The sequence below is a fragment of the Geomonas oryzae genome, from assembly GCF_004117875.1.
Classification (GTDB): Bacteria; Desulfobacterota; Desulfuromonadia; order Geobacterales; family Geobacteraceae; genus Geomonas; species Geomonas oryzae.
The window spans coordinates 57,672-173,014 of the sequence record NZ_RAHW01000005.1 but is presented as its reverse complement, the minus strand read 5'-3'; the positions used below and the strand labels follow the sequence as shown (position 1 = coordinate 173,014).

The window sequence follows — 115,343 nt, the reverse complement described above, 5'->3', positions numbered from 1 at the left end:
GAGCCTTCTGCGGACGATTTTATGCTTGTCTGTCGTTAATAATAATTTTTTTAAAGACAGTGGTGGTATTCCACGGTATGATATCTGACCGTGCCGCCCGCCCGGGACCGGAACACCACTACAGTAGGGCTGATGAGGTGCTTGATGAAGCAGAGGTTTATTAACTCGGACTATTTCCCCTTTCAGATACAGATCTCGGCCGCCTGCGGCGACCGCATCGACCTGCGCGGCACGCTCGAGGAGCTCGGCGAGGTGCCGGGCATCATCTACGCGCGGCGGGTGGCCGCGAAGCTCAACAAGCGGCTGCAGGCGCACGAAACGCCCATCCAGCCCGGACTTTTGCACCTCTACTCCACGCTGAGCCGCGTCTATCGCTATGTCGCCGGGCAGTACTGCGCGAAGCAGCAGCCGGGGGTGCTCGCGGCGACGGCGGCCCGGGCGGGATACCCCGGCTTCACCGGAGACGCCGAAGCGACCCTGCTGCGTTTCATGGAGTTCTTCCCCTCGCAACGGATGGTGCTCGGGACGGAAACGCCCGAAGGTTTTCTCTCCGGCGACGACGAGGAGCAGGGGCGCCGCCAGGCCCTCTCGGCGGAGCTCCTTTTCATGCTGCTGAACGGCGAGAACCGGGCCCTGGACCAGTTCCGCCGTCTCTTCGACGCCTCGGAGCTCGCCGGTGCCTCTGGATACCTGAAGGTTGCCACCGACATCGACCGCGGCCTTTCCAAGGCGCCTCCCTTCGAGCCGATGGGGGTCCCCCTCCCGGAGCTTCTGCGCGCCCCGATGAAGGCCTCTCCCGACTCCTTGGCCGGGCAGATCGCCTACATCAGGGAGCACTGGGGCGCCATCCTCCCCCCGGAGCTTTTGACCGAACTCGTCACCGCCCTCGACATCGTCTCCCAGGAGGGACGCGCCTTCTTCGGCGGGCCGGGCGAACCCAAGGTGCTCCGCTTCGGCAGGGGGGCGCACGGCGGCGAGGAGTATCCGGAGTACGAGCGCTTCTCGCGCGACGCCGACTGGATGTCCAACGTCGTCATGATCGCCAAGATGGTCTACGTCTGGCTCGGGCAGCTCTCCAAGACCTACCGGGTCGAGGTGAACACGCTGGACCAGATCCCCGACGCGGAACTCGACCGCCTCGCCCGTTACGGCTTCACCGCGCTCTGGCTGATCGGCATATGGGAGCGCTCCCCCTCATCGCAGACCATCAAGCGGATCGCCGGCAACCAGGAGGCGATCAGCTCGGCGTATTCCCTCTACGACTACATCATCGCCCACGACCTGGGAGGCGAAGGGGCGCTGGACAACCTGAGGCAGCGCTGCGCCGCCCGCGGCATCCGTCTTGCGAGCGACATGGTCCCGAACCACACCGGGCTCTACTCCAAATGGACCGTGGAGCACCCGGACTGGTTCATCCAGCTCGACTACCCGCCGTACCCCGACTACCAGTTCAACGGCCCCGACCTCTCCCCGGACGGGCGCATCGGCCTCTTCATCGAGGACGGCTACTGGGACAAGCGCGACGCGGCCGTCGTCTTCAAGCACCTGGACCGCGGCAACGGGCGCGTGCGCTACATCTACCACGGCAACGACGGGACCTCGACCCCCTGGAACGACACGGCGCAGCTGAACTACCTGATCCCCGAGGTGCGCGAGGCGGTGATTAACACCATCCTCCACGTGGCGCGCCAGACCCCCATCATCCGCTTCGACGCCGCCATGACCCTTGCCAAGAAGCACTACCAGCGCCTTTGGTATCCGCTGCCGGGGCACGGCACCGGCGTTCCCTCCCGCGCCGAGCACGGCATGGACCGCGCGAGCTTCGACCAGGTCTTCCCGGAGGAGTTCTGGCGCGAGGTGGTGGACCGGGTCGCGGCCGAGGCGCCGGACACCCTGCTTCTCGCCGAGGCCTTCTGGCTCATGGAAGGTTACTTCGTGCGAACCCTCGGCATGCACCGGGTCTACAACTCCGCCTTCATGAACATGCTGAAGATGGAGGAGAACGCCAAGTACCGCCAGACGCTGAAGAACGTGCTGGAGTTCGAGCCGGAGATCCTGAAACGCTTCGTGAACTTCATGAACAACCCGGACGAGCGGACCGCGGTAGAGCAGTTCGGCAAGGAAGGGAAGTACTTCGGGGCGACCGTGCTCCTCGTCACCATGCCCGGACTTCCCATGTTCGGCCACGGGCAGATCGAAGGATTCCACGAGAAGTACGGCATGGAGTACCGCCGGGCCTACTGGGACGAGCCGGTGGACCAGCACTTCGTGGCACGCCACGAGAACGACATCTTCCCGCTCATGCGGCGGCGCCATATATTCTCGGGGAGCGAGCAGTTCACCCTGTACGATTTCTATTCCGGGCACAGCGTGAACGAAAACGTCTTCGCCTATTCCAACCGCAACGACGGCGACCGGGGCCTCATCCTCTATCACAACGCCTACGCCACGACCTCCGGCTGGATCCGCACCTCGTGCGCGGTCCTTAGGAAAAACGACGCCGGGGTGAACTCACTCGTGCAGACCACCCTCGGTGAGTCGCTCGGCTTCAAGGGGGACGGTCGCCACTATTACAGCTTCCGCGACTACGCCTCGGGGCTCAGCTACCTGAGAAACGGGCGCGACCTGTGCGACCGGGGGCTCTACGTGGAGATGGGGGGCTACGAGTACCATGCCTTCCTCGACTTCCAGGAGATCTACGACGACGATTACGGGACCTGGGGTGCGCTCTGCTACCGGCTGAACGGAGCCGGGGTCGAGAACCTGGACGACGAGGTGAAGAAGGTCCGCTACGCTGCCCTGCACGAGGCGCTGAAGGGGGTTCTTTCCAAGGCCGCCGTGGTGCTCCAGGAACCGGGTGTTGCGCCGCCGGTGCGCCTTGGGCCGCTGGAGCCGCTTCTGGCCGGTTTCTACAAGGCGCTGGCGCCTCAGGCTCCTGAAAAGTCACATCGTGCGCTGCTAGCCGCTTTCGGTGCCGAGCTGACCGAGGCGCTCGCCGCGAAGACGGGAGGAGAGCTCCTCCCCGCCGAGTGGGTCCTGTTATGCGCCTACCTTGCGCTGCACGAAACCGGAGATCTCGCCGGGACCGAGACGGGCGCGCTCTTCGAAGAACTCGGCCTGGTGCATCCCGTGGTGCAGGCCTTCCAGTCGCTACCGCCGGCCGATCCGGAGCAGTTGATCGACCTGCCGCCGAAGAGCTTCGGAAAGCTCCTAGGTCTCATGCTGCGGCACGACACCTTCCTGGCACAGTGCCGCAAGTTGGGCGCCGTGCGCTGCTGCACCGCGCTCTTCTCCGATCCGGCGGCGGCCCGCTTCCTGTACCTGCACGAAAGCGGCGGCGCCCAGTGGTTCAACAAGGAGCGCTTCGAGCTTCTGCTGTCGTGGCTGCTGAAGGTGGAACCGTACGCGGGCAGGGGGGGCGCAGCGCAGGAAAAAGCGGAAGCTGTGCAGGAAAAAGCGGAAGGCAGGAAGGAAACGGTGACGAATGAACTCACCGGGGAGGCGCTTGTCGCGCTCCTGAAGGAGGGCGCCGCCGCGGCGGGGTACCGGCTCGACCAGCTAATGAATTTGCTGCAGACCGGTTTCTGATTTTTCTCCATTACCTGTTAGAATCAGTAGCTGGCGCTTGATCATCCGCAGCGCCCTTGTCTATGGACGGCATCGGACAGAGGGGGAAAGCCATGGCGGTCATCAACACGCAGCTAAAGGACAACATAGGAACCATCACCTTCAACGATTCGGAACACCGCAACATCCTGAGCAGCACCATGATCGACGAGATGCTGCAGTCGATCGGCGCGCTGCAGAAGGGTAAGATGCGGGTGCTGGTGATCCGGGCCCCGGCGGGGTCCAAGGTATGGTCGGCCGGGCACGACGTGCACGAGTTGCCGCTTCCCGGGCGCGACCCGCTCTCGTATCACGATCCCCTGGTGACCGTGCTCCGTTCGATCCAGAGCCTCCCGATCCCGGTCATCGCCATGATCGAGGGGAGCGTCTGGGGCGGCGCCTGCGATCTCGCCCTTTCCTGCGACATCCTGATCGGATGCCCGACCACGTCGTTCTGCATGACCCCGGCGAAGATCGGCGTTCCGTACAACGTCTCCGGAATCCTGCATTTCATGAACATCATGGGGGTGAACTTCGCCAAGGAGATGTTCTTCACCGCGGAGCCGCTCTCTGCCGAGCAGGCGAACCGGGCGGGGCTTCTGAACCACATCGTGGAGGCTGCGGAGCTGGAGGATTTCACCTACTCCATGGCGCACAAGATCACCAGGAACAGCCCGCTCAGCATAGGGGTGATCAAGGAGCAGATCCGGCTTCTCGCGAGCGCCCATCCCCTCTCGCCGCTCACCTTCGAGCGCGTGCAGGGGCTCAGGCGGACCGTCTACGACAGCAAGGACTACGCGGAGGGGATCAAGGCGTTTTTGGAGAAGCGGCCGCCGGTCTTCACCGGCGAGTGACGCCCGTCCATTCCCCCTCTCCCCCCGGGAGAGGGCCGGGGTGAGGGCGTCGCATCAGGGCAAACTCTCCCTTCGTGGCGAGTCCCTCACCCGGCCTACGGCCACCCTCTCCCGGAGGGAGAGGGGATTAAAAAAGGCCCGGCCGCATCTTCGCGGTCGGGCCTTCGTCGTTCTATGTCTCCGCACGATCAGCGAGAGAGATTATTCCTCCGCCTTCTCGAAGTTCCCCTTCTCCTGGCACTGGGGGCACTTCTGCGGCTTGCAGCGACCTTCCTTGGTGAATCCACAGCTCTTGCATTTCCACGTTGCCATAATTGCCTCCTGTTAGTTGTTGTTCAGCTTGATTTCCTGCACCTTCCCGAAAGCGGAAAGAGGCTGGTCGAATTTTTTCTGGTCCCCCACCACCACGAGCTTCATGTTCTCCGGGGCGAGGTATTTCTTCGCCACGCGCAGCACGTCGGCGCGGGTGACGCGGGCTATGTTGTCGCGGTAGTTCTCGAGGTACCCCTTGGGATAGCCGTAGAACTCGAGGCGCGCCTGCTGGGTCACCACCGAACTGCTCTTCTCGAACGCGAAGATGAAGGAGTTGATGATGGACTCCTTGGCGAGCTTCAGCTCCGCCTCGGACACCTCGCTCTCGGTCATGCCGGTGAGGATCGACTCGAGCAGCTTGATGGTGCGCGCCGTCGACTCCACCTTGGTCTCGGTCTCGGCGATGAAGGGACCCTTGAAGCGGCGCCCGATTTCGAAGTAGGCGTCGACGTTGTAGGCGAGTCCCTGGTTGGAGCGGATCTCCTGGGTAAGACGCGAAGTGAAGCCGCCCCCCAGGATGTATTCCATCACCTTGAGGGCGTAGAGGTCCGGGTTGTTCTTGTCGATCCCCAGGTGCCCAAGGCGGATCACCGACTGGTTCACATCCTTCTGCACGTGCAGCACCGCCGGGGTCATCTCCTCCTTGGGAGCGGGGACCGCCGGGAAGGGCATGGTCTGGTTGGGCCAGTCGCCGAAGAGGCGCTCAAGTTTCTTGAGAAGCTCCTCCCGGTCGAAATCCCCGGAGACCGCAACCATCATGTTGGCCGGATAGAAGTAGCGGTGGTGGTAGTCGATCATGTCCTGACGGGTGATGGCGTTCACCGTGGCTATGGTGGGGATGCGTCCGAGCGGGTGGCCGGCATAGATGGCCCGGGCCAGCTCCCTTCCAGCGATTCCCTTGGGATCGTCGTTCTGGCGCCTGATCCCCTCGATGGCGTGGTTTTTCGCAAGTGCGACGCGCTCCGGATCAAAGGCCGGTTCCCGGACCACCTCGGCGAAGAGGGTGAGGGTGCGGTCCAGGTTTTTCGAGAGGGTGGAGAAGGAGACGCTGGCGTTGTCCGAGTTGATGCCGGCTTCGATGGACGAGGCCATGAATTCCAGCTCGCGGTCCAGTTTGTCGGCCGGGGTCTTCAATGTCCCGCCGCTTCTCAGCACCGCGCCGGTCAAGGAGGCAAGTCCCGTCTTCGCTTCCGGCTCGTAGACGCTCCCGGCGTTCAGGTACGCGGTGAGGTTCACGATGGGGAGTTCGTGGTCCTGCAGCAGGTACACGATCATGCCGTTTTTGAGCTGCACCCTTTCGCTTTTCGGGAGCTGGAACTTGAGCGGCGGGAAGGTCATGTTGCGCGGGTTGGCGGGTTTCGCCTCAGTCGGCGCCTGAGTCACCTGCTGCGTCTTCGATTCGGCGATGGCGCTGGAGCGGGCGGCGCCCGCCTCGGAGACCAACGAGCCGGCGGTGAAAAGGACGACGGCGCCAAAGAGCACGAAACGGGAAAGGTTTTTTCGATTCATTATCAGATGTCCCCTTGTTCTGGACTTTTAGGATCTAACGCTGCTCCCTCACCCGGAGGGGGAGGGTTGGGGAGGGGGCGCGCAGCGGCTTGATGACCGCCTTCCCCCCTCCCAGCCTCCCCCCTCCGGGGGGAGGAGCTTTTACTGCGCGGCTTCCGCCTTGGTGATGAAGCCGACGTTGCGGTTCTGGCGGGTGAAGTACTCTTTGGCAACGCGCATGACGTCTTCGGGCGTGATCTTCGCCACCTTCTGGCGGTGCTCGATGAGGTAGCGCCAAGTCCCGGCGATCGCCTCGTACTCGGTGAGGTTGCGCGCCAAGCCGCCGTTGGAGGCCATCTGGCGTGACTCCTCGAACTCGAGCTGGTTCAGGATCTGCTGCAGCTCCTCGTGCGTCATCGGCTCGGTCTTCAGACGGTCGAGCTCCTGGTAGATCGCGGCCTCGACTTCGGCCACCGTGTGCGGCGCGCGCGGCGTCGCGCTGATGATGAAGAGGTTCGGGTAGCGGCTCCCGGGTGCCCCGAACGAGGAGACGGAGGTGACGAGCTGCTTCTCGAGGACGAGTTTCTTGTAAAGGCGCGAGGTGCGGCCGCTGGTGAGCAGCATGTCGATGACGTCGAAGACGTAGTCGTCGGGCGCCGGCAGGGTCGGCTTGTGGAAACCGATCATCACTTCGGGCTCGGCGTCGCCGATCACCTCGGTACGCTTTTCGCCCGACTGCTCCGGCTCCTGGACCGCGACGGGGGGGACCGGGGTGCCCGGCTTGATGCCGCCGAAATAGCGCTCGACCAGGGCTATGGTCTGCTTCGGATCGATGTCCCCGACGATGGCGACGATGGCGTTATTGGGTGCGTAGTACTTGTGCAGGAAGTTCTCCGCCTTGGTACGGGTGAGGTTCTCGATGTCGGACATCCAGCCGATGGTCGGCTGTCCGTTCGGATGCGCGTTGAAGGCGTCGGCGAGGAAGGTCTCCCACAGTTTCCCCTCCGGTTCCGCGTCGTAGGATCGGCGCCGCTCCTCCATCACGACGGAGCGCTCGGTGTAGAACTCCCTCAGCACCGCGTTCTGCATCCGGTCCGATTCGATGGCGGCCCACAGCTCAAGCTTGTTGGCCGGGATGTTGATGAGGTAGGTGGTGCCGTCCTTGCTGGTGAAGGCGTTGTACCCGGCGCCGCCGTTTCTGGAGTAGATGTCGGCGAACTCCTCCTTCACGACGTACTTCTCCGCCTCCTTCTCGAGGCGCTTAAGCTCCGCGGTCAGCTTCTCGATCACCTTCGGATCGGCCTGGTCGCGCTTGTTCTTTTCCGTGAGCAGCTCTTGCGCGGTCGCTTCGATCTTGTCCAGAAGCGGCTTCTCCGCCTTGTAGTCCCTGGTGCCGAGCGTCTTGGTTCCCTTGAAAAGCATGTGCTCCAGAAGGTGGGCAAGCCCGCGCTCGTCGCTTCTCTCGTCCACGCTCCCCACCTTGAAACGGATCCACGCCGCTACGGTGGGGGAGTTGTGGCGCTCCACCATCAGGAGCTTCATGCCGTTTTTGAGGGTGTGCTCCTGCACCCGCTCGGCGAGCCCCTGCCCAAAGCAGACGGCCGCGTTGACGAGGATGACGAGGGCAACAACCCATCTGGAGACTATCTTCATGACTACCTCGGTTCGGTGGTTTTAATGTGAAGCGAGAAAAAAGATAACATTTGTCCTTTTGAAGCGCAAGGGGGTAAGAGACATGAAAATCCCGCAGGAGGTGCGCTCCTGCGGGATCGGTGTGAATCGTAACAGCGCCGTTGTGTGCGGGGCTACTTGAGGGCCTGGGAGAAGACCTCGCGGATGTCGTCGACGAAGATGAATTCGAGCTCCTCGCGCACGTTTTCCGGGATGTCCTCGAGGTCCTTCTTGTTCTTCGCGGGCGCCAGCACCTTCTTCACCCCGGCGCGGCGGGCGGCAAGCACCTTTTCCTTCAGGCCGCCGATGGCGAGCACGCGGCCGGTAAGACTCATCTCGCCGGTCATGGCGACGTCCCTCTTGGCGGGGCGACCCGAGAAGAGCGAGACGATGGTGGTGGCTATGGTGATCCCGGCGGAGGGGCCGTCCTTCGGTATGCTTCCGGCCGGCACGTGGATGTGCAGCGTCGTGTCGTCGAAGGCCTTCTTCTCGATGCCTAGCTCGGTGCAGTTCGCCTTCACGAAGGAGAGGGCGGCGCGGGCCGATTCCTTCATCACCTCGCCCAACGACCCGGTGAGGATCAGGTCCTCCTTCCCCTTCATCTTGGTCGCCTCGACGAAGATGATGTCGCCGCCGCTTTCGGTCCAGGCAAGCCCCGTGGCGACGCCGATCCGGTCCTTCTCGGAGGCGACCTCGTCGAAGAACTTCGGCGGACCCAGAAGTTCGGCCACCGTATCCGGGTCGACCAGGGTGCGCAGCGGCTTCTCCTGTGCCACCTCTTTGGCGATCTTGCGGCATACCGAGGCGATGCTGCGCTGCAGGTTCCTCACCCCTGCCTCGCGGGTGTAGTCGTGGGTGATCCGGTAAATCGCCTCGTCGGTGAACTTCGGGACCATGCTGCTGAGGCCGTTTTCCTCCACTTCCCGCGCGATCAGGTACTTCTTGGCGATGTTCAGCTTCTCCTCGTCGGTGTAGCCGGAGAGGGTGATCACCTCCATGCGGTCCTTCAAGGGGGCCGGGATCGGGTCGAGCTGGTTCGCCGTGGTGATGAACATCACGTTGGTCAGGTCGAACGGCACGTCGAGGTAATGGTCGGTGAAGGAGAAGTTCTGCTCCGGGTCGAGCACCTCCAAAAGGGCGCTCGCCGGGTCACCGCGGAAGTCGGCGCCGATCTTGTCCACCTCGTCCAGCATGAAGACCGGGTTGTTGGAACCCGCGCGGTTGATCTCCTGGATGATCCGGCCCGGAAGCGCGCCGATGTAGGTGCGCCGGTGGCCGCGGATCTCCGCCTCGTCGCGCATCCCCCCCAGGGAGATCCTGATGAACTTGCGGCCGAGCGTCCTGGCGATCGACTTGCCGAGGCTCGTCTTGCCGACCCCCGGGGGACCGACGAAGCAGAGGATCGGGCCCTTCATCTTGTCCTTCAGCGCACGGACCGCCAGGTACTCGAGGATCCTTTCCTTCACCTTCTTAAGGTCGTAGTGGTCCTCGTTTAAAACCGTCTCGGCCTGGTTGATGTCCTTGTTGTCCGGGGTGCTCGTCTGCCACGGGATGGTGGTCAGGTAGTCGAGGTAGGTGCGCGAAACGGTGTACTCGGGGGAGGCGGGGTTGATGCGCTCGAGCCGCCTCATCTCCTTTTCCGCGATCTTGCGGACGTCGTCGGGCATCTTCGCGCTTTCGATCTTGCTGCGCAGTTCGTTGGTCTCGCCCATGCGGGAATCTTCCTCGCCGAGCTCCTCCTGGATCTGCTTCATCTGCTCGCGCAGCAGGAATTCCTTCTGGCTCTTGCCAACTTTTTTGGTGACCTCGGCCTGGACCTCTCCCTTGATCTGCAGCCGCTGCACCTCCGTCGTCAGGTGCATGTAGACCTTCTTGAGCCGCTCCAGGGGATCGAGGGTCTCCAAAAGCTTCTGCAGTTCGTCGATGGGGAGGTTCAGGTAGAGCGCCACGAGGTCGGAAAGGCGCGCCGGGTTGTCGATGAAGTCGATCATCTTCATGACGTCGTCGGGAAGGGGGCGGCCGTAGGAGAGGGCGATCTTCAAAAGCGCGTTCAGGCTTCCCACCAGCGCCTCGGAGACCATCGACTTCTCGGCGAACTCGCGCACCGGTTCCAGTCGGGAGAGTGCCACCGGGGTCTGCTGCACGATGGCGAGCAGCCGGACCCTGATTACCCCTTCGAGGACCACCTTGGCGCCGCCTCCGGCGAGCTTATTGAGCTGCACCACCTTGCAAAGGGTGCCGATCTCGTGCAGGGCGGGAAGTAGTTCACCTTCCGGTTCCTGTCTCAGCTTCACCAGTGCCACGAGGTTGTTGAAGAGCACCGCCTCCTCGAAGGGGGGCATATCTTCCTGTTTCAGGAAGATGGTGAAGACCATGTAAGGGAAGGCAATGATCTCCCGCAGCGGGTATAGCGGGACGATCTCCGGCATGTTTATGGTGATGTTTTCTGTCATGGCAGTATTTCCAGATACTTGGTTAGGGGCGCGAAAACTGTAAAAGATTACTGGAGATGCGCACCCTGTCAACCGGAACCGCCTTTTAGATTGCCTCCCACGCTTCGTACAGGGATGCGATTTCCGCCGTGAGCGAAGCGTGCCGCTCCCCAGCCGTTCTGGCAGCCTCGTGATCGTTGAAGAAATCCGGCTGCGCCATCTCCTCCTCGAGTTTGGCGAGCTCACCTTCCTTCACGCCGATCTTGTCCTCGATTTCCGAGAGTTTCCGCTCCCGTGCCCGCTCCTCCTTCTGGCGCTGCTTGTCCAGTTCGCGCTGCTGCTGGCGCGACAGGCGCGGGTCGGAGGATTCCTCGGCGGCCGCGGCCTTTTCCTCACCCTTGGCCGGGGTGAGGCGCCCGAGGCCGTCCTGGCCCGGTGCCGAGGCGGCGGTGCCTGCGGTCTTTTCCAGGTAGTACTCGTAGTCGCCGTAGAAGTTCTCGAGCTTGCCGCCGCCGACCTCGACGACGCGGGTGGCGAGACCGTCGATGAAGTGGCGGTCGTGGGAGACGAAGACGACGGTGCCGCCGAAGTGCTTCAGGGCTTCGAGGAGCACGTCCTTGCTGAAGAGGTCCAGGTGGTTGGTCGGCTCGTCCATGAGGAGCAGGTTGGCGGGGCGCAAAAGAAGCTTCGCGAGGGCGAGGCGGTTTCTTTCGCCGCCGGAGAGCACCCCTACTTTCTTATGGATGTCGTCGCCTGAGAAGAGGAAGGCCCCGAGGATGTCGCGCAGTTGCGGCACCATGTCGTAGGGGGATTCGGCGAGGATCTCGTCGTAGACGCTGCGCGTGGCGTCCAGCTCCTGGGCCTGGTCCTGGGCGAAGTAGTCCTTGATGACGTTGTGGCCGTCCTTCACCGTCCCGGAGGTGACGTCGGCGTTTGCGAGCACCCGCATCAGGGTCGATTTGCCGGCGCCGTTGTGGCCGACGAGGGCTACCCGCTCACCGCTTTCCACTGTGAGATCGACTTTTTCGAGCACGACGTTGCTGCCGTAGGCCTTGGTGACCCCGGTCAGTTCGATGACGGTCTTGCCGCTCTTGGGAGGGGTCGGGAAGCGGAAGTGGATCTTCCTGCGCTCGGGGGGGAGGACGATGCGCTCGACCTTCTCGAGTTGCTTGATGCGCGACTGCACCATGGCGGCTTTGTCCGCCTTGTAGCGGAAGCGCGAGATGAAGTCTTCCATCTTCTCCACCTCCTCGTCCTGGCGCTTCTTCGCCTCGCGCAGGGCGGAAACCCGCTCCTCGCGCTGCACGAGATAGTTACTGTAGTTGCAGTGGTAATCGGTGATGGCGTGGTTCCAGACCTCGGCGATCCTCGAACAAACCTGGTCGAGGAAGAAGCGGTCGTGCGAGACCAGCATCACGGAGTAGGGGTAGTTCTGCAGGTACCCTTCGAGCCAGTTGCGTGCCTCGATGTCCAGGTGGTTGGTGGGCTCGTCCAAAAGGAGGACGTTCGGCTTTTTGAGGAGGAGCTTCGCGAGTGCGATGCGCATCTGCCAGCCGCCGGAGAACTCGCCGCACTCCTTTTCCCAGTCGGCGGGGGAGAAGCCGAGACCGGTGAGGACGTTCCCCACCTCGCTCTCCATGGCGTAGCCACCCTTCAGGCGGAACTCCTCCTGGAGGTGGCCGAAGCGGCCCAGGAGCTGGTCGTGTCCCGGTGCGTCGTGCGGCTCGTGTTCCAGGCGAGCGGTCAGTTGTGCTATCTCGCGCTCGATCTCCTGCAGTTCCGAGAGTGCGGTCATCACCTCGGCGAAGAGCGGCTGCCCTTTGGCGACGATGCCGTCCTGCGGGAGGTAGCCGACCGTGCCGCCGCGGGTGATCTGGATGTCGCCGCTGGTGCTTTCCACCTCGCCCGCGATGATGCGCATGAGGGTCGACTTGCCGGCGCCGTTTTCGCCGACGAGGCCTACGCGCTCGCCCTTTTTCAGATGCCAGCTGATGTCTACGAAAAGCGGTTTGCCCGCGAAATCCTTGGAGAGTTTCTTCAGGTGCAGCATGAGGTTTCCTTCCTGGGGGGACTATTGAGGCCGGGGAGCCCGGAACAACGGGACATTGTAGGTAAAGCGGCGGGAGTTTGTCAAAAGCAAAAGGCAAACTAACAGGGATGAAGGGGATAAAGCCAGAAGCGTCCACATCCCCTCTCCCCTCGGGAGAGGGTCAGGGTGAGGGCGTCGGCAGCGCGCAATAACCTAACTTTGTGGCAACTCCCTCACCCGCCCTTTGGGCACCCTCTCCCGGAGGGAGAGGGCCTAGAGGAAGATCATCGCAGTTCGGCAATCGCCTTTATTTTTTGTTTTTCCCCTCGAGGTAATCGGCGAGGATGGTGCGGCTGTGCTCGTCGTCGTGGCAGTAGACGCAAAGGTTTTCCCAGTTGCTCCCGTCGGGCGGGTTGTAGTTGTGGTTGCCGTCCTTGTGGTGCACGGTGAGCAGGTGCAGGTTCGCGAGTTCGAACTCGCGGCCGCACTTGGCGCAGATCCAGCCGTGCAGCTTCAGCGATTTCTCCCGGTAGTTTTCCGGACGCTGCTGCTCGCCTCTTAGCTTGCGCACCAACTCGTCGATCTCCTCGGCGCTTTTCGGCGGGACGTTCTTAGGCCCGCGCGGTCGAAAGGATGGGGACATGGTCGATCCTCCTTGCAGGTGACACTCCTCCCCCCGGAGGGGGGGAGGTCGGGAGGGGGGAGGCTGACTGGACGCTGCGCTCCCCCTCCCTGTCCCTCCCCCTCCGGGAGAGGGGACGTTGGGGTGCGGTCTATGCTGCTTACAGGTTTCCTTTAAGCCCGATCGCCTCGGCCGCCGTCTTCATCCCCTCGATGGTGTCGGCGATCAGCTCGTTCAACTCGACACCCATCATGGCAGCACCCTTCTCGATGACGGAGCGGTCCGCACCGGCGGCAAATGCCTTGTCCTTCCACTTCTTGGTGACGCTCTTAACCGGCAGGTCAAGGATGCTCTTCGACGGGCGCACGAGCGCGCTCGCCGAGACGAGGCCGGTCAGTTCGTCTATGGTGAAGAGGGTCTTTTCCAGTCTCGTCACCGGTTCCACATCGCTGCAGATCCCCCAGCCGTGCGATACCACGGCGCGGATGTAGTCCTCCGGCCAGCCGGCGTTGCGCAGGATCTCGGGCGCCTTGTGGCAGTGCTCTTCGGGGTGGCGCTCGTAATCGATGTCGTGGGCGAGTCCTACGATGCCCCACATCTCCTCGTCTTCGCCGTACTTGCGCGCCATGTGGCGCATCACCGCTTCCACCGCGAGGGAGTGCCTTCTCATCTGGTCGCTCGGCAGGTATTCCTCGATCAGTTTCCAGGTCGCTTCCCTGGTCGGTTCGCTACTCATGAAAATGCCTCCCTCTTGGTTTGGTCAGGCTGGGATCGTAGCCAAAAACGCTAACGATGTCAATTGGCTAACCCTTCGGCTCCAGGCGGGCGATCTTCGGCTCGTGCCCCTTTTTGTACACCATAAGGGTCCTCTTGAAGCTGATCACGATGTCGCCGTTTTGGGTGAAGCCGGTGGTCTTCACCGTCACGATGCCGAGGTTCGGGCGCGACTTCGATTCCCGCTTTGCGAGCACCTCCGACTGCGAGTAGAGCGTGTCCCCCTCGAATAGCGGGTTCGGGAGGGTGACCTCGTCCCACCCAAGGTTTGCGAAAACGTTCTGCGAGATGTCTGTCACGCTCTGCCCGGTGACAATGGCCAGCGTCAGGGTCGAGTCGACCAGCGGCTTGCCGAACTCGGTCTGGGCCGAATAGTGCGCGTCGAAGTGGACCGGCGCCGTGTTCTGGGTGAGGAGGGTGAACCAGATGTTGTCGGTCTTCGTGATGGTGCGTCCCAGCGGGTGCGGGTAGACGTCGCCTACCTCGAAATCCTCGAAGAACCTGCCGCGCCAGCCTTCCTTGATTGCCATGTCGACCTCCGGTTTATTTGGTGGGGCGGCGCTAGCCGCATATAGATGTCTCATGCCGCGAGGGTCTGCGACCTCACGTAGAGTACGAGCCCTAAAAGCGAGAGTACGATGCCGATACCTCCCGCCGCCCCTGGCCAGGCACCCCCAAGAAAGGCGATCTCTCCGAGCAGGGAGAAGACCACCTCCATCGACTGCGTGGCGTCAACGGCCGAGAGCTCGAACGGCGTCTTCGCCAGGTGGCGCGCCTTGTAAAAGAGGGTGGTGGCGAGAACTCCCGAGAAGACCGCCACCATCGCGGTGTTGGCGAGCTGTCCAGCGGACGGGGCGGGCGGCTGCACGAAGAGGATCAGCACGGCCCAAAGCGGGAGCGAGCCTAGTACCATGATGAGTACGCGTGCCGCGCTGTCGTCGAGGACCACGGTGCTTGTCTCGGGAATTCTGACGATCTTGCCGTGACGCGCCTCCCAGATCAACTGGTTGCCGAGAGGGTACGCGAAAGCCGCAACGAGAACGGGGAGGATGCCCAGCACCGTTTCCCGCAGCGAGGCCGCAGCGGCTTGTTCCAGGGTGACGAGGACGATGCCGATGAAGATGAGGGCGGTGTAGAAGACGCCGCGCATCGGCACGCGTTTTCCGAAGAGAAGGAGCACGAGCGGCGTGGCGAGGATGGTCGACTGCCACGTGGTCGCCACGACCCAGCCGGGCGCGAAGGAGGAACTGAAGGTGAGCAGAGCGTAGAAGACGCCGAAGCCGGTGCTCCCCGCCACGGTCCAGAAGCACCAGTTGCTTCGAAAGGCCGTGAAGACTTCCTTCAAAAGGCGCGACTTTCCGGTGAGGGCGAGCCACAGCCCCAGCATGAAGAACATGTAGAAGTAGCGCAGGCTCGCGGTCCAGATCCAGTGTCCCCCCTGCAGGCTCATGGCGCGGTTGAGGACGAAGGTGCTGCTGAAGAAAAGGGCGGAGCATGTGCCGAGGAGAATCAGACGTGTCATTGCTACCTTCTGGGTGATGGATGTGCCTGTCGCGACGGCTAAATCTCTGTAACTGAAAAGTCATTTGAGGTAAAGCGAAAACGATGCTTTCCTCCCCGGAAACATCACGTTGAGTCACTCGGTTGACTGCCGGTTTACAAGGGGGCAAGACATGGTGGAAAGGCGCGCAAACACAGGGCTCGCGACTCATCCATATAACCCCATTCTGCGTTGACAATAGTTGTCTATAGTGATACTTTCCGACAGGTTCAACGCCTTATACCTTAAGCCCGGAAAGGTTCATCACGTGCATCTTTATAAGATTTTCCGTGCCTCATTCTTGAAAATCCTGACAGTCTTGCTCCTTGTTGCGCTTCTCGTTCCCGCGCCTGCTTTCTCTCTCGATTCCGAAGATTCGCAGATCTTTATTTCCGGGTTCAACTCGTATCAGAAAAAAGATTACCCTGCCGCGGTTGAGAGCATGTCCACCCTCCTCAAGAAGTACCCGGACACCCCTTTGAAAGACATGGCCATTTTCTGGCTGGCGCGGGCCAACTACAAGGTCGGCAACAACCAGGAGGCGGGCAAATACATGGCGCAGTTCCTCCGGGACTACCCGGAGAGCCCGCTCAAGGCGACGGTAGAGGACGAGCTCATCCAGCTCGCCGAGCGCTACGAGAAGGGTGAAGCCATTCCGGCCGCGCCGAAGAGCGCAGCACAGCCGGCTCCCGGCGTGGCAGCCGCGGAAAAGGCCGCTGCCGAGCGTGCAGCCGCCGAAAGGGCCGCCGCAGTCAAGGCTTCCGCCGAAAAGGCCGCCGCTGAGAAAGCTGCCGCCGACAAGGCTGCCATCGATGCCGCTGCGGAAAGGGCCGCTGCCGCGCAGAAAGCAGCTGCCGAAAAAGCCGCTGCCGAGAAGGCCGCAGTTGAGAAGGCTGCCGCCGAGAAGGCTGCCGCTCCCCGGGAAGCGAAAGAGAAAAAGGTCAGCGTCGCCAAGCATGGCAAGGAAAAGGGGAAATCCTCCGCGCTGCGCAAAAAGGCGATCGCAGGTTACAAGGACGTGATCGACCGCTACCCCGGCACTCCCGCCGCCGCCAACGCCACGGCGAAGCTCCAGCAGATGGGGATCGAATACCCGACCGTGAAGAAGGGTGGGGCGCCCGCGCCGCAGGGCGAGGTGACCCAGGTCTTCAACATCGAGGTGGCCCAGTACCCAGATCTCGACGTGAGGCTCGGGGCCGCCGGCGAGACCCAGGAGGCGGGGAAACGTTTCGTGATCCCGATGGACATCGTCAACTCCGGCAACGGCAGCGACAGCTTCCTGCTGGAATCGGGCTTCCCGGCGGAGTACGACTTCCATTTCGCCGCGGCCGACACCCCGGATGTCGCCATCAAGAGCACCCCGACCCTCGAAGTCGGGGAGAAGTTCAGGGGGGTGGCCGTCGGGACCATCCCGCGCGGCAACATAGACGGCCAGAAGAGCAGCTACCCCGTCAAGGTGGTCTCCGCTTTCGCCAGGGAGGTTTCCCAGACCAAAGAGATCGCGCTGCGCACCTCGGCGCCGCTTTTGAGGGCGGTGGTGAAGAGCGACAAGACGAAGCTCCTCCCGGGCGAGAAGGTCACCTACCGTGTTTCCCTGCTCAACATCGGCAGCGCGGCGGCCCGTGACGTCACCCTCAGGGTCAGCTATCCGCCCCAGTACGAGCCTTCCGGCACGCCTGCCGGCTTCAATAAGGAAAACGGCGCCCTCGTGCTCGACGGTATGCGTCTTAAGTCCGGCGAGAGCCAGGACCACAACCTCACTTTCCGCCTGAAGGACGAAGCACTCGCCGACCAGGAGCTCATCGTCAGGGCCGACATCGTCAACGGCGCGCTGGGCAAGAAAGAGTCCTTCGTCTCCGCCACGAGCTTCGTGCAGCGGGTGAGCGGCGTCACGGCGCGCACCGGCGCGGGTAAACTCGTCGCCATCCCCGGCCAGACCGTTTCCGTGCCGCTCGTCGTCACCAACACCGGCAACGTGCGCGAGGTGTTCGCCATCAAGGCCAGCGTACCGGCGAACGCGACATACACCTTCTACGACGACGTGAACCGCGACGGCAAACGCCAGAGCAGCGAGCCGATCATCAACCACGTAGGTCCTCTCTCTCCCAAGGAAGAGGCGTACGTGATCATGGAAATGGAAACGTCGGCCAGCGCCCTCGACGGTGCCGTTGCCGCCGCATCGGTGCGCTTCGAGCCCGAGGCAGCGGACCGCGCCGCCGCAGTCAATCTCCAGCTCACCTACTCCCGCCCCATCGTGGAACTCACCCTGGCGGCAAGGGGTGGCAAGCTGAAGCCCGGCGAGGTCTCCTCGCTTGACCTGAACTGCGTGAACCGCGGCTCAAGCCTGGCGAAGCAGGTGATCCTGCAGAGCGCCCTCCCGGCCCAGCTCGAACTGGTGGCAGCCGAGCCCGCCTTCAGCAGGTACGACAACGGCGTCTACCTCTGGCGCCTCGACGAACTCGGTGCCGGCGAGAGACGCAGCATCAAGGTAACCTATCGCGTGAAGCCGGGGGTGGCGGTCGGCACCAGCGTCCAGATGAAGAACTCGCTCAACTACCAGGATCTCCTCGGCAACAGGTACTGAGATGGCAAAACGGACCCTCGTCACCATCGGCAGCCTCATCCTGCTCTGCGCCGGCATCACGTCAGGCCATGCCGACGAAATGCTTCTCTACACCCCGAAGCCGGAGACCTCGGGCGTGGCGCCCGCCTCCCCGAGGGACGGGGTGCTCGTACGCACCGTCACGGTGAAGCAGGGGGACACGCTTTCCAAGCTCTCGAAAAAGCACATCGGGGTGGCCGATTACTTCCCGCAGATGCTGGTCTTCAACAGCATAAGAAACCCTGACCTGATCCATCCCGGCGACAAGCTGCTGGTGCCGGTGCGTCCCGGGAAGAGCGTCAAGGGGAGCACCTCCCGCCGCCCGGCTTCCGCCGCCGCTAAGAAACAGGCGTCTGCACCCGCATCCGCGGGACAGGTCAAACCCGGCGAGCGCGAGCTCTTCCAGCGCGCCGAGCGCGCCTACCTTGCGCACGACTACCGCGAGGCGCTGACCGGATTCAGCAAGTTCTTGCGCACCTTCCCCCGTTCCCCGTTCGCCGCGGACGCCTCCCTCTACCGCGCGGACTGCTACCTGCACTTGTCCGGGGAGTAACCAGCCGCCTTTTCCACCCGCCACAGCCAAAATGAAACAGTCGCCGGATCGCACCTGCAGCAGGGGCGAACCAGCCGTCACAGTTGCGGCTTTGGACGGATAAAGGTAAATTGTAGTGTAAGGATATGTAGTTATTTGCTTTTTCGAATTAGAGAAGTCTTCGGAGACCGTATAAGGGGACAGGCTCCTGCGGAGCCCGTCCCCGGGGAAGTCTGCTGATGGAGGAAAAAATGGCGTACAAAATGGATATCGCGGTGGCCCAGGTCTTGACCGTCTGTGAGAAAACGGAGTTCGCGTGCGCCGATATCTACCACTACTTCGCGAACCTCTTCAAGGAGGAGCGCGAGATCTTCTACATCTGGCTGAAGAGCGCCCTTGAGCGGGAAAACCGCGCCAGGCTTTTCGCTCTGGTCGGGAAACTAAGGCTGGACGACGTGGTCGAGGCGGCGCTGCTCGATCTGGCCCAGGCCGAGGAAATCCTTAAGAAGGTACGCGAGTTGGAGAAGAAGGTAAAAGAAGAGCCCCCCGCGGTGCGGGAGGCTCTCGAATTGGCGATGGAACTCGAACAGACGCTCGACGCCATCTCGATGGAGAAGGTGGTTCAGTTTACCGAGTCCTACCAGAAGTGGTTCCTCGCCATCATGAACCGGGACCAGATGGAACTGCTTCAGAACGCCTACCAGCAGTTCGGCAAATAGGCTTTCAAGGACTTCCTGAACGGTTACCGGATCTCTTGCCGGTAGCCGTTCAGTTTGGCCAGTTCCTGCACCAGCGGATCGACCTTGCGGTCCGTGATGAAGATCCTTCCCCCACGCGGGTCGTTGATCATGACGCCCGGCATCCTCACCCCGTACCCCTGCTCCCATACCGACCACAGGTCCTGTTCGCCGTAGCGCCCGGAGATGTCAAGCCGGTTCAAAAGCTTGTCCGAGAGGCTTTCCAGGTCGTCCTGGTCCTGCACCTGGATCACCCGGTATCCCTTTGCCTCCAGGAGGTTCGTCAGCGAGTCCCCGAGCGGATCCCCCTGGAAACGCGCAAGTACGTACCGGTTGCCGTTCTTCTCGAAGTAGCGGTACGCCGGGATTTCCAGGCGGACGCCGTTGTTGTCGCCGGCGTATAGGTCGATGTTCTTGTCGGCCTGATACCTGATGCCGAGGGCGCCAAGCAGCGCATCGGCGATGGTTCTCGGGTCCTTCTCCGGGATCTGGTAAAGCACGTTGCCGTCGGGCCTCCCTGTGATGATCGGAGCGGTGGACGGCGTCTCCACCAGTTTGAAGCCGTTGGCCGCCAGGAGACGGACCAGCGCCTGCGGCGTCGCGGGACGCTTTCCGGGGATCTTCAAAAGGGTGATGTCCTGGTGCAGCAGGCTGTCCTGGCTTTTCTCGATCTTGAAGTCGGCCTGCACCGTCACCTTGCACTCGGAGCCGAAGTCGACCAGGAAGTCCTCCTCGAAAGAGTAGAAGCGCGCCGCCCCCAGAAGGGCGCGGTAGAAGGCACGCGGGTTGTCGGCGCGCTCGGAGACGATGGAGAGTTGCGGGTTCTTCTCCTGCAGCAGGTTTTTGACCAGCGGCGGAAGCGTACCGCTCGCGTCGACGAGGATGGCACCGCCGTCCTGGGTTGCCAGTAACGGGTACTTCTCGGGATCGAGCGAAAGGGAGAAGGCGCCGGAGAGGTAGTCGAGTTGGGCCTTCACCGACGGCGCGTTGGGGATCAACTGCGGCCAGACGTGGGAGGCCTGCTGGACCGCCTCGGCGTCGGCCAGCGCCGCACGCGACGGGGTTGCCTGCCGCGCCGGAGCCTGCAGGACCATCATGGTGGTCTCGCCGCCGGGCGATGCCTTCTTAGCCGCCATTTTGGAGGCGTGGCGCGGTCTTCCCTTGGCCGTCCCGCGTGCCGGGGGATCGATGGGGATCAGGAGCGTCGAACCGACCCTCAGCCTTCTGATGTCTGAGAGGTGGTTGGCGCTTTTCACCCTGCGCGCGACGGCGACGGCGCGGTCTCCGGTCAGCCCGTATTCGCGGGCAAGCACCCTGTAGATGAAGTCGCCGCGCTTGACCTTGTAGGTCGGCGTTCCCGTAGCCTTTTGCGGCGCGGTCTGGGCGGCCTTTTGCGGCGCCGGCTGCGCAGCCTTGGGTGCCGGTGCAGGCATGGGGTATTTCCGGGCGAGGGTGGCGGGTTCCAACTCGAACTTCTTTTCGATGCTGTAAGAGGTCAGCGGGAAGGCGGTCAGGAACATGAGGGCTAGGCCCAGGTGCTTCGTTTCGAGTTGAACCGGCATGCAAACTCCCTGAAAAAGATTGGCTGCTGCGCTACACGAAGGCTGACTGCTGCGGTGCGTCGCCTCTTGATTGCCTTCTATTTTTGCCGCTGGGCGGCGAGTTGAAGCACCACACCCAGGATGCGGCTTTGCGGGGTGCGGTAGATGGCGACCTCGGCGCCGCCGGGGGCGCGCCTTGTTTCGACCTTGACGCCGTCAGCCTCCTTGAACTTCCCCTTTGCGGGCATCTCGGCACCCACCGCTTCCCGGAACCAGGCCGGTACCTGGCTTTCACCGATCTCGGCGTCGCCCACGGGAAGGGCCTGGATCGCCATGATCCGCCCCCCTTCGCGGAAGACCCGGAACTCGACCTTCTCGTTCTCGTAGCGCTCCCAGCCGGGATGGGCCGCGGCATATGCCGCGTCGGCGGGGACTCTCGGGATGAACAGCGGCAACGCCTGCTGCTCACCGGACGCGGCCGGTGTCGGTACCGGTTGCGCGACGGTCTTGCCGGACGGAGCGGCCGGAACCGTTGCAGGCTTCTGCACCGGCTGCGGCTCGGGCTCGTGTGCAAAAAGGCGCCAGAAGAGCACGCCTGCGAAGAGCAGGGCAATGCCGACGTAAAGCGGGCGTGTCAGGCGTCTGGTTTCCGGCCCCTCGGGCACCGCAGGTTCGTCCCCTTCCTCCGGCACGCCGCACAGCTCAGGGGGCTTGCGGTAGATCTGGTCCGGGCTCGGGTACAGGGACTTCGGCCGGGTGCCGTGTCCCTTTTCTTTTCGCTGGGGCGCGGCTTCCTGCACTGCGGCCTGCTCCGTCGGCTCGGCGGGAGCTTCCGCGGGCTCCTGTTGCGGGGGCGGTGCGGCGACGAAAAACACGATTTCGTCGGACCCGGTGATCTCGGGGGGCTTTTCCACCGTCGGCCCCTGCAGCGCTTCCGCGTCGAAGACCAGCGGCTCGGGAGGTTCGGACGGCCAGTGTGGTGCCGGGTGCGGCTCAGCGATGCTGTCAAAGCTGGGGATTTCAAAATCCGGGAGATCATCGAGGATCAATGCGGAAGGCGCTGTGGTGGTCTGGGCAAAATCCTCGGAAAGGAGCTGCAGCACGTCGGAGGTCAATTGTGCAGTAGGCAGGGTGAGGCTGAGTGACGCGGCGAAGCCTGGCGGCGGGAAGCCGGGGGGCGCGTCGTCATCTCCCAGCAGGATGAGTCGCAGGTCCGCGTTGTCCACGAGCATCCTGGCCTGCGTCGCTATCTCGTCGCACGCAATACCATCCAGGCTGGACTGTATGAAGACGAAACGCGGATTCTCTTTGTGAAGTCTCTTCACTGCGCTGGCCAAGTCGGTTTCGAAAGTAAGACTTTTCAACGACTGGATGCGCAGACTCTCCACAAGATCGAGTGCTCGTTCGTCACTGGCTATGAAGAAGATCTCTGCCATCTTACCTGCTTTCGTAAGAATAGTCTCAGGGGCTATTGTAAGTAAAAATCCTGAGAAAAAACTATACCTGCTCGCAGAAGTGATCTATGTTTTTAATATAAAATGGAATAAAGTCAAATTATTTTAAAATAATTAAGCTTGATTCTTTGCTTTGAGTAAACTTTTGACTATATATCGTTTTGACGATAGAAGCTGAGCGCGTTTTGACAGAGAACCTTCTGCGCTAATTCGGGGGGGAGCGTGTCTACTACGAGCCGCAGGTCGTCGTCGCTGTAGGGGCGCGGGGCGCGTGTGGAAGGGAGGTCGGTGCCGAACATGAGGGCGTCGGGGTTGGCGCTGCAGAAGTCTCGCAGGGCGGCCGGTACGTCGAAATCGACGCGGCCGAAGCCCGTTGCCTTCACCCGCACCCCGCGCTCGGTGAGCGCAAGTAGCGTCGGCAGACCCTCGCGGGAAAGCCCCAGGTGGTCGATGCTGACCGCGGGGAGCCGGGTGAGGGTGCTCTTTAGGGGGGCAAGCTCGCGTGAGTCGACGTAGAGCTCCACGTGCCACCCGGCCAGTTCGTGCACCCGGCGGGCCATCGTTTCCAGGTGTTCCACGTTTTCGGACCCGCCCCGCTTAATGTTGAAGCGCACGGCGCGCACGCCGAGCCGGTCGAGGCGCAAGACCTCCTCGTCGCTGACCGAGGCGGGGAGCTGCGTAACCCCCACGAAGCGCGGCCCCAGGGTGGCGAGTGCGTCCTCCAGGTAGGTCTGGTCCAGGGCCTGGAACGATCCGGAGACGATGGCGCCACCGGCCAGGTTCATGCCGGCGCTCCGCTCGAGGTAATCGCGGCAGGTGAAATCGTCAGGGAGAAACCCCTGGTTTTCCACGAGTGGGAAGCGGCGATCGATGATGTGGAAATGGCTGTCGAAGACGGGGAAGAGGGCAAGGTCGCGGACATACATGGCGTGCCTCCTGCGGGCCCCGCTCGGGGCGCCGGATCATTTGACTACCGTGTTCGGGCCGATCTGCAGGCTTTCCTTGGCGATGAAGATTTCGCGCAGGAAGTTGATGAGTCCCGCCACCATGAGCAGCATGGCGACGATGAAGAGCACCGCGACCGGGACCGAGACGTCGTAGCGCAGGTAATCGCCGATGAAGAGCATTGCGATCACCGTGCAGACGAGGACCGCGGTAGCCGTGCACAGGAAGATGGCGTGACCGATCAGGTCAGCGCGGCGTTTGAGGGTGGCAAGTGCTGCGTGGAGTTTGGGCAGGCCGTCGGAGGAGACGGTCTCGAGCCTTCCCTCGTGGTAGCGGGCGCGGTCGATGATGCGCCCGAGCCGGTTGATCATGACGCTCAGCATGGTCCCGATGGCGGTCAGAAGGAAGACCGGGGCGACCGAGAGCTGTATGACGTGGGCCATGGTGCCTATGGTCTGGGAATCTCGCAGCATGCAGCTTTTCTCCTTGGGTCCTTTTCAGGACTCGAATCTTTCTTCCAGCTCCGCCTTGAACTGTTCCAGGTCGATCCCTTTCAGGCGCACCAGGTCCTTCATGACGGAATCGAGCACCGCATTTGCCGCGTGCAGCGTCGCCCTCTTGGAGCGAACCTCACGAAGTGCCTTCTCGCGCCCCTCGCCGGTCAGCAGCAGGTCGGAGCGCTCATTGTAGAAGCGGTGGATCAGGAAGTTCCTCGCCTTGAGCGCCAGCCGCAGTGCATGCACCGCCTGGTCGTTGAAGCCGACCTTCTCCTTGATCTCCTCCATCAGCCGTCCCATGGTCTGGGAACCGAGGATCTCCATCGATCCGCTGAACTCCTCCTCGGTGAGAGCCCCGTCGGAGAGTTCGATAAGGAGCGTCACGATGAACGAGATGTAAAGCTCGATTCTCTGGCAGTCCTGGACCGCCGCCCCCATTTCCAGGTAGATCGGGTTAAGCGGCGTGGTGTCTATTCTGATACCTGGCATGGCGTACCTTCGGGCGTGGTTTGACGAAATCCAATAGCACACTTCCGGTGCGCCATAAACAGCTAATTTAATGGCAGGGGTGCCGGACAGGCTGGAAGACCGGGCTCCCGCTACACCAAAAGAGGACATCTTCCCGACCTGTATACCTGTGTGGTTCAGAGGCGGTGCCGGGGTCGGGCTTGCATGGTTGCCCCTGGTAAGTTGCTGAATTTGCGGCCGTATTCATGTGGATCTCATCCTGTCGCCCTTCATGTGGAACACGCCCACCGGTGCAAGGGCCGCTGTGAATGCCTTAATGCCGCGTGTACACTCCGTTTTTTTATAGTGCGTGAGAAAGAAACTCTGCTATAATCACTCGGTTTTCATTAACCTTGCCCGCCCCGAATCTTCATCGGGACTGCATATACGAGTAGAAATCGGCCGGCACTGCCGGCGAGACAACAAACCTGGGCGCGAGAGGCACCGGACGGCACCGTCGCCGGAGCCCGCAGCCCCAAAAGGAAAGGGAACAACCAATCTATGGCAAGAAAAATGCTGATCAATGCGCTGCACTCGGAAGAGGCGCGCGTGGCAATCGTGGAGGATGGACGTCTGGTGGATCTCGATGTCGAGATCGCCGGCAACGAGCAGACGCGCGGCAACATCTACAAGGGGGTCGTGGTCCGCGTCGAGCAGGGGCTGCAGGCCGCCTTCGTCGACATCGGGCTCAAGAAGCTAGGCTTTCTGCAGATGGGAGAGCTGCACCCCGAGAACTGGAAATGGCGTGACGATATCCCCGAGGACCAGCGCCACCGCCGTCCCCGCATCCAGGAGGTGCTGAGAAGGGGGCAGGAACTGATCGTCCAGGTGGAGAAGGGGGAGCGCGACAACAAGGGCGCCGCCCTCACCACGTACGTCTCGCTGCCGGGACGCTACATGGTGGTGATGCCGGGAAGCGATTCCGCCGGGATCTCGCGCAAGGTTGAGAGCGAAGGGGAGCGCAAGAAGCTCAAGGAGATGATCGCCGAGATGACCATCCCCGAGGGGTACGGATACATCATCCGCACCGAGGCGATGGGGCGCACCCGTGAGGAGCTGCAGAAGGACTTCGACAGTCTGGTGGCGCTGTACCAGGGAATCCGCGAAAAAGGGCTCTCCATGAAAGGGGCGGGGATGATCTACCAGGAGTCCGCCCTGATCATCAGGACCATCCGGGATTATTTCTCCGCCGACATAGACGAGGTGCTCGTCGACAGCAAGGACGTCTATCAGGACGTGCGCGAGGCGCTCAAGGAGATCGATCCCGCGTTCGAGAAGCTCGTAAAGATGCATCAGGAGAAGCGTCCCCTCTTTTCGCGCTACCAGCTCGAGGAGCAGATCGACCTGATCTACGAGAAAAAGGTGCCGCTCAAATCGGGGGGCTCCATCTTCATCGAGCCGACCGAGGCGCTCGTCTCCATCGATGTCAACTCCGGCAAGTCCACCGGCGAGAAGGGGGTCGAGGACACCGCGTTCAAGACCAACCTGGAGGCCGCCGAAGAGGCAGCGCGCCAGCTGAGGCTGCGCGACCTGGGCGGGCTGATCGTCATCGACTTCATCGACATGCGTGACAGAAAGCACAACGCCGAGGTGGAGAAGACCCTGAAAAGCGCGCTCAAGGCGGACAAGGCGCGCGTGAACGTTGCCCGCATCTCCGAGTTCGGCCTTTTGGAGATGTCCCGGCAGCGCATCCGCCAGACCCTGAACCAGGCGAGCACCCTGGAGTGTCCGCACTGTGACGGGCGCGGCAAGGTGAAGTCGGTCGAGGCGATGGCGCTCTCCTTCCTGAGGAAGGTGCACGCGGCGGCCGCCAAGGGGACCATCGGCGAGGTGGTGGGAAGTCTCCCCCTCGAGATCGCCTACTACCTTCTGAACCGCAAGCGTCACGAACTCTCCCGGATCGAGAACGACTACGACATCGAGGTGACCGTCAAGGGGAAACCGTCTTATCTCCTGAACCAGATGGACCTGGAACTCGTCAAGCGGGAGAAGGTCGAGGAGCAGCCCCAGGAGAAGGTCCAGCCGGCGCGTCCCGTTGCCAAGGAGGAGGCGCCCGCCGAGGCCGCCGCCGACGGGCGCAAGAAGAAGAAAAAAGGGAAGAAGGCCGCCGAGCCCGAGATGCATGCCGAGGCGGTGCCGGTCGCCGTGGTCGAGGAGCCGAGCGGTGCGGAGCTCGTGGTGACCGTAGAGGGCGAGCCGGAGGAGCACAAGAAGAAGCGGCGCAGAAAGCGCAAGCGGGGCAAGGGGGGAGGTGCCGAGGCGGCCGCCCACCCGGCCGAGGCCGAGGTCGAGTTGCCTGGCGATGCCGGGGAACTTGCCGCGGGTGGCGCCGCTTCCGAGCAGGCCGAGGAGGCCGGGGCCGAGCATCCGGCGTCGGGCGAGCCTTTAGAAGAGGTCAAGAAGAAGCGTCGTCGCAAGAGACGGCGCGGCAAGGGCGGTCACGAGGCCGTCGCAGCGGGTGAGGTGCAGGTAGCCGGCGAAGAGTCCGAAACCGCCGCACCGGTGGCCGTTGCCGCCGAAGCGATGCCCGTCGTCGAGACCGCTGCCCCGGGCGAAGCCCCCGCGGAGAAGAAGCCTGCACGCAAGAAGAGGAGCCGCGGCAAGGGTGGAGCAGTCGAGGCCGTCCTTGAGGCCGTGGTAGCCGGTGTGGCGGTCCCCGTGGCCGAGTCCGCGCCCCCCGCCCCGGCAGCCGAGCCCGCCGCCGTGCCGGAGAAACCGGCCAAGAAGGCACGCCCTGCGCGCAAGCCGAAGGCTGCTGTCGTTGAAGGAGCCGCTGCCGTAGAGGCAGCCGCGCCTGAAGCCAAGACCAAGGCACCGGCGCGAGCCGAGGCACCGGCCCCCGCCCCACAGAGTAAAGCGGCGGAGCCGGCGGCAGCACCAGTCGCCGAAGCCGGCAAGGCCGAGGTAGCCGCAAAGAAGAAACCGGCCCGCCCCAAGAAGGCCAAGGGCGCCGAGTCCACCGCCGTGGCCCCGGCAGCCGCCGAAGCCGCTGCGGTCGAGCAGGCAAAGCCCGCCAAACCGGCAAAAGCCGCGAAGTCCAAGAAGGCGGCCGCCCAGTCCGACAATTCCGCCAATTCCGCCAATACCGCCAATACCGCCAAGTCCGACAAGTCCGACAAGTCCGACAAGTCCGACAAGGCGAAGCCGGCCAAGGCCGCCAAGCCCGCGAAAGCTGCCAAGCCGGCGAACGCCGAGCCGGCCGCCGAAAAGGCGCCCGCCGTGAAGGCAAAGGCATCCGCGAAGCGTGGCGCCGCGAAGGACGCTGAGCCCGCTGCCGCGTCCGAGGAAAAGCCGAAGAAGCCTCGCGCGCCGCGCAAGAAGAAAGAAGAGACGGCCGTCTGACGGCTCGGGGGATGAGATGACGAAATACCTCGCGGTCGCAGCCATAGTTCTTTGCTGCGCCGCTCCCTCGGCTGCGGCAGGCCTGGAAGAACTCACCCCGTACCTAGGCCCCCAGTACTTCACCTGGAAGGAGCGTAACGGTGGTAAGACCCTGCTCAAGGAGCACGGCCCGCTTTTCTGCGCGGGTGTGCGCCTTGGTGCGGTAACTTCCTCATCGGTTGCCCTCCGCGCCAGGGTCGAACTATTCGGCGGCGAAGTCTCCTACGAGGGGCAGACCCAGGCGCCCGAATCGGTGCCGGTCGACACCCGCGTAAGCTACTTGGGCGGAAAAGGGGAGTTCGACCTGGGCTACCGCTTCGAGACCGGCCCCGCGCGTCTGGAGCCTTTTGCCGGCGTCGGTTACCAGGGATGGTTTCGGGACCTGCAGGACTCGACCGCTTCCGACGGGACCAGCGTCTCCGGCTACACCGAGGGGTGGCAGGTCGGTTACACACGGATCGGTGCACGCGCCGATGCTCCGCTGGGCCGGGTGAGGCTATCTGCCGAAGCGGGTGCCAAGTACCCCTTCTACGTGGGTAACACCATCGACTTCAGCGGCAGCGGCAAGACCACCTTCCATCCCAAGGGAAGGCTGAGCGGCTTCGCCGAACTGGGCGCCGGATACGGCAACTTCCGGGCGTCGCTCGTCTTCGATGCCCTGCGTTTTGCGCGGTCCGACCTGAGGGCAGTGCAAGGCACCTACTACTTCCAGCCCGATTCCTCTTCCGACAGCTTCGGTCTGAGGCTCGGCTGGAACTTCTAAAAACGGCTGGTTTTTTCATGGAGCAGGTACTTCTCATAGCCCTTCTCGGGGCGGCCGGCTGTCTGACCCGGTATTTCCTTTCCGGCTTCGTGTACCGCATCTGCGGTACCGGCTTCCCCTACGGCACCCTTGCCGTCAACATCATCGGGGCGTTTTTGATCGGCCTCGTCATGGAGTTCTCCATCAGGAGCGCGCTGATCCCCCCTACCCTGCGTTTTGCCATCACCATCGGCTTTCTGGGTGGACTAACCACCTTTTCCACCTTCAGCCTGGAAACCTTCCGCCTCGTCGAGGAGGGAGCGCTGCTCCTTGCCTTTACCAATATCTTGCTCAGCGTAGTCGCCTGCCTTGCCTGCACCTGGCTCGGGATACAGACGGCCCGCTGGCTGTAGCCCCGCGCCCCGCAGTCACGGCGGCCTGCGCCTTTGCATCTATATAAATACACATGGAGGGAAGCGTGCCTATGAAGGTGAGGGACATGAGCCTGGAAAGTGACAGGAAGGGTATGCTCGGCGAGCAGGTTCTCCTGAGGATCTACATCGGGGAGCGCGACAAGTACAAGCACATCCCGCTCTACGAGTCGCTAGTCGAACTGTTTCGCAAGGAGGGATTCGCCGGTGCTACCGTGCTGCGCGGCGTGGCCGGCTTCGGCGCGCACAGCATGTACCACACCGATCGGCTGCTGCGTCTGTCCACCGATCTCCCGATGGTGATCGAGGTGGTCGACGAACGGGTGCGCGTCGAGGCGATCCTTCCCGCCGTGGAGGAGATGATGGACGGCGGCATGATCACCCTTGAAAAAATTCAGGTTTGGCGGTACGCGAAAAAACGCTCCGCTTGAAACGAAACCCTCATCTGCTACACTCTCCGTGTTCATGAAAAGGAGCAGATCGATGGGTATATTAGACAACCTGACCCCCCAGTGGATTGAGAACCAGTACGAACTATGGAAACGTGAGCCCGAAAAGCTTTCCGAGGAATGGCGGGCATTCTTCACCGGTTTTGATCTGGGAGCCGCCGCTCCGGCGCCCGGCACCCCCCCGGCGCCGGGATCCGAGGAGGCTCTCAAACAGTCCTCGGTACAGTCCCTCATCTACCGCTACCGCGACATCGGGCACCTGCTGGCGTGCACCGATCCCCTTTCACCCTGCCGGATAGAGCATCCTCTCCTCTCGCTGTCGACCTTCGGGCTGGACCCGTCCGACCTTGACAAGACCTTCCATACCAGGCGCTTCATGAAGAAAAGCGCCACCCTGAAGGACATCCTGCAGGTGCTGCGCAGCACCTACTGCGGGTCGGTCGGCGTCGAGTTCATGCACCTGCAGGACCCGGACGAGCGGCAGTGGCTCATCGACTGTATGGAGCCGGTGGGCAACCGCGGCGTTTTCACCAGGGAGAAGCGGCTCCTTTTGCTGAAAAAGCTCAAGGAAGCCTCCCTCTTCGAGCGCGAGCTGCACAAGAGGTTCCCCGGCCAGACGCGCTTCTCCCTCGAGGGGGGAGACGTCCTCATCCCGATGCTGGACGCCGCCGTCGCCAAGGCGGCCTCCCTGGGGGTCACCGACGTCGTCTTCGGCATGCCGCACCGCGGTCGCCTGAACGTTTTGTGCAACATCTTCGGCATGCCCTACGAGAACATGTTCGCAGAGTTCGCGGACAACTCCGAGTACGGCGTCGTCGGTGAGGGGGACGTGAAATACCACAAGGGGTTCTCGGTGAACGTCCCTGGTGCCGACGGCGGCACCGTCCACCTGACCCTTACCTCCAACCCGAGCCACCTCGAGGCGATCGACCCGGTGGTGCAGGGGAAATGCCGTGCGCGCCAGGACCGCATCGGCAGCGACGGGGAAACCCGCGTGCTCCCGCTTTTAATCCACGGCGACGCCGCTTTCTCCGGCCAGGGAGTGGTGGCCGAGACCTTGAACCTCTCCCAGCTTGCCGGCTACCGGACCGGCGGCACCCTCCACATCGTCCTCAACAACCAGATCGGTTTCACGACGAGCGCCGTCGATGCGCGCTCCAGTCACTACGCGACCGACGTCGCGAAGATGGTGCAGGCCCCGGTGTTCCACGTCTACGGCGATGACGCCGAGGCCGTGGTGCATGTGACCGAACTCGCCGTTGCCTATCGCGACCGCTACCGCAAGGACGTGGTGGTCGAGGTGATCTGCTACAGAAGGCACGGCCACAACGAGGGGGACGAGCCCTACTTCACCCAGCCGCTCATGTACCAGCAGATCAAGCTCCGCCCCCAGTTGCACTCGCTCTACGAGATGGAGCTTTTGGCCGAGGGGTTCGAGGAGGATGTGCTTAAAGAGATCGAGAACGAGGTGGTGCAGCGGCTGGCCCAGGCCGGCGAGCGCCAGGCAGCCCCGGTGGAGTCGGCCTTCCTCGCCCACTGGAGCGGGATGAAACCGGGCGTCGCGAAGGTGGCCGTGCCGACCTCGGTTCCCTCCGCCACGCTGCTCGATCTCTCCGAGCGGCTCGCGCGCATCCCCGACGGTTTCACCCCCCATCCCAAGGTCGCCGCGGTGCTGCAAAAGCGCAGGGATGCCGTGGTGAAGGGGGGACCGCTCGACTGGGGCAACGTCGAGACCCTCGCCTACGCCTCGCTCCTCTCCTCGGGCGTTTCCGTGCGCCTCTCGGGCCAGGACGTGCGGCGCGGCACCTTCAGCCACCGCCACAGCACCCTCTTCGACCAGGAAAGCGGCGCCACCTACCTGCCGCTCTGCGCCGCGGTACCGGAGGGGACCCACTTCTGCGCCTTCGACAGCATGCTGGCGGAATTCTCGGTACTCGGCTTCGAGTACGGCTATTCCCTCGAAGCCCCTGAGGCCCTCACCATCTGGGAGGCCCAGTACGGCGACTTCGTTAACGGCGCCCAGGTCATCATCGACCAGTTCCTGGTGAGCGGTGAGGCCAAGTGGGAGCGCTCCAGCGGTCTCGTCCTCATGCTGCCGCACGGCTACGAGGGGCAGGGGGCGGAGCACTCCAGCGCCCGCATCGAGCGCTTCCTCGAACTTGCCGCCGCCGGCAACATACAGGCGGTTTATCCCACCACACCTGCCCAGCTTTTCCACGTTCTGCGCCGGCAGATGCTGCAGCCCTTCAGAAAGCCGCTCGTCCTTTTCACCCCGAAGAGTCTTCTGCGCCACCCCGACTGCGTCTCCAGGCTCGAGGAGCTGAGTTCCGGCGGTTTCCGCGAGGTGATCGCCGAGCCCGCGGCCGGCGAAGCGGTGTGCCAGGTGATCATCTGCAGCGGCAAGATCTACTACGACCTTTTGGGACGCATCAGGAAAGAGCAGTTGCAGGGGAGCGCCCTTTTGCGCATAGAGCAGCTCTATCCGCTCCCCATCGAGCAGTTGCGCGACGAGCTGCAGCGTTTCCCCGCCGGCGTCCGTTACACCTGGGTTCAGGAAGAGCCGCGTAACATGGGAGCCTGGCGCTTCATCCACGAGCCGCTGAGCGAGCTTTTGGGAAGCGTTCCCAGGTACGTAGGGCGCCCCGACGCGGCCGCCCCCGCCTCCGGCTCGCACCGGCTGGACCGTGTCGAGCAGGAGCGCATCGTTGACGAAGCGCTGAAAATCTAGAAGACGTTCTAAGTTCTATGTTCTACGTTCTAAGTTAACCCCTTATTAACTCCATTAAGTGGCATGCCCGATTAGGGAAGGGGTCTTTCTGTGCTGCAGAAATAGAAGAGGTTCTCTGAAGTTAAACGTAGAACGTAGAACATAGAACGTAGAACGGCCGTTAAGAATAAAGGGAGATGCACATGGATATCAAGGTTCCGGCAGTCGGCGAGTCGGTTTATGAGGCGGTCATCGCCAGGTGGCTCAAGAAGACGGGCGACGTGGTGGCCAAGGACGAGCCGCTGTGCGAGATCGAGACGGACAAGGTGACCCTGGAGGTGACCAGCGACGCGGACGGCGTACTGACCGTGCTCTCCGGCGAGGGAGAGACGGTGAAGATCGGCGCGGTGATCGCGACGATCGACGCGCGCGGCGCCCAGACCGAAGGGGCGCCCAAACCCGCGGCCGCGCAGGCGCCACAAAAAACTGCAGCGCAAGGCGCCGCCCCCCCGATGTCCCCGTCGGGGCGCAAGCTGGCCCGTGAGCTCGGCGTGGAGCCGGGCGAGGTCCAGGGAAGCGGCCGCGGCGGCCGGGTCACCAACGACGACCTCATGAAGGCGCAGGCGGCGAAGGGAGAGGCGGCGCAACCTGCCGCGGTCAAGCCCGCCCCGGTCGAGTCGACGCCGGCTACCCCCAGTAAGCCCGTTACGGCTCCCCCCGCGGCACCCGCCACCCCGCCGCAAAAAACGGCGACCAAGGAGGCGGCCGAAGAGGGGCGCATCGTGCGCAAGCCGATGACGCAGATCAGAAAGCGCATCGCCGAGCGCCTCGTCTCGGTGCGCCAGCACACCGCCATGCTCACCACCTTCAACGAGGCGGACATGAGCGAGGTGATCAGGCTGAGAAAGAAGCACGGCGAGCACTTCCAAAAGCGCCACGGCGTGAAGCTCGGTTTCATGTCGCTCTTCGTGCGCGCCTGCTGCGCCGCGCTTGCCGAGTTCCCGGACGTGAACGCCAGCATCGAGGGGGACGACATCGTCTACCACAACTTCTGTGACATCGGCGTGGCGGTCGGCGGCGAGCGCGGCCTGGTGGTGCCGGTCTTGAGGGACGCGGAGAAGATGGGGCTCGCCCAGATCGAGCTCGCCATCGCCGAGTTCGCCGAAAAGGTGCGCACGAACCGCATCGCCCTTTCCGACCTCGAAGGGGGGACCTTCACCATCTCCAACGGCGGCATTTACGGTTCCATGCTCTCCACGCCGATCCTGAACCCGCCCCAGTCCGGTGTGCTGGGGATGCACAACATCCAGGAGCGCGCCGTGGTGGTGGACGGGCAGATCGTCGTGCGCCCGATGATGTACCTGGCACTCTCATACGACCACAGGATCGTGGACGGCAAGGGGGCGGTCGGCTTCCTGAAGCTCGTCAAGGAGTACATCGAGGACCCGGAGGAGATGCTGCTCGAGTGCTAGGAGCAAAGTGAGTCAACCTGAAACTGAAATCGATGCAAGCTGGAGGGAAACCATGTCCGAAGAAAACTTCGATCTCATAGTAATCGGCGCCGGCCCCGGCGGGTACGTCGCCGCCATCAGGGGCGCCCAGTTCGGCATGAAGGTCGCCGTCGTCGAGAAGCGCGGCTCCATGGGGGGCGTCTGCCTTAACGAGGGGTGCATCCCGAGCAAGGCGCTCCTCGACTCGAGCGAACTCTACCACCTGGCGCTGCACCGCTTCGCCGGCCACGGCATCGAGGTGCAGCCACCCGTCCTCAACCTTTCCCGCATGATGGCGCGCAAGGAAGATGTCGTTAAGAAGCTCACCGACGGCATAGCCTATCTCTTCAAGAAAAACGGCATCACGAGCTTTCTCGGCACGGCGACCATGCTTGCGCCTGAGAGCGGCACGCACCGGGTCGAGGTGAAGGGTGAGCAGAACACCATCATCTCCGGCAAGAAGGTGATCATCGCCACCGGCAGCGACGCCGTACAACTCCCGTTCCTTCCCTTTGACGGCGAAGGTGTCGTCTCCGCCCGCGAGGCGCTTTCCTTCACCTCGGTCCCGGAGCACCTGCTCGTCGTGGGGGGAGGGTACATAGGCCTCGAACTCGGCTCGGTGTGGCTGAGGCTGGGCGCCAAGGTGACCGTGGTCGAGCTTTTGCCGCGCCTTGTCGCGGGGAGCGACGGCCAGGTGGCCGAGGCGCTCCTGCGCTCGCTCAAGAAGCAGGGGATGCAGTTCATGCTGGGTGCCAAGGTGGCCGGCGTCGAGAAGAAGGAGGGACGCCTCGCCGCGCGCATCGAGGGGGAAGGCGGGCCTCAGGAGATCCTTTGCGACAAGGTCCTCGTCGCGGTCGGGCGCAGGCCGCTTACCGGCGGGCTGAACCTGGAGGGGCTCGGCATCGCGATGGACGGCAGCCGCATCAAGGTCGACGCCGACTATGCCACGAACGTCGCCGGGATCTACGCCATAGGCGACCTGATCGCAGGTCCCATGCTCGCCCACAAGGCGATGGAGGAGGGGGCGGTCTGCGTCGAGCGGATGCACGGCGAGCCGAGCCAGGTCGATTACGGCTGCATCCCCGGCGTCTGCTACACCTGGCCCGAGGCGGCCTCGGTCGGCAAGACCGAAGAGGCGCTCAAGGAGGAGGGTATCGCCTACAAGGCGGGCAAATTCAACTTCATGGCGAACGGCCGCGCCAAGTGCATGGACGAGACCGAAGGGTTCGTGAAGCTCCTCACCGAGGAGAAGGGGGGGCGGCTTCTAGGCGTACACATCTTGGGGCCCCGCGCTTCCGACATGATCGCCGAGGCGGTCACCGTGATGAGCTTCGGCGGCAGCGGCGAGGACATCGCCCTCACCGTGCACGGCCATCCCACCCTCTCCGAGGCGATGAAGGAGGCGGCGCTCGACCTCGACAAGCGCGCCATCCACGGCTGACATGGTCGTTCACGACGCTAGGGTGATCGGTTACCCGGAGGCGCTCGCCTTGCAGGAGCGCCTGGTAGGCGAAGTGCAACAGGGGGGGGAGGAGACTCTCATCCTTCTCGAACACACCCCCGTCTACACCATCGGCGCCGGCGGCGACAACGGCAACCTGCTCGATCCCGCGATAACGGCGCACCGGGTCAACCGGGGAGGCGACGTCACCTACCACGGCCCCGGCCAACTGGTCGGTTACCCCATCCTCGATCTCGGACGGCGCGGACGCGACCTGCACCGCTACCTCCGCTTCCTGGAACTCTTTCTCATCGAGATGTGCGGCAGCCAGGGCGTCGCCGGGTTCACCGTCCCGGGGAAGACGGGGGTCTGGACCGCCGGGGGGAAGATCGCCGCCATCGGCGTCGGCGTGCGCCGCTGGGTATCGATGCACGGCTTTTGCCTGAACGTCGCCCCCGACATCTCCCCCTTTCAAAGCATCAACCCCTGCGGCATGCGCGACTGCCGCATCACCTCCATATCCCTTGAACGCGGTGAGGAGGTGGCGGTGGGGGAGCTGAAACAACTTGCCACAGCCCGCTTCGAGACGCTCTTGAACACGCACCTGCCGTCCCGGTAACCCCCCACAGCCGCTTGCAAGGAGGCTCACATGTCCGAAACCGCTAACAGAGTCCCCGTAGAGAAGCTCCGCTGGGTATGTGACCCCGCCCTTTTCAATTTCAAGACCACAGAAGAAATCGCGAACATCGAACGCAACATCAGCCAGGACCGCGCCATTGCCGCCATCGAGTTCGGTCTGGGCATGCCCAACAGCGGCTTCAACATCTTCCTCGCCGGCGAGCCGGGCACGGGGCGGACCTCCACGATCCGGCAGATGCTGAAGAAGTTCGTCAAGGACACCTGCCCCCCGAGCGACTGGTGCTACGTCAACAACTTCCACACCCCGGACGCGCCCATAGCCCTCGCCCTGCCGGCGGGCATGGGACGTGGCTTCGCCGCCGACATGCGCGAACTCCTCGACTACATGCGCGCCAACGTCCCGACCGCGCTCGAAAGCAAGGAGTACGAGACCAACCGGGTCGGCATCATCGAGCAGTTCCAGGAGAGAAACGGCGAGATCTTCTCCGAACTCGAGTCCGAGGCGGGTGAGCGCGGCTTCGCCCTGCAGCGCACCGTCTCCGGGCTCGTCATCGTGCCGCAGAAGGAGGGGCGTAACTTCACCCAGGAGGAGTACGAGGCGCTCGAGAAGGACGAGCGGGAGAAGCTCGACACCGTGGGGCGCGAGCTCACCGAGAAGCTGAACGACGCCCTGCGCCAGGTGCGCGAGAACGAGAAGGCGCTGCGCGACGCCCTGGCGCTTCTGGACCGCGAACTCGGGCTCGCCGCGGTCGGGCACCACCTGAACCCGCTCAAGGAGAAGTACCAGGGGTTCGCCAAGGTCCAGGAGTACCTGGAGAGCGTGCAGGAGGACCTCCTTTTGAACCTGGAGGACTTCAAGCCCCAGGCGGCGCCGCCGCAGATTCCCGGTCTCAAGCTCCCGAAACAGGAGCCGACCTTCGAGCGCTACGAGGTGAACGTCCTCGTCGAGAACAACCCGGACATCGGCGCCCCCGTGGTCTTCGAGTCGAACCCGACCTACAACAACCTCTTCGGGCGCATCGAGAACGTCATGCAGATGGGGGGGGTGGCGACCACCAACTTCACACTCATAAAGCCCGGCGCCCTGCACCGCGCCAACGGCGGCTACCTCGTCCTCGACGCGCGCGAGGTGCTCATCAACCCCTTCGCCTGGGAGTCGCTCAAACGCTGCATCAGGAACATGGAGATAAAGATCGAGGACGTCCTCGAGCAGTACCGCTTCATGACCGTGGTGTCCCTGAAACCCGAGCCGATCCCGTTGGACGCGAAGATCATCATGATCGGGTCGCTCTGGATCTACTACCTTCTCTTCTACCTAGAGCCGGACTACCGGAAGTTCTTCAAGGTGAAGGCCGATTTCGACAGCCACATCAGCCGCACCCCGGACGTCATGCAGGACTACGCCCTCTTCGTCGCCGCCCACTGCTGCACGGAGGGGCTGCTCCCATTCGACCCGACCGGCGTCGCTGCCCTCCTGGAGCACGCCTCGCGCATGGTCGAGGACCAGACGCGGCTTTCCTCCCACTTCATGGAGCTCTCCGACCTGATCCGGGAGTCGAGCTATTGGGCCAAGCGCGACGGCGCGCAGGTCGTGGACCGCAGCTGGGTGAAGCGGGCGATCCAGGAGAGCACCTACCGCTCGAACCGCATCGAGGAGCGCATCCAGGAGCTCCTAGCCCAGGGGGTGATCCTGTGCGACACCAAGGGGAGCGTCGTCGGGCAGGTGAACGGACTCTCCGTGATCACCATGGGTGACTACACCTTCGGGCGTCCCTCGCGCCTCACCATACGCGTCTCCCAGGGACGCGCAGGCATGGTGAACATCGAGCGCGAGGTGAAGCTCTCCGGCCCGATCCACGACAAGGGGGTGCTGATCCTTACCGGCTACCTGGCCGGGAAGTTCGGGCAGGAACAGCCGCTCTCCTTCTCGGCGCATATCTGCTTCGAGCAGTCCTACGAGGGGATCGAGGGGGACAGCGCCTCCTCGGCCGAGCTCTACGGCCTCCTCTCCGCCTTCTCGGGGCTAGCGGTCAAGCAGGGGATCGCGGTCACCGGGAGCGTCAACCAGCACGGGCAGATCCAGCCCATAGGCGGGGTGAACTACAAGATCGAGGGGTTCTTCAACGTCTGCAAGGCGAAGGGGCTGACCGGCGAGCAGGGGGTCATCATCCCGAAGATCAACGAGCAGAACCTGATGCTGAGCGACGAGGTGGTGCAGGCGGTCTCCGACGGGATGTTCCACGTCTGGAGCGTCTCCGAGGTGGAGGAGGGGATCGAGATCCTCACCGGCGTTCCCGCCGGAAGGCCGGCCGAGGACGGCAGCTACCCCGAGGGGAGCGTCAACTTCCTGGTGCAGAAGAGGCTTAAGACCATGCTCGAGAACATGCGCAAGTTCCAGCAGCCCGAAAGGGAAAAGGACGAGCCGGCGAGACTTCCCGAGCAGGTGAAAGAGCCGGAGCATCCCTGACGGGAAGCCCCTGCAAACCCCTTGTAATCAGATGGTGTTTTTGCTACCTTCCGGGGGGCGCTGTTGCGGCCCCTTTTTCGTGGAGGTGCTTCTTGTCCGGACGCTGTTTCCTCATCGTAAACCCCACCTCGGGGACCTTTTCGCAGCAAAAGGTCGACCTGATCATGGCAGGCCTCAAGGAGCGCGGGCTCGAGCCCACGCTCATGCCGACGCAAAGCGCCGCCGACCCGGCCCTCTTCGCCTCCCGCATCTGCGTCGAGGAGAGTGATCCGCTCATCGTGGTGGCGGGGGGGGACGGCACCATCAACGGCGTCCTGAACGGGCTCGTCCCCGGGGCGGCGACCCTGGGCGTGATTCCCCTTGGCACCTCTAACGTGCTCGCGCGCGAACTCGACATCTCCTCCATCGACGAAGCGCTCGGTCGCCTGGCCCGCGGCGAGTCGCGCCCCGTTTCCGTGGGAGAGGTGGAGCGCGACGGCGAAAAGAGGCGCTTCGTGCTCATGGCGGGCGCCGGTTTCGACGGCGCCGTGGTGCGCGACGTGCGCCTCTCCGAGAAGCGCGCCATCGGCAAGGGGGCCTACCTCCTCTCGGCGCTGCGCAACTTGAGGGACTGGGACGCGTCGCAGCTCACCGTCACCGGGGGAGGGAAAAGCGTCACCTGCCACGGCGTCATCGTCTGCAACGCCGCGAAGTACGGCGGGGACTTCGTCCTGGCCCCCGAAGCGGACCTCTTCACCCCGGGCTTCCAGGTGCTCTGCATCAGCGGGGGGCGTCTCGCCTATTTGGGGCTCGCCCTGGGGCTTTTAAACGGCACGGCCGTCTACAGCCGGAACGTCACCTCTTTCAGCGCGGAAGAGCTCGAACTCTCCGGGGCGAAGGCTGTACAGCTGGATGGCGATTACGTCTGCCCGACACCGCTTACCATCCGGACCGTTCCCGAGCTGGTACGCCTTGTGGTCTGATAGCTGTTGTCACCTTGACAAACCTGCCATGATATTGATTAATGAACGGGTGGCCGGCTGCATCGGCTTCCCACTGATATGAACTGACCGGGAGGGAATAGGCGTGAGTACCAAAGCGAAGATCATGCTGGTTGACGATACGAAGCTGATCCTGGAGCTGGAGAAGAGCTTTCTGAAGTGTTCCCATGTCGAGGTCGTCACGGCCGGCAACGGCCTGGAGGCGCTCGAGTTGATCCGGAAAGACCCGCCCGATCTGGTCTTCATGGACTTCAACATGCCGGTCATGGACGGCATCTCCTGCTGTGCCCTTCTTAAGGCCGATCCCTTCCTCTGCGGCATCCCCGTCGTCATGCTGACCACCGCCGGCAACGAACAGGACCGGGCGCGCGCCGCCCAGGCCGGCTGCGACGACTTCCTGACCAAGCCGGTCGACCGCCGCCTCTTCCTCGATATGGCCCACAAGTACACCGCCGGCGTCGAGCGACGCGAGCAGAGGGTCCCCTGCCAGATCCCGCTTCTTTTTCTCCTGGACGGCGCTCCGGTCGGCGCCCACGCCCTCGACATCGGCGACGGCGGACTCTTCGTGGCGAGCCGCGAAACGGTGCTTTTGCACCAGAAGCTGCGCCTCGCCTTCTACCTGGAAACGGCGAAGCTCCCCCTGTTCGAGGTGCAGGGACGGGTGGCCTGGGTGAACGAGGAGGGGAGCCGGGTGCACAAGGGGTTGCCGGCGGGGTTCGGTGTGGAACTGCTAGAACTCGAGCCGTGGCAGTGCGACGAGCTGAAGAGTTACGTTGAGGGGATGCGCTAGGGGAGGGTTGCGAGGGTGAGCCTCAGCCAGAGCCTGGTGAGGAGCGCCGCTCCCAGGTCCCCGGCGCGGTTGTCGATGAGCCGCGCCGCGAAGCGGTCGTAAAGAAGCAGAAACCTTCCCCCCTTGCCCGCCTCGAGCGCACCGGTCAGGACGTCCAGGAAAAGGGCGAGCTGCCAGGCGTTCCCCCTCACGTAGGCGCCGGTCTCGCGCCACAGGCGGCGCCTCTCTTCGCGCGGCAGCGCGCGGATCGCCTCGGCGAGCGGCGCGAGAAACGGTCTGAGCCTGAGCTTCCCCGTCGCATCCTGGCTGCGGTAACTTTTTTTCAGGTCGTGAATCAACTGCAGATGCCCGGTGTGGGCGAGGTTCATCAGCACCGCGTTCAGCGATTGACGGGGGAGGAGCCCCTCGGCGAGGAAGCGGCGCGGCGAGGTGCTGATGCGGGCCGGCAGGAGGAGCCAGCGCCCCATCCTCCGCACGCGCTCGGCGAAAAAAGTGTCTTCCATGAGCGGCAGGACGGCGTCGAAGGGCCCCGCCTCCTCGAAGAAGGCGCGGCCGATAAGAAAACCCTGGTCGCCGTGGATACATCCCGGGCGGTCCAGGGTCGCTTTTTGTCCGTAGAAACGGTAGGGGAGCGGGGTCGGTCCGGCAAAGTCGAAACTTAGGGCGAAGCGTCCGGCGGCCCGCGCCGCTCCCGCCGCCGCAAGCGCGTCAAGCCCCCTGCGCAGGGCGAGCGTGTCCTCGAAGTAAGAATCGATATGCAGGAAAAGGAGCGTCGCCCCCCGTGCCGTTAGGGCACCGCGGTTCAACTGTCCCGCGCGCCCCTTCTCCCCCTCGATAACCCTGACGGGAAAGGGGAGCTTGCCCGATAACCGCTCCGCCTCATCTCTGCCGCGGTCGCTGGAGGCGCCGTCCGAAAGGATCACCTCCAGGCGTACCCCCTGCTGCCGGGAGAGCGCCGTGAGGAAGGGAGCCACGTTCCCCTCCTCGTTGTAAAACGGCACGATGACCGACAGCTCGGGGGACGGCTCAAAGGACAAGGGTGTCCGCCTTTTGCACCAGGTTCGGCAGGTCCGGCTTGGTGAGGATGTCGCTCGCCCCCAGGTTGCGCCACTTCATCTTGTTGTCCTCGCTGGCAAGCGACGAGAAGATGACCACCGGCAGGTACTCCAGGTCCGCCTCCTTGCGGATCAGCGCCGTCAGGTGCAGCCCGTCCATGCGGGGCATCTCGATATCGGTGATGACGAGGCTCAGCTGGTTGGCGAACGGCTCACCGGTTCCCTTGCATTTCTCGCGTACCGCCTGCACGTGCTCCCACGCCTCCTCGCCGTTTTCCGCTTCCACCACCCGGTAACCCGCTTCCCTGAGCGACCCGCACATGGTTCTCCTGATGAAGGCCGAGTCGTCGGCGACCAGGATGGTCTTCGCGCCGCGGTTCGCGGTCGAGTGCGCGAGCATCAGATCCTCTCCCGGGGCGGCGAGCGCCATGGTCGAGGATAGTTCGCCGATGATCTTCTCGAAGTCGAGGATCAGGATGATGCGGTCCTCCATCTTTACGACGCCCGTTATGTTCGCGTCGTGGATCGCCTTGACCGGGGGCTCCACGTTCTCCCACGAGATGCGATAGATGCGGGAGACCGAATGGACCTGGATGCCCACCACGATCCGGTTGAACTCGAGGACGATGACCCGGTCCGCCGGGATCCCCTCGGTATTCTTGTTGAGCGCGCGGGACAGGTCGATCAGGGTGATCACCTGGTCGCGCAGCTTGATCATGCCGCTCACCGAGGCGTTCGCGTTCACCACCTTGCGGATCTCCGGGAGGCGGATGATCTCGCGTACCTTCGCCACGTTGACGCCGAAGTAGCAGGGAACGACGTTTCCCTTGGCGTCCATCTCGTCGATCCTGAATTCGACTATTTCCAGTTCGTTGGTGCCGCTTTCCAGAAGTATCTTGCTGTTCGGTTCCATACGCCCCCCGCTTTTTTCGTGCCGCTTTTCCTGATTACATCGGCAGCACGCGCCAAAGCATGAGGCAAATCTGCACTAAATGCTCGGCAATCCTCCCCGCGAGACGTTCGCCCTTCCGCCGTCAGTCGTCAATTGCCTCTGCGCACATCGACCCGGTTGTCGTAGAAGGTGCTCCCCCCCCCCTGGTCGGTGAGGCGCTGCGAGGTGAGGGCGTTCACCGAACGGCTTCCCGGTGCGAAGGCGAGCCAGAAGACCCCCTCGGCGACCACGACACCGGAGGGCACCTTCGGCGTCACCTCGAGTGTGAAGTCGACCTCCCCGAGCTCGTTCCATGCGACGACCCGCTCCCCGCCGGAAAGCCCCTTGCCTGCCGCGTCTTCCGGGTTCATCTTGAGCCGCATCCCCCCCTGCTTCCCGCGCAGCTCCTCCTGTTCATAGAAACTCGCGTTCAGCGCGTACGGCGTCGGCGCGGTCATGAGCCGGAAGGGGAGCCTGCCCGCTTCCTCGTGCGTCGGCAGGTAGCGCGGCAGCTTCTCCTCGAGCCGCTCGTTCAGGATCTCGATGCGCCCGGACGGGGTGAGGATCCCCTCCTGCCGCGCGGCGAGGGTCACCGGGCGTCCCTGGGCGAGCGCCTCAGCGTCGATCCCCTCCCTGAGCGGTCTCGGCACGGCAAGGAGCCGGTCGATCATCTCGTCCGCCGTCAGGGTGAAGATCTCCTCGGTGAAACCCATCCCCTGGGCGAGCAGGGAGAAGACCTCCCAGTTCGACTTGCTCGCCCCCACCGGGTCGACCGCCGCCTGCGCCCGCTGGATGCAGTAGGTGCCGTAGGAGCGGTAGATGTCGCTGTGCTCGAGCGACGAGGTCGCCGGGAGGACGATGTCCGCGTAGCGCGCCGTGTCGGTCATGAAGCGCTCGTGCACTACGGTGAAGAGGTCGTCGCGGGAGAGTCCCTTGAGCACCTGGTTCTGGTCCGGCGTGACGGCGGCCGGGTTCGAGTGGTACACGTAGAGCCCCATGATGCTGGGGGAGTCGAGCTCGTTCAGGGCGTGCCCCAGCCGGTTCATGTTGACGAGTCGCGTCGTCCCGGGGATCAGGTCCTCGCGGGTCAGAAGCTCCATAGGGAAGGCGGCGCCGGTGGAGGTGTCCGGGAAGCATCCTCCCCCCTCCTTGCCGTACGCTCCGACGAGCGCCGGCAGGCAGCAGACGCAGCGCACCGTCATGGCGCCGTTGCCGTAGCGTGAAAGGGCGCTCCCGAGCCTTATGAAGGGGGCTTTCGCCTTCGCGTAGCGGTGCGCCATGGCGACGATGTCCTCCGCGGAGAGCCCGGTAAGTGCCGCGGCGCGCTCCGGGGTGAAATCGGGAAGGACCTGAGCCGTGAGCTCCTCGAAGCCGAGCACGTGCTCCGCGATGAAGGAGAGGTCGGTGAGCCCGTCGCGTGCGATTACGTGCATCATGCCGAGGGCGAGCGCCCCGTCGCTTCCGGGACGGACCAGGAAGGTGCGGTCGGCGGCCGAGGCGGTGGGGGTCTCGTAGGTGTCGATGAGCCAGACCTCGCCCCCGTTTTTGCGCATCTCGCCCGCCTGGTTCAGGAAGTGGATGCTGGTAGCCGCCGCGTTGATCCCCCAGAGGATGAGGAGGTCGCTCTTCCCCGCGCTCTCCGGCGGCGGCGTTGCCGTCTGCCCCATGACCGCCTTCCACCCCTCCCCCTTCGCGGGAGAGCAGATGGTGCGGTCGAGGCGGGAGGCCCCCATGCGGTGGAAGAAGGGGTGCCCGGAGTTTCTCTGCACGATCCCCATGGTCCCGGCGTAGGAGTAGGGGAGGATCGCCTCCGCCCCGTGCTCCGCGATGATCTTTTGCCAGCGCGCGGTCACCTCCGCGATCGCCTCCTCCCAGGAGATGGGGGTGAAGCTGCCGCTTCCCTTCGCGCCTGTACGCTTGAGCGGCGTGGTGAGCCTCAAGGGCGAGTGGACCGTCTTTTCGTAGTGGCGCATCTTCGGGCAGAGTGTGCCGCGGCTGAAGGGATGTTCCGGGTCCCCCTTCACCGCAACCGCGCGGCCGTTTTCCACCTGCACCAGCATGCCGCAGGTGTCGGGGCAGTCGAAGGGGCAGACCGATCTCTTGGTAACAACGCTCATCTCTTTTCTCCTGGGGGTGAAACGGCTTCGAAACTGGCTGTCCCTTTTTATGTTTTTTGCGGCTGCAGATCAACACAAAAGCTGTTCATGTGCCTCACCCCTTTGCGCCGGGGCACGCTCACTAGTTTTGATCTATTTAGGAGGGGGGCAAAGCGGCTGCGCGCCCCCGCAATACGGGGACGCGCAGAGTGGGAAGGGTTACTTCTTGTGACATTTGGCGCAGTTGCCGGCCGGCTTGAACGCCTTCTTGCCGTTGTGGCACTCGCCGCAGTACTTGCCCGCGTTGATGTCCGCCATCTTCATCTGTGCGGCACCTTTTTTCATCTTGAAGATCTTGCTGTGGCACTCGTTGCACTTGAGCCCCTTGCCGGCATGGTCGTCGCCCTTGAAGGTGACTTTCCCCATCGCCGTGTTCCACTCCACACTCTTGCCAGCCGGTACCGCCATCGCCTGTGCCGCCGCCATGACAACCACCAGGGCTGCCGCCATCATCGTTATCTTTTTCATAGTTCTCCCTTCGTTTCATTAGTAAAAAAAGCCTTTAAGTTGATAACACACCCCACCACGATGTCAAGACGGCCACTGTTACCGATGGGTTGCATACGTCATGTGTGGCCTGTTGTCCCCTTGCATTTTTGCGCAGTTGCAGTTTAATGTGATGGTCTGCTTTTTTTCTTATTAAAAAGGATGATCATGAACGACGAGTACGCCGAATACCGCGACGCGCTCGCGCCCGGCATGCGCATCGAGATCGGCATCCCGCTCTCCGGCGGAGGTGTGTTCCGGGACTGGGGCGTCATCAGCGAGTCCGGCGGGGACATGCTCCTCGTGCAGATATCCCGCGATGTTCTGCCGTCCAACGTGCGGGTCGACATCGGCTTCATCCTCGACGTCTGCGTCTGGCGCGGCAAGGACAGCTACACCTGCAACGGCATCGTCACCGACAAGGTTGGCGCGAGGGTACTGCAGATCCGGCTCTTCGGCAGCTTCACCCTGCGCGAGCGGCGCCAGTTTTTCAGGACCGAGATGGCGCTCAGGGTCCGCTACGACGTCGTCGACGAGTCGAGCCGCAAGGAGGTGGAGCGGGACTGGGAGGTGCGCAAGGAACGGGAACAGATGAAGTTCCAGGGGTATGACGAGTTCGTCATCGCCGCCCACATGGCGCGTTTTGCGCCGGCGAAGCCCATCAACTGGTGCGACCTGCTCCGGGCCCAACTGAACCTGGGGGGCGGAGGGGTCTGTCTGCGCATGCCGGTGACGGCGCGTCCCGACCAGCTTTTGAACCTGGAACTGCACCTCCCCCTCGATCCGCCGCGGCTCGTGCATGCCGTGGGGCAGGTGGTCCACGTGAAGCCCCCCATGACCCTGCGCGACGGCTCCTCGCGCTTCGACGTCGGCATGCAGTTCCTCTTTCTGGACGAGCGCGACCGCGATCTCATCTTCAAGCAGATCTCCGCCGTGCAGATCGCCCATATGCGCAAGGTCGCGGACAAACGGGAGATGGACGAAATCCCGGATACACCTCATGCCCCGCTCGGCAGGCGCCAGATCCTCTCCCGGTGCGGCTGGACGCTTCTCTTCCTCATCCTACTCTGGGCCGCGGCCCGCTACCTCATCGCCTACAGCAAGGCTCCCTCCGACAACCAGATCGAGAAGACCTACGAACAGTCGATCCGGAAGTACCGCCACCTCGACAATCCCTGAAACCTCCGTTACCGTATTGCCTTGGGGCGCAAACTCTATTATGATGCGCCCCTTGCAATCGACGTCAGATGAGGGAACGGGATGACCAACATGATCAGCGCCGAAGGGCGCAAGAAACTTCAGGAGCGTTACGATTTTCTCTGGGAGACCGAGCGCCCGCGCATGGTGAAGAACATGGCGGACGCGGCGGCCGAGGGGGACCGCTCCGAGAACGCGGAATACATCTACTCGAAGAAAAGGCTGCGCGAGATCGACCGCGAGCTCAGGCACCTGGGGGACCGCCTCAAGGTGCTGAAGGTGGTCTACCCCCCCTTGAACCCCACCTTGGTCAGTTTCGGCTGCTGGGTGACCTACGAGGACGAGGAGGGGGAGGAGCGCAGCTACCAGCTCGTGGGACCGGACGAGTTCGACGTGAGCCTCGGAAAGATCAGCGTGGACTCCCCCGTGGGTAAGGCGCTGCTCGGCAAGAAGGTCGACGACGAGGTGCTGATCAGGCGCCCCGCCGGAGACCTTTCCGTTACGATTACCGCCATCGCCTCGAAAAGACCGCAATAGTCCTCCGTGCGGCGCTCCCTGATGCGGAGCGCCGCCGCTTTTCCCCTCCTGGTTTCGCTCCATTCTTTCCTTGCCATTCCCCGCTATACACCGGCACCCCGGCGGCTGCCGTGACCGCTTTTTCTACCCCGTCATTCCGTAAAGGCTCAAGAAGAGGGGCACGGCGCCGAAGAGTGAAAATATCGACCCATCTTCCTTTTGGCCGAAACATTGCACGATGAAGCGATGTAAACCGGGCATGGAACCTGCGGCGCCGGTGCGGTCTGTAACAGGCCGATATCACGTGGAGCGGCGCGGCGTGACGGCCCGCAAAGCCGGTCGGTATTTTGACACTAAAGCCGCGTCCGGTGCCTAATTTGACATGGAGGTCTTAAGATATGTTGCGAGTGGTGTTGTTGTTAACCGTGGTGCTCATGGCAGGCTGCGCCTCGCGGGTTCCCGTCGCGGTCAACCATCCGCTGACCACCCAGAAAAAGGCCAAGGCCGCCCATCACTGGGATGTCCTCGCCGACGACATCGCGCGCCAGACCCAGGTCGCCGTCTCCCGTCCCGGGAGCGCTCTGAAGGACCAGGAACTCTACATCCAGCCCGGGGCTAAGACCGCCTTCGACCACGCCTTCAGAAACTTCCTCATCACCCGGCTCGTGAACCGGGGCGTCGCGGTCACCTCCGACGCGGCCAAGGGGAAAGGGGTGAGCTACGAGACCCAGTTGGTGCGGCACGAAAGCAGCCGCTACACCCACGTCCCCGGCACCCTGACCGCGCTCACCGCCGGGATCTGGGTGGTGCGGGACATCGCGGGGGACGCTTCCTCGGCCATTCCCGCCACCATCGGGATCGCCGGGCTTGCCGACTACGCCCTCGGGCTCTACGCGGGGGAGGCCACGCATACCGAGCTGGTGGTCACCACGACCATCATGGACCAGTCCAGGTACCTCTTCAGGAAGACGGACATCTACTACATCGAGGACGATGACGTGGACCTCTTCGCCGAGGTGACCGAGGGACCGCTCAAGCAACTGGGGGTGGTGGGACGATGACAAGACTCTTTCTCTTCTGCTTGGCGCTTCTTTGCGCCGGTTGTGCCCTTTTCCAGACGCGCGTGGAAGACTTCTCCGATCCCATCGTGCGGTCCAATTACCGGGCCGTCGACCGGATGCTGCAGGCGCCCTCCGTGGGGCAGGCGCTCAACAAGAAAAGGCCGATCGTGGTCGCCTCGCTGGTGAACATCGACGACCTGAACAGCTCGCGCCTGGGCAGGATGCTTTCCGAGCAGCTCGCCACCCGCCTTACCCAGAACGGCTACCAGGTGGTGGAACTGAAGATGCGCGACAGCATCTTCGTCAAGCAGTCACAGGGGGAGCTGCTCCTCTCCCGCGAGATCAAGGACATCACCCTGACGCACCAGGCCCAGGCGGTCCTCGTCGGGACCTACGCCATTGCCAACGGGCGGGTTTACATCACGGTGAAGCTGGTGGGGATGAAGGACAACACGGCCATCGCCGCCGAGGACTACGTCCTGCCGCTGGACAGCAACGTGAGGTCCCTCATCTGGGTCACCTCGAATCGATAATCGGTACAACTCAAAAAGAAACGGAGAAACTATGCGAAGTGCTGGAATGCGCATGGCCCTGTCGGGGGTGATCACCCTGCTGGCGGTATCGACCGCCGCTGCCGACAGCGCCTATTTTTCGGTCAAGGGGGGGGCGTTTCTGCCCAGCGGCAAGGAGCACGGCACCGCCAACAGTCTGAAGAGTTTCGATACCGGGTACGCGGCGGAGGTAGCCTTCGGTTACCGTCCCGAGTCCTATGCGGCGCTCGAGCTCGGCACGGGAGTCTACAGCGCATCGGGTACGGTTACCGACGCCGTGGCCCGCAGCGAGAAGACCCTGTACGGTGTCCCGATCACCCTCACCGCCAAGGCGATTCTCGAGCTGGAAAAGCTCGAGCTCTTCGCCGGTGCCGGTGCCGGGTACTACTTCGCCTTCATCGACCAGAAGCTCTCCTTCACGAACGGCGGCATCGCGCCGGTGGACGAGAGCAGCCACGGCAGCGCCCTGGGCTACCACTTGGTGGCGGGGGGGGATCTGAAGCTCAGCGAAAACTTCCGGCTCGGGGCCGATTTCAAGTGGTTCTCGGTGAAGCCGGACCTGGAACTCACCGACGCCCAGAACGTGAAGAAAAGCTCGAGCTGGGACCTCGGCGGGACCACGGTGAGTCTCGGCTTCAAGTACCTGTACTGACCGGGAACCGGATCGGATGAAAAAGAAGAGGGGATGCGCCTTGGCGCATCCCCTCTTTGCGTTTTAACGGGCCTTCTCCCGAGGGAGTGGCGCTAGTGGAGCAGCGGCACCACCGAAAGCGGGAGCTCGAAATCGTTCGTCCCGTCGAAGCCGGTCACCCTGCTGTACGGAACGGTGAAGCTGGAGACGACCGGGATCACGCCGGGCTCCGCCACGTAGGTGACGGCGGCGAACTCTCCCACGGCGAAGCCGGGTGAGCTCACGATGGCGAGGATCAGGGTGTCCGGTGCGGTGTAGTTGATCCCCGGCGCGGCCGCCTGCCCCGCGACCCCGTAGAGCGAGACGAGCGCCTCGCCGTCGCTTCCGGTCTTCAGCGTAACGCCCGCGGGGAGCTTGAGCGTCATCTGGATCGAGGTGACCGGTGCGGAGGCGGTTCCCGTCGTGGCGAGGTAGAGGGTGCCGGTGTAGTACCCGACCGCCGCGATCCCCGCCGAGATGGTGGTCACCCCGGTCCGGTTGTTTGTGCCGTCGGCGAGAAAGGCGCCGGCCGCCGTCTCGAAGCTCGCCACCGTAGCGGCGGAGAGACGGCCGTTCAGGGTGAGGTCGGCGGCAAAACTGTTGAGGACGGCCGAGAGCGAGGAGGCCGCCGAGAGCTTGGAGAGGGCGGCGAGCGCTATGGTGTAGTCCCGCTGCTTTTGGGTCGCGCCGCTCATCGCGATCACGGTCGGCGCCACCGGGCGGGTGGCGAGGATGTCGAACGGGAAGAGGTTCGAGAGCAGGGCGTTTGCCGAGGCGATGGCGGACTCGGTGAGGACGCTGCCGCTTCCGGCGGCCAGGGCCTTCCTGGTGGCGAGCTCGGTGAGCGGGGTGACGCTCGCCTGTACCGTGTCGCCCGCGTTGGCGATCACCGCCACGGCGCGCAGCGGTGCCGAGCTGCCGATGGTGAGCGTCGCGCCGGTCGCTTCGTCGCTGTAGCTACCGGTGGCCTCGACGATGACGATCCCCTTGTAGGAGCCGAGGTTCGCCGCGTAGTAGCCGGTGCTGTCGGTGAAGGCGTTGCCGAGGAAGACCTTGGTCGCCGTGTCCCCGTTCGCCCCCGGGGCGTAGAGCTTCACCTCTCCCTGGACAGGCCCCTTGGAGACCACGCCGGTTACGGTGGTGTGGGCGGGGCCGGTGGGGCCTGTCCCGGAGGTGCTCCCCCCTCCGCCGCATCCGGCGAGCAGGGCGAAGAGGGTGAAGATTTTGGCAAGTAGGAGAGTTGTACGCATGTCCGTTCCCTTATGAAAGTTTGATGGTTACCAGGTCACCGCGCCGACCACCCTGGCGAGGATGATCAGCGCGTCGCTTGCGTCGAGGCTCCCGTCGGGGAGCGGCTTGCCGTTTCTGAACGGGGCGAGGTCGGCATGGCGCAACTGCTGCGCCGTCGGCGTGATCTTGCCGACCGCCGCCTTCAGGCAGAGCAGGGCGTCGGAGAGGTCGACCGTGCCGTCCAGGTTCATGTCGCCGTCCGGGTCGGTGGCGAAGTTCCAGGTGTAGTTTTGCAGCAGGCGGTTCCCTGCCGGGTCCGCGATGGCGCCGGTCAGGGTCGCCGTGTAGGTGGTGGCGTAGGCGAGCGGGGCGCTGAGGGTGATGGTGGCGGTGCGGGTCGCCTGGTCGTAGCTGACCGTCCCGGGAACCGCCGGGGTCAGGTAGAAGGTGCTGCCGTTCACCGTGGCCGGGTCGACGTCCTTGGCGAAGACGGCGCTCACCGTGCGGGTCGCGACCGAGAGCCGCACGGTGCCGTCTGCGGGCGTGATGGCGCTCACCGCGGGGGGGACCAGGTCGACGGTCCAGGAGTATGCCTTGGGCGGGTTCTCCACGTTGCCTGCGACGTCCTTCGCCGCCACCGCGAAGGTGTGCTGCTCCGTCGCAAGAGCGCTGTAGCTGACCGTGCAGGAGGTTGCCGTCGACGCGCTGCAGTTGCAGGGGGCGGAGACCCCGTCCAGGGTGCAGATGAAGGTTGCGGGCTCGTTCGCGCCGAAGCTGAAGGTCGCGCTGGATAAGTTCGACAGCGGCGACGGCTTCGCCGTTATGGTGGTGACCGGTGCGACGTTGTCGAGCACCACGTTCACCGAGGCGGGGGGCGACTGCTGGTTCCCGGCGTTGTCGGTCACCGTGGCCTGTACCGTGTAGCTGCCGTCGGGGAGGGTGCCGCTTGTGTAGCTCCAGCTCTTGTTGCCGCTGTTGTAGAAGGGGGTGCCGCTCACCGACTGGCCGAGGGCGTTCACGATGGAGATGGTGATCTGCTTCACGCCGGTTCCCGGGGCCGGGTCGTCTGCGGTGCCGCTCACCGTGATCTGCTGCCCGGTCAGGTAGGGAGTCGCAAACGGCGTGATGGTCGAGGTGGGCGGGGTGGTGTCTATGGTCACGCTCCGGCTGACCACCTGGGAGGGGTTTCCGGTGACGACGCCGGAAAGGCTCGGGGCCGCGTCGAGCGCGCGCGCCTGGATGGTGTAGTTCCCGTCCGCCGGGAACTGCCAGTTGTAGCTCCAGGCGGTGGAGCCGGCGGCATCCTGCCAGGAGACGGTGGCGGGAGGTGCCGCGCTCGGGAAGATGGCCACCTGGACCTTTTGCAGCGGCAGCCCGCCGGTTGCGGCCTGCGCCGTGCCGGTGATGAGGTGCGGGGAGCCGCCCCCCAGGAGCGCGCCGTCGGCAGGTATCCCGAGGGCGACCTCGGGAAGCGGGTTGCTGACGATGAAGCTGCTCCCGGCCGTCGCGGCCTGCACGTTGCCCGCGTTGTCCACCGCCTGGGCCTGCACCGTGTAGGTGCCGTTCACCGGCAGGGTCCAGAGGTACCCCCAGCTCGACCAGGGAGAGGCCGGTGCCGCGCTCGTGTCGGTTGCCGCGTTCGCACCGCCGCCGTTCACGAAGATGTTCACCCCGCTCACGCCCGAGACGGTGTCGGCCGCGCTGCCGGTGATCAGGTAGCTGATCCCCGAGAGCGGGGCGGGGGGGGCGTTCACGCCGGAGGTCGGCTTGTTGTTCGCGTCCACGATCCAGCCGTAGCTCCTCGTGGTCGGAGCGCCGGTGCTGGTGTTGCCGGCGAGGTCGGTCCCCTGGACCGTGAAGAGGTGGGGGCCGTCGGCAAGTCCCGTGTAGCTTTTGGGGCTGGTGCAGGAGGTGGTCACCCCGTCGAGGCTGCAGGCGAAGGTCGACGTTTCGTTGGCCGAGAAGGCGAAGTTCGCCGAGGTCAGCTGGGTGTAGGCCGCCGGTACCGTCGTGATGGTGGTGGCGGGCGGGGTCGTGTCTATGGTCCAGGTGTAGGTCTTCGCCGCGGTCTCCACGTTCCCCACCGTGTCGGTGGAGAGGACGCTGAAGGTATGGCTGCCGTCGGCAAGTGCCGCGAAGGAGAAGGGGGAGCTGCAGGCGTTGGAGCTGCCGCTGTCGATCCGGCAGACCGAGGTGGAGCCCGCCTTGTCGACGGTGAAGCCGAAGGAACCCGACGCGGTGTTGTCCAGAAGCGGCGGGTAGGACGTGATGGTGGTGACCGGCGGCGTGTTGTCCAGGGTCAGGTTGATGCCGGAGAGGGCGCTCTGCACGAACCCGTTCGTGTCGGTGGCGCGCGCCTTGATCACGTAGGGGCCGTTGGGCGGCAGCGGCGAGGCGGTCCAGCTGTAGCTCCACTGGGTCCACGAGTTGAGGGTCGCGCTCTTGGTGGCGCTCTGCCAGGTGGTGCCGCCGTCGGTGGAGACCTCCACCTTGGCGAGGGTTGCACCGGTGCCGGCGGAACCGTCGCTTTGGTTGCGGTCGATGGCGCTCCCCGCGATCAGCACCGGGCTTTTCCTCGTGTCGCCGCTCACCGGGGAGGTGATGGTCGCCTGGGGGGGGTACCCCCCGGTGCCGACGAGGAACGTGGTCACCGGCTGGTTCACCGCGTCGGAGTGCACGGTGAGCGAGGCGGTCTTGTTGCCGGGGGTGACCGGGAGGAAGCCTACGGTGACGGTGCAGTAGTCTCCCGCTTCAACGGTCAGGTTCGGGAGCAGGGCGAGGTTGCACTCGCGCGCCCCCCCCTGGGCGATGCCGTAGAGCGCGGCGTCGGTCCCGGCGAGCGAGAGCGACGAGATCTTGAGCTGCAGCGTTCCCGTGTTCTGCAGGGAGAAGCTCACCTGCCTGGTGTCCCCGATGTTCACCTGGCCGAAGCTGTACGGGGCGGATGGAAGCGGCGCGGCGGGGGTGACCGCGGAGACCGCACTCAGGTTCAGGTTGAAGACCCTGCCGGTCGCGGTGGCGGCGTAGACCTTCTTCGTCGCCGCGTTCGCGCTCAGGGCGTTCACGTTCTTGTCGCTTAGGCCCGTGTTCATCGAGGTCCAGAGGTCGCCGCCGTTGGTCGAGAAGAAGACCCCGCCGCCGGCGGTCCCGGCGGTGATGAAGTTCGGGACCCCGCCGGAGAGGGCGATCGACTTCACGACGAGGTTGGTGAGGCCGCTGCTGCTCGCCACCCAGGTCGTCCCGTTGTCGCCGGACTTGAAGAGTCCCGCGCCGGTCCCGAGATAGAGGCTTGCGCCGTCCGAGGCGGCCGCGTACACCACGGTGTTGGTGAGCCCGGAGTTCACCTGGGTCCAGCTCGTCCCGTCCGAGCGAAAGACCCCGCCGCCGTTGGTGCCGGCAAAGAGGTACCCCCCCTTGAAGGTGAGCGTGGTGACGTCGCTGTTGGACGGCTGCCCGGCTCCGTAGGCGCTCCAGGTGTCCACGCCGTTCCAGACGAAGACCCCGAGCGAGGTGGCGGCGTGGAGCGTCGAGCCTGCGTCGAGGGCGAGGGCGCGGACGTCGCTCGTCGGGAGGGTGGCGCCGATGTCGGTCCAACCGGCGCCGTCGTTCGTCGACCTGAAGACGCCGTTGCCCGAAGCGGCGTAAAGCGCCGTCCCGGTCGCGTCGTAGAGAAGCGCGGTGGCGAACATCCCTCCGGCCGCGTCGTCGATGGTGGCGCTCCAGCTGCTTCCGCTGTCGGTGGAACGATAGATCCCTCCACCGGCGAACCCCGCCACCACGACGGTCGGATCGGTCGGCTTCACGGTCACCGCCCGCCCCTGTCGCAGCCCCGAGGAGAGAGAGGACCAGGTCGCACCGGCGCTTTTGAAGGCGCCCAGGGTGGTCGCCGCGTAGAGCGTGGTGCGGCTGGTCGGGATGTTGGCGAGGGCGCGCACCGTCGCACCCGGGGTGAGCCCGGAGGCGAAGGCGCTCCAGTTCCCCCAGTTACCCGAGGTGTAGCTCTGGCGGTATATCCCGTTCGCGGTCCCGGCGTAGAGCACCGTCGGTGCCGAGGGGTTGTCGACGAGGATGCCGACCACCGCCTGGCTTCCCAGCGAGGCGGCGCCGTCCTGCGCCCAGGTCGCCGCGCCGTCGGTGGAGAGGTACATCCCGGTGGCCGTCCCGGCGAAGAGCGTGGCCGGAACCGTCGCGGCGTAGGCGAGGGAGAGGACGTCGGTATCGGCTAGCGAGGTGTTCGCAGCGCTCCAGGTGGCGGCGCCGTCCGCGCTTTTGTAGACCCCGCCGGCGGTCGCCGCGTAAAGCACGCCGGGTGTCGACGGATCGACGAGGAGCGCGCGGACGTCCGGACTGACAAGGCCCGAGTTCGCGGCGCTCCATGACGAGCCCCCCGTCGTGCTCTTGTACACGCCGGAGCCGGTTGCCGCGTAAACGGTTGCGGGGGAGAGGGGATCTATTGCGACGGCGCGCACCGGCACCCCGGACGCGCCGGTCGAGGAGTCGTTCCAGGAGAGGCCGCCGTCGGCGCTCTTGAAGATACCCTGTGCCGTGGCCGCGAAGATCACCTTCGGGTCCACCGGGTGCACCGCCAGCGCCGCCACGCGCCGGTTGGTGAGACCTCCGTTCAGCGCCGACCAGCTGCTCCCCCCGTCGCTCATGCCGTACACGCCGCCGCCGTCGGCCCCGACGTAAACCGTGGCAGGAGTGGTGGGGGCCACCGCGAGGGCGGTCAGCGTCCCCTTGTTGGGGATGGGGGCCGGTCCGTTGCTCGACCAGTTGTTGAAGACGACCGCGGCGTCGGCGCCTGCGCAAGGCAACAGGGCCGCCGCCATGGCCGTGAGCACGATGAGCCGTACGCGGCGCGCCAATGCAGCTGCAAGTTTCATGAGGACCTCTCCAGTCTTGGTTTCTGCATGCCCGTGCGCCTCGCGGGGAAGCGACCGGTACAGTTAGACATTTCGGGAGAAGCAGGAAAAACATGAGAGGAAAGAGTTGCAATTTGCCCATCCCTGTTTTAACTTTTCCGACACCGCGTCGCATTGTGGCTTAAAGACCGCATGCCTCCTCATTGCTACTAAAAGGAAAACACCGTCGGATGCACGATCCCAGAATACTCATAGTTGCCAATGACGCCGATGCAGGAAACGCGTACCTTGATGCCATCGCCAGGGCGGGGGCACAGGGAGAGCTGGCGCACTCCTTTGAACAGATGTCCGATATGGCCAAGGAACGCTCTTACAACGGTTTCCTGATCGACATCCTCACCTTGGTGCGTTGCAGCAAAGAGGCGAAGGTCATCGCCTATGAGAGCATCAACCTCTTTCCCGTGTTGCGGGTGAAGTGGGACCCGCGCGGAAAGAAGATAAAGCTGAGCCCGCTCGAACAGAGCTTCTCACCCGACAGCGACGCCGCGCTGCGCTTTTTCATTGAAAGCCGCTGCAGGCTCTTCCCGGCCCGTTCGCTGCGCCGGCACACCCGCAAGCCGATCCACCTGAACCTCTGGTACGGTAGCGATCCCTCCTTCCCCGAAGACGCGACGCACCGCTCCTTCGCCGTGAACCTCAGCATGGGCGGCCTCTTTCTCCACACCATGGAGGAGCTTGCGGTCGGTGCGACGGTCTGGCTGCGCCTGCTCGATACCGACCCGACCCCCATCGCCGCATCGGTGCGCTGGACCCAGCGCTGGGGAGAGGGGCGCTGCGTGCCGGGAGCGGGGCTGCAGTTCGAGGCGCTCACCGAGACGCAACAGGCCGAACTCCAACGCATCATCACCCCTTAACCGGAAGTCCCCATGTGCACGCTGCTATTCGCTTACCGGGCCCATCCGCGGTACCGGCTCGTCATCGCCGCCAACCGTGACGAATACTACAGACGTCCCACCGCGCCGGCGCAGTTCTGGGACGACGCACCGCACATCTTCGCCGGGCGCGACCTCGTGCACGGCGGCACCTGGCTCGGCGTCACCTCAACCGGACGCATCGCCGCGCTCACCAACTACCGCGACCCGAGCGATCTGCACCGTCACGGTCCCTCCCGCGGCAGGCTCGTGAGCGGCTTTCTCGAGGAGGATGCCGCGGCCGCAGCCTACGTGGCCCGCCTGCGCGCCTCTACCGTCGCATACGGCGGTTACAACCTGCTCTTGGGTGACGGCGAAGAGCTCCTCTGTTATTCCAACAAAAGCGACCGGACGATCCGCGTCGAGCCGGGCATCCACGGGCTTTCCAACCATCTGCTGGACACCCCGTGGCCGAAGGTGCGCTGCGGCAAGGACGGGCTCGCCCGTATCCTCGCCGGAGAAAGCTTCGTCCCCGAGGATCTTTTCGCGCTCCTTGCCGACGAGAGCCATCCTCCCGACGAAGAGCTTCCCGACACCGGCGTCGGTATCGACCTCGAGCGGCTTCTCTCGCCGGTCTTCATCAGGAGTGCGGAGTACGGCACGCGCTGTTCGACCGTTATACTGGTCGATCACGGGGGAAAGGCGACCTTCATCGAGAGGAGCTTCGAGGGTGGTGTGGTGCAGGATAGACGGGCGGAATTCAGCTGGTAATAGGGATGCTGTTCGGGGGGTGACGTTCCCCCCTTTGCGAAGTCGAGATCGTTCCTACGGTCCTCCGTGGGAACGCACGTTCGGGACGCTCCAGCGTCCCTTAGGCAGACGCCGGAGCGTCCCAGGCTTTGCGTTCCCACGCTGGAGCGTAGGAACGATGCGAAGGCACTATTAGCGACCGTGTTGATTCTTAGAGAAGGAGGGGACTGGCTCCGGCAGGTGCCTGTCCCCTTGGGGCTTGGGTAAGAAGGAAAGGCGGAATGAAGCGTTCCGCTAAAGGGACAGGCACCTAACGGAGCCTGTCCCTTCTGCTTGCGCCTTACTGGTACTGGATGTAGAGCGGTTTCGGCTGCAGCATGAGCACCTCTTTCGGGGTGAGCAGGGCATCACCCTTCTTGGTGTCGTTGTGGTAGAAGAGCTTGAACCCGGTGAACTCGACCGGTTCGGCGACGACGTAATCCTTGTAGGAGTCGCGCTTCAGCCAGGGGGCACCCCAGCCGTCCATGTTCATCACGATCTGCACCTCGGGGCGCAGCTGGATGTTCTTCGCGTTGGTCACGCCGTTTCTGGTGAAGCGGTGCACGATGAACACCTTCGGGGGGAGGTTGTACTTCTTCACCAGCTCCTTCAGGTAACCCGAGGCGTAGTTTACGTCCGCCGCGTCGTAGGTGCCGATCTTGGTCCCCGGCTTCTTGCCGCTCTTGATCAGGTTGAACTCCGGGTCGATGCCCAGGTGCACGTCGGGGTTCTTGAGAATCCACTCGAAGCGCGGCAGGACGTTGCGGATGTTGTCGTGCCCGGTCTGGATGTCGATGAACATGATGGCGTTGATCGACTTGGCCCAGCCGTAGACGTCGTTGATGATCTTGTCCGGCATGATCATGCGGTAAAGCCCCGCCTTGCCCGGGTCCCCCTGGGCGACCACGGCGATCAGGTGCAGCGCCGGTTGTACCGGGTGGGACGGATCGGCCGCCTGCCACTTGGCCACCTCGCGCTTCAGGCGCTGCAGCATGTCGTCCTTTTGGTATTCCCCGAGCGCACCCATCCTCTTGGAAAGCGGGTTGCCGTAGTAGGCGACGATCCTCTTCTGCGGCAGGATCGAGCCGGGAAGCGGCGCCGGATACTTGACCGGCCATCCCTTGGCTGCGGCGAAATCCGGATCCTCGCCGGCACGGTAAGTCGTCTTCGGAGCGGCCGCGGCCTTTCCCTTTGCTCCCTTACCCTTCTTGGCGCTCGAGTGCGCATCGAAGGCGGGAGACGGCGTCTGTGCGGCGGCCGCTGGGGCTTCGGGAGCCTGTGCCGGAGCCGGTGCTGCCTTTGCCGAGGAAGGCTGCGCCTGCGGTACCGTCTGCGCCGCAGCCGTGGTGGCCGTCGGCTTGTTGTCCTTGCATGCCGCCAGTGCCAGCGGCAGGGCCAGCAGGGCGATCATCAGAAGGGCGGGGCGGTTAGGGGGATAGAGGTGCATACGTCGAATCTTCTCCTTTATGTTGGTCCAGCCGGACAGAGAACGGCCCTGCCGGCGTGGGATCTTTTAAACGGTGATCATCGGAGTCTGGTTCTGGCGGCTGCTGAGGAGGTATGCGGGCGGGCTTTGATGCCTGGCACCTATGACAAAACCGACAAGCTGCCGTACTTTACCCTTTTTGCGTTTGCGGTGTCAACAACGAGGGCGTTATTTGAGTAAATAAATTTAATTTTTGTCTCTACAATGCTCTGCAATGACATTTTTTCGCATTTTCGCGGCGATCTTGGCGTGTTTAGGCCACTATGGCGTTGACGATGGATCTTTCCGAGTGGTATGCTCGGCGGCCGGAAAAAGGTCCGACCTCTTCACAAAGACTATCTTTCCGCAGATGGAAAAGATGCAGCTCCATAGTCCCAGTTTCCCCCTGAAGCAGTCGCAGGTGAAATCTATTTCAATGTAACTGGAGGTGTCTGGTGAGCAAGAAGATCAGTATTCTGTTGGTTCTCGCGTTGTCCCTTATGTGTGCGGCAACCGCCTTCGCGGCGGCCCCTGCCAAGCAGGTTACGATCGGTATCTCCAAGATCGTTTCCCACCCGGCACTGGATGCGGTTGTCAAAGGCATCCAGGACGAACTGAACGCCTCGAAGATGAAGGTCACCTTTGACGTGCAAAACGCCAACGGCGACATCAACACCGCGGCATCGATCGCCAACAAGTTCCAGAGCGAGAAGGTGAACCTCGCCGTCGGCGTCGCCACCCCGACCGCCCAGGCGCTCGTCAACACCCTCAAAGGGATCCCGATCGTCTACTCCGCAGTCACCGACCCGGTCAAAGCGGGCCTCGTTCCCTCCCTCACCAAGGGTGGCAAGAACGTAACCGGCGTTTCCGACATGACCCCGGTGAAGCAGCAGATCGAGATGCTCCTCAAGATCAAGCCGAAGACCAAGCGCATCGGCCACATCTACACGAGCTCCGAGGAGAACGCAGTGGTGCTTGCCGGCATGGTGAAGCAGGTCTGCAAGGAGAAGCACCTCGAATTCGTCGAGACCACCGTCACCAAGTCCGCCGAGGTTAAGCAGGCCGCTCAGACCATCGCCAACCGCGTCGACGCCATCTACATCTCCACCGACAACACCGTCGTCTCCGCCATGAGCGCCGTGGCCGAAGTCGCCGCCAAGGCGAAGATCCCGGTCATGTCCGCCGACCCGAGCTCCTCCGAGACCTACGACGTCCTCGCCGCCTGGGGCTTCGACTACTACAAGATGGGTCGCGCCACCGGCAAGATGATCATCGAGATCCTCAAAGGGAAGAAGCCGGAGCAGATGCCCACCCGCTTCATGACCAAGGCCTCCGACGTCGACCTCCTCATCAACCTCGACGTTGCGAAGAAGCTCGGCCTGACCGTCCCGGCCGACATCGTCAAAGCCGCGAAGACCGTCCGTCAGAACGGCAAGATCACCAAGAAGTAACTAAAAGCAGTAAACCATTGGCCACGGAGAAAATCTGAGCAAATCAGAGAGAACCTGAAAGCCTGAAGGTTTTAAACCAGACTATGGTTTTCGCCTTTCTCAGAAGTTCTCAGATTTTCTCCGTGGCCAATGGTTTTGACTAAGGTTTTGAGAAGGGTGTTATGATCGAAGGTATTTTTGTCGAAGGGCTGATCTATGGCATCATGGTCCTGGGCGTGTTCATCTCGTTCAGGATTCTTGATTTTCCGGACCTGACTGTTGACGGGTCCTTTCCCCTAGGCGCGGCACTCATGGTGCAGTGCCTCCTCATGGGCATGAACGGGTGGGTGGCACTTCTCATCGCCTTCGCCGGCGGCGTGCTGGCGGGCGTGATCACCGCGCTCATCCACAACCACCTCCGGGTGCCCAACCTCTTGGCCGGTATCCTCACCATGACCATGCTCTACTCGGTCAACATCCGGATCCTGGGCAACCGCGCCAACGTCCCCGTACTGAACCAGCCGACCATCCTCACCCAGGTGACCGAGAAGTTCACCGGTGTGATCCCGGACGAGTACATCCTGCTCGTCTTCTTCCTGATCGTCGCCCTGGTGGTGAAGGTGCTCCTCGACCTCTTCTTCCGAACCGACCTCGGCATGACGCTCGGCGCCATGGGGAACAACGAGCAGATGGTCATCTCGCAGGGGGTGAACCCGAAGACCCTGAAGACCATCGGCGTCGGCCTTTCCAACGGCCTCGTCGCGGTCTCCGGCGCCTTCGCCGCTCAGTACCTCGGCTTCGCCGACGTAGGCCTCGGGCAGGGGATCATCGTCTCCGGTCTCGCCTCCGTCATGATCGGTGAGTTCCTCGTGATGAAGAGCAACCGGATCGGCGTCCTCACCTTCTGCGCCCTCGCCGGCTCCGTCTGCTTCTACGCGGTGATGTACGTCGGGCGCTTCTACGGATACCTGATACACATGACCCCGAGCGACCTGAACCTCATCAAGGGCGTGCTGATCATCATCCTGCTGATCATGACCCAGGCGAAGAAACTGAAGGTCCCGTTCAAGGTGGCAAAATGATAGAGCTCAAAAACGTTTCCATCGTATTCGGCCAGGGGACCGTCAACGAAAACAAGGCCCTGAACAACATCAACCTCAAGGTGAAAGAGGGCGACTTCATAACCATCATCGGCTCCAACGGCGCGGGCAAGTCGACCCTGTTCAACACCATCGCCGGGACCTACACCCCCACCGAGGGGCAGATCTTGGCCAACGGCAAGAACGTGACCAGGGATCCGGAGTATAAGAGGGCGAAGTACATCGGCAGGATCTTCCAGAACCCGCTGCTCGGCACCGCCGGGAACATGAGCCTGGAAGACAACATGACCATCACCCACAAAAAGGGTATGAAGTGGCTGCGCCGCAGCCTGAACAACAAGTCCCGCGAGTTCTTCAAGCAGGAGTTGGTGCAACTGCGGATGGGGCTTGAGCACCGCATGAAGGAGAACCTGGTGATGTTCTCCGGCGGCCAGCGCCAGGCGCTCACGCTGCTCATGATGGTCCTTTCCAAGCCGAGCCTGATCCTGCTCGACGAGCACACCGCGGCCCTCGACCCGAAAAACGCCGAGATAGTGCTCGAGCTGACCAACAAGTTCATCAGCGATTACAACCTCACCGCCATGATGATCACCCACAACATGAGCCACGCCATCGAATTCGGCAACCGCCTGCTCATGATGGACGGCGGCGAGATCATCTTCGACATCGAGGGGGAAGAGAAGAAGGCGCTCACCGTGGAGAAGCTGATCCAGAAGTTCCACGAGCTGCGTCACAAGACCTTCGAGAACGACAGGACCCTGCTCGCCGAGGACTGAGGCGGCGAAATAATGACAATCGGAAGGCCCGGAGGAATCGATCCGCCGGGCCTTTTTGTTTTATGCCTTTGAACCGTCTACATAATCGTTGACACAACTTGCGCTGGGGGTGTATTAAAAGACACTTTTTTATCAATCACGCAGTGCAAGGACCGAGAGAAGCCATGATTAAGATCGATTTCGAGAAGATGGGCGGCCTGATTCCTGCTGTCATTCAGGACCATGAAAGTGGGGAAGTGCTGATGGTAGCGTTCATGGACGAGAAGACCCTGAACCTGACCCTGGAAAGCGGCAAGACCTGGTTCTTCAGCCGCACCAGGAACAAGTACTGGATGAAGGGCGAAGAGTCCGGCAACACCCAGGAAGTGATCGAGGTGCTCACCGACTGCGACGCCGACACGGTGGTGATCAAGGTGAAGCAGAACGGTCCCGCCGCCTGCCACACCGGGAACCGGAGCTGCTTCTACGTGAAGTACGAAAACGGTACCTGGGTCGAGCACTCCAACCCGCTCTTCGATCCCAACACGGTCTACAAGAAATAGAAAAAAGCCACGGAGCTCAGCTCACGTGGCTTTTTTATTGTCCCGTTTTGCCGGCGCAGTCACCAATACCTGGGGAAGGGGATGAAAACTGTCGAACGCTGAACGTTGAACGTTGAACGTCTTTTTGAATTTTATTAGGAGGGTGACTCATGGAAAACCAGCTGAAGCTCGGCGTCCCCAAAGGGAGCCTGGAGAATGCCACCGTAGAGTTGTTCAAGAAAGCCGGCTGGCAGATATCTATCTCGTCGCGCAGCTACTTCCCCGGCATCGATGACAAGGAGATCAAGTGCTCCCTGATCCGTCCGCAGGAGATGGGTAAATACGTCGAGCGCGGCACCATCGACGTCGGCATCGCCGGGCGCGACTGGATCCGCGAGAACGACTCCGACGTGGTGGAAGTCTGCGAGATGGTCTACTCCAAGGTTTCGCGCCGTCCCGCCCGCTGGGTGCTCGTCGTGAACGGCGACTCGAAGATCAAGGGACCCGAGGACCTGCACGGTGCCACCATCTCCACCGAACTCGTCGGCTTCACCAAGCGCTACTTCGCCGAGCGTAACATCCCCGTCAACGTCGAGTTCTCCTGGGGCGCCACCGAAGCCAAGGTAGTCGAGGGGCTGTGCGACGCCATCGTCGAAGTCACCGAGACCGGCTCCACCATCAAGGCCAACGGCCTGAGGATCGTCACCGAACTGATGGAGTCCGTCCCGGTCATGGTCGCCAACAAGGCCTCCTGGGAAGACCCGTGGAAGCGCGAGAAGATCCAGCAGATCGCAACCCTGCTGCAGTCCGCGCTACGAGCCGAAGGGATGGTCGGCCTCAAGATGAACGCCCCCAAGGACAAAGTAGCCGCCATAACCGCCGTCATCCCGAGTTTGAAGAGCCCGACCGTAGCCAACCACTACAATTCCGACTGGGTTTCCATCGAGAGCATCATGCCCGAACAGGAAGTCCGCCGCATCGTCCCCGAGCTCATCAAGCTCGGCGCGGAAGGGATCGTGGAATATTCCCTCAACAAGATAATCTAGCCGCACGCAACCGGCATGAAGAAAGCTAAAGCCGGCCACCTTGAGGTGTGCCGGCTTTTTAAATGCCTGCTTCCCATACCTCCCACTGAGGATTCCGGGACCCGATGCAACCCTCAGGAATGATTTCGTACAAGCCTGATTTCCAGCTTGCAGTCAACGGCGGCAGCATATTTACGGAGCGTCTCCAGAGAGGGGGAATGGCGGTGAGAGCCGAGAGCCCCTTCTACTCTGGCGAGCGACGGTTGCGAAATCCCCATTCTCGTAGCTACTTCTTCCTGGGTCAATCCCGCCTGCTTTCGAGCCGCCAGCAGCGCATCCAAAGTTGCAAACTCATCCTCCAGCGCATCCCAAGCCTCTTTGAACTCGGGAGCCTCAAGCTCTTTCGCCAACGTCTTTTCAGGGCTGTAGGAAACCGGCTTATAGCTCATGTCCCTGGACCTCCTTTTGCCGTACGCGTGCCTTCTCCATTTCCTGCTTGGGCGTTTTCTCAGTTTTCTTGATGAACCCATGCAAGATGACGATTTTGCGCCCGACTAAAGTACAAAAAAAAGCTCGCCCGATTCCTTCCTCACCCTTAGCCCGTATCTCGAAAAGCCCGTCCCCTAACGCGCGGGTATGCGGCATGCCCAAGTTCGGTCCGTGGATCTCTATTCGGATGGTCAAAGCCCGAAACCTGGCCCGCAAATTTACGGGCCAGGCGTTGAATTCCTTCTCAACATCCTCGTTGTAATAGAAGAGCCGGTAGCGCATGGTCAGGATATATCATGGATGTTATTACTGTCAATGTAAGACGGGAACGTTGGGGGGGGGGGAGCTTGCTCTCACGTAATGGAAAAGTCGTGCACCGCGATGGATGATTAATCTAACGCGATGGATAAGTCATGTACCGTGATGGATGATTAATTTAACTTGATAGATAAGTCATGTACCGAGATGGATAAGTCATGTACCGCGATGGATAAGTCATGTGCCGTGATCGATGACTAATCTAACACGATGGACAAGTCATGTACCGCGATGGATGATTAATCTAACGCGATGGGTCAGTCATGTAACGCGATGGATGATTAATCTATCGTGATGGATAAGTCATGCACCGCGATAGATGATTAATTTATCGCGATGGATAAGTCATGCACCGCGATGGATGATTAATCTATCGAGATAGATAAGTCATGCACCGCGATGGATGATTAATCTACCGCGATGGATAAGTCATGCACCACGATGGATGATTAATATACCGCGGCGGATAACACGTACACCGCGTCCGATGACTTATATACCGGGGCTGATGGGTTGTAAGTGATGGGAGAATGCATACTTACGCCAACTGAGAGAGCCTGTGGGGGAGGAGGGAGAAAAAACGGAGGGGGTGCCTTCAGGCACCCCCTCTGCTTTTTCAAAAAAGAGATCACGCAGGCTCGCCTTCATCGTCCTTGGCGGGCGCCGCGTCGTGATTTGCTGCATTTGCCTTGGAACGACCTCTTCTGTCCTTGGTGAGATCGAATCCCGAAGCGAGGAGGATCTCCGGGGCACGCACTGCGGCCATCTCCAGGAATGAGGCGATCTGGTCCAAGTACTCGACGAGCTGCCGCTGGAGAACGTCGCGCTCGGCTATCATCAGCCTGCTGCCGATCATGGACTCGTGGTACACCGCGTCGTGCTTGTCCGACATTTCGAGATACGGCGTGAGCAGCGTGGCCAGATTCGCCCCCCAGAACGAGTCAGGAAACCTGGTCTTGTCGGTTATGGAGGTCTTCACCCTCTGGTTGACCCCATGAAATTTTGACGGGCCTAGATTCCTGTAATTCCTTTGTATTCGGTGACTTCCCATGTGCACCTCCCTTCATTCGCGCGTGCGAACGGGCAGAACAAACGGTTGGATTTTTATAATCTTTTGGCGCGCCCCGTAGATATTAATGCCTGATGTGAGTAATGCAAGAAGAAATCAGAGGCTGACAGCGCGGCTTTCAGTGATGCAGTTCATGATGGGGGGAAGTGCGGCTTGTGGAGGGTGGTGATGATGTGATGAGTGCTACCTTCTCTTCTCGTGCGCCTTCCGGCCGTGCACCCGCTCATAGGCGCGGCAGAAGGGACAGATGTCCTCTTCCACCTTGGTCACGAAGTCGTAGACCATCCCTTTCTGGTGGTAACGCGCATGCAGGCATACAGGGCAGAGCTCGCATACCTTTGCCATGGCCTTGTCGGTGGCGGTCGGTTCTTTGCGTCGAAGCGTCATGGGGTAACTCCCGAAAAAACAGTGTGAGGCGCCCTATCCTAGATGAAACGGCCGCGCCAAGGCAACTAGAACCTAAGCTTCTTGTCCCAGACCTTCAGGACTAACCGGGTGGCGGGCTCCAGTCGTTTACTAGAGGCGTTGACCAAAGCCGTGGCAAGTATCCCGGTAACTGCACCACCGACCACGTCCAAGGGGTAGTGGGCCCCGGCGTAGACACGTGAGAAGGCAAGCACTGCGGCAAACCCTAAGGACAGAGCACCCGTCTTTTTGTCGGCAAGAAAAAGCGAGGAGGCGAGTGAAAAGCCGCCTGTTGAGTGGTCGCTCGGAAAGGAAGGATCGGGTGAACGGTCCAGCAGCAGCGATACCGTGTGTTCCGCGTAGGGGCGCGGCCGGAAGTAGAGATGCCCTACCAACTGGTTCATCCCCAGCCCGATCATCGCAGAAAAGATCGCCAGCATCACGGCGGTCCGGTTTGCCATCTTGGCTTCCGGGGTGTCGGAGGTGCCGAACCAGGTCCTCAAAAGGATAAGGGCGAAAAGAAGCGGACCGTATTTAGCGATGCAGACCATGGCGGTATCGAGTACCGCGGATTTGCCGGCGAGGCCGTTAATCAGGTGAAAAAGCGTGAGATCTGCGTCGAGCATGGGGCGTTATTCCCGATGGGCTTTGTGACAGTCACAACTAAGGTTTTTGCAGGGCGACCGGCATGGCTCTGCCGGCGATGGTCCCCATTTCGACGTTGCACGGGGGGGCGCTTGCGCCGTACTCGTTGGCAGCCTCCCGCAACGTGATGAAACGCACCCCTCGCTTTGACAGCGCCGTGAGGAGTTCCCGGAAGGTGTCGATCATGGCGTTCCCCTCGAGTTCGGCGTGGATGGTGTGAACGTTGAGTCCGGGACGCAGACGGGCAAGGTAAACGTCGTTCACCGTGGCGGCAGTCACGCCGTTTTCTCCGATGAGCTCATCCATGGTGGGCCAAGTTGAAGGGATCTGCAGAGTCTTGAAGCGCTTTCCGGCGAGAACCGGATAGAAGGGGGAGTCTCCCCTCGTATCGCTGCAATAGGCGAAGCCCATGGCGTCCTGGATTTCAAGGGATGCGGAGCTTACCGTCCACCCGGGCGCGGCACTGGTCCGGGCGCGGCAGCTGAAGATCGACTCGAAGGTGGAAGCGGCACGTTCCAGAGCCGCTTCCACCTGCTCCGGCGTGAAGCGGTGCAGGTGGTCGTGCCAGTCGACGTGGTCCCAGCAGTGGATCCCCACCTCGTGTCCCGCATCCCTCACGCTCCTGATGACGTCCGGCAGTCCTTTGCCGATCATCGGGGCGGGGAGCAGGGTGCCGTAGAGCATGGTCTTCAGCCCGTACATGGCGGGCGCCTTGGTGCGCAGCATCTTGGCGAGAAAGCCCTTGTGCAGCAGGCGGCGCACCGCCTTGCCGGAGTTGTCGGGGCCGAAGGAGAAATAGAAGGTGGCGCGCACCCCGAACTCGTCGAGGATGCGCAGCAGGTTCGGAATGCCGTCGCGGGTGCCGCAGAAGGTATCGACGTCGACCTTCAGGGCAACGGTTTCCCTGCTGTTTTCGGACATGTCGGCTCCGTTTGGCGTGATCATGCGAGGAGTTCGCCCAGGCAGGGGGTCTTTTCCGCGAACGCTTCGGCGGAAAGCTCGGCCTCTCCTTCCATCTGCAGGCGCCGGATTTCCAGCAGCCCCGCGCCGGTGCCTACACGCAGCGGCTCTGTAGAGACCACGCGCCCCGGTTCAGCCTCCCCGGTGACCGGAAGCGCTTGCCAGATGAAGACCCTGCGGCCGGATAACGTGGTGAAGGCGCCGGGATACGGATGGGTCACGCCGCGCACCAGGTTGTAGATGCGTTCCGCGTCGAGGCTCCAGTCTATGCGGCCGTCTTCGGGACGGCGACCGCCGCAGTAGTTCCCCGCCTTGAGGTCCATCGGGATGCGGGGCGCTGTCCCGGCGACAAGCTGCGGCCACGCCCGGCGCAGTACGGTTACGGCCGCCTCGGTTACCTTTTTGAAGACGTCGAAGGCGGTATCCTCAAAGGCTATCTCCACCGCTTCCTGATCGACGATCTCGCCTGCATCCGGCTTTTCCACCATGTAATGCAGGGTCGCCCCGGTTTGCTTCTCGCCGTTTATCACGGCCCAGTTGATCGGTACGCGCCCGCGGTACCTCGGGAGGTAGGAGCCGTGCAGGTTGAGGGCGCCGCGCCGTGCAAGGGAGAGCACCTCCGGCTCGATCATGTTGCGGTAGTAGAAGGACAGCAGGAAGTCGGGGGCGAGTGCCGCAACCATCTCGCGGTTCTCTAAAGCGTTGATGCTGCCGGTAACGCAGGGGATGCCGTGGCGCGCCGCGAGGTCCCGCACGCTGTCAAACCAGATCTCCTCGTTTGCCGAGTCCTCATGGCTGAAGACGAGACGGACGTCCGCCCCCTGCCGGATAAGCTCTTCGAGGCAGCGGTAGCCCACGTTGTGGTAGGCGCAGACGACGACCTTATCCTTCATCGCTTCCTCCGTGTATCCTGCGCACCACGTAGCGCGGCCTGCGCCGAACCTCCTGGTAAATCCTCCCCACGTACTCGCCCACGATGCCGATCCCGAAGATGGTTATACCGAGGAAGAAGAACAGGATGGCGAAAAGGGTGAACACCCCTTCGACCTCGGCACCGACCAGGAAGCGCCTGACGATAAGGAAGACGGCGAAGGCGACGGCACCCAGAGAGGTGATGATCCCGGTGAGGGCGAAAAGCTGCAGCGGCACCACCGAGAATCCGGTCATGAGGTCGAAGTTCAGGCGCACCAGCTTGTAGAGCGAGTACTTGCTTTCCCCTTCGCTGCGCTCCGCGTGCGCCACGGTGATCTCGCTGGGGCTCGAGGCGAAGGTCTGGGCCAGGGCCGGGATGAAGGTGCTCGCCTCGCCGCAGCGGTTGATGTTGTTCACGACGTTTCGGTGGTAGGCCCGCAACATGCAGCCGTAGTCGGTCATCTTCATGCCCGTCATCTTGCGGGTCGTCACGTTGACCAGGCGCGAGGCGCTCTTGCGGAAGAAGGTGTCCTGACGCTTCATCCGGATGCTCCCGACGACGTCGTGCCCTTTTTCCATCTCGGCCACGAGCTTCGGGATCTCCTCCGGCGGGTTCTGCAGGTCGGCGTCCAGGGTGACCACCACCTCGCCCCGGCTGATCTCGAACGCCGCGAGGATGGCCATGTGCTGACCGAAGTTGCCGTTGAACTCGATCACCCGCACCTCGGGGTAGGCTTCCGCAAAGCCCCGCAGGATTTCCAGGGAGCGGTCGCGGCTGCCGTCGTCGGTGAAGATGATCTCGAAGGGGCGCCCCATCCCGCGCAGCACGGGGTAGAGGCGGCCCATCAGGTTTTCCAGGTTCCCTTCCTCGTTGTAGACGGGAACCACGATGGAGAGGTACGGGGTCATTTGCGGTTCCTTGCGATCACCGTCTTCACCGCCTCGACCACGTCGCTTGCGTCCGCATCGGTCATCTTCGGGAAGAGCGGCAGCGACAGGATGCGGTCGGAGGCGTAGTCGGCGTTCGGGAGCGAGCCTTCGGGCTGGGGCAGGTTTTCCTGGTACCAGCTATGCCGGTGCACCGCCTTGTAGTGCAGCCCGCTGCCGATGTTGAGTTCCTTCAACCGGGCCATGAAACCGTCGCGGTCGATCGTCAGCCGCTCTATCTTCACGAGCGGCGTGTAGAGGTGCCAGGCGTGGCGCTGCTGGTACGGGGCGTACGCCGGTAGGCAGAGCTCGGCGACGTCGGCGAAGGCTTCGTTGTAGAAATGGGCGATCTCGGTGCGCCGCTCGATGAAGCCGTCGAGCTTGGGCAGCTGGTGGATGCCGATGGCTGCCTGGATGTCCATCATGTTGTACTTGAAGCCGGGGAGCACGATGTCGTAGTTCGGCGTCCCGCTCGCGGCGAAGCGCTTCCACGCCTCGCGGCTCATGCCGTGGAACTTGAGCAGCGACACCTCTTCGGCAAGCGTCTCGTTCGGCGTGCAGACCATGCCGCCTTCGCCGGTTGTGATGTTCTTGTTCGGGTGGAAGGAGAATATCGAGATGCTGTCCAAGGAGCCGATCCTGCGTCCCTTGTACTCGGTTCCGGCGGCGTGGGCCGCGTCCTCGATGACGGTGAGATCGAACTCGCGGGCGAGCTCGAAGATCGGGTCCATGTCGCAGGGCTGTCCGGCGAAGTGCACCGGGATGATGGCCCTGGTGCGGGAGGTGATCTTCTCGCGCACGCGGGTCACGTCCAGGTTCAAAGTCCCCGGCTCGATGTCCACGAGGACCGGCTTCAGCCCGCACAGCACGCAGATGCTCACCGTGGAGGCGAAAGTCATCGGCGTCGTGATGACCTCGTCTCCCTCGCGAAACTTCAGCGCCAGCAGGGCGAGGTGGAGCCCCGCCGTGGCCGAGGAGAGGGGAACGGCGAACGGCGCCCCGACATAGGAGCGGAACTCTTCCTCGAAGCGCTTCACTTTCGGGCCGGTGGTGATCCAGCCGGATTTTAGAGAGTCGACCACCTCGGCGATCTCCGCGTCGTCGATGGTCGGAGTGGAAAAGGGCAGAAACTCGCTGCGCACGTGGCCTCCGGAATTACAAAAGGTGCTGGATGGTTTCCCGCTGCTCGATCAGGTAGAAATCGAGGGTCTGCTTCAAGGCGTCTTCCACCGAGGTGGTCGGCTCCCATCCCAGGCGCTGCTTGGCGTTTTTAACCGAAGGAACCCTGTTCAGCATGTCCTGGTATCCCTTGCCGTAGAACTTGTCGGAGGTGACCTCGATGATGCGGCACGCTTTCGCCTTCTCCTCGTAACCGGGATACTGCCCTACCATCTCGAGGAGTTTTTCGGCCAGTTCCTTGACCGACAGGTCGTTGTCGGGGTTGCCGATGTTGAAGATGCCGGCATCGGCGCAGCCGTCGCGGTTCTCGATGATGCGCATCAGGCAACCGATCCCGTCCTCCAGGAAGGTGAAGGAGCGGCGCTGCTCGCCGCCGTCCACAAGCTGTATCGGCTCGCCTGCCAGGATGTTGTAGAGGAACTGTGTCAGGACGCGGGAACTCCCCTCCTTCGCGGTGCTGATGGAGTCAAGCTTCGGACCGATCCAGTTGAAGGGGCGGAACAGGGTGTAACGCAGCCCCTCGTGGGCGCCGTAGGCGTAGATGACCCGGTCCAGCATCTGCTTCGCGCAGGAGTAGATCCAGCGTTCCTTGTTGATGGGGCCCAGCATGAGCGGCGAGCTCTCCTCGTCGAACTCCCGGTCCGGGCTCATGCCGTACACCTCGGAGGTCGAGGGGAAGATGATGCGCTTGTTGTATTTCGCGCAGAGGCGGATCACCTTGAGGTTTTCCTCGAAGTCGAGCTCGAAGACCCGGAGCGGGTCCTTGACGTAAGTGACGGGGGTCGCTATGGCAACCAGCGGCAGCACCACGTCGCACTTCTTGATGTTGTACTCGATCCACTCCTTGTTGATGGTGATGTCGCCTTCGAGGAAGTGAAAGCGCGGATGCCCCATGGAGCGCTCCAGTTTGTCGCAGGCCATGTCGAGGCCGTAGACCTCCCAGTCCGTGGTGGTGAGAATACGGTGGGTGAGGGCGTTGCCGATGAAGCCGTTCACTCCGAGGATCAGTACCTTCATATCTTTCTCCTTTGCTGCTGATGAGGCTTAGGCGGCGTGCGAGGCGGCCTGTTGGTTTATCTGTTGGTTACGAGGTAGTGCTTGGAGCTTTGCCAGAGGATGCGCGGGGAGGCCTTGCCCTCGTGGGAAAGCTCGGGCAGGTACTTGCGCAGAATCATCGCGTACACGGGTCGCGGTCCGTCCCAGAGCGCGAGGAAGCGCGTCTGGTCGAGGAACCAGGCGGACTGGTCGCCGATCTTGCTGCCGAATTCGATTTCGCCGGTGCCGCCGAAGATCGCCACGCGGCGCCCCGAGTAGAAGGAGAGCCCCTGGCGCAGACCCTGGCTTACGAGCACCGCGTCGGGTCCGGCCAGTCTTTTCACGATTTCACCAGGCTCCCGGTACGATTTACGCTCCGCGAAGAGCGGATAGATGAAGTTCGGTGCGGCCAGAAATAACAGGACCGAGCCGAGCAGCATCCCCGTGAAGAGTCCGCGCGGGTCCTGACGCATGGCGGCACCGACGGAAAAGGCCCCCTGCACGAGCAGTATCGAGCCTACGACGAGTCCGCCGATCGGGGCGACGAGCGGTCTGTGGGCGACCAGCGGGTAAATCATCGAACCGCAGCCGAGAAGGACGAGGAGCCAGCCGAAGGCGAGCGCCGGGCGGCGCAGGGGACGGAAGTCACCGTTTAGCGCCTTGTCGAACAGCACGGCGATCAGTACGGCGAGCGCCGGGTAGACCGGCAGGATGTAGGCCGGCAGCTTCGAGTTCGACTTGGAAAAGAACAGGAAGATGATGATGGCCCAAAGCGCGAGGTAGAGGCGGGACTCCCCGCCGGGAACGGAGCGCTCGCGCCAGAATCCCCGCAGCGCCGCAGGGATGAAGAAGGACCATGGGATCATGAAGCCGAACAGGATCGGGATGAAGTACCAAAACGGCTGGTAGCGGTGGTGCACCTTGGTCAGGAAGCGCTCGAAGTGTTCGTGGATGAAGAAGAACTGGAAGAACTCGGGGTTGCGTTGGCACACGACCACAAACCACGGGGCGGCGACCGCGAGAAAGAGCATTATGCCGGTTGGCAGACGCATCTCCTTCAGGATGCGCCAGCGCCGGGTCAGCGCGATGTGCCAGAAGATCACCGCGCCGGGGAGGACGATGCCGATCAACCCCTTGGCGAGGACCGCGAGAGCGGCGAAAAGGTAGAAGAGGTAATAGTAGCCGGGCCTTGGGTGGTCGGCGTCCCTGGCGGCGAGGATGTAGCTTCCAAGGGCCACCGTCATGGTGAAGGTGAGGGGGATGTCGGTCAGGTTCATCCTGCTCTGGATCAGGAAGCCGGTGCACCCTCCGAGGACCAGGGCGCTTAGCAGTCCGACACGGCGCCCGAAGAGTTCGCGCCCCAGATGGTAGCTGAAGAGCACCGTGCCGAGCCCGCTCAGGGCGCAGGCCAGACGGGCGGCAAACTCGCTGATGCCGAACAAGGTGAAGGAGAGGGCGTTCAGCCAGTAGAGAAGCACCGGCTTTTCGAAGTACTTGACGTAGTTCAGAAGCGGGGTGATCAGGTCGCCGCGCTCCAGCATCTCGCGCGGGATCTCCGCGTAGCGGGTTTCGTCCGGGTCGATGAGCGGGTAGTGGCCGAGCAACTGCAGGAAGAGTACACCAAAGAGAAGGGCAAGTATCAGGAGGTCACGGCGGCGCGACGCATCGGGGCGGGTCACGAAGTCAATCGGATTCTGCATGGGGCACAACTCCAGGGATACGGTCGATCACGGGGACCCCTCATGGCATCGCCGAACGCATGCCAATATAGGAAAATTTGTATTACCTGAAAATGACATCAACATTACAATACTGTCATCTGGAGAGGCGCGTCGACCGGACCTAAGACGAGAGAAGTAGATGAAAGACGCCGCGCCGCCCGCTCATGGCGTCAAAGGCGCGGCGTCGTCGGAATACCGGATCAGTCCGTGAGTAGTATTGTGGAGCCTGTGGTTCTGCGGCCCTCCAGATCCTGGTGCGCCAGGGGTGCTTGCTGCAGGGGGTACCGCTGGTTGATCTCGATCTTCACGGCGCCGGAGGTGACTACGCCGAAGAGTTCGGCGGCGGCTTCCTCGAGGTCGGAGCGCCGTGCGATGTAGGTGGCGAGGGTGGGGCGGGTGACGTAGAGTGAGCCCAGCTGGGAGAGCAGCAGCAGGTCGAGCGGCGGGACGGGCCCCGAGGCGTTGCCGAAAGAGACCATCAGCCCGCGGGGGCGCAGTGATTTGAGCGAGGTCTCGAAGGTGTCCTTGCCGACGGAGTCGTACACGACCGCGGCGCCTGCGCCGCCCGTGATCTCCTTCACGCGCTCGAGGATGTTTTCTCTCCGGTAATCGATGCAGAAATCGGCGCCGTTTTGCCGCGCGAGCGCGCACTTCGCTTCCGAGCCGGCCGTGCCGATCACCTTCGCCCCCAGCATCCTCAGCCATTGGCATGCGATGGTCCCGACGCCGCCTGCCGCCGCGTGGAATACCACCGTGTCACCGGCCTCCACCCGGTAGGTCCTGCGGATCAGGTACTGGACGGTGAGCCCCTTGAGCATCATGGCCGCCGCCTGCTCGAAGGAGATGTCGTCGGGGAGGAGGCAAAGCCGCTCCGCCTTGATGTTCCTCACTTCGCAGTACGCCCCCATCACCCCCGCGTAGGCGACGCGGTCGCCGGGTTTGACCAGCGTCACCCCGGCCCCGACGGCCTCGACTACGCCGGCTCCTTCGTTGCCGGCGATGGACGGCAGAGGCACCTTGTAAAGCCCGCTGCGCTGGTAGACGTCCACGAAGTTGACCCCCACCGCCTTGTGGCGGACGCGTGCCTCTCCCTGTCCCGGTTCCGGCACGTCGACGTCCGTCCACTTCATCACCTCCGGGCCTCCGAACTGTTCGAAGCAAATAGCTTTAGGCATCGTAGTCTCCTTTAACGCAGGGTGTACGTTTTCTCTTATTCCTGCCGGTCGAGTATTGTCTCAAGTAACCTCTGGCCGTGCCGAAACTGCTACGTATTGCAGTAGTAATAACGGCGATGACAGATATGCGGCAGCCAAATGATAGCAGGAGGAGCGCGCTATGCAAAGCAGCAGGTTCAGCATCAAGGTGAAGGTTCTGGGAGGGGCTTCACTCGTAGTCATGTTGCTTGCCGTGGTGCTTATCGGCATCGCCCGGCAAGCCATCCTGAGCACCAACGAGAAGGGGTATCAGACCCTGAAGGCGAAAGCGATCGAGTTGCGCAAGCAGGAACTGAAGAGCGAGATAACCGTGGCCCTTGGCATCATCGACGCGGTGTACAAGGAGGCCCAGGCGTCAGGGGGCGACATGGAGGCGGCCAAGAAGCACGCCCTGGAACTGCTGCGCCCGGTCCGTTTCTTTGAGAACAAGAGCGGCTACTTCATGGTGCACCAACTGGAAGGTGAGCGCAGTCGTGCCATCATGGTTCCGGTGAAGACGGAGCTTGAGGGGAAGGACATCACCGATCTGAAGGACAAAAAGGACAAGATGTTCGTGCGCGAGTTCGTAAAGGCGGCGCGCGCGGGGGGCGGTTTCGTGGAATACGCCTTCCCTAAGACTCCTGACGGGCAGCCGTTGCCGAAGCTCACCTACATAGGACACTTCGCTCCGTGGGACTGGGAGGTGGGGACCGGTGTCTATACCGATGACGTGGAAGCTGAGGCAGCCAAGGTCAGGGAGGAGGGGGTCTCGCATGCCAACCTGCAGTTCACCTGGATGCTGGGGGCGGCGGTGGTGGTGCTCGTTCTCAGCGTGGTCGCGCTGGGCTTCGGAGTCGGCCTCGCGCTGAAGCCGCTGCGCAGCATCGTGGATATGGCCCGGGAACTGGCCCAGGGAGAAGGGGACCTGACCAGGAGGTTGCCGGTCAACTCGCAGGACGAGGTGGGGAAGCTCTCCGAGGCCTTCAACCTTTTCATCGAGAAGATCCAGTTGATCATGCAGGAGGTGGTCTCGGAAAGCCGGGAAGTCGGCAACTCAAGCGAGCGGCTCTCCGGCATCTCCGAGGGGATCGCGGCGGACATCGACGATCTCGCCGCGAAGTCGGCGTCGGTTGCCACGGCAAGCGAGCAGATGGCCGCCACGACCAATGACATCGCTGCCAATTGCATGAGCGCCGCCGAGGGGGCGAAGCTTGCGAGCAGCAAGGCGATGAGCGGTGCCTCCATCCTCGACAAGACCCTCGAGTCGATGCGCCGCCTGGCCGAACAGGTGACCGCCTCGGCCCAGACCGTGGAAGGGCTTGGCGCCCGCTCGGACCAGATCGGCGCCATCATCAGCACCATCGAGGACATCGCCGACCAGACGAATCTTCTGGCGCTTAACGCCGCCATCGAAGCGGCGCGCGCGGGCGAGCAGGGGCGCGGCTTCGCGGTGGTGGCCGACGAGGTGCGCGCCTTGGCCGAGCGTACCGCCCGGGCCACCCGCGAGATAGGCGAGATGATCAAGGGAATCCAGTCCGAGACGAAGGCTGCGGTCGCCGTCATGGAGGCCGGGGTGCGCGAGGTTGAGATCGGCAGCGAGGAGGCCGCCCGTTCCGGAACCGCGCTGAAGGAGATCCTCGACCAGGTGGACCATGTCACGTCGCAGGTGAACCAGATCGCCACCGCCGCCGAGGAGCAGAGCGCCGCAACCGGCGAGATCGCGGCCAACGTGCAGCAGGTGAACGAGGGACTGCAGGAGGGGGCGCGGAGCCTCAGGGACTCTTCGCAGCTCGCCCGCGGCATGAAGGACCGCTCAGACGGATTGAACCGCGTCATCGGGAGGTTCCGCCTCTCCTAGCCGTTTCCTTCTGCTTCTTCAAAAATGGAAAGGCCGCCCGTGGAAGGGCGGCCTTTCTCCGTTGATGCTCTCAATAATGAGTAATGACACGATGAAAAGCTGACCCGTTAAAACCCCATGAACAGGAAGTCCAAAGCGGCGATGATCTCTGCACGTGAATCTTTGAGAGTGCCTGTCTTCGCACCAAGCTGCCGGATGTGTATGCCTGACAACTCCGCCGTGGACATGACTACGGTCTTCCCTTCAACTACGAACTGCGGGTTGAGAAGCCTGATCGGGGTTCCCATCGTCGCCGCGGCGACAAGCGGGACCACAACGCGAGTCGCGAGCTTGTTGAGCAAGTCGGCCTGCACGTCGAGGAGGTAAGGCACCGAAGTCCTGGAATGAGGGTCCGGATTCTCGTAAACGTCGAACTGCCCCATCAGAACTGCCTCCGGCCGTCTCCGAAGGTTCCTTCGGCCTCCACGCGGCGATTGTAATCTTCAATGCCCTCTTTGTTCTCTTCGTTCCAGTGCAGGTGAAATTCTTCCCTCAGCATCTCGGCAAGCCGTGCTTCCAGGGCCTGTGAAAGATTGATGCGTCGCTCTTTTGCTTGGCGAAGCAGGTCGCTGTTGATGCTGAGGTTGGTCGATTTTTTCGGGGCATCGGGGTCAAAGATGTTTATTTGCATAAGAGCTCCTGCGCATCGGCTATGCGCACAGCATACATTCATTCGCTGTTCCCTTCAAACCTTCTCTGTACGGCAATCCGGATGAGGCCTTCGTCCACGCAAAAAGGCCGCCCCGTAAGGGCGGCCTTTTCTCTTTATGCTTGCTGCCACGGAGGCGGCCGGAGGCACGAAAGGATCGCGTTGCTGCCGGTCGCCCCCGTGACAATGGGTTACGAAACCATTTCGCAGTCGTCTTCGGGCCAGCTGTCGAGGCTGCCGTCGGAGAGTTCCACCTGGACGGTGTCCCCCTCGATGGTGCAGCCGTAACTGAGACCGGTCTCGCCGGTCCTCTTGTTGCGTACCTGCACCCGCTGCTCCCTTCTCTCCGTGGTATCACAAATCTCCGAATGTACCCGTTTCATGGTAACCTCCTGAGCCGTTGTTTTAATGATAGCAACGTCGAAGCGCGATGCAACTAGAGAACTGCGGCGATCTCCGGTGACGCGCTCTCCTTGAACTGCTCGAAATTGTGACGGAACATCTCTACGAGCTTTTGCGCCGTCGCGTCGTACGCCGCCTTGTCGCTCCAGGCGTTTCTCGGGTTGAGGATTTCCTGCGGCAAACCGGGGCAGGAGACGGGGATGTTAAGGCCGAAAACCGGATCCTTCACGAAGTCACCCTGCGCGAGCGTGCCGTCGAGTGCCGCGTTCACCAGCGCACGCGAATAGGATATCTTCATCCTCCCTCCCACTCCGGGGCCTCCGCCGCTCCATCCCGTGTTGACCAGCCAGCAGTCGACCTCCCTCGCCGCGATCTTCTTGCCGAGGAGGTCCGCGTAGAGCGAAGGCTTGAGCGCCATGAAGGGGGCGCCGAAGCAGGCGGAGAAGGTCGCCTGCGGCTCGGTGACCCCCGCCTCGGTGCCGGCGACCTTCGCCGTGTAGCCGGAGAGGAAGTGGTACATCGCCTGCTCGGGGGTGAGCTTCGCGATCGGGGGGAGCACGCCGAAGGCGTCGCAGGTCAGCATGATGATGTTGTTCGGGTGCCCACCCGCCCCGGACGGGACGATGTTCGGGATGTGGGTTATGGGATATGAGGCCCGGGTGTTTTCGGTGAAGGAGGCGTCGTCCAGGTCGATACGGCGCGAGATGGTGTCGATCGCGACGTTCTCGAGGATGGTGCCGAACCTCCTGGTGCACTGGTAGATCTCCGGTTCGCTCTCGGGGGAGAGGTTGATCACCTTGGCGTAGCATCCCCCCTCGAAGTTGAACACGCCGTCCTCGTCCCAGCCGTGTTCGTCGTCGCCGATCAAGAGCCGGTTCGGTGCCGCGGAGAGCGTCGTCTTGCCGGTGCCGGAGAGGCCGAAGAAGACGGCGACGTCCCCCTGCGGGCCGGTGTTGGCCGAGCAGTGCATCGACATCACGTTCTTTTGCGGCAGCAGGTAGTTCAGCACGGTGAAGATCGACTTCTTGATCTCGCCTGCGTAGCTGGTGCCGCCGATGATGACGAGCTTCCTCGCGAAATTGATGATGATGAAGGCCTCGGAGTTGGTGCCGTCGATCTTCGGTTGGGCGTGGAAGGCGGGAAGGTCGATGACGGTGAACTCGGTCTTGTGGGTGAGGAGCTCTTCCTGGGTGGCGCGCAGGAACATGTTGCGGGCGAACAGCGAGTGCCAGGCGCGCTCGCTTATGATGCGCACCGGGATGCGGTGCGCGGGGCTTGCCCCGGCGAAGCAGTCCTGCACGAAGAGGTCGCGACCCTGCATGTAGTTGCACATCTTCTTGTAGAGCGCATCGAAGCGTTCCGCTTCGAAGGGGCGGTTCACCTTGCCCCAGTTGACGAGGTGGCTGCTCGAGGGCTCCTCGACGATGAACTTGTCGTTGGCTGCGCGCCCGGTGTAGTGGCCGGTCTTTACGGTGAGGGCTCCCATGTGGGAGATGAGTCCCTCGCCGCGCCGGACCACCTGTTCGTAAAGGACTGAGGTGGGGGAGGTCCAGTAGATGAGGTTCGCGTTGGTGATGCCGTGTTCTTCCAGTCCGTGGCCTCTGGTTATGTCGTTTAATCTCACTGCGTCCTCCCTCTCATTGTATCTGCGACGAGATTAAAAGATATCAGGAGCGGTTATGTTTGCAACCGCCGCTGCAAAGAGAAAGGGCCCCGATCTTTCGATCGGGGCCCTCGTTGTTCATCCAGTTTTTCAACGCGTTAGTCGTTGAAGCCTTCCTCGGGGGTCAGCGGGTTGAACTGCTCCCAGTGCTCCGGGGAACGCCACAGGCCGGAAAGGATCATCTCGCGGATGTGGAGGAACTCCTTCGGGAGACGGTCGTACATCTTCACGAAGAGCTCCTCGTGGGAGAGGATCTCCTCCTTCCAGACGTCACGGTCGATGGACATGAGCTCGTGGTACTGCTCGCGGGAAACCGAGCCGAGGCCGGTCCAGTCGATGTCCTCGTAGCGCGGCATCCAGCCGAGCGGGCTCTCCACGGAAGCGCCGCGGCCGTTGGCGCGGTCGGCGATCCACTTGAGAACGCGCATGTTCTCGCCGAAGCCCGGCCAGAGGAACTTGCCGTTGGCGTCTTTTCTGAACCAGTTGACGGAGAAGATGCGCGGCGGGTTCGGGGTGGTGCGGCCGACCTGCAGCCAGTGGTTGAAGTAGTCCGCCACGTGGTAGCCGGTGAAGGGCAGCATCGCGAACGGGTCGCGGCGTACGTTGCCGATGGCGCCGACCGCGGCCGCGGTGGTCTCGCTCCCCATGGTGGCTGCGAGGTACACGCCGTAGCTCCAGTTGAAGGCCTGGTAGACGAGCGGGATCACGTTGTTGCGACGGCCGCCGAACACGAACGCCTTCATCGGAACGCCCTTCGGGTCTTCCCAGGCGGGGTCGATGGAGGGGCACTGGGAAGCCGGGGAGGTGAAGCGGGAGTTCGGGTGCGCCGCGTTTTTGCCGCAGCCCGGGGTCCACGCGTTACCCTGCCAGTCGGTCAGTTTCGCGGGGAGCTCGTCGGTCATCCCTTCCCACCAGACGTCGCCGTCTTCGGTGAGCGCCACGTTGGTGAAGATGGTGTTCTTGGCGCAGGAGTGCATCGCGTTCGGGTTGGACTTGAACGAGGTGCCGGGGGCCACGCCGAAGAAGCCCGCTTCCGGGTTGATGGCGTAGAGCTGGCCGTCCGGGCCGGGCTTGATCCACGCGATGTCGTCGCCGACGGTGGAGATCTTGTAGCCGCTCTGCTTGAAGTGGTCGGGCGGGACCAGCATGGAGAGGTTGGTCTTGCCGCAGGCGCTCGGGAAGGCTGCGCCGAGGTAGGTCTTCTCGCCTTCCGGGGTCTCTATGCCGAGGATCAGCATGTGCTCGGCGAGCCACCCTTCGTCCTTGGCGATCTTGGAGGCGATCCTGAGCGCGAGGCATTTCTTGCCGAGAAGCGCGTTGCCGCCGTAGCCGGAACCGAAGGACCAGATGGAGCGCTCCTCCGGGAAGTGAACGATGTACTTCTCCTTGTTGCACGGCCAGGGCACGTCTTTCTGGCCCGCGGCAAGCGGTGCGCCGACCGAGTGGAGGCAGGGGACGAACTCGCCGTTCTCGCCAAGGATGTCGATGACCTTCTTGCCCATGCGGGTCATGATCTTCATGTTGACCGCGACGTAGGCGGAGTCGGAGATCTCGACGCCGATCTTGGCGATGTTGGAGCCCAGGGGACCCATGGAGAAGGGGATGACGTACATGGTGCGCCCCTTCATGCAGCCGGTGAAGAGACCGGTCAAGGTCTTCTTCATCTCTTTGGGGGGCATCCAGTTGTTGGTCGGGCCGGCGTCCTGTTTCGCGATGGAGCAGATGAAGGTGCGGTCTTCGACGCGCGCGACGTCGCCGGGGTCGGACCAGGCGAGGTAGCTGTTCGGACGCTTCTCCGGGTTCAGCTTCTTGAAGGTGCCCCCCTTGACGAGCTGCTCGCAGAGGCTGTCGTACTCCGCCTCGCTGCCGTCACACCAGTGGATCTGGTCCGGCTGGCACATCTCTGCCACTTCCTTCACCCAGGCCAACAGTTGCTTGTTCTTTACTTCGTAACTCATGCCTATTCCCTCCTTTGGGTATTTCGACGCGATAACACGTGACGCTAATGTCTCTTGGGTGTTGCTGATCATCGTTTCCATGGGTCACCCTCCTTCGCCTTAGGTGGCGGAAGACCGAGAGGAGACGGCGGGTGCAAACGTATCCGCTGCCGGAATTTCCGGTCGGTCTGCTGTTTGGAATATGTGCTGCGTTCGATTACGGGACTGTGATGACTTAAGAACTGCGGGATTGCTTGGACCTCTGGTGCGGGGGATGTTGCAGTGGTGTCCTCGCCCTGTGTCTTGTTCGTCCGTCTTCTTCACTGTGCCATGCTGCTGTGAGTCGCTCGTCTTTGCCGAGAGACCTGTGCCTTTGCTGCATCGAACGTCTGTCTTCTCACCTCCCGGTTCTGAGATTTTAATTATTGCAATGTAACACAGCGTATTGTGAAAGCAAGTTCAAATTCAGCCGCGGGCCCGAATTGACACTTCACGGCGGTCTGCTAGACTTTTGCGGTCCCAGAACAGATACCGAGGGGGTGTTTAATGGAGCCTTACATCTGCACCGTATGCCAGTATGTCTATGACCCTTACGTCGGCGACCCCGACAACGGCGTGCCGCCGGGAACACCCTTCGCGGACCTGCCGGACGACTGGGTCTGTCCCATCTGCGGCGTCGGCAAGGAGGCTTTCGAGCCCGAGTAAAGCATTTAAAAAGGGGGGGAGCTGAACTGCTCCCCCCCTTCGTCTGTTAGAGACCCTGCAGGATCCCCTCCAATTCGGTTGTAATCTGTTTGAGATCTTCCAGCTGCATGTCGCCCATGTGGGCCACGCGGAAGGTCTTCCCTTTCAGTTTCCCGTAGCCGTCATCGAACGCAATGCCGCGTTCGCCCAGCTGTTTCTTCACAAGCGCCAGGTCCACGCCGCGGTCGTTGGTCGCGCAGGTGAGGGTGACGGAGCGGTACCCTTCGGCGGGAAGGATGCCGAAGCCCTTTTCCCCGACCCAGGCGCGCATGAAGTCGGCCATCTCCTGGTGACGCTGCCAGCGCTTCTCGAGACCCTCGGCAAAGATCCTCTCCAACTGCAGGTCCATGGCGTAGATGAGCGAGATGCACGGGGTGGACGGGGTGTTGTCCTTCTCGTCGGCGGCGAGGAACTCGAGGAAGTCGAAGTAGTAGCCGCGTCCCGGCACCGTCTTCGCGCGCTCCAGCGCCTTCTCGCTCGCGGTGAAGACGGCGAGACCCGGCGGCAGGGCGAAGGCCTTCTGCACGCCGAAGACGCAGCAGTCGATCCCGATCTCGTCGATGGGGATGGGAAGCGCGCTCATCGAGGAGACGGTGTCGATGATGGAGACCACGTCCGGGTATTTCTTGAGCACCTCGCCGATCTCGAAGAGCGGGCTCATGGTGCCGGTGGACGTTTCGTTGTGGATGAGGGTGATGGCGTCGTACTTGCCGGTGGCAAGTGCTGCGTCGACCATCTCGGGGGTGATCGGCTGGCCCCACTCGGCCTTGAAGGCGTCAGCCTCCTTGCCGCAGGAGAGGGTGACCTTGTGCCACTTGTCGGAGAAGGCGCCGTTGCAGAAGTTCGCGCAGCGCTTGCCGACGAGGTTGCGTACCGCCCCTTCCATGGCGCCGAAGGCGCTCGAGGTGGAGAGGAACACTTTGTCGGAGGTGGACATGAGCCGCTTCAGCTTATCGGTGACGCCCTTGTGCAGGCGGGCGTACTCCGGCATGCGGTGGCCGATCATCGGGGTTGCCATGGCCTGGAGGATCTCCGGGCTCACCTCGATCGGTCCGGGGATATAGAGCTTCTTGTGCATGTAGGGCTCCGTTCCTGAAGTTTTAGAGATCTTGCCGGCAGCGTGCGGCGGGAGGCGGGGGGAAGGGCGTGGCGTCCGACACAACGGGGTCACAGTCCTGCTGCAGGCGGATCGTCAACCTAGCAGATTACGCCTGCATTGTCAATTCTCGCGCGAGGCAAAAGAGCCTTTCCGAACAGTATCGGAGGGATCATCGCGCACCTTTGAGCAGTCTCTCGCTGCGTCATACTCTGAAATGAGCGCGCCTGTGTCAGGCGGCGCGGGAGAAGGGACGTACTTCTGTCTCCAGTCGCCCCTGTAATGCCTCCAATGCCACTTCCATGTCGTAATGATTCTGAAGGTTGAGCCAGAACTGGGCTTCCATTCCGAAGAAGCGGCCAAGGCGCAGCGCGGTGTCAGCGGTGACGGCACGCCGGCCATGGACTATCTCGTTGATGCGTCGCGGTGTTACGCCGATATCCTTCGCAAGCCGGTACTGCGTGATGCCCATCGGCTGCAGAAACTCAGCCAGCAGTACCTCGCCGGGATGTACAGGGGGGAAATCTCTCTTGCTCATCTCTTCTCCTTCAGTGGTAGTCGACTATCTCCACATCGGCTGCGTTGCCCTCATCCCACGTAAAACAAATGCGCCACTGCCTGTTGATCCTGATACTGTATTGCCCCTGGCGATCTCCGCGCAGCGCCTCCAGATAGTTCGATGGGGGTGCCCTCAACGTTTCCAGTGCCGTCACCGCATGCAGTATCGCTAGTTTGGTGGCCGCAGTCCGCTGGATGTCTTGGGGCAGCTTTGCGGAAAACTTCCCGTTGAACAGCTTTTCCGCCTCTTTGTCCTTGAACGATATGATCATGGCGATGATATCCTTTGGAGATATGGTCGTCAAGGGATATGCCCGTTGGGGAGGTTGTCCTTGCCGCCCGTAAGCCCGTTGCCGACGGCCTTTTGGGACTAAATTGTATATGTTGCTTATTGCACGGCAAAATGTTACACATACCGGTTAGCTGTTCAATACATTAAAACCGAAAGCGCGCGTTTTTTTAGCATCTTATGGATTCACCCGCTTTCAGCCGGAAAAACATGAAACCTATTATTGCCATCGTCGGACGCCCGAACGTCGGGAAGTCCACCCTCTTCAACAGGCTGGTCGGGCGCCGCAAGGCGATGGTCGACGACATGCCCGGGGTCACCCGGGATCGTAACTACGCCGAAGTGAACCGCTTCGACGTCCCCTTCATCCTGGTCGACACCGGCGGTTTCGAGCCGGAGACCTCGGACAAGCTCTTGCAGCAGATGAGGGAGCAGTCCCGCTTCGCCATGGAAGAGGCGGACCTGATCCTCTTCGTGATGGACGCCCGCGACGGGCTCACCCCCGCGGACCGCGACGTGGTCGAGCTGCTGCGGCGCATCAACAAGCCGGTGTTCCACATCATCAACAAGGTGGACGGCGAGAAGCAGGAGGCGAACGCCGGCGATTTCTACTGCCTCGGCGTCGACCACATCCACACCATCTCCGCCGAGCACAACCGCGGCGTAGGCGACCTGATGGACGAGGTGCTGGCCGCTCTCCCCTACAACCGGGATAAGGACGAGGACGAGGAGATCACGAGGATCGCCGTCGTCGGGCGCCCGAACGTCGGGAAATCCACCCTGGTGAACCGTCTCCTCGGATACGAGCGCGTGGTGGCGAACCCCACCGCCGGCACCACGAGGGACGCGGTCGACACCCGCTTCACCGTCAACAAGAAGCCGTACCTCCTGATCGATACCGCCGGCATCCGCCGCAAGGGGAAGACCGTCGAGAAGGTGGAGAAGTACTCGGTCATGGACGCCCTGCGCTCCATCGAGCGGGCGGACGTGGTGCTCATCGTGCTGAACGCCGAGGAAGGGGTCACCGAGCAGGACACGAAGATCGCCGGTTACGCCTACGAGGCGGGGCGCGGCTGCATCTTCGTCGTCAACAAGTGGGACACCCTGCAAAAGGACAACTCCAGCATCGGGAAGTTCACCGACGACATTCGCCGTCATTTCAAGTACCTCCCCTTCGCGCCGATCCTTTTCATCTCGGCTTCCACCGGTCAGCGCACCGGCAAGATCATCACCGAGGTGGACCGTGTCATGGAGCAGTACTGCAAGAGGGTCCCGACCGGGGAGCTGAACCGGATCTTCAATCAGGCCGTGGACGAGAATCACGCACCGCTCGACGGCGGCAGAAGGGTGAAGTTTTACTATGCGACACAGGTAGGGGTGAAACCTCCTTCCTTTGTCATCTTCACCAACCGTCCGGAGGGGATTCATTTTTCCTATGAGCGGTACATCATGAACCGTTTTAGAGAGGCTTTCTGTTTCGACGGGACTCCATTGAAACTCATTTTCCGTGGCAGAGACAAGAAAGATACCTAAATCATTCTTTACTTGGCCGATACGATGGTTTAGTATGATGCCTATTTTTAATCTACCTCCCACGCACAGCGAGCGGCATCAATGAGTCTAGTCGGCAATTTGGAAGATCTCGGACTTGGCGAGATCCTGCAGATAGTCAGCCTCAGCAGGAGATCCGGCGTCCTCACCCTGCAAAGCAGGGGACGGGAGGCCCGGGTGCTTTTCCGCAGCGGGCAGGTTATCCGCGCCACCTCGTCGACCTTCCATCAGAACATCGGCGAGGTGCTGATCCAGCAGGGGGTGATCGACCTCGGCATCTTGAAGCGTGCGCTCAGCATCCAGGCCGACGAGGGGTACACGCAACTCCTTGGCGCCATCATGGTGGACCGCTTCAACGTCAGCGCCGATGCCATCGAGACGGTGGTGCGCGAGCAGATCGAGAACGTGGTCTACTCGCTCTTCGCGTGGGCCGAGGGGACCTTCGAGTTCGAACTGCAGGAGATCGGCGAGGGGGACAGTACCAGGCTCGACCCGGTGCAGTTCATGCTGCAGCAGGGGCTCAACCCGCAATACCTCGCCATGGAAGGGTCGCGCATCATCGACGAGCAGCGCCATCGCGGCGAGTCCGGCGAAGAGCACGATGAGGCCGCAGTGCACGACGAGTCGGTCGACTTCGCCTTCGACCTGATCGATGAGCCCGCACCGAGCGCCCCCGCGGCCCCTTCCTTCCCACCCGACGTCCCCGCTTTCCAAGTCGAACCGCCCGCAGAGCCGGCTCCCGCACCCCGTGAGGAGACTCCTCCCGCACCCCGCGAGCAGACCCCCGCGGCGTTCTTCGCGCAGACCGGTGCCGCTGCCGGAAAGCCGCTCGTGCTCGTCGACGACGACCCGGCGACCCTTGCCGCGCTCACCGACCTTCTCGCCGCACAGGGGTTCAGGGTGGAAGCGATGGACCGGGGCGAGGATGCCCTCATCCGCGTCGACTCGCTGTACCGTGACGGCGTGCGCCCGACCGTGCTCGTGGACCTGATCATGCCCCGCATGGACGGCACCGGCATCCTGGGCGGCCTTGAGCTTTTGGAACTTGTGCGCAACAACTTCCCGGAGCTGCCGCTTCTGGGATTCTCCGATTTCGCCAACGACGAGGCGCAGCGCAAGATGCGCACCCTCGGCATTCCGCTGCTTATGAAGCCGTCCAAGGGGGACCTGGACGACGCGCTCGACATCTTCGGCCCCAGGCTGCAAAAAGCGCTCGAAAGTCTCGCCGCCGGGGAGGACGCCTCCTTCACCAGCGTGAACATCGGCGACGAACTGAGGCTCGAGATGGGGGAGGAGCCGGCGCTTCCCGGACCGCAGGTGAGCCAGAGCACCGGCATCTCGCAACTGCGCGGCATGCTCGAGGAGCTCAACAACCCGCAGCTCGGCGGCGGGATCATCCTGCTCGTGCTTCGTTTCGCGGCGGAGTTCGTGAACCGCGCCGTGGTGCTGCTGGTCAAGAAGGAGACCATCCAGGGGCTCGGGCAGTTCGGCCTGCAGGACAAAGACGGGCGCGCCGACGCCAGGGTCAGGTCCCTTTCCATCCCGAGGGGTGAGCAGTCCCTCTTTACCGAGGTGCTCGAGACCCGTTTCCCCATGAAGGGGGAAGTGGACGCCTCCGTCTGGAGCCATCACTTCCTGGAACAGCTCGGAGGCGGGCGCCCTGCGGAGTATTTCGTCGGGCCGATCGTGAGTGAAGGGAAGGTCGTAGCGGTCCTCTACGGCGACAACCTGCCGGAGGACAAGCCCGTGGGCGACACCGATTCGCTGGAGATATTCCTGAGTCAGGCGGGCATCGCGATGGAGAAGGCCCTTCTGCAGCGCAGGTTGCAGGAACAGGGACGAGGAGAAATGTGACGTGAAGAGGATACTTATAGCGGAAGATTCCAATACCATGCGCTCCATGCTGGTCTCCACCATAGACGAACTAGAGAAATACACCATCGTCGAGGCGGCGAGCGGGTTCGAGGCGCTGCGGCTTTTGCCGCGCGAGCAGGTGGACCTGATCATTACGGACATCAACATGCCCGACATCAACGGGCTGGAGCTGATCAGCTACGTGCGCAACAACCCGAACTACCAGTCCATCCCCCTCTTCATCGTTTCCACCGAAAGCGGCGAGAAGGACCTGGAGAAGGGGCGCGCACTCGGGGCGAACGAGTACCTGGTGAAGCCGTTCGACCCGGTGAAGCTGCAGGAACTGGTGCAGAAGTATCTGGGATAAAGCCGTTCAACGTTCTACGTTCTACGTTCCGCGTTGAATACGCCAATGGCAAAGGGCGACCCGGCTTCAGGAGTACACGCAGACACAACTAGTTTAATTCAGAGCGGAAGGCTAAATCGAACGTTGAACGCTGAACGTTGAACGTCAGTTGAGAGAAAGGGCCTATGAGCGTTGAGGACAACATAGGGAAGGCTTTGAAGGATTTCCTCGCGGAGGCCGAGGAGATCCTCGACCAGTTGAGTCTCGACCTGGTTTCGCTGAGCGACTGCGCGGATACCGGCGACTGCAACCCGGACTTGGTGAACTCGGTGTTCCGCGGCGCGCACTCCCTGAAGGGGCTCGCGGGGATGTTCGGCCTCTCGGACATCGCGGAACTGGGACACCACCTGGAAAACCTCCTCGACGCGCTGAGGCTCGGCAAGGTGGAGCTGGACCAGGCGGTGGTGAGCACCCTCTTCGAGTCGACCGAACTCCTGGCGCAGCTCGTGCGCGGCGCAGGCGAGTCGGGGGGCGAGGGGGCCGACCTCTCGGGCGCCATGAAGCGCATCAACGACTGCCTCACCCGCGGCCCGAAGGGAAACCAGGATTCGCCGCTTGCCCGCCTCAACATCCCCGAGCGGGTTCTCTCCTCGATGACAGAGTACGAGGAACACCGGCTCCTGGAGAACGTGAAGAAGGGGCGCAACATCTACTCGATCCGGGTGTCGCTCCTCCTTGCGTCCTTCGACTCCGAGCTCATGGAGCTCACCGAGACGCTGAAACAGGCGGGCGAGGTGATCAGTACGCTCCCCTCCGCCTCCAGCGGGCTCGACTCCGGCATCGACTTCGAGATCCTCTTCGGCTCGGAACTCTCCGCCGACGCCCTCACCCCGCTTGTCGACCGGGAGCACCTGAGCATCAACGCATTCGGGGACGCGGCGAAGGCCAAGGCCCCGCGGCGTGCGCAGACCTTCGCCGAGGTCGAGGCCGAGGTCGAGGTCGAGTCGGAAGCAGGACCCGCGCACGAGGAAGTTGAGTTCCAGCCCCAGGTGCCGGCGGAGACGGCGCTCAGCGCGAAGAGCATGAGCCGCACCGTGCGCGTCGACATCGGAAAGCTCGACCTGCTCATGAACATCGTGGGCGAGCTGGTCCTCTCCCATTCCATGATCGCCGACGTCGCCGACCGGATGCGCCGCGACGGCCTCATCGTCCCCTCGCAGGATCTGAACAAGGCCGCCAAGGGGCTCGAGAAGAAGCTCTCCGAGTTGCAGAAGGGGGTCATGGAGATCAGGATGATCCCGGTGGGGCAGCTCTTCGACAAGATGTCACGCATCATAAGGAAGATCTCCCGCGAACAGGGGAAGAAGGTCGACCTGAAGCTCTACGGCGCGGATACCGAACTCGACAAGCTCATCATCGAGGACATCTCCGACCCGGTCATGCACATCGTGAGAAACTCCATCGACCACGGCATCGAGACCCCCGAAGAACGGCTCGCCGCGGGCAAGGACGAGAAGGGAACCATCACCCTCTCCTCCTACCAAAAGGGGAACCACGTCGTGATCCAGGTCGATGACGACGGCGGCGGCATCGACGTGTCGCGGGTCAAGAAGAAGGCGATGCAACTGGGCATCATCGACAGCATGGACGAGGTGAACGACCGCGAGGCGCTCGACTTCATCTTCCGCCCCGGTTTCTCCACCACCGACACGGTGAGCGAGATCTCCGGTCGGGGCGTCGGCATGGACGTGGTGCGCACCAACATCGCCGCCCTCTCCGGCCTGATCGACGTGGAGAACTTCCCGGGGCAGGGCGCCCGTTTCGTGATCACCCTCCCCATCACCCTCGCCATCATCAAGGCGCTCATCATCTCCACCGCGGGACGCACCTACGCCCTCCCGATCACCTCGGTCCTCGAAAGCATCATCGTTGAGCAGAAGGAGATCAAGACCGTGGAGCGCAAGGAAGTGATCCAACTGCGCGAGACGACGCTGCCGCTTTTGCGCCTCTCCGAGTTCTTCGAGCTGAAGGGGGGGACTCCGGCGCCGGAGAGCTGCTACGTGGTCGTCGTGGGGGTCGCCGAGAAAAGGCTCGGTCTCGTGGTCGACGACCTCCTGGGGCAGCAGGACATCGTCATCAAGTCCATCGGCGAGACCTTTGCCGGCTTCCGCGGCATCTCCGGTGCGGCGGACCTGGGGGATCAGCGCACCATCCTGGTGCTTGACGTCGGGGGCGTGATCAGCGAGGCCACCCGGGGGAGCGCCTGATGTACAAGGAGTTTTACGGTCTCATCGAGAAGCCTTTCAGCAAGACCCCCGATCCCCGGTTCCTTTACATGAGTTCCGGGCACCAGGAGGCCCTGGCGCGGCTCGAGTATGCGGTGGAGGAGACCGAAATCGCCCTTCTGACCGGCGACATCGGCTGCGGCAAGACCACGATTTCGCGGGCGCTCATGGACCGGATGGGGGATAGGTACCACTTCCTGTTCGTCTTCAACCCGCGCCTCACCGCGGACGAGCTTTTGCGCGTGATCGCCTCCGGTCTGCAGGTGGACGTCCCCTCCTTGCAGAAGGACCAGCTCCTGAAGGAGATCACCACGGCGCTCTACCGTCTGCACGGTGAAGGGCGCATCCCGGTGGTGGTGATCGACGAGGCGCAGATGATTCCGGACCGGGACCTTTTCGACGAGCTGCGTCTGCTTACCAATTTCCAGCTCGACGACCGGAACCTTTTGAGCGTGATCATCATGGGGCAGCCCGAGCTGCGCGAGATGCTCGCCTCGTCGGTCTACGAGCCGTTTCGGCAGCGCATATCGCTCAGTTTCCACCTGGCGCCGCTTGGGCTCGAGGAGACGCTCGAGTATCTGGATTTCCGGATCGTGGCGGCCGGCGGGGAGCCCGGGCTTTTCTCTCCCGATGCGGTGCAGAGGATCTACGAGCTTTCCGGCGGGGTGCCGCGGCGCATCAACGCCGTCGCCACCAACGCGCTCTTGATCGGTTACGGCCGGGACGCCGCCTGGATCGACGCCTCGATCATCGAAGAGACCGCGGCCGAGCTGCTGGCTTAAACGGCGGTTCTAAGTTCTACGTTCTATGTTCTACGTTGACCGCACCGGCGGCAAGGCGCGGGACGGAACTAGGACCGTGCATCCGCATTGCCCGTAACTTAGAACGTAGAACGTAGAACATAGAACGGTTGTCGAGGTCCTATGAATCTTGCAGAGATCAGAAAGAAGGCTTCCCGCGGGGAGGCGCCGAGGACGGCTCAGGAATGGGTAGCGCCTCAGGCCGAACCCGCGCCGCAACCGGCGCAGGATGCTCCGGCGGAGCGCGAGGCGGATGAGTTCGCCGAACTCGATTTCGAACCGGCTGCCGTAGACCCGGATCCGCTGCCGCAGGCGTCCCGCCCATGGCAGGCGGAGACGCAGGCGTTCGACTCCTTCGAGGATGAGCCTGAGGCCTTTGACCCGGCTGCGGTGATCCTCAAGGGACGCGAGTCGGCCTCCTTCGATATCGAGGTCTCCCAGCAGGACGTACTGGACGCGGCCAGCGTGGAGCTTCTCTGCTTCAGGGTGGCAAGCGAGGAGTACGCCATCAGCATCATGGACATAAAGGAGATCATCAAACCGCGCGAGGTGACCGAGGTTCCCAGGGTTCCCGGTTTCGTCCGCGGCATCCTCTCCCTGCGCGGCAACATCATCCCGGTTTTCGACATCAAGGCGCGGCTCGGTCTCGCCGACGGGGCGGTCTCAGAGCGCGAGCGCATCGTGGTGGTGAAGCGGGAAAACGGTTACGCCGGCGTCCTCGTGGACGAGGTGGTGCAGGTGGTCCGCATCGCCGAGGGCGGCATCGAACCGCCGCCGGTGGTCCTCGAGGGGATCGACCGGGAGTTCGTGCTCGGCATCGGCCGGGTGAGCGGCAGGATGCTCATCCTGCTCGATATGGAAAAGGTACTGGACGTAGGGCTTTTGTAGCAGCCACGGGGCGGCAGGGGGGAAACATGGAGAAAAACAGGATCCTCGTGGTCGAGGATGAAGAGAGTCTGCTGAAGCTTGAAAGCATCCTCTTCACCTCCAAAGGATATCAGGTGACCGGCGTACGCGGCGGCAAGGAGGCCCTGGCGTCGATCGCGCAGCAGGCGCCGGACCTCATCGTCCTGGACCTGATGCTCCCGGACATGGACGGTTTCGAGGTCTGCCGCCACATAAAGGAAAACGATGCGACGCGCGCCATCCCGGTGGTGATGCTCACCGCCAAGAAAAGCAGCCGCGACCTCGAGCACGGCAAGCAGGTCGGCGCCGACGCCTACATAACGAAGCCCTTCAAGTCGGTCAAGGTGCTCGAGGTGATCGAGGAACTGCTCGGCAACCAGCAGGAGAAGGAGGGGCGATGACTGAGGAACTGCAGGAAATCCAGGTCGCCTGCCTGCGTATGGACGACGGGCTTTACGCCGTCGACATCATGCGCATCAGGGAGATCATCAGGGTTCCCAAGCTCGCGCCGCTGCCTAGGGCGCTCCCGTTCGTGGAGGGGGTGATCAACCTGCGCGGTTCGGTGATCCCGGTCGTCGACCTGAGGAAGCGCTTCGGGCTTCCCCCCGCGGAAAACAAGGAGACCGCGCGTCTTTTGATCCTCTCCATCTCCGGGCAGCCGCTGGCCCTCATGGTGGACGAGGTGACCGAGATGATCACCATCCCGATGCGGGAGCTGAAAGCGCCGCCGCGCGGCGTTAGGATCGTGGGGAGCGAGTACATGGTGGGGCTTTGCCTGGTGCAGGAGGTGCCGGTGATGCTCCTGAACATAGACGCCCTGCTCACCTTCCAGGAAAAGGCCCAGCTGGGCTGCTTCACCCCCCAGACGGGGACAAATCCTACGAAAAAGAGCCAAGCATGCTGATAGTCTGCCCAAACTGCAAGAAGAGATTCGACGTTACCGTTACCGGTCCGGAAGAGGCGAAGAAGCTGCGCTGCTCGAGCTGCAAGGCGGTGTTTCGCCTGGTGCGCAAGGGTGAGCGGAGTGCTGCACCGCCGACGGCCGGGCTGAAGGTGGTGGTGGCCAACGAGAGCGCCGCCTTCTGCAAGGCGGTGGAGAAGGTCCTGGCCGCTGAGCCTTTCGAACTCTTTCTCTGCACCGACGGCAAGGAGGCGCTGGAGACGGTGCAGCGGGAGAAACCGGCGGTGCTGCTTCTCGACGTTGCGCTTCCCACCATGTTCGGGTTCGAGGTCTGCGAGCGGGTGCGCCAGGACCCCGAGCTTTCCGGCGTGAAGATCGTGCTCATCGCGTCGATTTACGACAAGACCCGCTACAAGCGTTCGCCGAACTCCCTTTACGGCGCCGACGACTACATCGAGAAACACCATATCCCGGACTCGCTGGTCTCCATGATCTACCGGCTCACCTCCGGCGGGATGCCCCCCGTGGTGCGTCCGACCGAGAGTGAACTCGCCGCGCAGGAAAAAAGCCGCAGCGAGATCAGGCAGTGTGAGGTCGAGGAGACCTCCATGGCCGTGCCCCCCGCCGTCGAAGCGACCCCGGCCCCCCCAGCGGTTCCCGCTTTCGAGGAAGTCCCGGTCCCCGCGGCCGCACCGATTCCGGTGGAAGTACCTACCCCGATTGAGGTCCCCGCACCGGTCGAGGCCGCGCCTGCCGTGGTACCCGCACCGGTCGAGGTACCGGCTCCCGTTGAAGCGCCCGTAGTCGAGGCTGCCCCGGAAGTGCCGGCGCCCCCGGTTGCCCCCGCGGCACCCGCGGCTCCGGCGCAGCAACTGCCGGAGGAACAGGTCAAGGCGCGGCGCCTGGCGAGGATCATCGTCTCCGACATCGTCCTCTACAACCAGGCGAAGGTGGAGCAGGGGGTGCGCGAAGGTAGCTTCTACGAGCTTTTAGCCGACGACATCCGCGAAGGGGAGTACCTGTACCAGCAGCGTGTTTCCCAACAGGTGCGCGACACCACGAGCTTCCTGAAGGACGCCTTCGAGGAACTGATCGCGAAAAAACGAGCCGAACAGAACGTCTAGGAGATCACCCTGTCTACCGATCTACAGGAAATCAACGAGAGACTCGCAGCCCCTGACGAGGAGCAAAGACGGTTTGCCGTCATGGCACTGCGCGGGCGTCCCTTCCCGGAGGCGATGGAACTTCTGTTCCGTGCCATGGCGGACGACAGCTGGCGCGTGCGCAAGGAGGCGGTGAGCGTGGTGCTGCAGGCACAACCTCTTTCCGCCGGGGCGCTCGAGGCTCTCATAGACCTCTTGCGGGCCTCGGACAACGCCGGGTTGCGCAATTCGGCGGTGGAGTCGCTGGAGCGGATCGGGGAGCCCGCCGTCGAGCCGCTCTGCACTCACCTGGAGGACCCGGACCACGACCTGCGCAAGTTCATCATCGATATTCTCGGCAACATCCGCTGCGCGGCCTGCGTGCCGCTTCTGGTGCGTGCGCTTGACGACGAGGACATGAACGTGAGGGTCGCCGCCGCCGAGAACCTCGGCAAGATCGGCGACCGGCGCGCCCTGCCGCATCTTTTGAAGGTGCTTGACGGCGGCGAGATCTGGTTCAAGTTCACCGTCCTCGATGCGCTTTCCTCGATAGGCATCCCGGTGCCGCTCGCAAAGCTCGAGCCGCTTTTGCAGGAAGGGCTTTTACGGCGGGCGACCTACGACTGCCTTGCCGTGATCGGCGATGCGAAGTGCATTCCGCTGCTTTTGCAGGGTATGCACGAGAAGGCGAAGAACGCCCGCGAGGCGGCCGCCGTAGCTCTCATGCGGATCAGGGGGCGCCTGCCGGTCCAGGAACGGGAGACGCTGATCGACCTGCAGTTAAGGGAACTTGCCGGCACCCCGGCGGCTAAAAAGCTCATCGACTCGCTGCACGGCGAGGACCCGGTGCTGATCGCCTTGCTGGCGCAGCTTTGCGGCATCATGCGTGATGAGCGCGCGGCGCTTCCCCTGGTGCGGGCCGCCCGTACCGAGAGGCTGCGCGCTGGGTGCCTGGAGGCGCTGCGCTGCATCGGGGAAGCGGTTATGCCGCTGCTTCTCGAGCACTTCCCGGTTGCCGGCGCGAGCGAGCGGGCGGTGATCGTGCAGCTGATCGCGGAAACTGAGCACCACGGTAGCGACGAACTCCTCTTCTCCGCTCTCGAGGACGAAGGCGCGGAGGTGCGCCGCTGCGCCGCCCTCGCCCTGGGACGCCTCGCTCCTGCGGGTGCTGCACCGCGCGTGGCGGCGCTTCTTGACGATGACGAGCCGCAGGTGCGGGAGGGTGCGCTCGATGCGGTACAGCGTCTTGCCGCAGCCGACCGCGACGGGGTCTGCGCCATCTGCTCCAAGCTTCTGCGCAGCCGCGACGAGCGCAAAAGACGGGACGCCGCGGTCATCCTAGGCGCGCTCTCCGACGGGGAGCGGCTCGCCCTGCTCGTGAAGGACGAGGACGCCACGGTGCGGCGCGCCGCGGTTGCCTCGCTTGCGCGGGTGGAATCGCCGCAGGCGCCTGCTGCGCTCGTCCTTTCCCTCTCCGATGAGGAGCCCGAAGTGCGTATCGCCGCCGCCCAGGCGCTCGCGGAACGCGGCGGACGCGACGTTCTGGCACCTCTTTGCCTTGCACTGAACGACTCTGACCCCTGGGTGCAGACCGCGGCACTCAAGGGGCTGGCAGGTCTCGGGGACGCCGAGGCGCTTCCCGGCGTGATGGTGCTTTTGGAGCAGGCCCAGGGACAGGTGCTGATCGCGGCGCTCAATACGGTTGCGGCGCTCGGCGGAGCCAAGGCGCTCGCCCCGGTGCAAAAGGCGCTCAGCCACAGCGACGAGGAGGTGGTCGAGGCCGCCATAGCGATCCTCTCCGGATTCGGCACCGAGTGGATCGGCGAGCACGGCGAGGAGCTTTTGGGACACCCGCACTGGATGGTGCGGCGCTCCTTCGTACGCGCCGTGGCACAGCTCAAGGGGGCTGAGTCCCTGGCCGTTTTGGACCAGGCGCTCGCCCGTGAGTCGGACCCGCTGGTGAAGAGCGAGATCGCCGAACTCCTCGACAGGCTGCGCTAATGCCATATTTCGAACCGGAACTGCAACTGACGGAAGAGGAATTCCGCCTGATCAGGGACCTGATCTACAACCACTGCGGCCTCTTCTTCGACGACGACAGCAAGTACCTGCTCGACCGTCGTCTGTCGCAGAGGGTGTTCCATCACAACCTGTCCGGCTTCCGCGAGTACTACCAGTTCCTGAAGTACGATCGCAGGAAGGAGGAGGAGATCGCCGACATCATGGATCTCCTCACCACGAACGAGACCTACTTCTTCCGCGAGGCCTTTCAGCTTAGGGCCTTCACCGATGAAATCGTGCCGGAGCTTTTGAAGCTGAAGCAGCGCGAGCGCACCCTGCGCATCTGGAGCGCCGGCTGTTCCACCGGGGAGGAGCCCTACACCATCGCGATGCTCCTTCTCGAGATGGGGCTTCAGGGCTGGCGCATCGAGATCGTCGGGTCGGACATAAGCCACCGCGTGGTGCAGCAGGCCCGCAAGGGGGTCTACACCAAGTCCTCGTTCCGGGCGACCGAGGAGCATTACCTGAAGCGCTTCTTCGTCGAGACCGACGAGGGGTACCGCATCTGCGACGAGGTCCGGGAGCTGGTCACCATCAGCCAGATGAACCTTTTCGATGCCAACCGGCTGGCGCTTCTCGGGAAGATGGACGTGATCTTCTGTCGCAACGTGATCATCTATTTCGATCAGAGCTCGAAGAAGAGGGTGATCGAGTCTTTCTACAACACGCTGCGCGGCGGCGGGTACCTCCTTCTGGGGCACTCCGAGTCGCTCATGAACATATCGACCGCGTTCGCACTGAAGCACTTGAGAAATGACATGGTCTACCAGAAGACGGATACGATTAGCGGCGGAGTGGCCTCGTGAAAAAGATACGTGTAGTAGTCGTCGACGATTCGGCCTATAATCGGCGCGCCATCACCAGGATGCTGGAGGAACTCCCGGGCGTTCAGGTGGTGGGATACGCCACCAACGGCGAAGAGGGGATCCGCAGGGTCATCGATCTCACCCCCGACCTGGTGACGCTTGACCTCGAAATGCCGCGCATGGACGGTTTCACCATGCTCCGCATCCTGATGGCGAGCACGCCGGTCCCGGTGATCGTGATCAGCTCCACCTCCGGCGACGAGAAGGTCTTCAAGGCGCTGGAACTCGGCGCCGTGGATTTCATCGCCAAGCCGACCAGCGTCATTTCCGACGAGCTTTTGAAGATCCAGCAGGACCTGCACCAGAAGGTCCAGGCTGTCTTCAAGCTCAACATGGCGCGGGTGCAGAAGAGGGTCGAACCGGCCTCTCCCGCCCCCGAAGTCACCGTTCCGGCGGTCGCGGCCGGCGCGAACAGCAGCGTGGATATCGTTGCCATCGGCTCCTCCACCGGAGGTCCGCCGGCGCTGCAGCGCATCTTCGCCTCGTTCAGGGAGGCGCCTCCCTTCGCCATGGTCGTGTCCCAGCACATGCCGGCGGGCTTCACCACCGCCTTCGCCGAGAGACTGAACCGCAGCAGCGGCTTCGACGTGCGCGAGGCAAAAGACGGCGACGAGGTGGTCGCCGGGCGTGCGCTCATCGCGCCTGGCGGGCGAAACCTCATTTTCGAGAGGTCGGGGGAGAAGGTGGTCGCCCGCGTCGTTCCTCCCGGGCTCAAAGACAGGTACGTTCCGTCGGTGGACGTGATGTTCCGCTCCTGCGCCGAACTCTACCGTAACCGGATGCTCGCCGTGGTGCTGACCGGGATGGGGAACGACGGCGCCGCCGGGGTGCGCGAGGCCAAGAAAGCGGGCGCGCAGATCATCGCGGAATCCGAGGAGTCCGCCGTGGTCTTCGGCATGCCGCGCGAGGCGATAGCGACGGGAGTTGTGGACAGGGTGGTGCCCATGGATGCCATGGTGCGGGAAATAGTGCTTCGTTGCGGCCTAGTGCCGCGATTTGGTTGACCAAAAGACGATGTAAACCGGGGTGCGCATGCAAAAGGACGATGAACGTTTGGTTCATAGCAGGGGCGAAGAGTTCCTGCAGGTTTTCAAGAAGGGAGCTGAGTTCACCCAGGATCTGCTCCGGGAGAACGAGCGCCTGAGGTTCCGGCTGCTGGAGCTGGAGAATGGCCAGCTTTCGGGCGAAGCCGCGCCTGCTTCCGAGCTCAACAAGCTGAGCGAGCGGATCGCGGATCTGGAGAGGGAGAAGCAGGAGATCCTGGACCGGATCAAGCAGGTCGAGGAGGAGAACCAGGACTTCGCCGCACGCTATATCGAGATAGAGGACGAGAACAACAACCTCGCCAACCTCTACATCGCTAGCTACCAGCTCCACTCCACGCTCGACTTCAAGGAAGTGCTCCAGATCATCACCGAGATCATCATCAACCTGATCGGTGCCGAGGAGTTCGCCATCCTTCTCCTGGACGAGAAGAGCGACGAGCTGCAGGCGGTCTCCACCGAGGGGGTGGACCGGAGCGAGATCCCGGTGGTGCGGCTGGGCAAGGGGATCATCGGCGGTGTTGCGCAGTCCGGAGAGAGCCACTTCGCCGCCGACTGCGACGCCTACGAGCGCGACTTCAACGCTCCGATGGTCTGCATCCCGCTCAAGATCAAGGAGCACGTCATCGGCGTTCTCGCGATCTACAAGCTGTTGATGCAGAAAAAGGAGTTCGCCGCGGTCGATTACGAGCTCTTCACCCTGCTCGCAGGGCACGCCGCGACCGCGATCTTCAGCTCGCGTCTTTACAGCGATTCGGAGCGGAAGTTGTCGACCATCCAGGGGTTCATCGATCTCTTGACGAAATAACAGATGTTGTAATGGGGGATAAAGTTCAGATGTCAGATTACAACGTATTGATAGTCGAAGATTCACCCACCATGAGGCAGCTGATCGCCTTTGCGCTGAAGCGTATCCGGGGGGTGCGCATCGTCGAGGCCAACGACGGGGTCGACGGACTGAAGAAGCTTTCCTCGGAGCGTTTCGACCTGATTCTCACCGACATCAACATGCCCATCATGGACGGGCTGAAGCTGGTGAGCCTGGTGCGTAACGACGCCAACTACAAGGCGATCCCGATCGTGGTCATCACCACCGAAGGAGCCCAGGAAGACCGCGAGCGCGCCCTGGCCCTTGGGGCGAACGACTACATCACGAAGCCGATCCAGCCGACGAAGATCCTCGATGTCGCCAAGGGGCTGCTCAGGATCGTCTAGGAAGTGCACTAAAGGTGGGCGTTCGGAGCGGCGTGTCCCGGCACCGGTCACCCTTTAGGTGTCGCAGGCCCCCGGTTTCATGGTTTCCCATGATTCTCAGGACTCCAGTTGTTCCCATGGTTCCCATGAGTCCTACCAAGGTTCCCATGAGCCCCTAAAGGCTCCTTTTTTCAAAATTCCCCGCAGCCATCATCGCTGCATACAAAATAAATTGCGCGTCCCCTTGAGGGGGGCGCTGGAAGGTGGGCTTCAAATGGAAGAGAAATACGTCCCCTCGGCGGTCGAGGGCAAATGGCAGCAGTTCTGGGCAACGCACAACAGCTTCGAGGCGACCGAAGACGCAAGCCGCAAGAAGTACTACCTCCTGGAGATGTTCCCTTATCCCTCCGGCAAGATCCACATGGGTCACGTGAGGAACTACTCCATCGGCGACGTCATCGCGCGCTTCAAGCGCATGCAGGGTTACAACGTGCTGCACCCGATGGGTTGGGATGCCTTCGGCATGCCGGCCGAGAACGCGGCCATCCAGAACAAGAGCCATCCCGCCAAGTGGACCTACGAGAACATCGCCTACATGCGCGGGCAGCTGAAGCGCCTGGGGCTCTCCTACGACTGGGAGCGCGAGCTCGCGACCTGCGACCTCGACTACTACAAGTGGGAGCAGAAGATCTTCCTCGAGATGTACAAGAAGGGGCTCGCCTACAAGAAATCCTCCGCCGTCAACTGGTGCCCGAAGTGCGAGACCGTTCTCGCCAACGAGCAGGTCGAGGACGGCTGCTGCTGGCGCTGCGACTCGCTGGTCGAGCAGAAGGAACTGGAGCAGTGGTCTTTCAGGATCACCAACTACGCCCAGGAACTCCTTGACGACACCTACAAACTGACCGGCTGGCCCGAGCGCGTGCTCACCATGCAGAGGAACTGGATCGGCCGCTCGGTCGGCTGCGAGATCGAGTTCCCGCTGGAGAACGGCCTTTCCAAGATCAAGGTCTTCACCACCAGGCCGGACACCCTCTTCGGCGCCACCTTCATGTCTCTTGCCGCCGAGCACCCCATGGCGCTTGACCTCGCCACCGACGCCCAGCGCGCCGCGGTCGAGGCGTTCATCGAAAAGGTGAAGAAGACCGACCGCATCAAGCGTTCCGCCGAGGACCAGGAGAAGGAAGGCGTCTTCACCGGCTCCTACTGCGTGAACCCGGTCACCAACGCGAAGATGCCGATCTACCTCGCCAACTTCGTCCTCATGGACTACGGTACCGGTGCGGTCATGGCGGTTCCGACCCACGACCAGCGCGACTTCGAGTTCGCCAAGAAATACGACCTGCCGCTCAAGGTGGTGATCCAGCCGGAAGGTGAGTCTCTCGACGCGGCGACCATGACCGAGGCCTACACCGCCGAGGGGACCATGGTCAACTCGAGCCGTTTCGACGGCATGGGTAACGTGGACGCCAAGGAAGCCATCGCGGACTTCCTCGAGAAGGAAGGTATCGGCAAGAAGACGGTCAACTTCCGCCTGCGCGACTGGGGCATCTCCCGCCAGCGCTACTGGGGCAACCCGATCCCGGTGATCAACTGCGACCTCTGCGGCGTGGTTCCCGTCCCCGAAGCGGACCTCCCGGTCGTGCTCCCGATGGACGCCGAGTTCACCGGCGAGGGGGGGAACCCGCTCGCGCGCGTCGAGAGCTTCACCACCTGCACCTGCCCGCAGTGCGGCGAGGCGGCCCGCCGCGAGACCGACACCATGGACACCTTCGTGCAGTCCTCCTGGTACTTCCTGCGTTACTGCTCGCCGAAGTTCACCGCCGGTCCGCTGGACCGCGAGAAGGTCGAGCACTGGATGCCGGTGGACCAGTACATCGGCGGCATCGAGCACGCCGTTTTGCACCTGCTCTACGCCCGCTTCTTCACCAAGGTGCTGAGGGACCTGGGCTACTGCAACGTGGACGAGCCGTTCTCCAACCTTTTGACCCAGGGGATGGTGATCAAGGACGGCGCCAAGATGTCCAAGTCCAAGGGGAACGTCGTCGACCCGAACGCACTCATCGAGCGCTACGGCGCCGACACGGCACGCCTCTTCTCCCTCTTCGCGGCACCGCCGGAGAAGGACCTCGACTGGAGCGACCAGGGGGTGGACGGCAGCTACCGCTTCCTGAACCGCGTCTGGCGCCTGGTCTTCGACGTCCTGCCGGCGATCAAGGGGGCCGGTGCCGTCAAGACCGACGCTCTTTCCGCAGAAGGGAAGAAACTGCGCCGTGCGGTGCACAAGACCATCAAGAAGGTCTCCGAGGACATCGAGGAGCGTTTCCACTTCAACACCGCCATCGCTGCGGTCATGGAACTGGTGAACTCCATCCAGGGCTTTACCGCCAAAGACGCCCCGGAGAACGTCGCCGTGGTGCGCGAGGCAGCCGAGTCGGTGATCCGTCTGCTTGCCCCCTTCGTGCCGCATTTCGCCGAGGAGCTCTGGGCTGAACTGGGCCACGAGGTCGGACTGGAAGCGTCCGGCTGGCCGAGCTATGACGCCGATGCCGTCGTGGACGAGGAGATCACCGTCGTCGTCCAGGTGAACGGCAAGCTCAGAAGCAAGCTGACCGTCGCCCCGGACGCCAAGGAAGATGACGTGCGCGCCGCCGCCCTCGCCGACGAGAAGATCAAACCGTACCTGGAAGGGAAGGAGATCAAGAAAGTCGTCTACGTTCCGGGTAAGCTGGTCAGCGTGGTGGTCGCCTAGGGCGCGGGGAAAAGTACCATGTCATCGCGCAGACTTCTTTGCCGCATCGGCGCGGCGCTTCTCTTGGTCGCCGCCCTCGGCGGCTGCGGCTACCGCCCCGTTGTCGAACACGGGCCCCTGGCGCAGGGGGGCGGCATCAACGTCGTCCTCTTCGCCAACAAGAGCTACCGTGCCGGGGTGGAAGCGGTTCTCGGTCGTCACATGATCGATGAATTCGCGCTTCGCACCGGTGGGCGCGTTCTCCCCGCCGATCGGGCCGACCTCGAGCTCACCGGCACCGTGGTCTCCTACGGCACGACGCCCGTCTCCTACACCGCGGCGGATGCCATAAAGGAGTATCGGGCGGTCCTCACCGTGCAGGCCGTGCTGCGTGAACAGCGCACCCAGAAGGTGCTCTGGAAGGGGGATCTCTCCGAGCAGCAGGTCTATCCGGTGAACGCGGATATCGCCCTGCAGCAAAACGCCGAGGATGCCGCGATAGATAAGGTGTGCCGTCGTCTCTCCGAGCGGGTCTGGCAGCAGATCAGCCAGCGTTTCTAGTCCGTTCAGCGCGGTTTGCAAACCACAACGCCGCCCATTCAGCATAAGGCTGGTGGGCGGCTTTTTTCGCATGAGGTGTTCATGAAACCGGAAGAGTTCAACAGGGCCGTGGAGAAAGGGGAGCTCGCTTCCCTGTACCTTTTGTACGGCGACGAGCCGTACCTGGTCGAGCGCGCCGTAAAGAAGCTCATGGATCGCGCCGTTGACCCGGGGTTCCGCGACTTCAACCTGAACATCTTCTACGGCAACGAATGCAAGGGTGATGAGGTGTTCAGCGCGGCACAGACTCTCCCGATGTTCGCCGAACGACGCGTCGTCCTGGTGAAGAAGGGGGGAGACCTCTCCGCCGGCGCCATGGAGGTACTGCTCCCTTATTTGCAGGATCCGTCACCCGGCACCTGCCTCATCCTGCAGGCCGAGAAGGTCGACGGTCGCAAGAAGTTCTACGCCGAATTCAAGAAGCGCGGTGAGGCGGTGGAGTTCAAGCGCCCCTACGAGAACCAGTTGGGCCCCTACGTGCGCGACGAGGTGCGTGCCGCGGGCAAGAAGATCGAGCCCGCCGCCGCCGAACTGCTCGCCTACCTCGTGGGAAACAACCTGCAGGAACTCGTCTCCCAGATCGAGAAGCTCTGTATTTACTGCGGCAAGAACGAGACGGTAACCGTTGCCGACGTGAAGACCATCGTATCGGACACCAAGGTCGAGAGCGTCTTCGAGTTCACCGATGCGCTGGGGGCAAAGGAGCTTCCCCGGGCGCTCAAGCTGCTCACCTCCCTTTTGCAGGACGGCGAGGCGCCGTTGCGCGTATTGGGTGCCGTTGCGCGGCATTACCGCCAACTCTGGCAGGTGCGCGAGCTCATGGACCGGAAGGTCCCGCAGTCCGAGTTGGCCAAGGCCTCCGGTATCAACCCGTACTTTCTCGGCAAGGTGACCGCGCAGGCGAAGAACTACACGGCAGCGGAACTGAAGCGGATCTTCGAGCAGATGTTGGAACTGGATCTAGCCTTCAAGTCAGGCGGACTGGAAGAGCCGCTCTTCGAGCGTTTCGTGATGGAAGCATGCCGGCGGCCGGGAGGCAGGAATTAAGAAGCAGGGCGCTAGGAAGGAAGCAAGGCGCTAGGAAGGAAGCAAGGCGCTAGGAAGGCGGAGAAGAGGTGGGGCTTTGACTACCTCCCCTGGAGGGGGAGGGCAGGGGAGGGGGACGTCTAACCGGGCCCCTTGGTGCGGTGATCTTTTAGAGGCAGGGGGGGAGCGGCCGTCCTAGCCGCTGGTACAAACTAGAAAAGGGAATACCCGAGCGGGCATTCCCTTTTTTGCTTTTATCGAGCCGTTACCGGTTAGGCCAGGGTGTTGACCAGTTTGGTGAGGCGGGATACGTTCCTGGAAGCGTTGGAGGAGTGGATGATCCCCTTGGTTGCAGCGCCGTCGATGACCGGGATTGCAGCAGCCAGAGCAGCCTTTGCCGCTTCCTGATCCTTGGTGGCAACCGCTTCGCGGACGCGCTTTATGAAAGTACGGAGAGTAGAACGCTCGTGCTTGTTGCGCTCGGTCCTCTTAGCCGTCTGCTTGATCCTCTTCATTGCCGATTTATGATTTGCCAAACTGCACCTCCGGTATTTTAAAAATGTAGCTTTTTGGTTTTTGGAAAGAGGAATTATATAGCACCGGGGGCGCAGTGTGTCAAGCACAAATCCGCCCGCTGTGGGAAAAATATCCTCAGCGCGAACAGGGCACACTACCATTGTTTCAGCTGCAACGCCAGCAAAAAGAACCGGCACAAGCATTTTGTCGCCCCCTCATCCGCCCCCTCCACTCATCACCACTCCTCCCACTCGTCCACTCCTTCCATTCTTCCCATTCTTCCCATTCCCGCCGCCCGCGGCTCCACCATGTCCGCCGCAAGCACCACCACCCCTTGACATTCATCTTCTTGAATACTATGCTGCACCAGCCAAAGACCCAAAGACCCCGGAGGCAGAGCCATGCAAAACGACAACAAGCGGGATTTCGATGCCGTAGCCGAAAAATGGGACGAGGAACCCCGTCGTCTGAAGCTCGCGCAAGAAGTGGTGGCGGCCATGCGCCGGGAACTTCCCCTCACCCCCTCCATGCAGGCCCTTGACTACGGTTGCGGCAGCGGGCTGGTCACACTGGGGCTGCAGCCCCTGGTTGGCCGTATTACCGGCGCCGACAGCTCCAATGGGATGCTGGAAGTTCTGCAGCGCAAGATCAAAGAGCGCGGACTATCCAACGTTTCCACCGTGCTGCTGGATCTGGAACATCAGGAACTCGAGCAAAGCTACGACCTGATCGTGAGCAGCATGACACTGCACCACGTACAGGACGTGGCGAGTCTTATCAACTCTCTTGCCCAATCCCTCAACCCCGGCGGTTGGCTCGCCCTGGCCGATCTCGAGAGCGAGGACGGCACCTTTCACGACGACCCGAAAGGGGTTTTGCACCATGGTTTCTCCAGGGAGTTTCTCACCGAGGCATTTTCCCGATGCGGCCTCACCGATGTCCGTGTGGTGACCGCCACAACGGTAGACAAGAAACGTGAAAACGGTGCGGTAGTCCCGTATCCTGTGCTGCTCTGCCTTGGACGCAGGTAGCGGCTAAGGGGACTGGCTCCGCAGGTGCCAGTCCCCCTTCTTCCCGTCCCATTCGCGCTCATAACCATGAACTAAAAAAGGCCCTCCTTTGCAGGAGGGCCTTTTTCATTCGTTACCGCGAAGAGAATGCCTACCACTCTTCCTTCTGTTTCTTGGCAACCTTCTCCATGTAGAGCTCAGGACTTGTCAGCTTCACGATCTCCTTATCGCTGTAGCCTAAATCCTTGAAGTTGAGCACGCCGTTGGGAGCGTGGCAATTCGCGCAGTAAAGCGCCTTCGTCTTGGTGACCAGGTGGTTGCTGCCGAAGTAGATCGTCTGCCAACCCGGCACCGCCTCCTTGGCTATCTTCTCCGGGTTCTTGAGGCCGAGGGTTTTCGCCGCGGAGAGCACTCCGGCGCGGGTATCGCCGTTGGACATCGGCTGGGCGAAGTCCATGGAAAGAAGCTCGCCCGTCTGTTTGTTGTAGTAGGCCCTCCCCTGGAAGATCTTGAACGGGGTGATCTTGCTCTTGCCGTCCTTCCTGCTCCCCTTGGGGCCGATGAAATGCGGCGTGTTCTTCACCGTCCCGTTGTACCAGGCGTACGCGGGCGTCGTCTCGTTCGCCTCTTTCTTCAGCGTGGTCGGCTCGTAGAACTTGTCCGGGGTCTGTTCCCACACCGTGAAGTCCTTGGCGAAGGCTCCCCCGGTGCGGGGGATATGACAGGTCTGGCAGGCGATCTTCGCGCTGTGGCGGTTAAGATCGGCGTCCTTGTGCGGTTTCACGCCGTGGCAGGAGGTGTCGGCGCAGGAGAGGAACACGCCGTCGTTCGCCCAGTTGTTGGGATCGTGACCGGTAGGCATCTTGTGGTTTTTCGTCTTGTGACAGTCCACGCAGACCATCCCCTTGGCGGCATGCGCATCGGTGTCCTTGGTGAAGGAGAAGCCGCGCTTCACGATGACGCCGCCACCTGCCGCCTCATGACAGACCATGCAGTTCTTGACGGTAGGCTTGCCGATGGCAAGTGCCGCCTTGGTGCTGCGGTCCTGTCCCATGACCACTTCCCCTTTTTCGTTCTTGAACGCCTTTCTCTGCCGGAAGTCGTATTCGGTGGAGTGGCAGACCAGGCAGTCGACCGCGGCTGCCGCGGCGGGGCCGGTGCTGCCGACGTCGGAGAGGTGGTTGCCCGGATGGCAGGTGTTGCATCCGGAGAACTTGCTCTTGCCGGTGACCGGGCTCTTCGGGATCTCCTTCAGGTTGTTAACGATGTCGTTTCCGTTGCACATGACGTAGATGCGGTTTTTCATCCCGTACTCAAGCTTCGGGTTGATGTTGTCCACGTTGGTTACCTTGGATGCGTGCTTCCAGTGCACCGTGTCCAGAAAGGCCTTGGCGGTGCCTGGGTGGCACTCCTCACAGGTCTCGGGCCCCTTGTAGCCGCTCTTCTCGATGGATTCTTTCCCGGGATGTTCGCTTGCTGCCAGGGCAGCCGTCGCTGCCAAGGCAAGACAAAGCACGACCGCCGTCACGCTTTTCTTACTCATAAAGGCCCTCCTCGTGTGTTTGATCGCAATCCGTAATGTTATCGGCAGATGGCGTTAATAGTTTAGTATTCTTCCGAGGTATGTCGAGTCTTCCGCTGATACTATTTCCCGCCCGCGTGGTGACAAAGGGGCTTTCTCTCAGTACGTGCGAGAGGTGGCGCCGTGACAATACGCGGACCCAACGGAAAAAGGGGCGGATTGCTCCGCCCCTTGTCCCATCTTATCTGATTTTTCGACTACTTCTTGGCCACCTTCTTAGCAGCTTTGGCGAGCCTGCCGCCGGTCTGCATCGGGTCGGCCTTGTAACCAAGCGCCTTCCAGTCGAGGCGGTTGCCGCCCATGTGGCACTCACCGCACTGCAGCGCCTCTTCCTTCGGGGCTACCTCGTGCTGTGCCGCGATGTAAGCCTCGGTGTTAACGAACTGGTACTTGCCGCTGTAGGGGAGACCGGAGCCTTCGGCGCCCAGGCGGCACGCCTTATCCCAGTTGTAGTCGACCCACAGGGACTTGTACTGCTGGAAGATGATCAGGTTCTTGTACTTCGAGTCCATCGGCTGGTCGCCCTTGTAGAGCTTGTAAGGGTAGATCTTGGCCTTCTGGTCCTTGATGTCGCCGACCGGACGCATCATCATCACCGGCTTCTTGGGATCCTTGACCTTGTCACCCACCATGTAGCGCTCAACCAGGCCGTTGCTCCAGGCGTAGACCGGCTTCACGTTCATGCCCCAGATGAAGGTCCCCTTGTGCTTCGCGAAGGTTTCCTTGTCGAACTGCTCTTCGGCGGTGATGTTCTTGCCCACATCGGACCAGTGCCATGCCATCTTGGTTGCCTGGCCTTTGGCGAAGAACGGGATGTGGCAGGTCTGGCATGCCACGGTCGCGAGGTGCTTGTTGATGATCGCGCCGTTTTTGGCCTTCTTGTGCGGGGCCTTCGCGCCGGAGTGGCACTGCTCACAGTTCACGCGGGTATCGTAGTGCGCCATCATGCTCGAGGCGCCGCCGATCTTGTGCTGCTTGGTGACGTGGCATGCCTGGCAGGCCATGTCCTGGCCGCCGCTTTCCTTGGTGCCCATGTGGACGTCCTGGGACTTCTTCGGTTTCTCGAGGGTGGAGTCAAGACCAGCGTTTTTCACCGCGTCGCCGCCGCCGCCGTAGAAGTGGCAGGAACCGCAGTTCTTACGGCCCGGCAGGCCTACGCTTTGTGCCGCAACGTTCAGGTCCATGCTCTTTTTGTCGATGCTCTTGCTGTCGACATCGCAGCCGACGGCTGCCCTGGTGTAGTTGCCCTTCTGCGCATGGCAGATGAGGCAGTCGACCTTGGTCTTGTCGGTGAAGTCGAAGTTGGTACGGGTCCAGCCGTAACCGGCGTGGCACTTGCCGCAGGACTCGTGCACCACCCCTTCCTTGCCCCCCTGGATCGAGGTGCAGAAGGAGTTGATCATGTTGGACTTACCGTACTTCTTGGTGCTCTTCTCCATCCCCTTGACCATGTTCGGGGTCCCGGCCCAGGTCCAGTGGGTAGTTTTCATGAAGTCAGCTGCCTGCTGTTCGTGGCACTCAAGGCAGACCTTGGTTACCTCGGTACCGCTTTTAAACGGCCCCTTGACGAACTCGGAATGGTCGACCGCCGCCATCCCTTGGGCGGCTGCCGCAAGCATCGCGATCCCCGCCAGAATTCCCAGAATACCTTTCATATAACCTCCCGTGATGAAGCGGCTAGGCGCCGCCTGAAACACTATTTAAGGCCTTATATATATTAAATTTGATATACATTTGGCCAAAAAGAAGCGCTGCAATTCGAAAACTACAGCGCCGTCTACGAGGAACCCGGTCGGACTAGCAGCCCGCTGTTTTCCTGAACAGTTTGGAGACGTTCTTGCCGTCGATAACCTCGTACTTGCAGCGGATCTCGTCCCCTTCGACGATCCTGTGGTCCTTGAACTTGTCCAGGGTGAGGTCGTCGTTCACGGTGATGACCACGGGCTGCTCGGTTTTGTTGTCCTTCAGGGTGGCGGTGGCGGTTTTTGCGTCGGGGCCGGCGATCTCGATCTTGGTGATCACGCCTACCATCTTGATCTCTTCGCCTGCGCTTGCCATGCTGCCGAAGCAGAGGATGCTGAGCGCTGCAACTGCTACCAGGACCATTACCGAAACTGCTTTTTTCATCTTCGTTCTCCTTTTATGGGGGCGGCGGCTTGGCCGCCGCCCCTGTGCATGGTGTTTCGTCTGGTGCTGCTACGTCCTAGAATTTGACCTCGAAGGTAGCGTAGATGTCACGAGCGTATTTTACCGGGGTCAGCATCATCATCCTGTTGTTCACTTCGGAAATCTTCACCGGAGCGCCTACCCAGTTGTTGCTCCCGGTGTAGTCGAAGTCGTACCACTGGAAGCCGACCCTGAAGAAGGCCTTGGAGAGGTAGGAGGAAACCGGCTTGGAGTTGATCTCCTGGATCAGGTAGCCTTCGTAGACGTTACCGCGTGTCCCGAGCTTGGTGGTCCACATATCGTCAGCAGCAGGAGCGAAGGTGATCCAGTTCTTGGAGCCGTGGTTGTACTCGACGCCGACCTTGGTCTTGGTCGGGGTGTAGTCGTAGCGTGCACCCGCATATGCCGCCCAGCCGGTCTTGCTGGTCGGTTTTTCCGGATCGAAGAAGCCGCCGGTCATGAGGCCCTGGAAGCCGGCCTGAGAGGAGACGTTGTCGTTCGGGTGGGTGACGCTGAGGCCTGCGTCGGCGAAGAAGTTCAGGTTGCCCGGGCCGATGTTCTTCAGGGTGCTCATCGCGCCGGCACCGTACCAGTCGATGGCGCCGAGGTCGGTGGACGGGTAGGTGTTGCCGAACGCGGTGTCTTTCATCGCCGGGAAGTCGAAGATGTTGAAGCCGCGGTTGTACTGCAGCCAGACGCGCAGCGGGTCGGTGTCGACCGGGATGATGGCGAGACCGAGCATGTCGGTGTCTTTCAGGTTGTTCGTGGTGGTCTCGAAACCACCCTCGAAACCGCGGCCGTAGCAGATCTTGGCGTAAGCGCCGGGGAGCCCTTCGATGTCCGGTGCCCAGCCGATGGTCATGCCGTCAAAGGCGTAATCGACGAGAAGTGCCGGAGTGCCGCCGTTGCCCGGGCGCTCGTTGTTGGTACGCAGGTTGTTAGGCGCCCCGTCGGTGGAGGGGCGGCGACCTACGGAGAACCAGATCGGCTGGTCGGCGATGTTGCTCCAGGTGGCGTAAGCGCGGTCGACGTTCAGCAGGCTCGAGGAGGGAACGTGGCCCAGCGTGCCGTCGAAGGTCCCGACGCGGTCGGCGAAGAACGGGGTGCCGCCGGAGTTGGTCACGGCGTTGTCGTCCTGGGCGCCGAACACCTTGTATGCGAGCAGGCGGACGTTCACGGTCACGTCCTTGGTCGCCTTGGCGTGCAGGTTGAGGCCCAAGCGGTTGGTGTAAAGGGTGTCGTTGTTCGGCTTGTAGGCGGGAACGGTTGCGGCGAAGTTGTTGAGGCCGCCGAGCATCTGCTGGGTGGTGGGGGTCTGGAGGAACTGCCCTGCCTGCGAGTAGGTCCTTACACCCGACATGGCGTTGGAGAAGTTCATCAGACCGCTAAGCATAGCCGCGTTCATGCCCGGAGCGGCGCTCGGGCCGGTCGGGTCGGCAAAGAAAGCAGCCTGCAGCTGGTTGGCCGCGTTGGTGAAGGTGCCGTTTGCGTCGGTGTAGCCGACGGTACGGCCGTTCAGGTTGTCGAGCCTGAAGCGGTAGTCGCCACCGATGGTGAGCCACTTGCCGAGGGATTTTTCCTCGATCTTGTCAACCTTCTTGGTGAGGTCGGCGATCTTCTTCGGGTCGGAGTTCTTCTGCTGCTCCTCGAGTTTCTGCACCTTCTTGGTGAGGTCGTCGATCTTCTTCTGCATTTCCTGGTCGTCCGCCTGCGCGGCCGCCGGAACAGCCAGTGCGCAAAGGGCTGCGCCTACCAACAGCTTTTCCAGTTTTTTCATGTACTTCTCCTTTTTCTGTTCGCTGGTGTTGAACCAACTTTCTTCAGAGAATATTGCAGATGCACGTTGTCGTGCCGAGGTAACTCATTAAACGCTGGACGCTACTGCCCTAATCGGCGCATTGACCGGTAGATTTAGGGGAAATGTGTATTTTTGGAGATTTATAATGGTTCCAGAGTTATCCAGTCATTAATAAAATCTGGATTGGAAGGGTCGTGCGTCAGTGGGATTTTGGAGCGGGGCGCTTGCCGGGACTCCTAATGAGACTTATAAATCCAGCGCGCGTGATATGTCAATATATTTTTTCTCGAATATATCGCTAGGTCCATGATTTATATGCATTAATATTGTATTCACTGACTGGGGGGCGGGGGGCGTGGAAGACGCTAATAGGTGTTGACGGCAAGCCGCGAATTCCCGTACTATTCACCAATTTAACCGACAGGATGTGGGCGTGATCAAGGCAAAAAAGCTTTACCTGGAAACGTTCGGTTGCCAGATGAACGTGAGCGATTCCGAAAAAATAGTGACCCTGATGAAGGGGATGGGCTACGGGCAGACGCAGGAGCCGGGAGAAGCCGACCTGGTGCTGCTGAACACCTGCAGCATCCGGGCGACCGCCGAGCAGCGCATGTACGGCCATCTCGGCAGGTTCAAGTCGATGAAGAAGAAGCGTCCCGAACTCATCATCGGCGTCGGCGGGTGCGTGGCCCAGCAGGAAGGAGAGGAACTCCTGAAGAAGGCCCCCTTCGTCGACCTGGTTTTCGGCACGCACAACCTGCACCTGCTGCAGAAAATGGTCGCCGGGGCGGAGCAGGGGAAAAAAAGCGTCGCCACCGACTTTCTCGACGACGAAAAACGCTTCGACCTCTTCCCGCACGCCGAGAACGAGGGGGGCGTAACCCGTTTCGTCACCGTCATGCAGGGGTGTGACAACTTCTGCGCCTACTGCATCGTGCCGCATGTGCGCGGGCGCGAAATCAGCAGAAGCACCGACAAGGTGGTCGAGGAGGTGGCGGCACTCGCCGCGGCAGGCGTCACCGAAGTCACCCTCTTGGGGCAGAACGTGAACTCTTACGGCTTCAAGGAGGACGCGGCGCCCGACTTCGCCGAGCTCCTCTTCCGGGTGGCCGAGGTGGACGGGATTGAAAGGCTTCGCTTCACCACCTCGCACCCAAAAGACATCTCCCCGAGGTTGATCGACTGCTTCGCGCAGATTCCGAAACTCGCCCCGCACATCCACCTCCCCGCCCAGTCCGGCAGCGATGAGGTGCTGAAGAGGATGAACCGCGGCTACACCCGCGCCGACTACCTCGCCAAGGTGCGCGCGCTGGAGCAGGCCTGCCCCGGAATCCAGATCACCGGCGACATGATCGTAGGTTTTCCCGGCGAGGACGAAGCGGCTTTCCGGGAGACCATGGAACTCATCGAGGAGGTGCGCTATGCCGATCTCTTCTCCTTCATCTATTCCCCCCGTCCGGGCACGAAGGCCGCAGATTTCCCCGACGAGGTGACCAGGAAGGAGAAGCAGGGACGCCTGGAGCTCCTGCAGTCAGCACAGAAGCGGATCACCCTGGAGAGGAACCAGAGCCTGGTGGGGAGCGTGCAGCGGGTGCTGGTGGAGGGCGCTAGCAGCAGCGGCGACTCCCTCTTCGGCAGAACCGGAGGCAACCGGGGGACGGTCCTGCATGGAGACCTGGCCCTGGCCGGGCGTATCGTCGAGGTGCGCATCACCGAAGGGCTGCAGACCCTGCTCAAAGGGGAGATCCTGCATGCCTGAGAAGGGGGAGAAGGAACCGATGTACGTCGAGATGAAGGTATTCGGCTTCGCCATGGATGCCATCGCACAGATGCCGGTCATCATCCTGAAGGATCCCGAGGAGAAGTTCGCCGTGCCGGTCTGGATCAACGCCTCCGAGTCGGTTTCCTTCGCCGCGCAGTTCGTGGGGCGGGAGATGAGCGCCCGCACCGCCCGACGTGACGTCTTCAGCGCGCTGATCGAGCACCTCGGCATGACCGTAGTCGGCATCTACGTCGAGAGCCTGCGCGACGGCGTCTTCACCGCTTCGGTGCGGGTCGTCGACGGCGCGGCCGAAGAGATCCGGCTCGAAGTGCACGTGGCCGAGGCGATGCTCTTTTCCCTGAAATACCGCCTCCCCGTGTGGGTGAGCGACGAGGTGCTGGCCCAGGCGTCGAAGCTCGACATGAACGAAGAGGGTTTCGCCCGCGAAAACAACGCCCGCCGCTTCGTCGATTTCCTTGACCACATGGACCCCTCCGCCATGGGCAAATACCCCATGTAGAGGCGGCGCTTCCTGCCCGCCGAACCGGCGATGGCGCCAGGCGAGGTGCGGATGTAGGGTTGAACGTAAATCTAAGGACGTATAACTTATAACGTAGAACGTAGAACGTAGAACTTAGAACGTGATTAATAGCAGCGTCAATCCGGAGGAAAGACCATGCGCGACGCATCATTTCAATTTCTGCAGCAGCTTCTGGACGCGCCGAGCCCCTCGGGGTACGAGCAGCCGGCCCAGCGCGTTTTCCGCTCCTACATAGAACCTTTCTGCCAGGTCGCCACCGACGTCATGGGGAACGTTTTCGGCATGATCCAGGGCGAGGGGAAGGAACGTCCGCGCGTCATGGTGGTGGGGCACTCCGACGAGATCGGCCTGCAGGTGCGCTACCTGGACGACAACGGTTTCATCTACTTCTCGCCGATCGGCGGCGTCGATCCGCACATCACCCCGGGGATGCGCGTGCACGTGCACACCTCCCGCGGTGCCGTAAACGGCGTCGTCGGCAAGCGCCCCATCCACCTGATCGAGCCCAAGGAGCGCGACCAGGTGATCAAGCTGGACGCCCAGTATATCGATATCGGCGCCGCCAACAAAAAGGAGGCCCTCGAGTGGGTCCGGGTCGGCGACCCGATCACCTTTGCGAGCAGCTTGGAGCGTCTCTTCGGGGACCGCGTGAGCTCGCGCGGTCTCGACGACAAGGCGGGGAGCTTCGTGGTCGCCGAGGTGCTGCGCCGCGTCTCCGAGCTCCCGAACCGGCTCCCGGTCGATCTCTACGGCGTCTCGTCGGTCCAGGAGGAGGTCGGCCTCAGGGGCGGCACCACGAGTTCCTACTCGGTGAACCCGGACGTCGGCATCTGCGTCGAGGTTGATTTCGCCACCGACCAGCCCGACGTGGATAAAAAGCACAACGGCGAGGTGGGGCTCGGCAAGGGGCCCATCCTGCCGCGCGGCGCGAACATAAACCCGGTGCTCTTCGATCTTCTCTCCGACACCGCGCGGGACAACGGCATCGCCGTGCAGTACACCGGCATCGCCCGGGCCACCGGCACCGACGCGAACCCGATGCAGATCTCGCGCGGCGGCGTCGCGACCGCCCTCGTGAAGCTTCCGCTGCGTTACATGCACACCCCGGTCGAGACCATGTCCCTCTCCGACCTGGACCATGCGGTCGAGCTTATCGTCGCCTCCCTCTCGAAGATGGGGAGAAGGGACGCCTTCATCCCGATGTGAAAAAAAGCCCCCTCCCGAAAAACGCGAGGGGGTTTTTCGTAGCGCAGTGAGCCGCGGTGCGCACTCAGTGAAGCCGCGGCGCCGTGAGGAGCGGATGCGCCGCACCGGGATTTTCCCGTACCCATTAGCAGCGGTAGTGTAGACGCTAAGGTTGGGAAATCCTATGCTTTTCCCTTTGTCATTAGCCTAATTTTAGTTGACTTGCCTTCCCCCTTGTAATAGGTTTTCCGGTTAAAACCTGCCGCCCAAACAACAAAAGGAGCCCCCTAATGTTAGAAAGCAGCCTTCCCGAAGGTCTCACGTTTGACGACGTCCTGCTTCTCCCAGCCCACTCGCTTATCCTCCCCCGCGATACCGACCTTTCCACCCGTCTGACCAACAACATCCAGCTGAACATCCCGCTGGTGAGCGCCGCCATGGACACCGTCACCGAGTCCAGGGCCGCGATCTGCATGGCCCGGGAAGGGGGCATCGGTTTCATCCACAAGAACCTCACCGTCGCCGAGCAGGCGATGGAGGTGGACAAGGTGAAAAAGAGCGAGTCCGGGATGATCGTCGATCCGATCACCATGCGCCCGAACCAGCGCATCCGGGAAGCCCTCGAGATGATGGCCAAGTACCGCATCTCCGGGGTGCCGATCACCAAGGCCAACGGGAAGCTGGTCGGCATTCTGACCAACAGGGACCTCCGTTTCGAGACCGACCTCGATCTCCCCATCTCCGCCAGGATGACCAAGCGTAACCTGGTCACCGTGCCGGTAGGGACCACCCTGGAACAGGCGAAAGAGCACTTAAAGCACACCAGGGTCGAGAAGCTTCTCGTCGTCGACGGGGAGAAGAACCTCAAGGGGCTCATCACCATCAAGGACATCGAGAAGATCAAGAAGTACCCGAACGCCTGCAAGGACTCCCTGGGTCGCCTGAGGGTCGGCGCCGCCGTAGGCCCCACCCCGGACGTGGACGCACGCATCGAGGCGCTCATGAAGGCCGGTGTCGACGTCGTCGTCATCGACACCGCCCACGGCCACTCCCAGGGGGTCATCGACGCCATCGCGCGCATCAAGAAAACCTACCCGGGCCTTGAGCTCATCGCCGGCAACATCGCCACCGCGGCCGCCGCCGAGGCGCTCATCAAGGTCGGCGTCGACGCCATCAAGGTCGGCATCGGACCTGGCTCCATCTGCACCACCCGCGTGGTCGCCGGTATCGGCGTGCCGCAGATCACCGCCATCGCCGAGTGCTCCCGCGTCGCCAAGAAGTACAACATCCCGCTCATCGCCGACGGCGGCATCAAGTACTCGGGCGATCTCACCAAGGCGATCGCAGCCGGCGCCGACGTCGTCATGATCGGCTCCCTCTTCGCCGGTACCGAGGAGTCCCCGGGCGACACCATCCTGTACCAGGGGCGCGCCTACAAGAGCTACCGCGGCATGGGCTCCATCGGCGCCATGAAAGAGGGGAGCAAGGACCGCTACTTCCAGAGCGACGTCGACTCCGACGTGAAGCTCGTCCCGGAAGGGATCGAGGGTATGGTGCCGCTCAGGGGACCGCTCTCCGCCAACGTGCACCAGCTGATGGGCGGCCTTAGGGCCGGCATGGGCTACACCGGCAGCCGTAGCATCACCGATCTCCAGGAAAACGGCCGCTTCGTCAGGATCACCGGCGCAGGTCTCAAGGAATCCCACGTCCATGACGTCATGATCACCAAAGAGGCCCCGAACTACCGCGTTGAGAAGTAATAAAATATAAGGAATTCAAAATGACCGTAGATATCCACTCAGAGAAGGTGCTGATCCTCGACTTCGGCTCCCAGGTGACCCAGCTCATCGCACGCCGCGTGAGGGAACAGAGCGTCTACTGCGAGATCCACCCCTACAACATGGCGCTCGAGAAGATAAAGGCGTTCGCACCGAAGGGGATCATCCTCTCCGGCGGCCCCTCCAGCGTCTACGACAAGGATGCCCCGCACTCCGACCTCGGCATCTATGACCTAGGCATCCCGATCCTCGGGATCTGCTACGGCATGCAGCTCATGACCCAGCAGTTGGGCGGGCGTGTCGAGCGCTGCGACAAGCGCGAGTTCGGCCGCGCCACCCTCTCCCTCGACGGTGCGAGCGAGGTCTTCGCCGGCTTCGACGGCGGCGCCGAGGTCTGGATGTCGCACGGCGACCGCATCGAGGAGATGCCCGCCGGCTTCGTGAAGATGGCCCACACCCAGACCTGCCCGGTAGCCGCCATGAAGGACGACAAGCGCCGCTTCTACGGCGTGCAGTTCCACCCCGAGGTGGTGCACACCCCGCGCGGTGACGAGATGATCGGCAACTTCCTGTTCAACGTCTGCGGTTCGAAGCCGACCTGGACCATGGCCAACTTCATCGAGACCGAGATCGAGGATATCCGCAAGAAGGTCGGCACCGGCAAGGTGCTCTGCGCCCTTTCCGGCGGGGTCGACTCCTCGGTCGTCGCGGTCCTCATCCACAAGGCGATCGGCGACCAGCTCCAGTGCGTCTTCGTTAACAACGGCCTTTTGAGAAAAGGGGAGGCCGAGAAGGTGGTGAACCTCTTCACCAAGCACTTCAAGATCAACCTCGACTACGTCGACGCCACTGACCGCTTCCTGGGCGTCCTCTCCGGCGTTTCCGACCCGGAGAAGAAAAGGAAGATCATCGGCAACGAGTTCATCTACCTCTTCGAGGAGGAGGCGAAGAAACTCGGGCAGGTGGATTATCTCGCCCAGGGAACCCTCTACCCCGACGTCATCGAATCCGTCTCCACCAAAGGGCCTTCCGCCGTCATCAAGAGCCACCACAACGTGGGCGGGCTCCCCGAGAAGATGAACCTGAAGCTCCTCGAGCCGGTGCGCGAGCTCTTCAAGGACGAAGTGCGACTCCTCGGCAAGGAACTCGGCATGCCCGACGAGGTGGTTTACCGTCAGCCCTTCCCGGGCCCCGGCCTCGCCATCCGCTGCATCGGCGAACT

The 115,343-nt window shown here is 62.5% G+C and carries 99 protein-coding genes (1 of these 99 only partly in view); 53 read left to right on the top strand and 46 right to left on the bottom strand.

Going from position 1 to position 115,343, the window contains the following annotated elements; all coding sequences use genetic code 11:
- Positions 1–144: 144 nt before the first annotated feature.
- Together D6Z24_RS13835 and scpB are read left to right on the top strand one after the other, a co-directional pair.
- Positions 145–3,588, top strand: coding sequence for an alpha-amylase family glycosyl hydrolase (locus D6Z24_RS13835; protein WP_129127191.1), 3,444 nt, complete (start codon positions 145–147; stop codon positions 3,586–3,588).
- Positions 3,589–3,680: 92 nt separating this feature from the next.
- A complete protein-coding gene (scpB, locus tag D6Z24_RS13830) occupies positions 3,681–4,460 on the top strand; it encodes a methylmalonyl-CoA decarboxylase (RefSeq protein WP_129127190.1) in 780 nt (259 codons plus the stop codon).
- Positions 4,461–4,661: 201 nt separating this feature from the next.
- On the opposite strand, the gene D6Z24_RS13825 is transcribed toward scpB, so the two are convergent.
- The 9 genes from D6Z24_RS13825 to D6Z24_RS13785 all read right to left on the bottom strand — a co-directional run bounded on the left by D6Z24_RS13825 (position 4,662) and on the right by D6Z24_RS13785 (position 15,310).
- Positions 4,662–4,772 carry an RCKP-type rubredoxin-like domain-containing protein gene (locus D6Z24_RS13825; protein WP_129127189.1) on the bottom strand — a complete coding sequence of 37 codons (111 nt, stop codon included), beginning with the start codon at positions 4,770–4,772 and terminating at the stop codon, positions 4,662–4,664.
- A 12-nt stretch (positions 4,773–4,784) separates the two neighbouring features.
- A complete protein-coding gene (locus tag D6Z24_RS13820; RefSeq protein ID WP_129127188.1) occupies positions 4,785–6,281 on the bottom strand; it encodes a M16 family metallopeptidase in 1,497 nt (498 codons plus the stop codon).
- Between the two features lie 141 nt (positions 6,282–6,422).
- Complete coding sequence (locus tag D6Z24_RS13815; protein ID WP_129127187.1) at positions 6,423–7,913, bottom strand: M16 family metallopeptidase; 1,491 nt, start codon at positions 7,911–7,913, stop codon at positions 6,423–6,425.
- Positions 7,914–8,065: 152 nt separating this feature from the next.
- Positions 8,066–10,384 (bottom strand): endopeptidase La, encoded by a 2,319-nt coding sequence (lon, locus tag D6Z24_RS13810; protein WP_129127186.1) that lies wholly within the window; start codon positions 10,382–10,384, stop codon positions 8,066–8,068.
- A gap of 85 nt (positions 10,385–10,469) precedes the next feature.
- The gene (locus D6Z24_RS13805; RefSeq protein WP_129127185.1) at positions 10,470–12,413 is read right to left on the bottom strand and encodes an ABC-F family ATP-binding cassette domain-containing protein; all 1,944 of its coding nucleotides are present in this window, start codon (positions 12,411–12,413) and stop codon (positions 10,470–10,472) included.
- Positions 12,414–12,699: 286 nt separating this feature from the next.
- On the bottom strand, positions 12,700–13,035 hold the full coding sequence (locus D6Z24_RS13800) for a YajD family HNH nuclease (RefSeq protein WP_129127184.1): 336 nt from the start codon (positions 13,033–13,035) through the stop codon (positions 12,700–12,702).
- A gap of 139 nt (positions 13,036–13,174) precedes the next feature.
- Positions 13,175–13,750: an HDIG domain-containing metalloprotein gene (locus D6Z24_RS13795; protein WP_129127183.1), complete on the bottom strand. Its 576-nt coding sequence runs from the start codon at positions 13,748–13,750 to the stop codon at positions 13,175–13,177.
- Positions 13,751–13,817: 67 nt separating this feature from the next.
- Positions 13,818–14,318: a MaoC family dehydratase gene (locus D6Z24_RS13790; protein WP_129127182.1), complete on the bottom strand. Its 501-nt coding sequence runs from the start codon at positions 14,316–14,318 to the stop codon at positions 13,818–13,820.
- A gap of 50 nt (positions 14,319–14,368) precedes the next feature.
- Entirely contained in the window at positions 14,369–15,310 is a 942-nt protein-coding gene (locus D6Z24_RS13785) for a DMT family transporter (protein ID WP_129127181.1), read from the bottom strand.
- A 229-nt stretch (positions 15,311–15,539) separates the two neighbouring features.
- Here D6Z24_RS13785 and D6Z24_RS13780 point away from each other — a divergent pair, with 229 nt between their 5' ends.
- From D6Z24_RS13780 to D6Z24_RS13770, 3 genes are all read left to right on the top strand, one after another.
- Positions 15,540–17,912, top strand: coding sequence for a tetratricopeptide repeat protein (locus D6Z24_RS13780; RefSeq protein WP_407925421.1), 2,373 nt, complete (start codon positions 15,540–15,542; stop codon positions 17,910–17,912).
- 1 nt (position 17,913) lies between these two features.
- Positions 17,914–18,483 carry a LysM peptidoglycan-binding domain-containing protein gene (locus D6Z24_RS13775; protein WP_129127179.1) on the top strand — a complete coding sequence of 190 codons (570 nt, stop codon included), beginning with the start codon at positions 17,914–17,916 and terminating at the stop codon, positions 18,481–18,483.
- A 230-nt stretch (positions 18,484–18,713) separates the two neighbouring features.
- Positions 18,714–19,181: a rubrerythrin gene (locus D6Z24_RS13770; RefSeq protein ID WP_129127178.1), complete on the top strand. Its 468-nt coding sequence runs from the start codon at positions 18,714–18,716 to the stop codon at positions 19,179–19,181.
- Positions 19,182–19,204: 23 nt separating this feature from the next.
- On the opposite strand, the gene D6Z24_RS13765 is transcribed toward D6Z24_RS13770, so the two are convergent.
- From D6Z24_RS13765 to D6Z24_RS13745, 5 genes are all read right to left on the bottom strand, one after another.
- Positions 19,205–20,761, bottom strand: a complete 1,557-nt coding sequence (locus D6Z24_RS13765) for a LysM peptidoglycan-binding domain-containing protein (protein WP_129127177.1) — start codon at positions 20,759–20,761, stop codon at positions 19,205–19,207.
- A gap of 77 nt (positions 20,762–20,838) precedes the next feature.
- Complete coding sequence (locus D6Z24_RS13760) at positions 20,839–22,176, bottom strand: hypothetical protein (protein WP_129127176.1); 1,338 nt, start codon at positions 22,174–22,176, stop codon at positions 20,839–20,841.
- 167 nt (positions 22,177–22,343) lie between these two features.
- Entirely contained in the window at positions 22,344–23,120 is a 777-nt protein-coding gene (locus D6Z24_RS13755; RefSeq protein WP_129127175.1) for an amidohydrolase family protein, read from the bottom strand.
- Between the two features lie 36 nt (positions 23,121–23,156).
- Positions 23,157–23,612, bottom strand: a complete 456-nt coding sequence (locus D6Z24_RS13750) for a DUF2721 domain-containing protein (RefSeq protein WP_129127174.1) — start codon at positions 23,610–23,612, stop codon at positions 23,157–23,159.
- Between the two features lie 24 nt (positions 23,613–23,636).
- Positions 23,637–24,125 (bottom strand): hypothetical protein, encoded by a 489-nt coding sequence (locus D6Z24_RS13745; RefSeq protein WP_129127173.1) that lies wholly within the window; start codon positions 24,123–24,125, stop codon positions 23,637–23,639.
- A 519-nt stretch (positions 24,126–24,644) separates the two neighbouring features.
- Here D6Z24_RS13745 and D6Z24_RS13740 point away from each other — a divergent pair.
- From D6Z24_RS13740 to D6Z24_RS13690, 11 genes are all read left to right on the top strand, one after another.
- Positions 24,645–27,485: an Rne/Rng family ribonuclease gene (locus tag D6Z24_RS13740; RefSeq protein ID WP_129127172.1), complete on the top strand. Its 2,841-nt coding sequence runs from the start codon at positions 24,645–24,647 to the stop codon at positions 27,483–27,485.
- Positions 27,486–27,501: 16 nt separating this feature from the next.
- Positions 27,502–28,287: a hypothetical protein gene (locus D6Z24_RS13735; protein ID WP_129127171.1), complete on the top strand. Its 786-nt coding sequence runs from the start codon at positions 27,502–27,504 to the stop codon at positions 28,285–28,287.
- A gap of 17 nt (positions 28,288–28,304) precedes the next feature.
- On the top strand, positions 28,305–28,679 hold the full coding sequence (gene crcB / locus D6Z24_RS13730; RefSeq protein ID WP_129127170.1) for a fluoride efflux transporter CrcB: 375 nt from the start codon (positions 28,305–28,307) through the stop codon (positions 28,677–28,679).
- A 71-nt stretch (positions 28,680–28,750) separates the two neighbouring features.
- Complete coding sequence (locus D6Z24_RS13725) at positions 28,751–29,128, top strand: DUF190 domain-containing protein (RefSeq protein WP_129127415.1); 378 nt, start codon at positions 28,751–28,753, stop codon at positions 29,126–29,128.
- A gap of 52 nt (positions 29,129–29,180) precedes the next feature.
- Entirely contained in the window at positions 29,181–31,874 is a 2,694-nt protein-coding gene (locus D6Z24_RS13720) for a 2-oxoglutarate dehydrogenase E1 component (protein WP_129127169.1), read from the top strand.
- Between the two features lie 182 nt (positions 31,875–32,056).
- Positions 32,057–33,325: a 2-oxoglutarate dehydrogenase complex dihydrolipoyllysine-residue succinyltransferase gene (gene odhB / locus D6Z24_RS13715; RefSeq protein ID WP_129127168.1), complete on the top strand. Its 1,269-nt coding sequence runs from the start codon at positions 32,057–32,059 to the stop codon at positions 33,323–33,325.
- Positions 33,326–33,377: 52 nt separating this feature from the next.
- Positions 33,378–34,784, top strand: a complete 1,407-nt coding sequence (gene lpdA / locus D6Z24_RS13710) for a dihydrolipoyl dehydrogenase (protein WP_129127167.1) — start codon at positions 33,378–33,380, stop codon at positions 34,782–34,784.
- Position 34,785: 1 nt separating this feature from the next.
- Complete coding sequence (lipB, locus tag D6Z24_RS13705; RefSeq protein WP_129127166.1) at positions 34,786–35,403, top strand: lipoyl(octanoyl) transferase LipB; 618 nt, start codon at positions 34,786–34,788, stop codon at positions 35,401–35,403.
- Between the two features lie 30 nt (positions 35,404–35,433).
- The gene (locus tag D6Z24_RS13700; protein WP_129127165.1) at positions 35,434–37,890 is read left to right on the top strand and encodes a Lon protease family protein; all 2,457 of its coding nucleotides are present in this window, start codon (positions 35,434–35,436) and stop codon (positions 37,888–37,890) included.
- Between the two features lie 92 nt (positions 37,891–37,982).
- Positions 37,983–38,852 carry a diacylglycerol/lipid kinase family protein gene (locus D6Z24_RS13695; RefSeq protein WP_129127164.1) on the top strand — a complete coding sequence of 290 codons (870 nt, stop codon included), beginning with the start codon at positions 37,983–37,985 and terminating at the stop codon, positions 38,850–38,852.
- Between the two features lie 103 nt (positions 38,853–38,955).
- A complete protein-coding gene (locus D6Z24_RS13690) occupies positions 38,956–39,660 on the top strand; it encodes a response regulator (protein WP_246014670.1) in 705 nt (234 codons plus the stop codon).
- Here the strand turns inward: D6Z24_RS13690 and D6Z24_RS13685 are convergent.
- The 4 genes from D6Z24_RS13685 to D6Z24_RS13670 form a co-directional block, all read right to left on the bottom strand.
- Complete coding sequence (locus D6Z24_RS13685) at positions 39,657–40,697, bottom strand: glycosyltransferase (protein WP_129127163.1); 1,041 nt, start codon at positions 40,695–40,697, stop codon at positions 39,657–39,659. The genes D6Z24_RS13690 and D6Z24_RS13685 overlap by 4 nt on opposite strands.
- Positions 40,687–41,628, bottom strand: coding sequence for a chemotaxis protein CheV (locus tag D6Z24_RS13680; protein WP_129127162.1), 942 nt, complete (start codon positions 41,626–41,628; stop codon positions 40,687–40,689). The genes D6Z24_RS13685 and D6Z24_RS13680 overlap by 11 nt, the downstream gene beginning before the upstream one ends.
- A gap of 128 nt (positions 41,629–41,756) precedes the next feature.
- Complete coding sequence (locus D6Z24_RS13675; RefSeq protein WP_129127161.1) at positions 41,757–43,763, bottom strand: molybdopterin oxidoreductase family protein; 2,007 nt, start codon at positions 43,761–43,763, stop codon at positions 41,757–41,759.
- A gap of 198 nt (positions 43,764–43,961) precedes the next feature.
- Positions 43,962–44,270 (bottom strand): cytochrome c3 family protein, encoded by a 309-nt coding sequence (locus D6Z24_RS13670; protein WP_129127160.1) that lies wholly within the window; start codon positions 44,268–44,270, stop codon positions 43,962–43,964.
- 186 nt (positions 44,271–44,456) lie between these two features.
- Here D6Z24_RS13670 and D6Z24_RS13665 point away from each other — a divergent pair, with 186 nt between their 5' ends.
- The 5 genes from D6Z24_RS13665 to D6Z24_RS13645 all read left to right on the top strand — a co-directional run bounded on the left by D6Z24_RS13665 (position 44,457) and on the right by D6Z24_RS13645 (position 48,265).
- Entirely contained in the window at positions 44,457–45,467 is a 1,011-nt protein-coding gene (locus tag D6Z24_RS13665) for a PilZ-like domain-containing protein (protein WP_129127159.1), read from the top strand.
- 81 nt (positions 45,468–45,548) lie between these two features.
- Entirely contained in the window at positions 45,549–46,022 is a 474-nt protein-coding gene (locus tag D6Z24_RS13660) for a GreA/GreB family elongation factor (protein WP_129127158.1), read from the top strand.
- A 377-nt stretch (positions 46,023–46,399) separates the two neighbouring features.
- Positions 46,400–47,062, top strand: a complete 663-nt coding sequence (locus D6Z24_RS13655) for a hypothetical protein (RefSeq protein ID WP_129127157.1) — start codon at positions 46,400–46,402, stop codon at positions 47,060–47,062.
- Positions 47,059–47,595, top strand: coding sequence for a FlgO family outer membrane protein (locus tag D6Z24_RS13650; RefSeq protein WP_129127156.1), 537 nt, complete (start codon positions 47,059–47,061; stop codon positions 47,593–47,595). The genes D6Z24_RS13655 and D6Z24_RS13650 overlap by 4 nt, the downstream gene beginning before the upstream one ends.
- A gap of 31 nt (positions 47,596–47,626) precedes the next feature.
- Positions 47,627–48,265: an outer membrane beta-barrel protein gene (locus tag D6Z24_RS13645; RefSeq protein ID WP_129127155.1), complete on the top strand. Its 639-nt coding sequence runs from the start codon at positions 47,627–47,629 to the stop codon at positions 48,263–48,265.
- 92 nt (positions 48,266–48,357) lie between these two features.
- Here D6Z24_RS13645 and D6Z24_RS13640 read toward each other — a convergent pair whose 3' ends face one another.
- Positions 48,358–49,533 carry a hypothetical protein gene (locus D6Z24_RS13640; protein WP_129127154.1) on the bottom strand — a complete coding sequence of 392 codons (1,176 nt, stop codon included), beginning with the start codon at positions 49,531–49,533 and terminating at the stop codon, positions 48,358–48,360.
- Positions 49,534–49,560: 27 nt separating this feature from the next.
- A complete protein-coding gene (locus tag D6Z24_RS13635) occupies positions 49,561–54,396 on the bottom strand; it encodes an Ig-like domain-containing protein (RefSeq protein WP_129127153.1) in 4,836 nt (1,611 codons plus the stop codon).
- 209 nt (positions 54,397–54,605) lie between these two features.
- Here D6Z24_RS13635 and D6Z24_RS13630 point away from each other — a divergent pair, with 209 nt between their 5' ends.
- Positions 54,606–55,289: a PilZ domain-containing protein gene (locus D6Z24_RS13630; protein WP_129127152.1), complete on the top strand. Its 684-nt coding sequence runs from the start codon at positions 54,606–54,608 to the stop codon at positions 55,287–55,289.
- Between the two features lie 12 nt (positions 55,290–55,301).
- Entirely contained in the window at positions 55,302–56,057 is a 756-nt protein-coding gene (locus D6Z24_RS13625; protein ID WP_129127151.1) for an NRDE family protein, read from the top strand.
- Between the two features lie 319 nt (positions 56,058–56,376).
- Here D6Z24_RS13625 and D6Z24_RS13620 read toward each other — a convergent pair whose 3' ends face one another.
- Positions 56,377–57,522, bottom strand: a complete 1,146-nt coding sequence (locus tag D6Z24_RS13620) for a hypothetical protein (RefSeq protein ID WP_129127150.1) — start codon at positions 57,520–57,522, stop codon at positions 56,377–56,379.
- Positions 57,523–57,995: 473 nt separating this feature from the next.
- On the opposite strand from D6Z24_RS13620, the gene D6Z24_RS13615 reads away from it, so the two are divergent.
- From D6Z24_RS13615 to hisG, 5 genes are all read left to right on the top strand, one after another.
- Positions 57,996–58,991, top strand: a complete 996-nt coding sequence (locus tag D6Z24_RS13615) for an ABC transporter substrate-binding protein (RefSeq protein WP_162605142.1) — start codon at positions 57,996–57,998, stop codon at positions 58,989–58,991.
- Positions 58,992–59,152: 161 nt separating this feature from the next.
- Positions 59,153–60,052: an ABC transporter permease gene (locus D6Z24_RS13610; protein ID WP_129127149.1), complete on the top strand. Its 900-nt coding sequence runs from the start codon at positions 59,153–59,155 to the stop codon at positions 60,050–60,052.
- A complete protein-coding gene (locus D6Z24_RS13605; protein ID WP_129127148.1) occupies positions 60,049–60,846 on the top strand; it encodes an ABC transporter ATP-binding protein in 798 nt (265 codons plus the stop codon). Before D6Z24_RS13610 ends, D6Z24_RS13605 begins: the two co-directional genes overlap by 4 nt.
- Positions 60,847–61,010: 164 nt before the next feature.
- Entirely contained in the window at positions 61,011–61,388 is a 378-nt protein-coding gene (hisI, locus tag D6Z24_RS13600; RefSeq protein WP_129127147.1) for a phosphoribosyl-AMP cyclohydrolase, read from the top strand.
- A gap of 149 nt (positions 61,389–61,537) precedes the next feature.
- Entirely contained in the window at positions 61,538–62,413 is an 876-nt protein-coding gene (hisG, locus tag D6Z24_RS13595) for an ATP phosphoribosyltransferase (protein ID WP_129127146.1), read from the top strand.
- A gap of 113 nt (positions 62,414–62,526) precedes the next feature.
- On the opposite strand, the gene D6Z24_RS13590 is transcribed toward hisG, so the two are convergent.
- The 12 genes from D6Z24_RS13590 to D6Z24_RS13535 form a co-directional block, all read right to left on the bottom strand.
- Positions 62,527–62,841, bottom strand: a complete 315-nt coding sequence (locus tag D6Z24_RS13590) for a helix-turn-helix domain-containing protein (RefSeq protein WP_129127145.1) — start codon at positions 62,839–62,841, stop codon at positions 62,527–62,529.
- A complete protein-coding gene (locus D6Z24_RS13585) occupies positions 62,831–63,163 on the bottom strand; it encodes a type II toxin-antitoxin system RelE/ParE family toxin (RefSeq protein WP_129127144.1) in 333 nt (110 codons plus the stop codon). Before D6Z24_RS13585 ends, D6Z24_RS13590 begins: the two co-directional genes overlap by 11 nt.
- A gap of 664 nt (positions 63,164–63,827) precedes the next feature.
- Positions 63,828–64,178 (bottom strand): hypothetical protein, encoded by a 351-nt coding sequence (locus D6Z24_RS13580; RefSeq protein WP_246014669.1) that lies wholly within the window; start codon positions 64,176–64,178, stop codon positions 63,828–63,830.
- Positions 64,179–64,451: 273 nt separating this feature from the next.
- Positions 64,452–64,655: a hypothetical protein gene (locus D6Z24_RS13575; protein WP_129127142.1), complete on the bottom strand. Its 204-nt coding sequence runs from the start codon at positions 64,653–64,655 to the stop codon at positions 64,452–64,454.
- A 65-nt stretch (positions 64,656–64,720) separates the two neighbouring features.
- Positions 64,721–65,299 (bottom strand): undecaprenyl-diphosphatase, encoded by a 579-nt coding sequence (locus D6Z24_RS13570; protein ID WP_129127141.1) that lies wholly within the window; start codon positions 65,297–65,299, stop codon positions 64,721–64,723.
- A gap of 37 nt (positions 65,300–65,336) precedes the next feature.
- Positions 65,337–66,239: a 4-deoxy-4-formamido-L-arabinose-phosphoundecaprenol deformylase gene (locus tag D6Z24_RS13565; protein ID WP_129127140.1), complete on the bottom strand. Its 903-nt coding sequence runs from the start codon at positions 66,237–66,239 to the stop codon at positions 65,337–65,339.
- A 20-nt stretch (positions 66,240–66,259) separates the two neighbouring features.
- Complete coding sequence (locus D6Z24_RS13560; RefSeq protein ID WP_129127139.1) at positions 66,260–67,171, bottom strand: formyltransferase; 912 nt, start codon at positions 67,169–67,171, stop codon at positions 66,260–66,262.
- On the bottom strand, positions 67,161–68,099 hold the full coding sequence (locus D6Z24_RS13555; RefSeq protein ID WP_129127138.1) for a glycosyltransferase: 939 nt from the start codon (positions 68,097–68,099) through the stop codon (positions 67,161–67,163). Before D6Z24_RS13555 ends, D6Z24_RS13560 begins: the two co-directional genes overlap by 11 nt.
- On the bottom strand, positions 68,096–69,259 hold the full coding sequence (locus D6Z24_RS13550) for a DegT/DnrJ/EryC1/StrS family aminotransferase (RefSeq protein ID WP_129127137.1): 1,164 nt from the start codon (positions 69,257–69,259) through the stop codon (positions 68,096–68,098). The genes D6Z24_RS13555 and D6Z24_RS13550 overlap by 4 nt, the downstream gene beginning before the upstream one ends.
- Positions 69,260–69,272: 13 nt before the next feature.
- The gene (locus tag D6Z24_RS13545; protein WP_129127136.1) at positions 69,273–70,313 is read right to left on the bottom strand and encodes a bifunctional UDP-4-keto-pentose/UDP-xylose synthase; all 1,041 of its coding nucleotides are present in this window, start codon (positions 70,311–70,313) and stop codon (positions 69,273–69,275) included.
- 56 nt (positions 70,314–70,369) lie between these two features.
- Complete coding sequence (locus tag D6Z24_RS13540) at positions 70,370–72,031, bottom strand: glycosyltransferase family 39 protein (protein WP_129127135.1); 1,662 nt, start codon at positions 72,029–72,031, stop codon at positions 70,370–70,372.
- A gap of 221 nt (positions 72,032–72,252) precedes the next feature.
- Positions 72,253–73,227, bottom strand: a complete 975-nt coding sequence (locus tag D6Z24_RS13535) for a quinone oxidoreductase family protein (RefSeq protein WP_129127134.1) — start codon at positions 73,225–73,227, stop codon at positions 72,253–72,255.
- A gap of 160 nt (positions 73,228–73,387) precedes the next feature.
- Between D6Z24_RS13535 and D6Z24_RS13530 the strand changes: the two genes are divergently transcribed.
- The gene (locus D6Z24_RS13530; RefSeq protein ID WP_129127133.1) at positions 73,388–75,103 is read left to right on the top strand and encodes a methyl-accepting chemotaxis protein; all 1,716 of its coding nucleotides are present in this window, start codon (positions 73,388–73,390) and stop codon (positions 75,101–75,103) included.
- Between the two features lie 107 nt (positions 75,104–75,210).
- On the opposite strand, the gene D6Z24_RS13525 is transcribed toward D6Z24_RS13530, so the two are convergent.
- The 5 genes from D6Z24_RS13525 to D6Z24_RS13505 all read right to left on the bottom strand — a co-directional run bounded on the left by D6Z24_RS13525 (position 75,211) and on the right by D6Z24_RS13505 (position 79,895).
- Positions 75,211–75,525: a CcdB family protein gene (locus D6Z24_RS13525; RefSeq protein ID WP_129127132.1), complete on the bottom strand. Its 315-nt coding sequence runs from the start codon at positions 75,523–75,525 to the stop codon at positions 75,211–75,213.
- The gene (locus tag D6Z24_RS13520; protein ID WP_129127131.1) at positions 75,525–75,773 is read right to left on the bottom strand and encodes a type II toxin-antitoxin system CcdA family antitoxin; all 249 of its coding nucleotides are present in this window, start codon (positions 75,771–75,773) and stop codon (positions 75,525–75,527) included. The genes D6Z24_RS13525 and D6Z24_RS13520 overlap by 1 nt, the downstream gene beginning before the upstream one ends.
- Before the next feature lie 209 nt (positions 75,774–75,982).
- On the bottom strand, positions 75,983–76,174 hold the full coding sequence (locus tag D6Z24_RS13515) for a hypothetical protein (protein ID WP_129127130.1): 192 nt from the start codon (positions 76,172–76,174) through the stop codon (positions 75,983–75,985).
- Positions 76,175–76,227: 53 nt separating this feature from the next.
- Positions 76,228–77,817, bottom strand: a complete 1,590-nt coding sequence (gene pckA, locus D6Z24_RS13510) for a phosphoenolpyruvate carboxykinase (ATP) (RefSeq protein WP_129127129.1) — start codon at positions 77,815–77,817, stop codon at positions 76,228–76,230.
- Between the two features lie 137 nt (positions 77,818–77,954).
- A complete protein-coding gene (locus tag D6Z24_RS13505) occupies positions 77,955–79,895 on the bottom strand; it encodes a phosphoenolpyruvate carboxykinase (GTP) (RefSeq protein WP_281275033.1) in 1,941 nt (646 codons plus the stop codon).
- Positions 79,896–80,339: 444 nt separating this feature from the next.
- Here D6Z24_RS13505 and rd point away from each other — a divergent pair, with 444 nt between their 5' ends.
- Complete coding sequence (gene rd, locus D6Z24_RS13500) at positions 80,340–80,498, top strand: rubredoxin (protein WP_129127127.1); 159 nt, start codon at positions 80,340–80,342, stop codon at positions 80,496–80,498.
- A 46-nt stretch (positions 80,499–80,544) separates the two neighbouring features.
- Here the strand turns inward: rd and D6Z24_RS13495 are convergent, their stop codons facing one another.
- From D6Z24_RS13495 to D6Z24_RS13485, 3 genes are all read right to left on the bottom strand, one after another.
- The gene (locus tag D6Z24_RS13495) at positions 80,545–81,615 is read right to left on the bottom strand and encodes a pyridoxal-phosphate-dependent aminotransferase family protein (protein WP_129127126.1); all 1,071 of its coding nucleotides are present in this window, start codon (positions 81,613–81,615) and stop codon (positions 80,545–80,547) included.
- A 250-nt stretch (positions 81,616–81,865) separates the two neighbouring features.
- The gene (locus tag D6Z24_RS13490; protein ID WP_129127125.1) at positions 81,866–82,171 is read right to left on the bottom strand and encodes a HigA family addiction module antitoxin; all 306 of its coding nucleotides are present in this window, start codon (positions 82,169–82,171) and stop codon (positions 81,866–81,868) included.
- Positions 82,172–82,181: 10 nt separating this feature from the next.
- Complete coding sequence (locus D6Z24_RS13485; RefSeq protein WP_129127124.1) at positions 82,182–82,463, bottom strand: type II toxin-antitoxin system RelE/ParE family toxin; 282 nt, start codon at positions 82,461–82,463, stop codon at positions 82,182–82,184.
- Between the two features lie 227 nt (positions 82,464–82,690).
- Here D6Z24_RS13485 and der point away from each other — a divergent pair, with 227 nt between their 5' ends.
- From der to holA, 17 genes are all read left to right on the top strand, one after another.
- Positions 82,691–84,013 carry a ribosome biogenesis GTPase Der gene (gene der / locus D6Z24_RS13480; RefSeq protein WP_129127123.1) on the top strand — a complete coding sequence of 441 codons (1,323 nt, stop codon included), beginning with the start codon at positions 82,691–82,693 and terminating at the stop codon, positions 84,011–84,013.
- A gap of 81 nt (positions 84,014–84,094) precedes the next feature.
- Positions 84,095–85,885, top strand: coding sequence for a response regulator (locus tag D6Z24_RS13475; protein ID WP_129127122.1), 1,791 nt, complete (start codon positions 84,095–84,097; stop codon positions 85,883–85,885).
- A gap of 1 nt (position 85,886) precedes the next feature.
- Complete coding sequence (locus D6Z24_RS13470) at positions 85,887–86,252, top strand: response regulator (RefSeq protein WP_129127121.1); 366 nt, start codon at positions 85,887–85,889, stop codon at positions 86,250–86,252.
- Positions 86,253–86,416: 164 nt separating this feature from the next.
- Complete coding sequence (locus tag D6Z24_RS13465; protein ID WP_129127120.1) at positions 86,417–88,498, top strand: chemotaxis protein CheA; 2,082 nt, start codon at positions 86,417–86,419, stop codon at positions 88,496–88,498.
- Complete coding sequence (locus D6Z24_RS13460; protein ID WP_129127119.1) at positions 88,498–89,298, top strand: ExeA family protein; 801 nt, start codon at positions 88,498–88,500, stop codon at positions 89,296–89,298. The genes D6Z24_RS13465 and D6Z24_RS13460 overlap by 1 nt, the downstream gene beginning before the upstream one ends.
- Before the next feature lie 141 nt (positions 89,299–89,439).
- The gene (locus D6Z24_RS13455) at positions 89,440–90,204 is read left to right on the top strand and encodes a chemotaxis protein CheW (protein WP_129127118.1); all 765 of its coding nucleotides are present in this window, start codon (positions 89,440–89,442) and stop codon (positions 90,202–90,204) included.
- A 26-nt stretch (positions 90,205–90,230) separates the two neighbouring features.
- Entirely contained in the window at positions 90,231–90,623 is a 393-nt protein-coding gene (locus tag D6Z24_RS13450) for a response regulator transcription factor (RefSeq protein WP_129127117.1), read from the top strand.
- The gene (locus tag D6Z24_RS13445) at positions 90,620–91,126 is read left to right on the top strand and encodes a chemotaxis protein CheW (protein WP_129127116.1); all 507 of its coding nucleotides are present in this window, start codon (positions 90,620–90,622) and stop codon (positions 91,124–91,126) included. Before D6Z24_RS13450 ends, D6Z24_RS13445 begins: the two co-directional genes overlap by 4 nt.
- The gene (locus tag D6Z24_RS13440) at positions 91,120–92,247 is read left to right on the top strand and encodes a response regulator (protein ID WP_129127115.1); all 1,128 of its coding nucleotides are present in this window, start codon (positions 91,120–91,122) and stop codon (positions 92,245–92,247) included. The genes D6Z24_RS13445 and D6Z24_RS13440 overlap by 7 nt, the downstream gene beginning before the upstream one ends.
- A 3-nt stretch (positions 92,248–92,250) precedes the next feature.
- The gene (locus D6Z24_RS13435; RefSeq protein ID WP_342782873.1) at positions 92,251–94,266 is read left to right on the top strand and encodes a HEAT repeat domain-containing protein; all 2,016 of its coding nucleotides are present in this window, start codon (positions 92,251–92,253) and stop codon (positions 94,264–94,266) included.
- Positions 94,266–95,132 (top strand): CheR family methyltransferase, encoded by an 867-nt coding sequence (locus D6Z24_RS13430; protein WP_129127113.1) that lies wholly within the window; start codon positions 94,266–94,268, stop codon positions 95,130–95,132. Before D6Z24_RS13435 ends, D6Z24_RS13430 begins: the two co-directional genes overlap by 1 nt.
- On the top strand, positions 95,129–96,196 hold the full coding sequence (locus D6Z24_RS13425; protein ID WP_129127112.1) for a protein-glutamate methylesterase/protein-glutamine glutaminase: 1,068 nt from the start codon (positions 95,129–95,131) through the stop codon (positions 96,194–96,196). Before D6Z24_RS13430 ends, D6Z24_RS13425 begins: the two co-directional genes overlap by 4 nt.
- A 28-nt stretch (positions 96,197–96,224) precedes the next feature.
- A complete protein-coding gene (locus tag D6Z24_RS13420) occupies positions 96,225–97,043 on the top strand; it encodes a GAF domain-containing protein (protein WP_129127111.1) in 819 nt (272 codons plus the stop codon).
- A 29-nt stretch (positions 97,044–97,072) separates the two neighbouring features.
- Positions 97,073–97,450: a response regulator gene (locus tag D6Z24_RS13415; RefSeq protein ID WP_129127110.1), complete on the top strand. Its 378-nt coding sequence runs from the start codon at positions 97,073–97,075 to the stop codon at positions 97,448–97,450.
- A gap of 253 nt (positions 97,451–97,703) precedes the next feature.
- Positions 97,704–100,178, top strand: coding sequence for a leucine--tRNA ligase (gene leuS, locus D6Z24_RS13410; protein ID WP_129127109.1), 2,475 nt, complete (start codon positions 97,704–97,706; stop codon positions 100,176–100,178).
- An 18-nt stretch (positions 100,179–100,196) separates the two neighbouring features.
- Positions 100,197–100,718, top strand: coding sequence for an LptE family protein (gene lptE, locus D6Z24_RS13405; RefSeq protein ID WP_129127108.1), 522 nt, complete (start codon positions 100,197–100,199; stop codon positions 100,716–100,718).
- Between the two features lie 81 nt (positions 100,719–100,799).
- Positions 100,800–101,804: a DNA polymerase III subunit delta gene (gene holA / locus D6Z24_RS13400; protein WP_129127107.1), complete on the top strand. Its 1,005-nt coding sequence runs from the start codon at positions 100,800–100,802 to the stop codon at positions 101,802–101,804.
- A gap of 251 nt (positions 101,805–102,055) precedes the next feature.
- Here holA and rpsT read toward each other — a convergent pair whose 3' ends face one another.
- Positions 102,056–102,319 carry a 30S ribosomal protein S20 gene (gene rpsT, locus D6Z24_RS13395; RefSeq protein WP_129127106.1) on the bottom strand — a complete coding sequence of 88 codons (264 nt, stop codon included), beginning with the start codon at positions 102,317–102,319 and terminating at the stop codon, positions 102,056–102,058.
- Between the two features lie 381 nt (positions 102,320–102,700).
- On the opposite strand from rpsT, the gene D6Z24_RS13390 reads away from it, so the two are divergent.
- Positions 102,701–103,330 carry a class I SAM-dependent DNA methyltransferase gene (locus tag D6Z24_RS13390; protein ID WP_129127105.1) on the top strand — a complete coding sequence of 210 codons (630 nt, stop codon included), beginning with the start codon at positions 102,701–102,703 and terminating at the stop codon, positions 103,328–103,330.
- Between the two features lie 130 nt (positions 103,331–103,460).
- Here D6Z24_RS13390 and D6Z24_RS13385 read toward each other — a convergent pair whose 3' ends face one another.
- The 4 genes from D6Z24_RS13385 to D6Z24_RS13370 all read right to left on the bottom strand — a co-directional run bounded on the left by D6Z24_RS13385 (position 103,461) and on the right by D6Z24_RS13370 (position 108,834).
- Entirely contained in the window at positions 103,461–104,852 is a 1,392-nt protein-coding gene (locus D6Z24_RS13385; protein WP_129127104.1) for a cytochrome C, read from the bottom strand.
- A gap of 236 nt (positions 104,853–105,088) precedes the next feature.
- Positions 105,089–106,546: a tetrathionate reductase family octaheme c-type cytochrome gene (locus D6Z24_RS13380; RefSeq protein WP_129127103.1), complete on the bottom strand. Its 1,458-nt coding sequence runs from the start codon at positions 106,544–106,546 to the stop codon at positions 105,089–105,091.
- Positions 106,547–106,688: 142 nt separating this feature from the next.
- Positions 106,689–107,018 (bottom strand): hypothetical protein, encoded by a 330-nt coding sequence (locus D6Z24_RS13375; protein WP_129127102.1) that lies wholly within the window; start codon positions 107,016–107,018, stop codon positions 106,689–106,691.
- A gap of 76 nt (positions 107,019–107,094) precedes the next feature.
- Positions 107,095–108,834, bottom strand: a complete 1,740-nt coding sequence (locus D6Z24_RS13370; RefSeq protein WP_129127101.1) for a DUF3373 domain-containing protein — start codon at positions 108,832–108,834, stop codon at positions 107,095–107,097.
- A gap of 454 nt (positions 108,835–109,288) precedes the next feature.
- On the opposite strand from D6Z24_RS13370, the gene miaB reads away from it, so the two are divergent.
- The 5 genes from miaB to guaA all read left to right on the top strand — a co-directional run.
- On the top strand, positions 109,289–110,614 hold the full coding sequence (gene miaB / locus D6Z24_RS13365; RefSeq protein ID WP_129127100.1) for a tRNA (N6-isopentenyl adenosine(37)-C2)-methylthiotransferase MiaB: 1,326 nt from the start codon (positions 109,289–109,291) through the stop codon (positions 110,612–110,614).
- Positions 110,607–111,137, top strand: a complete 531-nt coding sequence (locus D6Z24_RS13360; RefSeq protein ID WP_129127099.1) for a bifunctional nuclease family protein — start codon at positions 110,607–110,609, stop codon at positions 111,135–111,137. The genes miaB and D6Z24_RS13360 overlap by 8 nt, the downstream gene beginning before the upstream one ends.
- A 156-nt stretch (positions 111,138–111,293) precedes the next feature.
- The gene (locus tag D6Z24_RS13355) at positions 111,294–112,364 is read left to right on the top strand and encodes a M42 family metallopeptidase (RefSeq protein ID WP_129127098.1); all 1,071 of its coding nucleotides are present in this window, start codon (positions 111,294–111,296) and stop codon (positions 112,362–112,364) included.
- Positions 112,365–112,633: 269 nt separating this feature from the next.
- On the top strand, positions 112,634–114,103 hold the full coding sequence (gene guaB, locus D6Z24_RS13350) for an IMP dehydrogenase (RefSeq protein ID WP_129127097.1): 1,470 nt from the start codon (positions 112,634–112,636) through the stop codon (positions 114,101–114,103).
- 20 nt (positions 114,104–114,123) lie between these two features.
- On the top strand, positions 114,124–115,343 hold the 5' portion of the coding sequence (guaA, locus tag D6Z24_RS13345) for a glutamine-hydrolyzing GMP synthase (protein WP_129127096.1). 331 nt of this gene lie beyond the right edge of the window; only the first 1,220 of its 1,551 coding nucleotides appear in the window; it begins with the start codon at positions 114,124–114,126; the stop codon falls past the right edge of the window.

Coding starts and splice junctions, on each gene's coding strand:
- D6Z24_RS13755 (WP_129127175.1), bottom strand. CDS start 23,120: ATGTATGTCCGCGACCTTGCCCTCTTCCCCGTCTTCGACAGCCATTTC.
- D6Z24_RS13490 (WP_129127125.1), bottom strand. CDS start 82,171: ATGAGCAAGAGAGATTTCCCCCCTGTACATCCCGGCGAGGTACTGCTG.
- D6Z24_RS13445 (WP_129127116.1), top strand. CDS start 90,620: ATGACTGAGGAACTGCAGGAAATCCAGGTCGCCTGCCTGCGTATGGAC.
- D6Z24_RS13795 (WP_129127183.1), bottom strand. CDS start 13,750: ATGAGTAGCGAACCGACCAGGGAAGCGACCTGGAAACTGATCGAGGAA.
- D6Z24_RS13790 (WP_129127182.1), bottom strand. CDS start 14,318: ATGGCAATCAAGGAAGGCTGGCGCGGCAGGTTCTTCGAGGATTTCGAG.
- guaB (WP_129127097.1), top strand. CDS start 112,634: ATGTTAGAAAGCAGCCTTCCCGAAGGTCTCACGTTTGACGACGTCCTG.
- D6Z24_RS13760 (WP_129127176.1), bottom strand. CDS start 22,176: ATGGCAGAGATCTTCTTCATAGCCAGTGACGAACGAGCACTCGATCTT.
- D6Z24_RS13475 (WP_129127122.1), top strand. CDS start 84,095: ATGAGTCTAGTCGGCAATTTGGAAGATCTCGGACTTGGCGAGATCCTG.
- hisG (WP_129127146.1), top strand. CDS start 61,538: ATGGAAAACCAGCTGAAGCTCGGCGTCCCCAAAGGGAGCCTGGAGAAT.
- D6Z24_RS13485 (WP_129127124.1), bottom strand. CDS start 82,463: ATGATCATATCGTTCAAGGACAAAGAGGCGGAAAAGCTGTTCAACGGG.
- D6Z24_RS13495 (WP_129127126.1), bottom strand. CDS start 81,615: ATGCACAAGAAGCTCTATATCCCCGGACCGATCGAGGTGAGCCCGGAG.
- D6Z24_RS13420 (WP_129127111.1), top strand. CDS start 96,225: ATGCAAAAGGACGATGAACGTTTGGTTCATAGCAGGGGCGAAGAGTTC.
- D6Z24_RS13670 (WP_129127160.1), bottom strand. CDS start 44,270: ATGAAAAAGATAACGATGATGGCGGCAGCCCTGGTGGTTGTCATGGCG.
- hisI (WP_129127147.1), top strand. CDS start 61,011: ATGATTAAGATCGATTTCGAGAAGATGGGCGGCCTGATTCCTGCTGTC.
- D6Z24_RS13545 (WP_129127136.1), bottom strand. CDS start 70,313: ATGAAGGTACTGATCCTCGGAGTGAACGGCTTCATCGGCAACGCCCTC.
- D6Z24_RS13800 (WP_129127184.1), bottom strand. CDS start 13,035: ATGTCCCCATCCTTTCGACCGCGCGGGCCTAAGAACGTCCCGCCGAAA.
- D6Z24_RS13745 (WP_129127173.1), bottom strand. CDS start 24,125: ATGCCAGGTATCAGAATAGACACCACGCCGCTTAACCCGATCTACCTG.
- D6Z24_RS13740 (WP_129127172.1), top strand. CDS start 24,645: ATGGCAAGAAAAATGCTGATCAATGCGCTGCACTCGGAAGAGGCGCGC.
- D6Z24_RS13835 (WP_129127191.1), top strand. CDS start 145: ATGAAGCAGAGGTTTATTAACTCGGACTATTTCCCCTTTCAGATACAG.
- D6Z24_RS13605 (WP_129127148.1), top strand. CDS start 60,049: ATGATAGAGCTCAAAAACGTTTCCATCGTATTCGGCCAGGGGACCGTC.
- holA (WP_129127107.1), top strand. CDS start 100,800: ATGAAACCGGAAGAGTTCAACAGGGCCGTGGAGAAAGGGGAGCTCGCT.
- D6Z24_RS13390 (WP_129127105.1), top strand. CDS start 102,701: ATGCAAAACGACAACAAGCGGGATTTCGATGCCGTAGCCGAAAAATGG.
- D6Z24_RS13660 (WP_129127158.1), top strand. CDS start 45,549: ATGACCAACATGATCAGCGCCGAAGGGCGCAAGAAACTTCAGGAGCGT.
- D6Z24_RS13370 (WP_129127101.1), bottom strand. CDS start 108,834: ATGAAAAAACTGGAAAAGCTGTTGGTAGGCGCAGCCCTTTGCGCACTG.
- odhB (WP_129127168.1), top strand. CDS start 32,057: ATGGATATCAAGGTTCCGGCAGTCGGCGAGTCGGTTTATGAGGCGGTC.
- lon (WP_129127186.1), bottom strand. CDS start 10,384: ATGACAGAAAACATCACCATAAACATGCCGGAGATCGTCCCGCTATAC.
- leuS (WP_129127109.1), top strand. CDS start 97,704: ATGGAAGAGAAATACGTCCCCTCGGCGGTCGAGGGCAAATGGCAGCAG.
- D6Z24_RS13765 (WP_129127177.1), bottom strand. CDS start 20,761: ATGCCGGTTCAACTCGAAACGAAGCACCTGGGCCTAGCCCTCATGTTC.
- D6Z24_RS13815 (WP_129127187.1), bottom strand. CDS start 7,913: ATGAAGATAGTCTCCAGATGGGTTGTTGCCCTCGTCATCCTCGTCAAC.
- D6Z24_RS13785 (WP_129127181.1), bottom strand. CDS start 15,310: ATGACACGTCTGATTCTCCTCGGCACATGCTCCGCCCTTTTCTTCAGC.
- D6Z24_RS13585 (WP_129127144.1), bottom strand. CDS start 63,163: ATGCGCTACCGGCTCTTCTATTACAACGAGGATGTTGAGAAGGAATTC.
- D6Z24_RS13625 (WP_129127151.1), top strand. CDS start 55,302: ATGTGCACGCTGCTATTCGCTTACCGGGCCCATCCGCGGTACCGGCTC.
- lptE (WP_129127108.1), top strand. CDS start 100,197: ATGTCATCGCGCAGACTTCTTTGCCGCATCGGCGCGGCGCTTCTCTTG.
- D6Z24_RS13645 (WP_129127155.1), top strand. CDS start 47,627: ATGCGAAGTGCTGGAATGCGCATGGCCCTGTCGGGGGTGATCACCCTG.
- D6Z24_RS13680 (WP_129127162.1), bottom strand. CDS start 41,628: ATGGAACCGAACAGCAAGATACTTCTGGAAAGCGGCACCAACGAACTG.
- D6Z24_RS13450 (WP_129127117.1), top strand. CDS start 90,231: ATGGAGAAAAACAGGATCCTCGTGGTCGAGGATGAAGAGAGTCTGCTG.
- D6Z24_RS13770 (WP_129127178.1), top strand. CDS start 18,714: ATGGCGTACAAAATGGATATCGCGGTGGCCCAGGTCTTGACCGTCTGT.
- D6Z24_RS13825 (WP_129127189.1), bottom strand. CDS start 4,772: ATGGCAACGTGGAAATGCAAGAGCTGTGGATTCACCAAGGAAGGTCGC.
- D6Z24_RS13440 (WP_129127115.1), top strand. CDS start 91,120: ATGCTGATAGTCTGCCCAAACTGCAAGAAGAGATTCGACGTTACCGTT.
- D6Z24_RS13820 (WP_129127188.1), bottom strand. CDS start 6,281: ATGAATCGAAAAAACCTTTCCCGTTTCGTGCTCTTTGGCGCCGTCGTC.
- D6Z24_RS13560 (WP_129127139.1), bottom strand. CDS start 67,171: ATGAAGGATAAGGTCGTCGTCTGCGCCTACCACAACGTGGGCTACCGC.
- D6Z24_RS13525 (WP_129127132.1), bottom strand. CDS start 75,525: ATGGGGCAGTTCGACGTTTACGAGAATCCGGACCCTCATTCCAGGACT.
- der (WP_129127123.1), top strand. CDS start 82,691: ATGAAACCTATTATTGCCATCGTCGGACGCCCGAACGTCGGGAAGTCC.
- D6Z24_RS13720 (WP_129127169.1), top strand. CDS start 29,181: ATGGGTATATTAGACAACCTGACCCCCCAGTGGATTGAGAACCAGTAC.
- D6Z24_RS13430 (WP_129127113.1), top strand. CDS start 94,266: ATGCCATATTTCGAACCGGAACTGCAACTGACGGAAGAGGAATTCCGC.
- D6Z24_RS13460 (WP_129127119.1), top strand. CDS start 88,498: ATGTACAAGGAGTTTTACGGTCTCATCGAGAAGCCTTTCAGCAAGACC.
- D6Z24_RS13725 (WP_129127415.1), top strand. CDS start 28,751: ATGAAGGTGAGGGACATGAGCCTGGAAAGTGACAGGAAGGGTATGCTC.
- D6Z24_RS13635 (WP_129127153.1), bottom strand. CDS start 54,396: ATGAAACTTGCAGCTGCATTGGCGCGCCGCGTACGGCTCATCGTGCTC.
- D6Z24_RS13640 (WP_129127154.1), bottom strand. CDS start 49,533: ATGCGTACAACTCTCCTACTTGCCAAAATCTTCACCCTCTTCGCCCTG.
- D6Z24_RS13465 (WP_129127120.1), top strand. CDS start 86,417: ATGAGCGTTGAGGACAACATAGGGAAGGCTTTGAAGGATTTCCTCGCG.
- D6Z24_RS13375 (WP_129127102.1), bottom strand. CDS start 107,018: ATGAAAAAAGCAGTTTCGGTAATGGTCCTGGTAGCAGTTGCAGCGCTC.
- D6Z24_RS13700 (WP_129127165.1), top strand. CDS start 35,434: ATGTCCGAAACCGCTAACAGAGTCCCCGTAGAGAAGCTCCGCTGGGTA.
- D6Z24_RS13655 (WP_129127157.1), top strand. CDS start 46,400: ATGTTGCGAGTGGTGTTGTTGTTAACCGTGGTGCTCATGGCAGGCTGC.
- D6Z24_RS13735 (WP_129127171.1), top strand. CDS start 27,502: ATGACGAAATACCTCGCGGTCGCAGCCATAGTTCTTTGCTGCGCCGCT.
- D6Z24_RS13650 (WP_129127156.1), top strand. CDS start 47,059: ATGACAAGACTCTTTCTCTTCTGCTTGGCGCTTCTTTGCGCCGGTTGT.
- D6Z24_RS13530 (WP_129127133.1), top strand. CDS start 73,388: ATGCAAAGCAGCAGGTTCAGCATCAAGGTGAAGGTTCTGGGAGGGGCT.
- D6Z24_RS13620 (WP_129127150.1), bottom strand. CDS start 57,522: ATGCACCTCTATCCCCCTAACCGCCCCGCCCTTCTGATGATCGCCCTG.
- D6Z24_RS13610 (WP_129127149.1), top strand. CDS start 59,153: ATGATCGAAGGTATTTTTGTCGAAGGGCTGATCTATGGCATCATGGTC.
- D6Z24_RS13805 (WP_129127185.1), bottom strand. CDS start 12,413: ATGCTGCACCTGAAGAAACTCTCCAAGGATTTCGCGGGCAAACCGCTT.
- D6Z24_RS13630 (WP_129127152.1), top strand. CDS start 54,606: ATGCACGATCCCAGAATACTCATAGTTGCCAATGACGCCGATGCAGGA.
- D6Z24_RS13775 (WP_129127179.1), top strand. CDS start 17,914: ATGGCAAAACGGACCCTCGTCACCATCGGCAGCCTCATCCTGCTCTGC.
- D6Z24_RS13385 (WP_129127104.1), bottom strand. CDS start 104,852: ATGAGTAAGAAAAGCGTGACGGCGGTCGTGCTTTGTCTTGCCTTGGCA.
- crcB (WP_129127170.1), top strand. CDS start 28,305: ATGGAGCAGGTACTTCTCATAGCCCTTCTCGGGGCGGCCGGCTGTCTG.
- rd (WP_129127127.1), top strand. CDS start 80,340: ATGGAGCCTTACATCTGCACCGTATGCCAGTATGTCTATGACCCTTAC.
- D6Z24_RS13520 (WP_129127131.1), bottom strand. CDS start 75,773: ATGCAAATAAACATCTTTGACCCCGATGCCCCGAAAAAATCGACCAAC.
- lpdA (WP_129127167.1), top strand. CDS start 33,378: ATGTCCGAAGAAAACTTCGATCTCATAGTAATCGGCGCCGGCCCCGGC.
- D6Z24_RS13360 (WP_129127099.1), top strand. CDS start 110,607: ATGCCTGAGAAGGGGGAGAAGGAACCGATGTACGTCGAGATGAAGGTA.
- D6Z24_RS13355 (WP_129127098.1), top strand. CDS start 111,294: ATGCGCGACGCATCATTTCAATTTCTGCAGCAGCTTCTGGACGCGCCG.
- D6Z24_RS13750 (WP_129127174.1), bottom strand. CDS start 23,612: ATGCTGCGAGATTCCCAGACCATAGGCACCATGGCCCACGTCATACAG.
- D6Z24_RS13555 (WP_129127138.1), bottom strand. CDS start 68,099: ATGACCCCGTACCTCTCCATCGTGGTTCCCGTCTACAACGAGGAAGGG.
- D6Z24_RS13380 (WP_129127103.1), bottom strand. CDS start 106,546: ATGAAAGGTATTCTGGGAATTCTGGCGGGGATCGCGATGCTTGCGGCA.
- D6Z24_RS13570 (WP_129127141.1), bottom strand. CDS start 65,299: ATGCTCGACGCAGATCTCACGCTTTTTCACCTGATTAACGGCCTCGCC.
- lipB (WP_129127166.1), top strand. CDS start 34,786: ATGGTCGTTCACGACGCTAGGGTGATCGGTTACCCGGAGGCGCTCGCC.
- D6Z24_RS13515 (WP_129127130.1), bottom strand. CDS start 76,174: ATGAAACGGGTACATTCGGAGATTTGTGATACCACGGAGAGAAGGGAG.
- scpB (WP_129127190.1), top strand. CDS start 3,681: ATGGCGGTCATCAACACGCAGCTAAAGGACAACATAGGAACCATCACC.
- D6Z24_RS13590 (WP_129127145.1), bottom strand. CDS start 62,841: ATGAGCTATAAGCCGGTTTCCTACAGCCCTGAAAAGACGTTGGCGAAA.
- D6Z24_RS13455 (WP_129127118.1), top strand. CDS start 89,440: ATGAATCTTGCAGAGATCAGAAAGAAGGCTTCCCGCGGGGAGGCGCCG.
- D6Z24_RS13535 (WP_129127134.1), bottom strand. CDS start 73,227: ATGCCTAAAGCTATTTGCTTCGAACAGTTCGGAGGCCCGGAGGTGATG.
- D6Z24_RS13675 (WP_129127161.1), bottom strand. CDS start 43,763: ATGAGCGTTGTTACCAAGAGATCGGTCTGCCCCTTCGACTGCCCCGAC.
- D6Z24_RS13505 (WP_281275033.1), bottom strand. CDS start 79,895: ATGGAAACGATGATCAGCAACACCCAAGAGACATTAGCGTCACGTGTT.
- D6Z24_RS13415 (WP_129127110.1), top strand. CDS start 97,073: ATGTCAGATTACAACGTATTGATAGTCGAAGATTCACCCACCATGAGG.
- D6Z24_RS13565 (WP_129127140.1), bottom strand. CDS start 66,239: ATGTCCGAAAACAGCAGGGAAACCGTTGCCCTGAAGGTCGACGTCGAT.
- D6Z24_RS13575 (WP_129127142.1), bottom strand. CDS start 64,655: ATGACGCTTCGACGCAAAGAACCGACCGCCACCGACAAGGCCATGGCA.
- D6Z24_RS13540 (WP_129127135.1), bottom strand. CDS start 72,031: ATGCAGAATCCGATTGACTTCGTGACCCGCCCCGATGCGTCGCGCCGC.
- D6Z24_RS13665 (WP_129127159.1), top strand. CDS start 44,457: ATGAACGACGAGTACGCCGAATACCGCGACGCGCTCGCGCCCGGCATG.